We start from the raw sequence: 113,649 nt of genomic DNA, 5'->3' as shown, positions 1-113,649 counted from the left end.
GTCTGGCAAGCGAGCAATCGCAGCAATCGCCAGGGCGTGCGCCTGGAAGGGGCGACGCTGGAACGGACGGCACCGGGTGGATCTCGTGGCGAAGCCATCTCCGCGCCCGTCGCGCCCGGCACGGTACAGCTTCCGCCCGACGGCCAGCCCATCGTGCTGCTCGCCGATGCGCAGACGGTAGGCGGGTACCCCTGCCTGGGCCACGTCATCGGCGCCGATCTGCCGCGCATGGCGCAGCTGCGCCCGGGCGATAACGTGCGTTTTCAGTCCTGCGATGCGCAAACCGCGACGCGCCTGGCTTGCGCGGCGCGGGCACAGCTCGCCAGAATCGCGCTGATGATCGACTACAAACTCAGGGAACATCGCGAATGAAGGGCCATGTCATCGCAGCGCTCGTGCTGATCACCGTCGGCACGCTGTTTCTGCTCAACAACCTCGGTTTCACCAACCTCAGCCTGGGCCGCCTGATCTCGACGTGGTGGCCGGCGATCCTGGTCGTGGTGGGCCTGGGACTGCTTTTCAGCCGCAAGTAGCCGGCGACCGCGGTGCGCATCGACTTCAACTGCGATCTGGGCGAAGGCTGCGGCGACGACGCCGCGATCATTCCGCTGATCACCTCGGCCAGCATCGCCAGCGGCGGCCATGCCGGCGACGAAGCCACGATGCGCGCCACTTTGCGCTTGTGCCGCGAGCACGGGGTCGCAGCCGGCGCGCACCCCAGCTACCCGGATCGTGAGAACTTCGGCCGGGTCGAGATGCCGCTGCCGCTTGCCGACATCGAGCGACAGGTCGGCGAGCAAATCGCGGTGCTGGCGGCTGTCGCGGCGTCGGAAGGGATGCGGCTCGCGCACGTGAAGCCGCACGGTGCGCTCTACAACGTGGCCGCCCGAGACGACGCGGTCGCGGCAGCCATCGTCGCGGCTGTCGTCCGATTCGATCCGGATCTGTTGTTGTTCGCTTTGTCCGGCTCGCGGCTCGCCGATGCCGGAGCCGCCGCGGGCCTGCGCGTCGCCCACGAAGTCTTCGCCGAGCGGCGCTACGAAGCCGACGGCACGCTGACGCCGCGCCGCCATCCCGATGCGGTGATCCATGCGCTGGATGCGGCGATCGCGCAGGTACGCGGCTTCGTCCGCGACGGCAGCGTGATCGCACGTACCGGCGAACGCCTGGCGCTGCACGCCGATACGCTGTGCCTGCACGGCGATCGCGCCGATGCCGCGCAGTTCGCCCGGGCGATCCGCGCCGCGCTCGCAGCCGACGGCGTGCGCATCCTGCCGGTCGGAGCTAACGAATGAGCGAAGCGCTGATCAACTACTGGCCCCTGCTCGGCGTCGCCGTGGTCGTGATCGGCTTCGTGCTGCAGCTCAACCCGGTGATGGTGGTGGTCGGCGCCGGGCTGGTCAGCGGGCTGGCGGCGGGCAAGTCCTTGCCGGACCTGTTGGCGCTGCTGGGCGAAAGCTTCGTTTCCAATCGTGCGCTGCTGCTGTTCTGCTTCACCTTGCCGACGATCGGACTGCTCGAACGCGCGGGCCTGCGCGAACACGCGCTGGCGTGGATCGCGCGGCTACGCGGCGTGACCATGGCGCGCCTGCTCATCGTCTACCTGGGCGTCCGTCAGCTGCTGAGTATGTTCGGCCTCATCGACATTGCCGGCCACGCGCAGACGGTGCGTCCCCTATTGGCGCCGATGGCGGAGTCGGCGGCGGATAAGACCCAAGGCGGATTGGACCGGGCGCAAACCCAGCGTGTGCATGCGCTCGCCGCGGCAACCGACAACGTCGGACGTTTCTTCGGCGAAGACGTGTTCCTCGCCTTCGGCGCGGTGCTGCTGATCCAGAGCTTCTTCGACCAGCACGGCATCGTGCTGCAGCCGTGGCAGATCGCACTATGGGCAGCGCCGACCGCGCTTGCCGCGTTCGTCATCCACGCCATCCGCATTGCCGTGTTCCAACGACGCCTGCCGCGTTCCACTCCTACCGGGGCTGGCGATGCTGCGGATTGAGCATTTCTACTTCGTCCTCGCCGCGTTCCTGCTCTACGCCGGCTGGCGCAACCTGCGCGAGAAGCGCTATGCGCATGCCGCGTTCTGGACGCTCATCGCAGTACTGTTCGGCGGCGGCGAAACCATCCTCGACGCACGCAAGGCCGGCGACGCGCTGCCGGCCCAGATCGCCGGCGCCGGGGTGATCGCGCTGGCTCTGCTCGCCACGCGCATGCGCCGCGAGCACATCGCCGAAGCGCCGGAGGCCCAGCGGCGCGCTTCGGCCGAGCGTCTTGGCCACCGCCTGTTCGTGCCGGCGCTGGTGATCCCGCTACTCACAGTCGCGATCGTGCTGGTGGGAGAGAAGCTGCGCATCGGTGCGACACCGTTGTTCGCGGCGGGCAACATCACCCTGCCCGCGCTGGCGCTCGCCAGCATTCTCGCTGCGATTGCGGCAATCGCGATCACCCGCGAGCAACCGATCCAGGCCGCGACCGAAGGCCGGCGCCTGCTCGACACCATGGGCTGGGCCGCGCTGCTGCCGCTGGTACTGGCGACGCTCGGCGGCGTCTTCGCTGCCAGCGGTGTGGGTGAAGCGGTGTCGTCGCTGGTGACGGCGGTGATCCCGGCGGACAGTCGCGTCGCGTGTCTGCTCGCTTTCGGGCTGGGGATGGTGCTGTTCACGGTGATCATGGGCAACGCGTTCGCCGCGTTCCCGGTGATGATGGCGGGCATCGGTCTGCCGTTGCTGATCCAGCGGCACGGCGCGGATCCCGCCGCGCTGGGCGCGATCGGCATGGTCACCGGCTACTGCGGGACGTTGATGACGCCGATGGCGGCGAACTTCAATCTCGTGCCCGCCGCATTGCTCGAACTCGACGATCCCAACGCGGTGATCCGCGTACAGCTGCCGACCGCGGTGGCACTGATGCTGGTCAATCTCGTGCTGATGTACGTGCTGGTGTTCCGGTGAGCGCGGACAATCTGCCGGTGGTGTTGTTGACCGGATTCGCGCCGTTCGGCGGCGAGGCGGTGAATCCGAGCTGGCAGGCGGTGCAGCAGCTTCACGATCGCCAGATCGGCGGCCATCGTATCGTCGCGCGGCAGTTGCCGGTGGAATTCGGCGCGTCGCTCGAGGCGCTGCGCGTTGCCATTCGCGAGACGAAACCGGCTCTGGTGCTATGCGTTGGCCAGGCGGGCGGGCGGGCGTCGATGTCGCTGGAGCGCATCGCGATCAATGTCGACGATGCGCGCATTCCCGACAATGCCGGTGCGCAACCGATCGACAGCGAAATCGTCGCCGGTGGGCCGGCGGCATACTTCACCGGCCTGCCGATCAAGGCCATGCTCGCGGCGCTGCGCGAAGCGGGCATTCCGGCGGAGGTGTCACAGTCCGCGGGCACCTATGTCTGCAATCATGTTTTCTATGGATTGATGCACGCCTTGCGTCATCGCCGTATCCGCGGTGGTTTCGTGCACATTCCCTATTCGCCCGAGCAGGCTGCACGGCATCCGGACGCACCGGGGCTTGCAGTCGAAACGGTCGTCGAAGGCCTGCGCATCGCGCTGCAGGTCGCGCTGGAAACGCGCGTCGACCGGCAGCTCGCGGCGGGCGCCGAACACTAACTGGAGTTCCTTATGCGCAACGTATTCATTGCCGCCGTTTTCGCCCTCGCCGTCCTGGCCGCACCTGCTCATGCGGCGCTGTTCGAAAAGAAACCCGAACTCTCCGCGCAGGAAGCGGCTGCCGCCAATCTGCCGGCCGTGACCATCTGGGTCGACGCCAGCTGGGGCTTCCGCAATCAAGGTGCCGCGAACAATCTGACCAAGGCGCATTCGGCTTTCGCTGCGCGGGGCTACAAGGTGGTCAGTGTGGAGCCGTATATCGAGAACGGCGATTTGCAGGGGTTCTTCGTTACGTATCAGAAGCCGTAAGTCGGTTGCCTATTGCTGAGGCGACGGGCAGGCGGCGCCGGTAGGCAGTCGCGACACGCCGTGAATCCGTCCATGGAGGCTTGTCAGCGGCATCCATGCCGCTGACAGTCACGCCTACCCACCGGCACCGCCTGCCCTCCACACATCTCGGGCGCGTCTACGAAAGAGCAAAAGCAACTCGCTGCGCTCGCTCCCCTCATCTGCCCTTCGGGCATCTTCTCCCCGCACGCGGGGAGAAGAAGGGTTTCGGCGCCGAAGCGGTGATCTGCACGCTCGCGATAAGCGCTGCCCGATGGGATGGGGGTGCGGAGAGCGGACCAGGATGGTCCGCGGCCCCGACTAAAGGCAGGGATGCCGTCCGGAGGGGCGGAGCACCCCCGTCCCGTCGGGTAGCGCGTCCTGCCGAAGCCGGCGGCTCTTCAAAACCAGCAGAAGCAAAAGCAAAGTCCCTGGATCCCCGCCTTCGCGGGGATGACGAGCAAAAGCTAAAGGGATGACGAGCAAAAGCTAAGGGATGACGAGCAAACGCCGCGTCGAGATCAGGTGCGCGGCAGAGTCACGCCTACCTGGCCCTGGTACTTACCGCCGCGATCCTTGTACGAGGTATCGCACACTTCGTCGGACTGGAAGAACAACATCTGCGCCACGCCTTCGTTGGCGTAGATGCGCGCGGGCAGCGGCGTGGTGTTGCTGAATTCCAACGTCACGTGGCCTTCCCATTCCGGTTCCAGCGGCGTGACGTTGACGATGATGCCGCAGCGCGCATACGTGCTCTTGCCCAGGCACACCACCAGCGTGTCGCGCGGGATGCGGAAGTACTCGACCGTGCGGGCGAGCGCGAAAGAATTGGGCGGGATCACGCAGAAGTCGCCCTCGACGTCGACGAAGCTGCCGCTGTCGAAATGCTTGGGATCGACGATCGTCGAATTGATGTTGGTGAAGATCTTGAACTCGCGCGAGCAGCGCACGTCGTAGCCGTAGCTGGAGGTGCCGTAGCTGACGATGCGTTGCCCGGCAGCGGTCTTGACCTGACCTGGTTCGAACGGCTCGATCATGCCGTGTTGCTCGGCCATGCGGCGGATCCAGCGGTCGGACTTGATGCTCATGCGGTTACGACATTCCAGGTAAAGGAACGGCGATTCTATCCGTTCGGCGCACCCGCACAGGCGCTGGGACCGGTTTCATGCGGCAGCAGGCCCCCGGAACGGCAAATCAACCCAGCAGCGAGACAGCAAGCGGCCTGGCGACCTGCGGACGGCGGGCCAGCTCGATCGCCGCGCGGCGCGCGGTCTGGCGGAAGTGTTGGGCGCTGGCGGATTCCGCGGCCGCCGCCACGATCGGCACACCGGTATCGCCCTGCTCCCGCACGCGTGCTTCCAGCGGGAGGCTGCCCAGCAGGGGTACGCCGTACTGCGCGGCCATCCGTTCGCCGCCGCCTTCGCCGAAGATGTGCTCGGCATGGCCGCAGTTGGAACACACGTGCACGGCCATGTTCTCCACCAGACCGAGCACCGGCACTTCGACCTTCTCGAACATCTTCAGCGCCTTGCGCGCGTCGAGCGTGGCCACGTCCTGCGGCGTGGTGACCACGATCGCGCCGGCGACGGGAATTTTCTGCGCCATGGTGAGCTGGATGTCGCCGGTGCCCGGCGGCAGATCGAGGATCAGATAGTCCAGGCCCTCGCCGTCGGCGCCGCCGCCCCAGCGCGTCTCGGTCAGCAACTGGGTCAGCGCCGAGGTCGCCATCGGGCCGCGCCAGATCATCGGCGTGTCCTGATCGACCAGCAGCCCGATCGACATCGCCTCCACGCCATGCGCCCGCATCGGTTCGATGGTCTTGCCGTCCGGACTGTCGGGGCGGCCGGTGATACCCAGCATCAGCGGCACGCTCGGGCCGTAGATGTCCGCGTCCAGTACGCCCACGCGGGCACCGTCGGCGGCCAACGCCAAGGCCAGGTTCACCGCGACGGTGGACTTGCCGACACCGCCCTTGCCCGAGCCCACCGCGATGATGTTGCGGACGTTGGGCAGCGGCGACAGTTTTTCCTGCACGGCATGGCTGGCGATGCGCGAAGTCACGCTGAGGCTTGCCAGCGATTTCCCGGCTTCCGCCGCCAGGCGTTCGACCTCACCGCGCAGCCACGGCTCCACCCATGCCGACGGGAAACCGAACACGGCTTCGACCGCGACGCGGCCATCCGATTCGGCGACACGCAGGCGCGTGGTGGTCTGTTCGAGGGGAAGCTCGGTCCCGGGCAGGATCAGCCGGGCCAGGAGTGATTGGAGGTCGGTGTTCAAGGCGAGGCCGGTGCGGGATGCAATGCCGCTTTGCAACATTCTAGTTCGTGGCGACCGGAGTACCCAAACCTTGGGAGGCATTCGAAATTTCGGAATCGCCGACCTGACCCGATACGAAAAACGGCGCGGAGACCGGTCATTTCTGTGACGCTTCCGTGACTTTTGCGTTAATCGCATGTTAAGTTCGAGCAGTTGGTCACATCCAACCGCCTGGGGAAGGCGACAAAACGACTAGCTCGACACGATTCAAAGGGGAAAAAAATGGCAGTTAGCAACACGCACAGCCTGCAGCGCAGCGCGCTGTCGGTCGCACTTACGAGCGCCCTGCTGTTCAGTGCCAACGCGGCGATGGCTCAGGAAGCTCAGGAACAGAAGAAGGCAGATCCGTCTTCTCAAGCCGACAAGACTACCGAACTCGACAAGGTCATGGTCGTCGGCTCGCGCATCAAGCGCACCGAAATCGAAGGTCCGGCGCCGGTCACGGTGATCACTCGCGAAGACATCGACCGCGAGGGCTTCCAGACCGTCGGCGACATGCTGCAGACGCTGACCCAGAACACCACCGCGTCGTTCACCGGCGACCTGGCCACCAGCGGCTTCACGCCCAACGCCCAGGTGGTCAACCTGCGCAACCTGGGCCCGGGCTACACGCTGACGCTGGTCAACGGCCGTCGTCCCGCGCAGTACCCGCAGCCGTACAACCGCGACAACAACGTGGTCAACGTTCGCGCGATTCCGTCGTCGATCATCGAGCGCGTCGAAGTGCTCGCCGGCGGCGCCTCGGCGATCTACGGCTCCGACGCCATCGCTGGCGTGGTGAACATCGTTACCCGCGAAAATTACGAAGGTAACTTCATCCGCGGCACCGTCGGCACCACCACCAACGGCGGCGGCGACAGCGTTAACTTGGAATACACCGGCGGCCGCACCGGCGACCGCTGGACCGCGATGTACGCCCTGCAATACTCGGCCAATGAGCCGGTCTTCGCGGCGCAGCGCGACTTCCTGTCCGACACCCGCAAGGGCCCGCTCGGCCCGTCGTTCACCAACCCGGCGCTCGCGCTGGTCGCCCTGCGCCAGTCCGGCCCGGCGGCGACGCTCGGCAAGAACGCGCTGTACGACGCCAGCGTCTGCGATCGCTTCGGCTACACGACGAAGACCACCGCTACTCGCGGCACCTACTGCGGTTCGTTCGATCAGCCGGCCTCGCGCTCGATCTGGAACAAGAGCGAGTCCTACTCCGCCTACGGCTACGGCACGTACGACCTGACCGACTCGCTGAAGCTGTTCGGCAGCATGACGTACTACAGCAGCAACGGCGAATCCGCTCCCGGTACCGAATTCTGGGGCACCTCGGGCGACCAGTTCATGCGTACCAGCACGGGCGGCCAGACCAGCGCCTACTTCGATCCGCAGTTCGGTTCGCTGATTCAGCTGCAGCGCATCTTCAACCCGTGGGAACTCGGCGGTAAGGAAGCGGCTTCGACGCTTTACGACGAAGAGACCTGGGACGTGACGGCCGGCGTCATGGGCACGCTGTTCGACCGCTTCGACTGGGAAGCTTCCGCGCAGACCTCGAAGTACCAGTACGAAGCCGACCGTCCGCGCCTGCTGTCGCAGGCCGTGCACGATTACTTCCTCGGCCCGCGCCTGGGTTTCAACGGCGCGTTCCCGATCTATCGTCTGGATCTCAATCACTGGAACACCCCGCTGACGCCGGAGCAGTACCAGGCCATGTCGACGCGCGTCATCAACCGCGCCGAAACCAGCTCGTCCTCGCTGAACTTCAACCTCTCGGGTGACCTGTTCACGCTGCCGGCCGGTGCCGTTGGCTTCGCCGCCACGCTGGAAGCCGCCAACCAGAAGTTCGACCTGATGAGCGACCCGCGCACCAGCCCGCTGCGTCCGCGCGACTCGCAGACGATCTACAACCTCACCAGCTCGGGCCAGACCCATGGCGAGCGCGATCGTTACGCTGTGGGCGCCGAAGTGCGCGTGCCGATCCTCAACAGCCTGACCGCGAACGTCGCCGGCCGTTACGACAAGTACGACGACATCACCGCCGTCGACGATGCCGTGACCTACAACCTCGGCCTGGAATGGCGTCCGTTCGACAGCCTGCTGCTGCGCTCGTCGTACGCGACCAGCTTCCGCGCGCCCGACATGCAGCTGGTGTTCGCCGAAGGTGCCGCCTCGTTCTCGACGATCCTCGACGAGTACTCGTGCCGTTCGGGTACGGGCGTCGGACAGCCGACTCCGGCCGTTCCGCGCACCCGTCCGCAGTGCAACGTTTCGGGCGACCGCACCATCTACTCGGCGCAGACCCGCGTGGCCGGCAACCCGCTGCTGGAAGAAGAAAAGGGTAAGTCGTTCACCGCCGGTTTCGTGTGGGACATCATGGAAGGCATGGACGTCTCGGTCGACTACTGGCGCGTCAAGCTGGAGGACGCCGCGACCCAGCTCAGCTCGTCGTACATCCTGCAGAACGAAGCCAACTGCCGCCTGGGAACCAACCCGGATGGCACGCCGTTCGCGAACAGCATGGACTCGGCGTTCTGCCAGAACATCCTGAGCCTGGTCACCCGTCTGCCGGCCGCCCCGGGCACGACGCTCGACAACCGCATCGACAGCATCAACTCGGCGTACATCAACAGCGCGCTGGTGGATACGAGCGGTATCGACGCGACGTACCGTTATCGCCTGGATACGGACCGCTTCGGCGACTTCCGCTTCGAACTGGGTTACTCGCTCAGCCTCACGAACAAGTACAAGCAGTTCAAGGGCGACGACCTGATCGACTACCGCGACGATGCCGCCATCAGCGACCAGCGTAGCCGCATGCGCGGCACGGTGAGCTGGCAGAAGGGCGACTGGACGACCACCGTGTTCGGTACGCGTTACGGTTCGAACGGCAATTGGGCCGGTGCGGACTTCACCAACGCCGCCGGCGGCTATTCCGGCCGTCGTCTGCCTCCGTACATGCTGTACAACCTGCAGTTCCTCAAGAAGTTCGGCCCGAACCTGGAAGTGTCGGCAACCATCGTCAACGTGTTTGACAACCAGTACCGCAAGGATGCGAGCAACACCGGTTATCCGTTCTTCGACTACACCATCGGTGCCGACCCGCTGGGCCGTCGCGTGTACATCAGCGCTGGCTACAAGTTCTAAGCCAAGCGCGTTTCGCTGTACCCAGGAAGCCCGGCGCAAGCCGGGCTTCTTTTTTGCTGCTCCGCAGCATCCATTTCCGGGCTAAAGCCATCCCCCGCAGCCCCACCGTCTGGACGTGTGCAGTCTCGTTAACCACGTGTTAAGTTCCTAACGTTGGTCACAAAAACCAACCGCCAGGGGCCGGCGTCTAGCTAGAACTTTTTCACGATCCAAGGGGAAAACGATGGCAGTCAGTAAAGGCAACCGCCTGCAGCGCCGCGCGCTGTCGGCAGCGCTGATGAGCGCACTGGTTCTCACCGCCAATGTAGCGATGGCGCAGGACACACAGCAGCCGGATACCGGGAAGAAGAAAGCGACGGAACTCGACAAGGTGATCGTGACGGGATCCCTGATCCCGCAAACCGAGCTTGAGACCTTCAAGCCGGTGACGATCATCTCCGCGGACGACCTGAAAGCCCGCGGCTTCAATACCGTCCAGGAAGCGCTATCGCAGAGCTCGTTCGCCACTGGTGGCGTGCAGGGCAACCAGTCTTCCGCGTCGTTCACCCAGGGTGCCGAAACCAATAGCCTGTTCGGCCTGCCGGTCGGTTACACCAAGTACCTGATCGACGGTCGCCCGATGGCGAACTATCCGGCGCTGTACAACGGCACCGATACGTTCAACAACATCAGCGGCATTCCGGCGGAACTGGTCGAGCGCATCGAAATCCTGCCCGGCGGCCAATCGTCGCTGTACGGCTCCGACGCCATCGCCGGCGTCGTCAACATCATCCTCAAGAAGCGTATCGAGGGAACGACGATCTCGGCTCGCGCCGGCGTCTACAAGGATGGGGGCGGTCAGAGTACGCGCGTCAGTCTCGCCGACGGTTTCAGCCTGGCCGATGATCGCTTCAACATCCTCGCCGGCATCCAGTACGACAAGCGCGACCCGATCTGGGCCTACCAGCGCGACCTGACCAAGCAGTTCAACCAACACCCGCTGGACAATCCGGCGAATCCGAACGACGGCGTACCGGTCGCCAGCCGCGACTGGCTGGTCTTCAGCCCGTTCACCAGCTACAACTTCCTCGATCCGGCCAACTGCGCCAACGTGGCCGATGCATTCGGCGGCACGACCGGCCTGCAAACGCGTCCCAACCGTCCGGCGCCCTATTGCGGCTCGATGTTCACTCCGGGCTACCGCACCCTGCGCAACGGCAAGGAAGCGACCCAGGTCTATACGCACGCCACGTTCGACCTCAACGACAACACGCAACTGTACGGCGACCTGCTCTACAGCAAAGAGAAGGTGGATTACCACATCGGTTCGAACTTCACTTGGTGGGGCACGAGCGTGAAGTGGGGCTACTTCTATGACCCCAACCTCGACGACTTCTTCCAGCTGCAGCGCGCCTTCGCGCCGGAAGACATGGCCGGCGGCTGGGAAGAGTCGATGAACCACGACACCAGCAAGTCGTATGCCGCCACCTTCGGCGTCAACGGCACGTTCGGTGACTCCACCTGGGATTACGACGTCGGCGTGACCCGCACCGAGTACAAGCTGACCGAAGACAGCTGGGCGCGCCTGGCCGATCCCATCAACGACTGGTTCGAGACGAACATCCTCGGTCCGTCGTTGGGACTGGACCCGTACTTCGGCGCTTACGAGACCTACACGCCGAATTACGCCGCGTTCTACCAGCTGCTGCCGGCGGGTGCCTTCGAGAGCTTCACCACGCGTACCCGCTCGCACAGCAAGACCTACGACAATCTGTTCCGCGCCGTAGTCACCAACGGCTCGCTGTTCTCGCTGCCGGGTGGTGATGCTGGTGTCGCCATTGCTGGCGAATGGGCCAAGGAAGGTTGGGAGTACAACCCCGACGCACTGCTGATCCCCGATCCGGTCACGCTGCAGTCGCAGATCTGGGGCACGACCTCGGTGAGCGGCGAAGGCGACCGCACGCGCTACGCGGTGACCGGCGAACTCCGCCTGCCTGTGTGGGAACCGCTGACCATCTCGCTCTCTGGCCGTTACGACGCCTTCAAGGCCGGTGGCCGCAAGATCGACAGCCCGACCTACACCGTGGGCCTGGAGTTCCGCCCGATCGACAGCCTGTTGTTCCGCGGCACCGTCGGCACCGCGTTCCGCGCACCCACCATCTCCGACATGTTCCAGGGTGCGAGCGGTTTCTACTCCAGCGTCCGCGACGACCTGGGCTGCGCCCGCGCCGGCTTCGATCCTGACGAGACCGGCTGCCCGCAGAACCTGGAATCCGCGCAGTATTTCGGCACGCAGATCGGCAACCCCGACCTCGACCCGATCGACGCCGACGTCTGGAGTGCGGGCGTGGTTTGGTCTCCGAGCGCCAATTTCTCGATCGGCGCCGACTATCGCCATTGGGAAATCACCAACGAAGTGCTGCTGCAGGATGCGTCCCGCCTGATGCGCGACGAGTACAACTGCACCCCGGTGGCCCAGGGCGGTACCGGCTTGCTCGATCCGAGCTCGGGCACCTGCCAGGCGGCGTTCAACGCGATCGATCGCAACGCGCTGAACAATGCACTGCAGAACATCCGCCTGACCAAGATCAACATCGCCAAGCGCGAGTTGAACGCGGTCACGGTGGATATGCACTGGTCGCAGAACATGGGTTCCTTTGGCGATCTGCACCTGAATGGCCAGTGGACCCGCAACCTGAAGCACGAGCAGCAGAACTACGCGGACGACCCGGTCATCGATCTGGTTTACGACGAGTTCTACACCACCGACCCGCGCTACAAGGCCAATGCGTCGGCATCCTGGGACAAGGGCAGCTTCACGACCACGCTGTACGCCAACTACCTGGGTCCGACGGGCAACAACGTGGCGTTCATCACCTCGGTCCCCACGGCGTACGGTCGCAACCGTGGCGTCGGCTCGTACACCACGCTCAACGCGAGCGTGAATTACCGGGCCACGCCGGACCTGAACTTCTCGTTCCTGGTCACCAACCTGGGCAATCGCATGCCCGACATGGACCTGACCTACGACGGCCTGACCGGCTCTCCGTACAACACGGGCAACTACGACGTGTACGGCCGTGCGTTCTTCGTCGAAGCCAAGTACGTCTTCAACAAGGACTGACGGATCGCCTCCGCGGTAATCGAAAGCCCCGCTTCGGCGGGGCTTTCTTTTGGGCGGCGCTTCGTCAGTGACGCGCTGCCCAATGCCGGCGCAGCTTCAGCCTCCGTACGGCCCCGGATGCGGTATAAAGGCCGCAGCCGGGCTGCTGGCTCGGTACGTGCTCAAACCTAGTCCGGAGGGGGACTGAATCGATGCGTACGAAATTTTTTGCCGTGTTGCTTGCCCTGCCGCTGCTCGCGGCCTCGTCGATGGCGTTCGCGCAGTCGGCGACTTCGCCCATCGGCCGCTGGAAGACCTGGGACGACCAGACCGGCAAGCCGATGACGATCACCGAGGTGTACGAAGCGAAGAACGGCAAGCTCGCCGCCAAGGTGGTGGAGACCCTCTACACGCCCAACGCTCTGTGCACCAAGTGCGACGGTGCGCAGAAGAACAAGCCCATCATCGGCATGCCGGTGCTGTGGAATCTGGAAAAGACGCCCGATGGCTGGGGCAATGGCCAGGGCTTCAAGCCTTCGGCCGGTGAAAGCTTCAAGGTCAAGAGCGTCAAGCTGGTCGAAGGCGGCAGCAAGCTGGAAATCACGGGCTGCAAGTTCGTGTTCTGCCGCTCCGCGCATTGGACCCGCGAGCCCTGACTGCTCCAGTGAAGAGTGTTCCCGTACGGCCCGGCAACGGGCCGTACGTTTTTTGGCGAAGGGGATTCCACATGCGTATCGCTACAACGGCAATGCTGGCGGCATTGCTCTGCTTCCCTGCACTGTCGGCTTTTGCCCAGAGCGTGCCGACCGGGCGCTGGCAGACCGTCGATGACGACACCGGCAAAGCGAAATCCGTCGTGGAGATCTACCGCACCACGGATGGCAGCTACGCCGGCAAGGTCGTGGAGATCCTCGACACGCACAACGGCGCCGATCCGGCCTGCGACAAGTGCCGCGGCGGCAACCGCAACAAGCCGATCAAGGGCATGGTCATCCTCTGGGGCCTGAAACCCGACGGCCCCGGCAAGTGGAACGGCGGCACCGTGCTCGACCCCGAGAACGGCAAGACCTACAAGTCGAAGATCGAATTGCTCGCAGGCGGCGAGAAACTGGGAATGTCCGGCTGCATCGTCTTCCTCTGCCGCCAGCAGGTCTGGATTCGCCGCTAGCGGCACGCCTGGACGAATATCCGGCCGGGACGGGGGCCTTTTGCTGCACATGCGATAATCGCCGCCCCCTCGCCTCCGCTGTGCCCATGTCCCGCGACCTCCTCGTCACCTTCGCCCTGCCCTACGCCAACGGCGCCCTGCACTTGGGCCATCTGGTGGGCTACATCCAGGCCGACATCTGGGTGCGGGCGCGGCGAATGTCCGGCGACACGGTCCGCTTCGTCAGCGCGGACGACACCCATGGCACGCCGATCATGCTGGCCGCCGAGAAGGCGGGCGTCAGCCCGGAAGACTTCATCGCCGGCATGCAGGAGTCGCATGATCGCGACCTGCGCGCGTTCGGCGTCGAAGTCGACCATTACGACTCGACCAACTCCGCGCACAACAAGGCGCTGACCGAAAGCTTCTACCTGAAGCTGGAAGCCAACGGCCACATCGCGCGCCGCGCCGTGTCGCAGCTGTACGACCCGGTCAAGGGCATGTTCCTGCCCGACCGCTACGTGAAAGGCATCTGCCCCAACTGCGGTACGCCGGACCAGTACGGCGACAATTGCGAGAACTGCGGCGCCACCTATTCGCCGACGGAACTGAAGGAGCCGCGCTCGGTGATCAGCGGCGCGACGCCGGAGATCCGCGAGTCCGAACACTTCTTCTTCGAAGTCGGCCACTTCAGCGACTTCCTGCGCAACTGGCTCGCCGGCGACGTCGCTACGCCAGGCGTGAAGGCGAAGCTGCTGGAATGGCTGGACGCGGAAGGCGGCCTGCGTGCGTGGGACATCTCGCGCGACGCGCCGTACTTCGGCTTCGAGATTCCCGGCCATCCGGGCAAGTACCTGTACGTGTGGCTGGATGCGCCGATCGGCTATCTCGCCAGCTTCAAGGTGCTGAGCGAGCGCGACGGCATCGACTTCGACCGCTACCTCGCGCCGGGCACGCCGACCGAGATGCATCACTTCATCGGCAAGGACATCGTCAATTTCCACGGCCTGTTCTGGCCGGCGGTGCTGCACGGCTCCGGCCATCGCGCGCCCACGCGGCTGCACGTGAACGGCTACCTGATGGTCAACGGCGAGAAGATGTCGAAGTCGCGCGGCACCTTCGTCATGGCGCGCACCTTCCTCGACCAGGGCCTGGCGCCGGAAGCGCTGCGCTACTACTTCGCGACCAAGACTTCCGGCGGCGTCGACGACCTCGACCTCAACTTCGCCGACTTCACCGCGCGCGTGAATTCGGATCTGGTCGGCAAGTTCGTCAACCTGGCGAGCCGTTGCGCCGGCTTCATCGAAAAGCGCTTCGAAGGGATGCTGGCGGCGCAGCTGCCCGACCCGGCGATGTACGCGCAGTTCGTATCGCAGCTCGCACCGATCGCGGAAGCCTACGGTCGCAACGAAGCCGCCACCGCGCTGCGCCTGGCGATGGCGCTCGCCGACGAAGCCAACAAGTACATCGACGAACACAAGCCGTGGGTGCTGGCCAAGCAGGAAGGCGCCGACGCGCAACTGCAGGCGGTGTGCACGCAGGGCCTGAACCTGTTCCGCGTTCTCGCCGCCGCGCTCAAGCCGGTGCTGCCGCGCGTGGCCGACCAGAGCGAGGCCTTCCTGCAGGCACCGATCGCGAGCTGGAATGATCTCGCTGCGCCGCTGCTCGCGCACCGCATCGCCGCCTACAACCCCCTGTTCACCCGCATCGACCCGAAACAGATCGACACCATGATCGAAGCTTCCAAGGAAAACCTGCAGCCTGCCGCACCGACTGCCGCAGCCACCACGCAACCCGCCGCTCCGCAACCGGTAGCGGAAACGCAGACGCCGACCATCGGCATCGACGATTTCGCCAAGCTCGACCTGCGCGTGGGCAAGGTACTCGCGTGCGAATTCGTCGACGGCTCGGACAAGCTGCTGCGCTTCGAACTGGATGCGGGCGAGCTGGGCAAGCGCCAGATCTTCTCCGGCATCCGCGGCTCCTACGGCGAACCGGAAAAGCTGGTGGGCCGCAGTGTGGTGTTCATCGCCAATCTCGCGCCGCGCAAGATGCGCTTCGGTATCAGCGAGGGCATGATCTTGTCGGCCGGTTTCGACGGCGGTGGTTTGCATCTGCTCGATGCCGACAGCGGCGCCGCACCGGGAATGCCGGTGCGTTAAGCGCCCTCACCCCTTAGCTCCGTGGATCTGACCGACCGCCTCGACCGCATCCTGCCGCAGACCCAATGCGGTCAGTGCGGCTTCGCCGGTTGCCGTCCGTACGCGGAAGCGATGGCGCACGGCGAGGCGGATGTCGATCGTTGTCCGCCCGGTGGCGACGCCGGCGCGCGCGCCCTGGCCCACGTCCTGGGCGTTGCCGCCAAGCCTTACGACCGTGCGCGCGGCGAGCACAAGCCCGCTCCGGTTGCGCTGATCGTCGAAGCCGATTGCATCGGTTGCACCAAGTGCATCCAGGCCTGCCCGGTGGACGCGATCATCGGCGGCTCCAAGCACATGCACACCGTGATCGAACCGCTGTGCACCGGCTGCGAGCTGTGCGTGCCGGCCTGTCCGGTCGATTGCATCGTCCTAGTGCCGGCCTGACGATCGGCGCCGCGTTTGGGCGTACCTACGCTGCGGTGCGCGGAATGCCCGCCTCGTCCAGCAGTGCGAGCAGTTCCTGCAGGTGCGGCTCGTAGTGCTTCCAGCGCTGTAGCGCCGAGCGATACAGCGGCGATCGCACCTGCACCGCACTCGCCGTCGCGACAGGCGCGGCATTGTTCTGGAAGCTCAGACAGGCCTCGTCCCACGGCAGTCCGCAGAACTCCAGCAGGCGGCGGGTGCTCGCTTCCTGCTGGTTCACGACGTCCTCGTAGTCGATCTCGAGCATGCGATCCGCCAGGCGCTCACGCCAGAAAGACATCAGACGGTGGAAACGCACGAAGTAACGGCCGGTGTCCAACAGATCGAAGGAGTAGTCGTAGTAGGTCGAGTTCGGCGAGAACAGCTGCTTGAAGTTGCTCAGGCAGGTGTCGACGGGGTCGCGCCGGACGCAGATGAGCTTCGCTTCCGGCAGCGCATTGGCGATGAAGCCGGCGTACAGGAAATTGTGCGGCAGCTTGTCGATCAGATGCTTGGCAGTGGCGTGCGAACTGGTGCTGCTCAGGTAAGCCGCACCGGCGTCGCGCCATTTCACTTCGCGCGCGCGCATCATCGTGTCGATATCGAGCAACTCCGGCGTGCTGCTGCCGGAAGCACGCTTGAAAGCCACGCTGAAATCCTGCAACTCGCCCGCCGATTCGACCAGCGGATGGCTGGAGAGGATGCGTTCGACCAGGGTGGTACCGCTGCGCGGCATCCCGAACACGAAGATCGGACGTTCCGACGGGCAGCCCATTTCGGCGGGCACCGCTTCGAAGCTTCGTTCGATGGCGTCGAACAAAGCGGCATCGCGGCTGGAGGTGTAGTTGCGTGGTGCGCCTGCACGCTTGCCGCGGACCAGCGCAGTGAAGCCCTGATCGTAGTCGCCCAGGTCCTCGTGCTCTTTCGCCAGGGTGAGATTGAGGAACATCAGTGCCTGCGCATTGCCTGCATTGCCTGCCAGCATCGATTCGACGCGGGCGAGATGATTGCGCTCGGGCGTCTGTTTGCGCAGCTGCGCCAGCGTGAGATAGGCCTTCCAGTAGTTCGGATCGAGCGCGAGGCAGGTTTCCAGTTCCTGCTCGGCCGCGTCCACGTCGCCGGCGAAGATCAGCGAGGTCGCGAAATTGAACCGGTAGCTGGCGATCCTGGGTTCGACCTCGACCACGCGCCGGAACATCTGCGCCGCACGCTCGTAGTCGTTGGCCTGGGTGTAAACGACACCGAGCGTATCCAGGGTCAGCGCATCAGCCGGGGACAGTGCCTGCGCCTTTTGGGCGATGCTCGCCGCTTCGCGCAAGCGCGAGGACTGCGCCAACGAACGCGCGAACTGCGCCAGATAATCCGCGCGACTGGGATTTCTTTCCACCGCACGCTGCAGGCAGGCCACCGCCAATGGCATCTGTTGCAAGTGCATGGCAGCGACGCCGGCAACGAAGGAGACGCCGGCGTGATGCGGCGCCTCGCGCAGCAGGTGCATGGCCAGATGCTGTGCCTTCGGCCAGTCTCCGGCGTTCAGTGCGGCGATCGCGCTAGCGTATCGCTGCTCCTTGTCCGACGCGCTCTGGTCCGGCGGCGGAGCCGCTCTCAATGGCGTGCTGCCTTGCAGTCCGAACAGATGCGTTCGACCTTGTAACCCTTGGCGCGCAACTTCTCGACCACGCCGTCCGGGCCCAGCAGGTGCATGGCGCCGACGACGACTAGCGTGTCGCCCTGCGTCTGCCCGTCGAGCATCTGCTGCAGCTTCGGCACCCAGGCATCGTTGCGTTGCACGTTGATGAGCCGGTACGTGGTCGGCGTTTCCTTGCGCACCTGGTCGATCACCAGCGCGTTCAAGCGCTGCACGTCGCCGTTGCGCCACGCGGTGTGGCTGTCGTTCAACAGCTTGGGGACTTCGCCCGGCTTGCTGAAGAAGTCGCGCAGCCCTGCCACCTGTTCGTCCATCGGCGTGGCATCGAGCAAGCTGATCTGCTCGTCGGCGGTCTCCAGTCCGGCTACCGGCTTGCTGGCCGCTTCGGCGCGGCGCGCCAGATGCAGATCGAGTCCCTGATCGGCGCGGAAACCCAGCTGCTGCGAAACGCCGATCACCAGGCCGAGATTGATGAACCACGGCTCCAGCGCCTCCATCTGCGCGAGCCGCTGCTCACCGAGCATCAGTTTCATCTTTTCGCGCACGTCCGCCGGCACGACCTGGCTCAGGTTGCGGCCATCGGCGTAGCCGGCCAGCTGCGTGATCTTCTGCGCGAGCGCGGGGTCGGTCAGCTCCGCCGGCGGTATTTCGAACACGAGTTTGTCGGCGTCGTTGAACGCCTTGTCGATGTCGGCCGACAAGGGGTAGTCGTCGTCCTTCAACAGATGGAAGGAACCGAGCAGATAAAGCGCGTTGTCCTGGTCGGAGACTTTCCACAGCAACGGCGTGGGCGGCGCCTTCGCCGCGACGGAAGCGGGGGCCATTGCAGGCGCGGCACTCGTCGCCCAGGCATGGATGGCGGGTGCGATCAGCGCGCACGCCAGCACGGCGGTAGCCAGCGTCTTGCGGCGGCGCAGGAGCGTGGCGGAATTCATGGGCTTCATCTGTGCCTGCTTCAGGAATGTTTGGACTTGCTGCCGAAGGAATAAGCCTTTTCGCCGGCGACGATTTCCAGGTCGAGGCGATTTTCCGCCGGCGGCAGCGGACAGGTCGCGAACGCGGTGAACGCGCACGGCGGGTTGTAACTCTTGTTGAAGTCGATCACGGCGCTGCCGCTCGCATCAGGCTTGGGCACGTCGAGGAAGCGTCCGGCCGGATAGCTGCCGTGGCCGCTCGTGCGGTCGGCGAAGATCAGCGACAACTGGCCGTTGCCTTCGTCGAGCGCCTCGATGCGGTAGGTCTTGTCGCCGCGCTGGAATTCGAACGCCCCGGGATTGGGGACGTTGTCGGTCGTGCCGACGATGTTCGCGATCGGTAGGGTCTTGCCCGGCGCGTTCGGCACGTACTTGGCGTGGATGATCCAGTCATCGCCACCCGGCCAGTACTCGATGCCCTTGAACCCGCTGCGCGTCGCCGCGTCGGCGTGACGGACCCGCAGCGCGTAGCGGTCGCCGCGCTTGATCACGGTGATCAGCCCCTTGCCTTCGTCGAAGCCGATCCGGGTCGGCCCCTTTTCGTCGGCATCGCTCAGCAAGGTGGCAGCGCCTTTGAGCGGCTGCTCGTCGAGCGTGATCGGCGCGCCCTTCTCCGGGACGAGTCGGATGCGACCGCCGTCGAGCGAAATCATGCCGACGTGCGCCGGGCCGACGGCCAGGCGGATGCCGTTGTCGGCGTCGCTACCGAAGTAGTGCTCACCCTGCTCCAGCCAATGCAGCCCCACCAGGCTGGTCCAGCCGTCGGGTTGGGTGAGATCCGCGCGGCGCTGGTCGCGCCAGGCCTGCTGCGTGGCATTGAACGCCTGCGCCTTGGCGTCGGCCGCCTTCTGCAGGGCTTCTTTGTCTTCGCACGCGGTCGCCAGCAGCGCCAGTGCGAACAACGCAAGCCATCGGGTGGTCAGTCGTGCCATCAACGTCCTCGCAGGAACCAGCGATCGATTTCGGCCAGGGAAAAACGGGCCCAGGTCGGGCGGCCATGATTGCACTGACCCGAGCGCTCGGTCACCTCCATTTCCCGCAGCAGCGCATTCATTTCGTGCAAAGTGAGACGGCGGTTCGCACGTACCGCGCCGTGACAGGCCATGGTCGCGAGCAATTCGTCGCGGGCCGCCGCCACCCGCCGGCTCTCGCCGTGTTCGCGCAGGTCGGCGAGGACGTCGCGCAGCAGCGCCTCGACGTCGCCGTGCGCGAGCAGCGCCGGCACCGAACGCAGCAGCAGCGATTGCGGGCCGCTGCGGGTCAGCTCGAAACCCAGCGTCGCCAAGGTCTCCGCTTCGCGTTCGGCGACGTCGGCTTCGCGCTCGGCCACGGATACGTTCACGGGCACCAGCAAGGGCTGAGTGCGCAGCCCTTCGCCGTCGTGGGCGCACTTGAGCTTCTCGTAACCGATGCGTTCGTGCGCGGCGTGCATGTCGACGACGATCAGGCCGTCGGCGTTCTCGGCGAGGATGTAGATGCCGTGCAGCTGTGCGATGGCATAACCGAGCGGTGGGAGATCGGGCGCACCGGCCGTTTGCTGGAGATCGGCCAGGGAATAACGATTCGGCGCGTTCGAGGCCGGCGACACCGCGCTCTGTCCGGCATCGGCAGGCTCGCCGTAGAGCGCCGCGTACCCCGAACGCACTTCCGCGACCTGCAGGCCCAGCGGCGCCTGCGGCGCAGCCGCATTCCAGCGGTAGGCGGTATCGGGCCGGGCGATGTTCTCCGCAAGCGGAGCCGCCATCGGCGTGTTTCCCGCGCGCGTATGCGCCAACGCATCGTTGAGCGTGCGATAGACGAAGTCGTGGATCAGGCGCGCGTCGCGGAAACGCACTTCGTGCTTGGCCGGATGCACGTTGACGTCGACGCGGCGCGGATCGAGTTCGAGAAACAGCACGTAGGCCGGCTGCCGCCCATGGAAGAGCACGTCCGCGTAGGCCTGCTTCACCGCATGCGCCACGCTGCGATCGCGCACCGCGCGGCCGTTGACGTACAGATATTGCTGGTCGGCGCTGGCGCGGTTGTAGACCGGTTCCGCGATCCAGCCGTGCAAGCGCAGGCCGGCGGCCGCGTGGTCGACGCGAAGCGCGTGATTCGCGAATTCTTCGCCCAGCGCTTCGTGCAGACGCACTTCGGAAAGCAGATCGCCTTCGCCCTTCCAGCGGCGCGACGGCTTGCCGTTGTGCGATACGCGCAGCTCGACGTCCGGACGTGCCAGCGCGAGTTGCCGCAACCATTCCTCGATGTGGCCCAGCTCAGTGCGCTCGGCCTTGAGGAACTTACGCCGCGCGGGCACGTTGAAAAACAGATCGCGCACTTCGACCGTCGTGCCTTGCGGATGCGGCCTGGGCGTCACCTCGCCGAGGCGGCCGCCGTCGATTTCCAGCGCGGCGCCATGTTGCGAGCCGTCGTGGCGCGAAATCAGCGCGAAGCGGCTGACCGACGCGATCGACGGCAACGCTTCGCCGCGGAAGCCGAGCGTCGCCACGCCTTCCAGATCATCGAGCGAGGCGATCTTGCTGGTGGCGTGGCGCGACACCGCCAGCGGCAGGTCCACGGCGGGGATGCCGCCGCCATCGTCGCGGATGCGGATCAGGCGGACGCCGCCTTCCTCCAGATCGATGTCGATGCGGCGTGCGCCTGCGTCGAGCGCGTTCTCGACCAGTTCCTTGACCACGGAAGCCGGACGTTCTACGACTTCGCCGGCGGCAATCTGGTTGATGAGGGTATCGGGAAGTTGTCGTATCGCCACGGCAGAAACGGCGGCAGGCGCCATGCGGAATCTATGCCGTGATGATAGGCCGGCGCGGAGCGTTTATCCCACCGGCTACCGGGGGATTTCGACACTGATTGCCGCCGGAGCCTGATTAGCGACTGCCGCCGCCCGCGCCCGCGATCGACGAGGTCTCCGCCGCGGCCTGGGCCGCATACAGCGTGCCCGGGGGCGGCTGACGCAGGAAGTAGGTGTTGACGCCGTCCAGCACCGCGCGCGCCAGCTGACGCTGGTAGGTCGGATCGCTGAGGCGGCGCTCTTCCTCGGGATTCGAGATGAACGCCGTTTCCACCAGCATCGCCGGCATATCCGAGGTGCGCAGTACCGCGAAGTTGGCGCGCTCGATGTGCGGCTTGTGGTTGCGGCCGATGCGGCTGAGGCCGTCGAGCACGTGCGTTGCGGCGTCCTCGGAAGCCTTCATCTGCCCGCTCTGGGTCAGGTCGATGAGCACCGAGGCCAGCGTGCCGCTGGTTTTCTCCAGGCGCACGCCGCCGATCAGGTCGGACGAGTTTTCCTTGTCCGCCAACCACCGCGCGCGCTGCGAAGAAGCGCCCTTGAGCGACAGCACGTACACCGACGAACCGCTGGCGCCGCGATTTTCCGCCGCATCGGCGTGGATCGAGACGAACATGTCCGCGCGCGCCTGGCGCGCCAACTGCGCGCGCTGGTTGAGCGGAATGAAGACATCGGTATCGCGGGTCAGATAAGCCTTCAGACCCGGCGTGGCGTTGATCTGGCGCGCGAGTTCGCGCGCGATCGCCAGGGTCACGTCCTTCTCGCGCTTGCCGTTGAGGCCCGAGGCACCCGGATCCTGACCGCCGTGGCCGGCGTCGATCGCGATCACCAGCGGACGCATGCCGCGGCTGCGCATCACGTCCTTCATAGTCTTGACGGCTTCCGGCGGCGTGGCGATCGCCAGATTGGGCGCAGTGGTGGGCGTGCCGGTCGCGATCGCCTGTGCGCCTACGGTCGTAGTACCGCCGGTGCCGAGCGCCGTCGTCGTGTTCGTGCCGGCCGGTTTCGGCGTATTGCCTGCGGTATTCGCGGCCGTCGGGCTGTCGAAGCGCTTGAGATCGCCGCGCGAGGCCAGGTCGGAAATCAGCTTGGTCGTGGCGGCATTGGATGCGGCCACGTCGTCGGCGGGTGCAGCCGTCGTCGCGGAATTCGAAGCGGTCGGCTGCGGCACGGTCGCATTCGTTTGCGGCGCAACCGTCTTGGCCACCGTCGACGCGTCATCGCCGTCGCCGGGCCATTCGAGAACGAGGCGCGGACCATTGCTGCCCTGCTCGATCCGCGGCTTGAGCACGGCCACCGGCTGCGCCAGGTCGAACACGATGCGGGCGATGCCAGGCTCCGGCTGGCCGGTACGCACCGCTTTGACCACGCCGATCGGGTTCGGCAGGGTCGTGCCCTTGCGCAGATGGGTCGCCGGCAGATCGACCACGAGGCGCTCGGGCGCGGAAAGGCGGATGAGCTTGAACTCGGCGGCCTGGTCCAGCGCGATTTCCGCGCGGGTGCCGGTTGCGCCCGTGCTGATCTGCAAGCCCTTGATTTCACTGGCGTGCGCAAGATTCCAGGCCAGCGCTGAGAGCAACGCCATGCCTAGCAGAACCTTCTGGACGGTAGTCCCCGATACGCGCATGGCCGGTAGTCAAGCACCGGCTTTGCAGAACGTCAAGTATTTTTTCCTTACGAATCCGATACCTGGAGCCCTTTCCTTCGGGATCGTTCAGGAGTCGGCCGCAACTTCATGGGCGTTTACCGCCTGCAAACGCTCAAGCCAGGCGCGGCCGGCGTCCGTGGCTGCCGTTGCGCTGGCGCGGCGTCCCTGCCCGGCGACGTCCAGGTCCACGCGCACGTCCGGTGGTGGCAGGAAGCCACCCCCACGCTCGGGCCACTCCACCAGCCAAAGCGTCGCCTCGTCGCTGTCGAGGCCCAGGAACTCCAATTCGCCGCCGTCGCCGATGCGGTAGAGGTCCAAGTGCCAGGCTTCGCCGCCGGCCGGGAGCGGATAGCGCTCCACCAGGGTGTAGGTCGGGCTGCGGATCGCGCCCGTAACGCCCAGCTCGCGCAGCAGCGCGCGGGCCAGCGTCGATTTGCCCGCGCCCAGATCGCCATGGAGATGAAGCACGGCGCGCGCCGGCCGCGTTCGCGCCAGGGCCGCACCCAATGCATTCGTCGCGTCGGCATCTTCCAACAACATCGAAATCACGTCGTCTTTTCCGGATTGGCGAATCGCCGCAGCCATGGCATCAGATCCGAAGGCAGCAGTCCACGTTCGCCATTATCCGCAGCCGCGTCGCCGGCGACCGCATGCAGCAATGCGCCGGCACGCGCGGCATCGAACGCGTCCAGGCCTTGCGCACGCAGCGCGGCGATGGTGCCGGTCAACACGTCTCCCATGCCGCCGGTGGCCATGCCCGGATTGCCGGCGCCGATCACGCAGGGCAGGCGATCGGGCGCGACGACGATGCTGCCGGCGCCCTTGAGCACGACGGTGCAGCGATAGCGCGACGCCAATTCGCATGCGGCGTGGTGGCGATCGGCCTGCACCTGTGCCGTGGAAACGTCGAGCAATCGCGCCGCTTCGCCCGGGTGCGGGGTGATCACGCAATCGGCCGGCAATGCCTGTTTCGACGAGGTGAGCAGATTCAGCGCATCGGCGTCCAACACCAGCGCCTTGCCGCTGGCGATGCACTGGCGTTGCAAGCGCGCGCTCCAATCGCCCTGCCCCAATCCCGGACCGGCCGCGACGACACTGCAGCGCTGCAGCAAAGCGTCGAGAGAATCGTCGTCCTCGATGGCATGCCCGAGCGCTTCGGGCGTGCGCGCCAGCAGCGGCGGCAGATGCCGCTCGCGCGTGGCGACGTCGACCAGGCCGGCGCCGCAACGCAATGCGGCTTCGGCGCACAGCAGGATCGCGCCGCCGCCACCGAAATCGCCGCCCACGCACAGCACCCGCCCGTACGAACCCTTATGCGAATCGCGCCTGCGCGGCTGCAGCCAGCGCGCGATGTCGGCGGCCAGCAGCAACTCCGCGCTCGCTTCGGCGTCGGCGACGAGCGACGGCGCAAGCTCGAGCGTGGCGAGCGACAGGCCGCCGGCATGATCGAGCGCCGCACCCGTGTGCAGGCCCAGCTTCGCGGCGATGAACTCGAGCGTGCGCGTGGCGCGCACGACCACCCCCGGCACGTTGCCGCGGTCGCAATCCACGCCGCTGGGCGCATCGAGCGCCAGCACGGGCGCTCCGTGCGCGTTGATCGCTTCGATCAGCCGCGTGCTGGCCTCGTCCGGTGGACGCGACAAGCCCAGGCCAAACAAGGCATCGACGACGAGATCGGCCTCGGGCAACTGCGCGGCAAACGTCTGCACCCGGCCGAACGAGGTTTCGTAATCCTTGCAGGCACGCATGGCCAGGTCGGTGCGTGGCGCATGCGCGTCCAGCCGCACGACGTCCACCTGGCGCCCCGCCATCAGCGCGTGGCGCGCCACCACGTAACCGTCCCCGCCGTTGTTGCCCGGACCGCACACCACGACGATGCGCTGCGCCTGCGGCCAGCGCGCGAGCAGCTCGCGCCAGGCCGCCTGGCCGGCGCGGCGCATGAGCTCGAAACCATCGCCCAGCGCGGCCGTGGCGCGCGCCTCCACGCCACGCAGAGCGGCGGCATTCAGCAGATAGGAGGGAGCGCGCATCGCGCGATTTTATACTTGGCGCGATGAGCAGCTCATTCACCCACGACGGGCCGGACTACGCGGCGCTAGCCCTGCGCATACGGGAGCTCGCGCGCGAGTTCGGCTTCCAGCGCTGCGGCATCGCCGGCATCGAACTGGGCGAGGACGAAGGCTACCTTCGCGATTGGCTCGCGCAGGGGCTGTACGGCTCGATGGAGTGGATGGCCCGGCATGGCCAGATGCGCTCGCGCCCGGAGGATCTGGTCCCGGGGACGCTACGGGTGATTTCGGTCGGGCTCGACTACGGCCGCCGCGACGACGAGGAAGCCTGGGAGACCCTGGCCGATGGCCAGCGCGCCTACGTCGCGCGCTACGCGCTGGGCCGCGACTACCACAAGCTGATGCGGCAACGGCTGCAGAAGCTGGCCGATCGCATCGCGACCGAAGTCGGCCCGTTCGGCCACCGCGTGTTCGTGGATTCGGCGCCGGTGCTCGAGCGCGCGCTGGCCCGCAACGCCGGCCTGGGCTGGATCGGCAAGCACACCTGCCTGATCGACAAGGACGGCGGTTCCTGGTTCTTCCTCGGCGAAATCTATGTCGACCTGCCGCTGCCGGTGGATGCGCCGGCGAGCGCGCACTGCGGCACCTGCACGCGCTGCATCGACATCTGCCCTACCCACGCGATCGTCGCGCCGCACCGTCTGGATGCGCGACGCTGCATCGCCTACCTCACCATCGAGCACGAAGGCGCGATCGACGAAGAACTACGCCCGCTGATCGGCAACCGCATCTTCGGCTGCGACGACTGCCAGCTGGTGTGCCCCTGGAATAAGTTCGCCAAGCGCACCGACGAGCCGGATTTCCGCGCGCGCAACAACCTGGATACGGCGACGCTGCCGGAGTTGTTCGCGTGGAGCGAAGAGGAATTCCTCAGTCGCACCGAAGGCACTGCGATCCGCCGCAGCGGCCACGAACGTTGGCTGCGCAATATCGCGGTGGCTTTGGGTAATGCGCCGACTACACCCGAGGTGCTCGCAGCGCTCGCTTCGCGGCGCGAAGATCCTTCGGCCTTGGTTCGTGAGCATGTGGGCTGGGCTTTACGGCAACATGCGGAGCGGACTGCGCTGTAGCACCGGATATCCGGGCGGGCAGGCGGCGCTGGTGGGCAGTCGTGACACGCCGTGAATCCGTCCATGGAGGCTTGTCAGCGGCATCCATGCCGCTGACAGTCACGCCTGCCCACCAGCACCACCTGCCCCTCAAACATCTTGAGTTGTGCGACCAAAGGCAAAGCGAACTGCGCAAGTTGCGCAGCCCGAAGCTCAGTAGCGTCTTAGCTTTTACTCACACCACCACACGATGTGTGGGGGGCAGGCGGCGTCGGTGGGTAGGCGCGACTGTCGGCGGCATGGATGCCGCCGAGAAGCCTCCATGGACGGATTCACGGCGTGTCGCGACTACCCACCGGCGCCGCCTGCCCCGCCCGCGAACTCCCAGGCATCAACGGCGCGACTACCCACCGGCGCCGCCTGCCCACCCGCGAACTCCCAGCCATCAACGGCGCGACTTCAACTCCGCCAGCAAGACCTTAGTAACCGGATCGGCCACATCACCTTCGCCCTTGAGCGCAGGCAGCAACCCACTCGCCAATTGCTTGCCCAGCTCGACACCGAACTGATCGAACGCGTTGATACCCCACAGCACCGACTGCGCATAGACGCTGTGCTCATACATCGCGATCAGTGCGCCGAGCGAATGCGGCGTCAACGCATCAAGCAAAATCATCGTGCTCGGGCGACCACCGGCATAACTGCGATGCGGATCGTCACTGTGCTGGCCGTTGGCGAGCGCCTCGCTCTGCGCGAGCAGATTGGACAGCAGCGCGAGATGGTTTTCTGTATAGGGATCGTCGTTGCGCACCGTGCCGACGAAATCCAGCGGCACCTTCTGCGTGCCCTGGTGCAGCGCCTGGAAAAAACTGTGCTGCACGTCGGTGCCCGCACCGCCCCACCATACCGGCACCGTATCGACGCCGACCGGACTACCGTCCAACTGCACCGACTTGCCCAGACTCTCCATCACCAGCTGCTGCAGATACGCCGGCAGTAGCGCCAGGCGCTGGTCGTAGGTCATGACGCCCTGCGCGGCGTGGCCCAACGCGTTGCGATTCCATACCGCCGTCAGCGCATGGCGCACTGCCAGGTTCTGCGTGAGCGGCGCCCCGAGCACATGCGCATCGAGTTCGGCCGCGCCGGCGAGCAAGGCCTCGAAGCGATCGAAACCGATCGCCAGCGCGATCGGAAAACCGACCGCCGACCACAGCGAATAACGTCCGCCGACCCAGTCCCACATCGGCAACACGCGTTCGGCGGCGATGTCGAAGGCCGCGGCCGCGCGCTGCGGATTGGCGCTGACCGCGTACAGACGCTCGCTGCCGCCGAGCCAGTCGCGCAGGATCGTGCCGTTGAGCAGCGTTTCCTGCGTGCCGAAGGTCTTCGAAATCAGGATCGCCGCCGTCCGCTGCGGATCCAGCGGCGCCAACGTGCGCTGCGCCGCAGCGCCATCGACGTTGGAGAGAAAATGCACCCGCAGCTTCGACGGCAGCGGATCGCGCAGCGCATCCGCGACCAGGCGCGGGCCCAGGTCGGACCCGCCGATCCCGACGCTGACGATGTCGGTCACGCCGCTGGCTTCGAGCTGCGCGACCAACCGGCCCATGCGCTGGCGCACGTCGCTCGCGGTGGCGAACGCCTCGCGCGCGGCCGCGGCCTTGGAAAGATCGCTGCGCAGCGCCGTGTGCAGCGCGGCGCGGCCTTCGGTGACGTTGACGATGTCGCCGTCGAAGAGACGGCGGAAAGCGGCGTCCAGCGAGGCCGACGCCGCCAGTGTGTCCAGCGCCGCCAACGCTTCGCGGTCGTAGTGCTGGCGCGCGAAGTTGGCGTACAGCGGGCCGACCCGCAACGCGAAGTCGCCTGCGCGGGCCGGGTCGGCCCGCAGCATCGATTGGAGATCTACTTTCACCAGACGCTCGGCCTGGCCCCTGAGTTGCTCTAACCGATGCGTTGCTGGCATGAGACTCCGATCAGGCCGCGGCTTGTTGCGGCATCGAATGGTTGGTGTGGGTCAGCTGGTTCTGGCGGTCGACGTAGACGCAGGTCGGCTTGTACTTGGCCGCTTCGGCCTCGTCGCAGACGCCGTAGGCGCAGATGATGACCAGATCGCCCGGCTGCGCGCAGTGAGCGGCCGCGCCGTTGACCGAAATGACGCCGCTGCCTTCTTCGCCGCGGATGGCGTAGGTCACGAAGCGGGCGCCGTTGTTGACGTTGTAGATGTGGATCTGCTCGTACTCGCGAATACCCGAGATATCGAGCAGGCGGCCGTCGATGGCGCACGAGCCTTCGTAGTGCAGCTCGGCGTGGGTCACGCTGGCGCGGTGGATCTTGGCCTTGAGGACGTTCAGTTGCATTTTGCAGACTCCGGCAGCCGGGCTTGGCGGCGAGAAAGCCGAAGTTTAGCAGCGCATGGCGCGGTGCAACATGGAACGCGGCGTCCCGTCACCGGCGATTCAACCGCCGGCCGCCGTCCGGCCGCGGGCCCCGCGCAAAGCCCTGCTCAGGCCTCGAATTCCAGGTTGTCGATCAGTCGCGTCCGCCCTAGTCGGGCGGCGATCAGGGCGACGCGCGGTCCCCGCGGATCCGCCGGGACGCCCAGTTCCGGCGTCCGCACGACCGCGTAATCGACGGCGAAACCAGCGGCCTGCAGCCGCGCGGTCGCCTCGGCTTCGACCGATGCCAGCTCCCCGCCGGCGCGGATGCCCTCACGCATCGCCTGCAGGCAGCGGCTGATGTCCGCCGCCACGGGGCGCTCCTCCGCAGACAGGTACTGGTTGCGCGAACTCATCGCCAGGCCGTCGGCCTCGCGGCGGGTCTCCGCGGCGACGATCTCGATCGGAAAGGCCAGGTCGCGGACCAGATAGCGGATCACCGCGAGCTGCTGGTAGTCCTTGCGCCCGAAAACGGCCGCGTCGGGCTGCACCTGGTTGAACAGGCGGGCGACGACCGTGGCGACGCCGTCGAAATGGCCCGGGCGGTGCGCGCCTTCCAGCGTCTGGGTCACGCCGGGAACGCTGACCCGCACCGTCGCCTCCGCGCCGTACGGATACATCGCCGCCACCGACGGCAGCCACAGCAGATCGCAGCCCGCGGCATCCAGCCCGGCGGCATCGGCGTCGGGCGTGCGCGGATAACGGCTGAAGTCCTCGTTCGGACCGAACTGGGTGGGATTGACGAAGACGCTGGCGACGACGCGATCGGCGTGTTGCCGCGCGATCTCGATCAGCGAGAAATGCCCGGCGTGGAGATTGCCCATGGTCGGAACGAAGGCGATGCGTTGTCCGGACCGCTTCCACTCGGCGATACGGCCGCGCAGTGCGGACAGCTCGGTGACGACGTCGATCATCTGCTTGGGTTTCAGTCGTAGGAATGCGCGGCGTCGGGGAAGCGCCCTTCGCGCACCGCGGCTGCATAGGCAACCGCGGCTCCGGCAACCGTTCCCGCCTCGGCCAGGAAATCCTTCACGAACTTCGGCCGGCGGTGACCGCTGTTGACGCCGAGCAGGTCGTGCAGCACCAGCACCTGGCCGTCGCAATGCGGGCCCGCGCCGATGCCAATAGTCGGGATCTGCAGGTCTGCGGTGATCGCCTGCGCCAATGCGCTGGGAACGCACTCCAGCACCAGCAGGGCGGCGCCCGCCTCCGCGACGGCGCGCGCATCCGCGCGCAACTTCGCCGCTGCGGCCTCTTCGCGACCCTGGACCTTGTAGCCGCCCAGGCGCAGCACCGATTGCGGCGTCAGGCCGAGGTGTGCGCACACCGGGATTTCCCGTTCGACCAGGAAGCGGATGACGTCGAGCTTATGCCCCGCGCCTTCGAGCTTGACCATCGTCGCGCCGGCCTGGAGCAGCGTGGTGGAGGCGTCCAGCGCGCGTTCCGGCGTCGCATCCGACTGGAACGGCAGATCGGCGACCAGCAGCGACTTGCTCAGGCCGCGCGCCACGCAGGCGACGTGATAGGCGGTATCGGCGACCGTCACCGGCAGCGTACTGGCGTGGCCCTGCACGACCATGCCCAGCGAATCGCCGACCAGGATGATGTCGGTACCCGCCTCTTCGAACGTGCGCGCGAAACTCGCATCGTAGGCGGTAAGCATCACCAGCTTGCGGCCGGCGCGCTTGGCATCGCCGAGCATCGGCACGGTCCAGGGCTTATCCAAGGCCGGTTTGTCCTGCGGCTTCGAGGTGTACATGCGATTAGCCTAGCGCTTCGATGTCCGAGGGATCCAATTTCGCCAGCGCGTCGCGCGCCGCGCCGATGCCCGGGATCATTGCATCCGGCGCGATCTCCACCAGCGGCACCAGCGCAAAACTGCGTTCATGCAGATGCGGATGCGGGACATGCAGGCCCGGCTCGTCGATCACGGCGTCGCCGAACAGCAGCAGATCCAAATCCAGCGTGCGCGGGCCCCAGCGCCGGTCGGCGTGGCGTTCGCGTCCCGCGTCATGTTCGATGCCGAGCATCGCATCGAGCAATTCGCGTGCATCGAGCGCGGTTTCGATCATCGCGACGGCGTTGATGAAGTCGGGCTGGTCGGTGCGGCCCCAGGCGCGACTGCGGTAGAGCCGGGACGCGCGCAGCAGCCGGGTTTCGGGCAAGGCGTCGAGTTCGCGAAACGTCTGGCGCAGCGTGGCCGCGGCATCCCCGAGGTTGCCTCCCAAGCCGACGAGGGCGACGGTCCTGGCCTTCACTCGGCGGACGCCGCGGATCCATTGCGTCGCCGCCGGCGGCGACGGCGCGGCGCACCTGTGGTGGCTTCGCCCGGCTGCGCATCGAGCTGCGCCGCCAGCGTATCGCCCGGCTGCTGCTGGGCTTCGCGCCAGAACGCGACGTCGTCGGCATGCTCGTTGGATGCCGAAAGGCGCAGGTTGAGGAAATCGAACGCCGCGCGGAACCGCGGATGCGCGAGCAAACGGAACACGCGCTTGCGCTGGCGCAGCGAGAATCGCGACTGCAGCAGCCAGATCTCCTGCATCGGCAGCGAGAAGCGCCGCGGCAGCGCGACCATGTTGAGCTGGTGCACGGTGACGCGGTCGGCAGCGCGGCGCTCGGCTTCCGCCGTGTGCATGCCGCCCTGCTGCAGCTGCGCGAGTGCGCGGCAGTAGGCGGGCCACAGCAGCAGCGCGAACAGGAAGGCCGGCGACACCGGTTCATCGTTCGCCACCCGCGCGTCGGTTCCGCTCAGGCCGGCGATGAGCATGCGCCGCAAGGCGCCGCTGCGATTCGCGCGCAGGGCCATGGCGGCTTCCGGGAACAGCACGTCGAGCAAGCCGTGGCGCTCGAGCCCTTCGAAACTGGCGACCGCGTGTCCGGTGAGGAACAGCTTCAGGCACTCCTCGAACAGGCGCGCCGGCGCGGCTTCGGCCAGCAGCGATGCCAGCCGCGGCAGTGGTTCGGCCGTGGCCGCTTCGATCTGGAAATCCAGCTTCGCCGCCAGGCGCACCGCGCGCAGCATGCGCACCGGGTCTTCACGGTAACGCGTCTCCGGATCGCCGATCAGGCGCAGCAGGCGGTTCTGCACGTCCTCGAAACCGCCGACGTAGTCGCGCACCGAGAAATCCTCGATCGCGTAGTACAGCGCATTGGCGGTGAAGTCGCGGCGGACCGCGTCGTCCTCGATCGAGCCGAAGACGTTGTCGCGCAGGACGCGGCCGCCTTCATGGGTTTCGCGGTCGCCGCTGCCGTCGTCGGCGTTGGCGCGGAAGGTGGCCACCTCGATGATCTCGCGCCCGAACACCACGTGCGCGAGGCGGAAGCGGCGTCCGATCAGGCGGCAGTTGCGGAACAGCTGCTTGACCTGTTCCGGCGTGGCGTCGGTGGCCACGTCGAAATCCTTCGGGTGCCCGCCCACCAGCAGGTCGCGCACCGCGCCGCCGACGAGATAGGCGCCGAAGCCCCCTTCGCGCAGCCGATACAGCACGCGCAGGGCATTCGGGCTGACGTCCCGACGCGAGACGTTGTGCTCTTCGCGCGGAATCAACCGTAGCGTTGTTTGGATGGAGTGGTATTCGGACATCTAGGTTCGTGCCGCGGTCCTGCGGATTTGTCGTGTGTCTCGCACCAATTGCCGGGCGGCAATGGCGCTGCGTATACTAACAGTCTGCGTTCAGGTCGCTGTTCTTGTCCTGGCGCAGGAGCGGGTTCCCCCGCTCCGGAAGCTCTTCGCTCCCTTCGTCTAGAGGCCTAGGACGTGGCCCTCTCAAGGCTAAAACACGGGTTCGAATCCCGTAGGGAGCGCCAGACATCAGGCCCGACTTGAGATAGGGCCTCGAACAGAAACCCGGCATTGCCGGGTTTTTTGTTGCCTTCGACCCGAGACCGGAGCGCTAAACTACTCCCGGCCAGAACCCATCACGGACCCGCCCATGCCCTTCGTCGTCACCGAAAATTGCATCAAGTGCAAGTACACCGACTGCGTCGAGGTGTGCCCGGTCGATTGCTTCCACGAAGGGCCGAACTTCCTCGTCATCGATCCGGACGAGTGCATCGACTGCACCTTGTGCGAACCGGAGTGTCCGGTGAACGCGATCTACCCGGAGGACGATGTGCCGGCGGGCCAGGAGGGCTTCGTCGCGCTCAACGCCGAACTGGCGAAGGCCTGGCCGGTGATCACCACCCGCAAGGACGCCCTGGCCGACGCCAACGAGTGGGAAGGCAAGCCGGGAAAGATCGATTTGCTGGAACGCTGAGCGCCGCGCCGAATCTCGGCGCAGGCAATAAAAAACGGGCGCGATGCGCCCGTTTTTTGTTCGCATCCCGCAACGGGTGTCAGCGGCCGCCGAGCGCCGTCTTGAGCGAGGCGATGGCCTTGGTTGCGGCTTCGCCGGTGGCCGGCTGGCCACGCGGATCGACGGCGGCGACGTAGGCGCCGGCGTCCACCGCACTCACGCGGACGAGGAAGTTGCTGCCTGCGTAGCTGACGTCGTACACGCCGAGCAGCTGCGCCTGGCTGGCGACCGACAGGCCGTCGATCTTGGCGAGTGCCTCACCCACTTTGGCGAACGCTTCTTCGCGGGTTCCGGCGACGGTGAAGCCGTTGGAGACGCCTGCGACCGGCGCCGACACGGCACTGGCCGTCGCCGAGGCGGTTGCGCCCGGCGCCACCACCGCACCCTCGGTGCGCGGCAGGTCGAGATCAGGGGGGACTTCCAGCGGCCGCGTGCTGGGATCGCCGGCATACAGCTTGGTGTCGCGGCGGAACCAGCTGCAGCCGGAACTCGCGAGTACGGCGGTGAGAACGACGGCGACGGTAGCGATACGGATCAGGCGCATGGTGCTTTCTCCTGGGGAGGGGTCAGGCTGCTGTGGCGCAGGCATTTTCGAGCTCGCGCACGAGCACCGAGATGGAAGGGGTGGTACCGGCATAAGCGGCCGACAGCGGCAGCAACGGCAGGCGTAGACCGTGGCCGATGCCCTGCAGTTCCAGCACGGCCTTGACCGGAATCGGATTGGGCTCCACGCCCATGAAATCGAACGCGGGTTGCAACTGGGCATCCAGTTCCCGCGCGGCGTCGGCCTTGCCGGCGCGGGCGAGATCGCACAGACGGCGCATCGCGCGCGGCAGTACGTTCGACGCAACCGAAATCACGCCATCGGCACCTGCCAGCATCGCGCGGCACGCGGTGGGATCGTCGCCGCTGAGCACGGCGAAATTCGCGCTCTTGAACTTCAACAGCGCCTCCATCCGTTCGGCTTCCGCGCGCGCTTCTTTGATGCCGACGATGCGCGGATGTCCGCACAACTCGGCCACCGTTTCCGGCAGCAGGTCGCCGCCGGTTCGGCCGGGCACGTTGTAGAGCACGATCGGCAGCGCGCCATCGTCGGCGATCGCGCGGTAGTGGGCGATCAGACCGGGCTGCGTGGGTCGCACGTACGGCGGCGAGACGATCAGCGCGGCATCGGCGCCCAGCACGGCCGCACGGCGCGTCTGTTCGATCGTCTTGGCGGTGTTGGACAGACCGGTACCGGCGAGCACCGGAATCCGGCCGGCCACGAATTCGACCGCTGTGCGCAACAGCAGATCGTATTCGGCGTCGTACAGCGCGGCCGCCTCGCCGGTGGAACCGGCGACGACGATGGCCTGGGTGCCACCATCGAGCTGCTGCTGCAGCAGACGCTGCCAGGCGTCCAGGTCGAGTTCGCCAGCGGCGTTGAAGGGTGTGGCCAGCGCGGTGATGCTGCCGGAAAGTCGCAAGTCGGTAGCCCTGATGAGCGTGGGTGGAGGTGGGGTCTCGCGAAGCCGTTGCGGCCTCGAAATACGGCGTCGAAATCGGCGAACAGGCTCGCAAAATTCACCTGAATGTTACTTGCGGCCCGAAACCGCGGGCAAGTATGCTGGTCGCCGCTGTATCTTGCCCCCAACGCCAGGCGCCGCCTTGACCGATAACGCTCCCCGGCCGTCGCCGAACGAAAACCACCTCCTGATCAATGCGTATACGACGCATCCGGAGTCGCCGCTGCTGTCGGTGACGCGGCGGATCACGGACAGTGGCTGCAATCTCGTCGACGCGCGACTGTCCACGGTGGGACGTGACGTTTCCGTCACCGCCCTGGCGGTGGGCCCGTGGGACGCCGTCGCCAAGCTCGAGGCCATGCTGGCCCGGCTGGAGCGCGAGGAAGGCCTCAAGCTCAACTGGTACCGCACCGGCCCCAAGCAGGTGCAGTCCAACCTGCTGCCCTACGTGGTCGAGGTCGTGGCGGCCGACAAGCCCGGCATCCTGTTCCAACTGGCGGATTTCTTCGATCGCCAGGGCATCACCATCGAGAGCCTGCACTGTTCGCGCTACCGCGCGATGCAGACCGGTGCGGACATGTTCTCGGCGCAGGTGACGATCGGCGTTCCCGCGAGCATGCACATTGCTGCGCTGCGCGATGACTTCCTCGAATTCTGCGACCACCTTAACCTCGATGCGATCATGGATCCGATGAAGTTCTGAGGTGTTGCGCCGCCCGGCCGACTGCGGCACGCTGGGGGCGAGTGCAATACCGCGCCGGCAGGCCCGGCGCACCAGGCAGAGAGAACGATGCTGGACACTGGCAACAAGATTCCCGACCTACCCATCGCGCTTTCCAGCGGCACGAAAGGCCGCCTCTCCGACTACAAGGGCCATTGGCTGGTCCTGTACTTCTATCCGAAAGACAGCACGCCGGGCTGCACGACCGAAGGCCTCGACTTCAACGCGCTGCTGCCCAAGTTCAAGAAATTGGACGCCACCGTGCTGGGCGTATCGCGCGACTCGCTCAAGTCGCATCAGAATTTCTGCGCCAAGCAGGGCTTCAAGTTCGACCTGGTGAGCGACGCCGACGAAGCCTTGTGCAATGCCTTCGGCGTGATCAAGCCGAAGAAGCTCTACGGCCGCGAATACGTCGGCGTGGAGCGCAGCACTTTCCTGATCGATCCCAAGGGCGTCATCGTCCAGTCATGGCGCCCGGTAAAAGTCCCCGGCCATGCCCAGGCCGTGCACGACGCACTCAAGGCTGCCGCAACGAAGTGATCACTCCGCGTTCCAACGATCCTGCCACCCCGCTTCGCGGGTTTGTGGCGGTCTGCCCCTGCCCCGCTTTCGCACGCTCCGCCTCCAGGAAAGCATGATGACCCGAAGCAAGCGCATCTACGTCCTCGACACCAACGTGCTCATGCACGATCCCACCGCGCTGTTCAAATTCGAGGAGCACGATGTCTACCTGCCGATGCAGGTGATCGAAGAGCTGGACAACGGCAAGAAAGGCAACACCGAAGCCAGCCGCAACGCGCGCCAGGTCAGCCGTTTCCTCAACGAACTGGTCGAGAGCCACGGCAACCGCCCGATCTCGGAAGGCATCACCCTCAGCCGCCCGCAAGGCCTGCAGCTGCGCGGCGCGCAGAGCATCGGTCGGTTGCGCTTCCAGACCCGCGACTTCGACTCGGGCAAGCGCTTCGGCGCGGTCATCCCGGACAACCACATCCTGGGCGCGATCCTCGCGCTGAAGGAGAGCGAGCCCGGTACGCCGGTAGTGTTCGTCTCCAAGGACATCAACCTGCGCATCAAGGCGTCGATCGCCAGCATCGACTCGGAGGATTACGAGAACGATCGCGCGCTGGACGATTTCAGCCTGCTCTACACCGGTTCGACGGCCCTGCCCGAGGATTTCTGGCAGCGCTATGGCAAGGACCTGCGTTCCTGGACCGAGAAGGGCCGGACCTTCTACGAAATCCGCCGCGGCCAGGACGACGACTGGTATCCGAACCAGTTCCTATATCTCCCCGGCGACGAGGAGGCGGAAATGAAGGTCGCGCACGTCGAAGGCGAGCGCGTGATCCTGCAGATCGTCGACGACTATCGCCACAACCAGCACGCGGTGTGGGGCATCACCGCGCGCAATCGCGAGCAGAACTTCGCGCTCAACGCGCTGATGGATCCGGAAATCGACTTCGTCACCCTGCTCGGCACCGCCGGCACCGGCAAGACGCTGCTCGCCCTGGCGGCGGGCTTGGCGCAGACGATGGACCAGCAACGCTACCGCGAAATCATCATGACCCGCGCCACGGTCAGCGTGGGCGAAGACATCGGCTTCCTACCCGGCACCGAAGAAGAAAAGATGACGCCGTGGATGGGCGCGCTGACCGACAACCTGGAAGTGCTCACGCACAATCCGGAAGGCGGCAGCTGGGGCCGTGCGGCCACGAACGACCTGCTCGCTTCGCGCATCAAGATCCGCTCGCTCAACTTCATGCGCGGCCGCACGTTCCTGAGCCGCTGGCTGATCCTGGACGAGGCGCAGAACCTCACGCCCAAGCAGATGAAGACGCTGATCACGCGCGCGGGTCCCGGCACCAAGATCGTGTGCCTGGGCAACGTCGAGCAGATCGATACCCCGTATCTGACCGAAACCACGTCGGGCCTGACCTACGCGGTCGACCGCTTCAAGGGCTGGGCGCACAGTGCGCACGTCACCTTGCGTCGCGGCGAGCGCTCGCGCCTGGCCGATTACGCGTCCGAAGTGTTGTAAGCGGTATGGGCGTGCAGCTGCCGCGCTGGGTGTGGCTGGGCTCGGGCTGCCTGGCCTGCGTCGCGGGCATGGTCAACGTAGTCGGGTATCTCGGCTTCGAACACCAGGCGGTGACGCACCTCACCGGCACCACCACCCTGCTCGGTGCGGCCATCGTGGAAGGCAATACGCGCGCGGCGTCGAATCTCTTCGCGGTCGGCGCCGCGTTCACCGGTGGGGCGGCGCTCAGCGGCATGATCATCCAGGACAGCACGCTGCGACTGGGACGCCGTTATGGGGTGGTGCTGGCGATCGAGTCGATCCTCCTGTTCGTCGCGATGATGCTGTTCAAGCGCCAGCACATCGCCGGCGTGCTGCTAGCCGCCACGGCATGCGGGCTGCAGAACGCGATGGCTACGACGTTCAGCGGTGCGGTGATACGCACCACGCACCTGAGCGGAATGTTCACCGACCTGGGCATCGGTCTGGGCCACTTTCTGCGCGGCTTGCCGTTGCCGAAGCGGCGCCTGGCGCTGAGTACCCTGATCATCAGCAGCTTCTTCGCCGGCGGCATGATCGGCGCGTGGTTGTTCCAGCACTTCGGTTATGACGCGCTCGCGGTGCCGGCGGCACTGACCGGGCTGGTGGGCATCGGCTACACCGCCTTCCGCCACTGGCGCACGATCCGGCAGGACTCGGAAGCGGAAGTCGGTTAGCTTTGCAGCCGCGGCCGGCGAGATCGCTACGCATCGCCATGGCGAAGCCGCGTTCCAGCCGTCGGGAGGGAAGGTGCAAACGCTCACTGTCAGGCAGTACCTGCCCTTGTTCGTGCCCAAGCTGGTCACGGTGCTGCGTGGCGGCTATCGCCTCCGCGACCTGCGCGCCGACGCGACCGCCGGACTCACCGTCGCCATCGTCGCACTGCCACTGGCGATGGCCTTGGCGATCGCTTCCGGCACTACGCCGGAAAAAGGCCTGCACACCGCGATCGTCGCCGGCTTCCTGATCTCCGCGCTCGGCGGCTCGCGCGTGCAGATCGGCGGCCCGACCGCGGCGTTCGTGCCGGTGGTGTTCGTGGTGATCGATAAATTCGGCTACGGCGGGCTGATCCTCTGCACGCTGCTCGCGGGCCTGATGCTGATCGCCGCCGGCCTGCTGCGGCTAGGCACGCTGATGAAGTACATGCCGCAGCCGGTGATCACCGGCTTCACGGCGGGCATCGCGGTGAGCATCTTCTCCAGCCAGATCAAGGACGCACTGGGGTTGCAGATGGGCACGCCGCCGGCGGAGTTCCTGCCGCGCTGGACGAGCTATGCACAGCACATCGGCACTCTCCAGCCCGCCGCGGTGGCGCTTACCGTACTCGGACTGGCGGTGATTCTCGTTGTGCGGCGCTGGCGACCCAACTGGCCGGTGTTTCTGATCGCGCTGCTGCTGTGCACGCTGGTGAGCAGCGGCTTCGCATTGCCGGCGGAAACCATTGGTTCCCGCTTCGGCGCCCTGCCCTCCGCGCTGCCGACCTTCGACTTTCCGCATATTCCGTTCGAACGCACGCGCGAATTGCTGCCCAGTTCGCTCACCATCGCCTTTCTTGCCGGCGTGGAATCGCTGCTGTCGGCCGTGGTTGCAGACGGCATGACCGGCGGACGCCATCGCTCCAACGCGGAACTCGTCGCGCAGGGCGTGGCCAACAGTGTCTCCGCCTTGTTCGCCGGCCTGCCTGCCACCGGCGCGATCGCACGCACGGCGACCAACGTCCGCGCTGGCGGGCGCACGCCGGTCGCGGGCATGCTGCATGCGGTCTTCCTGCTGGTGTTCATGCTCGCGCTGGCGCCGTTCATGCGCTACATCCCGCTGGCGGCGCTGGCGGCAGTGCTACTCGTGGTCGCCTGGAACATCAGCGAAGCCGAAGCTTTTCGCCACACTCTCTCTGCGCCCAAGGGCGATCGGCTGGTGTTGCTGCTCACGTTCTTCCTCACCGTCTTCTTCGACCTCACCGTTGCGATCGAGGTGGGGTTGGTCACGGCCGCCTTCATCTTCATGTTCCGCATGGCCGATGCGTTCGAAGTGAGCTCGGGCGTGAAGCTGGTGGAAGAAAATGGCCTGGAGAGCGAAGCTACGCCATCGCAGCGCGAACACTTGCCGCCAGGCGTGGAAGTGTTCCAGATCAGCGGCGCGCTGTTCTTCGGCGCCGCGAACCGGCTGGATGACCTGCTCGACCAATTCCGCGTGGCGCCGCGCGTCTTCATCCTGCGCATGCGCCTGGTGCCGCTGATCGACGCCAGCGGCGTGCATGCGCTCAAGGCCCTGCTGGAACGCTGCCACCGACGTGGCATCGTGCTGGTGGTTTCGGGCTTGCGGCCGCAACCGCAGCGGGTGATCGCGCAGATGCAACTGCATGCACGCGATGGCGAGCTGTATTTTGTTCCCGACTATGAAGCGGCGCTGGCGTTGGCAGGCCAGCTCACCGGCACCGACGCAACCGAAGAGACCCGATGACCGATTCTCGCCCCCGCTCCGCACTGACCATCGCCGGCTCGGATTCCGGCGGCGGTGCCGGTATCCAGGCCGATCTCAAGACCTTCGCGGCACATCGCGTTCACGGCCTCAGCGCCATCGCGGCGCTGACCGCGCAGAACACGCGGGCCGTCACCGCCGTGGAGGTTCCCGCGACCACGTTCCTGCGCGCGCAGATCGATGCCTGCTTCGACGATTTCGACATCGGCGCGGTGAAGCTGGGCATGTTGGCGACCGCCGAGGTGATCCACGCGGTGGCCGACGCGCTCGAGCATCATGCGCCGCGCCACGTCGTGCTCGATCCGGTGATGGTTGCTACGTCCGGGGCGCGCCTGCTCGAACCCGCGGCGCTGGCGGCCCTGCGCACCCGACTGCTGCCGCTGGCGACGCTGGTGACTCCGAACCTGCCCGAAGCGGAACTGCTGCTGGGCCACGCGATCGAAAGCCACGACGCGATGCAGGCGGCCTGCCGCGCATTGCTGAGCACCGGCGTCTGCGCCGTGCTGCTCAAGGGCGGCCATCTCGCCGACGACGGCGATGTGATCGATCTGTTCGCCGATGCCACGGGCATCACGCCGTACCGCCATCGGCGCCTGCAACTCGAAGCGCATGGCACCGGCTGTTCGCTGGCTTCGGCCGTCGCCGCCAACCTCTGTCGCGGCCTACCCTTGATCGAAGCCTGCGGCGCGGCAGGCGACTACGTGCATGCGGCCCTGCGACTGGGTTACCGCCCAGGTCGCAGCGAAATTGTCGTGCTCGATCATTTCGGCGCGGCGCCGCGATGAGCGAACCGACGTTGCACAAGCTGGATGTCGAAGCCAGCGATGGCCATCGCTGGCAGGTGCTCGGCGTCATTCCCGCGCAGCCACGGGCGCGCTTGTTGTGGTTGCCCGCCATGGGTGTGGCCGCGAAGCACTATCTGCCTTTCGCACACGCTGTGTGCGCACAGGGAATCGCGGTCTTCATCCACGACTGGCGCGGCAACGGCAGCAGCACGCTGCGGCCCTCGCGCGAGAGCGACTGGGGCTATCGCGAGCTGCTGCAACTGGATCTGCCCGCGACGGAAGCGGCGATAGCGCAGCAGCTCGATGGCCTGCCGCGCATGCTCGGCGGCCATAGCCTCGGCGGGCAACTGGCCTGTTGCCATCTGGGCATGACACCCGACGCAGCGGCAACGTTGTGGCTGGTCGCCAGCGGCTCGCCGTACTGGCGCGCGTTTCCGCCGCGCACGCGCTGGTGGCTGCCGATGACGTATCGGTTTCTGCCGTGGCTGGCGCAGCGCCGCGGATTCCTGCCGGGGCACAGCATCGGCTTCGGCGGCAACGAATCGCGCAGCTTGATCCAGGACTGGGCGCGCAGCGCGTTGAGCGGCCGCTATGCCGCGCGCGGACTGGATGCCGATCTCGAAGCGGCGATGGCATCGGTGCGGGTCGAATCCCACGCCGTCGTTCTCGCGCAGGATTGGCTGGCGCCCGTGGGTTCCGCGCGCTTCCTGCTCTCCAAACTGCCCAAGTCCAGGCACCGCATCGACCGCCTGGACGCAAGCACGTTGCAGACGCGCGCCGGCCACTTCGAATGGATGAAGCAGCCGCAGGCGGTCGTCGACTGCCTGATGCGGCAGCTCTAGTCCTTGCTTGGATCCAACCCGCAGTAGCGCGCGAGCTCATCGCTGGAAGTGGCGCGGCCGCCGACAAGCAATGCATCCACTTCGTCGAAGTGAGGCACGCCTGTCTGCGCCCCCACGCGAGTGCAGGCCAGTGCCGATGCTGCCGAGGCGCGCTGCAGCGCATTCGCAAAGCCATGGCCTTGCGCCAGGGCGGCCACGAAAACGCCGCAGAAGGTGTCGCCCGCACCCGTAGTATCGATGGCCTCGACCTGGAAGGCCGGTTGCAGCAACCAGTTTCCGCGGGCGCTCGCACAACTGCCGCGCGCGCCTAGGGTCACGATGACGTCCCTGTCGCCGAGCACGGCCACCGCCTCGGGAATCCCACGGACGCCCGTGACGGCGTGCAATTCGCCTTCGTTGACGATGAGGATGTCGACCGCGGCCAGCAGCTCCGTAGGCAACGCACGCGCTGGCGCTGCGTTCAAGACCACGGCTACGCCCGCCTGCCGGGCGGCGTGAGCCCAGGCGGTCACCGCATCCAGCGGCGATTCCAATTGCAGCAGCAGGTGCGACACATCGGACAAATCAGGCAGGTCGGTGGCCTGCAGGCGCGAGTTCGCGCCCGGAGCCACGGTGATCGCGTTCTCCGCGTCGTCGGAAAGGCAGATGAAGGCAACGCCGGTCGCCTCCTCCTGGATGCGGACGATGTGCGCATCGACGCCTGCATCGCGCAGCGAAGCCTCCAGCGGCTGGGCGAAAGCGTCCGCACCGAGCGCCAGCAGCATGCGCGTATGCGCGCCCCCGGCACGCGCGCACGCCACGGCCTGGTTCGCGCCCTTGCCGCCGGGAAAGGTCTCGAAGTTGCTTCCGAGCACGGTTTCGCCCGGCGCGGGGATATGCGGCGCGCGCACGACGAAATCGAGATTCGCCGATCCGGCTACAAGCACGGTGTTGCGTGATGTCATTGCCTGATCCCCGGCGGCCTGCGAACGATGCTGTGTTCACGAAACATAGCCGATGAGCAAGTGGCGAGGCAGAGGTTGCGGCGACTGCAGCGAGGCACCGATGTCGGAACGATGCGAAAGACCGGGCCGCAAAAACAGAAAGGCCGGCGGATAAACCGCCGGCCTTCTGTTGTATGGCGCGCCCGGAGAGATTCGAACTCCCGACCACCAAGTTCGTAGCCTGGTGCTCTATCCAGCTGAGCTACGGGCGCAAAAGCTAGAAGCGGAATTATGCTCAGTTGTTATCGCTCCGTCAACGCTTCGAAACATCGGCACTGATTTTTGCGATAGAAAACTGGCGGAGACTGAGGGATTCGAACCCTCGATGGAGCTTTTGACCCCATACTCCCTTAGCAGGGGAGCCCCTTCGGCCTCTCGGGCAAGTCTCCGCGGGGCGCAGAGCATAACGGCTCTGCGCATGCGCGGCAAACTTTTTTAACCGCCGTCGGCCTTGCGGTCATGCTCGGAGACGCCTTCTCCGCGCTGTATGCGCTGATAGATCTCCTCGCGATGGACCGCGACGTCCTTGGGCGCCGTGATGCCGATACGCACCTGGTTGCCCTTCACACCGAGCACGGTGACCGTTACCGAGTCACCGATCATCAAAGTCTCGCCGACGCGACGCGTCAGGATAAGCATGCAAATCTCCTCAGATACCGGCCAAGATCGCCGGCCAGGGCGTCCAGTCCTCTAGGACGCCTTACTTCTTCGAAAACAACGCCGGCGTTCCATGGACCGCGAGTGCGGCCAGGAAGTTCAGCGTCCCCTGTCACATACCACACCGCGCATCATGCCAGTTTTTTCGCCACCCAGTCCGCGAGGCCGGCCAGTGCCTGCTGCAGGGCCGGGCCGTCGTCGCCGCCGCCCTGGGCCATGTCCGGACGTCCACCGCCCTTGCCATTGATCTGAGTGGCCACATGGGACAGTAGCTCTCCCGCCTTGACCTTGCCAGTGAGTGAACCGCTCACGCCGGCGATCAGCGCCGCCTTGCCTTCGCTCGCGCCCGCCAGGACGACGACTGCATCCCCGAGCTGCTGTTTCAAGCGGTCCACCGCGTCCCGCAACGCCTTGGCATCGAAGCCCTCCAATCGCGCCGCCACTACTTTGACACCACGCACGTCGACCGCCGAACCGGCCAAGTCCGCAGTCGCGCCGGACGCGGCCTTGGCCTTGAGGGACTCCAGTTCGCGCTCAAGCTTCTTCTGCCGATCGAGCAGTGCACGCAGCTTGTCGGCGACGTCCGCGGCGTTGCCGCCGAGCAGGTCGGCGGCTTCATCCAGACGGCGCTCTTCTTCGGCCACGTAGTCGAGCGCGCCCTGCCCGGTCAGGGCCTCGATGCGACGCACGCCGGCGGAGACACCGCCTTCAGACACGATCTTGAACAAACCGATATCGCCCGTACGCGAAACGTGCGTGCCGCCGCACAGCTCGGTGGAGGTGTCGCCCATGCGCAGGACGCGCACGCGCTCGCCGTACTTCTCGCCGAATAGGGCCATGGCGCCGAAGTCCAGAGCTTCCTGCATGTCCATGTGCCGGATCTCGGCGGCATGGTTGCCCCGGACCTCGGCGTTGACCTGGCGTTCGATCTGCGCCAGCTCGGATGCGGTCAGCGGCTGGAAATGCGAGAAGTCGAAACGCAGGCGTTCGGGTGCGACCAGCGAGCCCTTCTGCGTGACATGCGTGCCCAGCACGTTGCGCAACGCGGCATGCAGCAAGTGGGTCGCGCTGTGATTCAGAACGGTAGCGGCGCGGCGCGCATGATCGACCGCACCCACGATGTGATCGCCACGCTTGAGGGTGCCGGCGGTGAGCGTGCCGACGTGGCCGTGGAACTGGCCGGCGAGCTTCTGGGTGTCGCGCACCGAGAACATCACGCCTTGTTCCGCCAGTTGGCCCGTATCACCGACCTGGCCGCCGCTTTCCGCATAGAAGGGCGTGCGGTCGAGGAAGACGATGGCTTCGTCGCCCGCCTGGATCGTGTCGACGGGCTTGCCGTCCTTGAGCAGCGCGACGACCTCGAGACCACCGGCCTCCAGGTGCTCGTAGCCGATGAATTCGGTCGGCTTCAATTGCGAGATCAGCTCCGCCGGCAGCGCGACGCCGCCGCCGAACTTGCCGGCCGCGCGTGCGCGCTCGCGCTGCTGCTCCATCAGGCGCTCGTATTCGGCCATGGCTTCCGGCTGCAGCTCGGAATCTCGTTCGCGCAGGATGTCGGCGATGAGGTCCGGCGGACATCCGTACGTATCGTGCAGCAGGAACAACTGCTCGCCGTCGATCTTGCCGCCCGACTGCGCCAGATAGCCTTCGAGACGTTGCATCCCGGCGTCCAGCGTCTGCGCGAAAGCGGCCTCTTCGGCCCTGAGCGCGCGCTCGACGAGTTCGCGCTTCTGCACCAGCTCCGGATAGGCCTGACCCATCACATCGATGAGCGGCGCGAGCATGCGCCAGAAACTGCCTTCGGCGCTGAGCCCCCCCAGCTTCCAGAAGTGGCGCACGGCGCGACGGATGATCCGGCGCAGGACATAGCCGCGGCCTTCATTGCTCGGCAGCACGCCATCGACGATGAGGAAGCTGCAGGCGCGGATGTGATCGGCGATGACGCGCAGCGACTTGTGTTCGAGATCGCTCGTACCGGTGATCGCGGCGGCGGCCTTGATCAGATGCTGGAACAGATCGATTTCATAGTTGCTGTGCACGTGCTGGAGCACCGCGGACACTCGCTCCAGGCCCATGCCCGTGTCGACGCACGGCGCCGGCAGCGGCACCAGCGTGCCGTCGGGCTGGCGATCGAACTGCATGAAGACGTTGTTCCAGATTTCGATGAAGCGGTCGCCGTCTTCGTCCGGCGAACCGGGCGGACCACCGGCGATGTGTTCGCCATGGTCGTAGAAGATTTCCGTGCACGGGCCGCAGGGACCGGTGTCGGCCATCTGCCAGAAGTTATCGGACGCGTACGGCGCCCCCTTGTTGTCGCCGATGCGGATGATCCGCTCCGGCGGCAGGCCGACGATCTTGTTCCAGATGTCGAAGGCCTCGTCGTCGGTGTGATAGACGGTGGCCAGCAGCTTGTCCTTGGGCAGCTTCCAGACTTCGGTCAGCAGTTCCCAGGCCCAGACGATCGCGTCCTTCTTGAAATAGTCGCCGAAGCTGAAGTTGCCCAGCATCTCGAAGAAGGTGTGGTGGCGCGCGGTGTAGCCGACCTGGTCGAGGTCGTTGTGCTTGCCGCCGGCGCGCACGCAACGCTGCGAGCTCACCGCGCGCGTGTAGCTGCGCTTTTCAGCGCCGAGGAAGACGTCCTTGAACTGGACCATCCCGGCGTTGGTGAACAGCAGGGTCGGGTCGTTGCCCGGCACCAGCGAGCTGGAGGGCACCACGGCGTGGCCCTTGGAGCGGAAGAATTCGAGGAAATCGCTGCGGATTTCGGTAGTAGTTTTCATGCCTGGCGCAGTTGAGGGCTGGGCAGGTCACGGCGACCGGCCCCTGCCGGCCAAGATGGCGGCGAAAGGCCGAGCGGGCAACCCAGGTGGGAAAGCCCTCTAGGGTAGCAGGCACCGCACGGCAACGCAGGCTCGGGCTGTGCAGCCCGCCGGGGGTCAGTCGGTCTCGAAATCCGCCCGGATGGCGGCCCGCGCGCTGGCCGCGTCGAAGCCGCGTCGCAAGAGAAAATCAGCGGCCTTGCGCCGCTGATTCAGGTCAAGGGCGGCGACCGGGCCGTAGCGCCGACGGACGAGGTCGGAGGCGATTTCGGCCCAGTCGCCATGGAAAGTGTCCAGGGCGGCGGCGATGGCCTCGCGGTCGAGGCCATGGGTGGAGAGTTCCGCACGGATGCGCGCCGGGCCGTAGCCGCCGGAAGCGCGGGCGCGGACGAGGCTTTCGGCGAAGCGGATGTCGTTCTGCCAGCCGTCATGGGCCAGCTTCGCGACGGCCGATTCCACCTCGGCGGCGTCCATGCCACGCGAGGTCAACTTGCGGGTGAGCTCCTTCCTGGAATGTTCGCGCCGGGTGAGCAATCCCAAGGCCCGCTGGGTCGCGCTCAGTTCCCGCGGTTTGCGGGCTGGGCGCTGAGGTTCCGAGTGGGAACGTTCCGAGTCGGAACGCTCCAAGTTCGAACCATCGTCCACTGGCGAAACGTCATCCACGAGCGCGCCTGATCGATCAATCGGCGGAATCGTCCGCCCCTTCATCGCGACGGGCCTCGGCGGGCTTGAACTTCTCACGCAGCGCGGCTTCCAGCTGCACGGCGAGATGCGGGTTGTCCTTGAGGAACTGGCGGGCGTTTTCCTTGCCCTGGCCGATGCGCTCGCCGTTGTAGCCGTACCAGGCGCCCGACTTCTCGACGAGCTTGGCCTCCACGCCCATGTCGATGAGTTCGCCTTCGCGCGAGATGCCTTCGCCGTACAGGATCTCGGTGATGACCTGCTTGAACGGCGGCGCCATCTTGTTCTTCACCACCTTGATGCGGGTCTGGTTGCCGACGATCTCGTCGCCCTTCTTCACCGAGCCGATGCGGCGGATATCCAGGCGCACCGAGGCGTAGAACTTGAGCGCGTTGCCGCCGGTGGTGGTTTCCGGACTCTGCCCAGGCATCATGATGCCGATCTTCATGCGCAGCTGGTTGATGAAGATCACCATGCAGTTGCTGCGCTTGATGTTGCCGGTGAGCTTGCGCAGCGCCTGGCTCATGAGGCGGGCCTGCAGGCCCGGCAGCTGGTCGCCCATCTCGCCTTCGATTTCCGCCTTGGGCGTCAGCGCGGCGACCGAGTCGATCACCACCATGTCCACGGCGTTCGAGCGCACCAGCATGTCGGCGATTTCCAGGGCCTGCTCGCCGGTATCGGGCTGGCTGACCAGCAGGTCGTCGACGTTGACGCCGAGCTTGGCGGCGTAAGTCGGGTCGAGCGCGTGCTCGGCGTCGACGAAGGCGCAGGTGCCGCCGGCCTTCTGGCACTGGGCGATGGTCTGCAGGGTCAGTGTGGTCTTGCCCGAGGATTCCGGACCGTAGATCTCCACCACGCGGCCCTTGGGCAGGCCGCCGATGCCCAGCGCGATGTCCAGCATCAGCGAACCGGTGCCGATGACCTCGGCCGGCTCGGCCACCTGGTCGCCCATGCGCATGACCGCGCCCTTGCCGTACTGCTTTTCGATCTGGCTCAGGGCAGCCGTGAGGGCGCGCTTCTTGTTCTCATCCATCGTGGCGGTTCCTTAGGTTCGGTGTTTGTGTGCGTTGGGATCAGGTTACTGGGCGCGTATCGCAGAGGCTGAGACGCGAGCTCACCGCCCTGAAAAAAGTCTGCAGCGCCGGCGCGACAGCAGGAAGCGGTGCATTCCCGATCGGCGGGTAGGAAAACACCGCGTGCATCGGTGCGCTCATCGATTGGGCCGTACCAAACCGCAATAGAGGCCTTCGATCGCGAAGTCCTGATCGGGCAGCACTTCTATCGGCGCGTAGTCCGGATTGCGCGGCAGCAGGCGAATGCGGTCCTTGCCGATCTTCAGCAGCTTGACGGTGATTTCGTCGTCGACGCGAGCGACCACGATCTGGCCGCTACGGGCCTGGGAGGTGCGGTGCACGCCGATGAGATCGCCGTCGAAGATGCCCTCGTCGCGCATCGAGTCGCCTTTGACCTTCAGCAGGTAATCGGGTGCGGGGGCGAAGAAGTTCTTGTCGAGGAGGACGTAGTCGTCCGCTTCCAGATCCGTACCGGCGCCGATCGGCGCACCCGCCGCGACCCGGCCCAGCACCGGCAGCCGCAGTGCGTCGTCGTTCGCAGCCGGCTTCGTCTGCGCTTGGGTCAGGCGAATGCCCCGGGCTTGGCCGGGCACCCGCTGGATCGCCCCTGCCCGCTCCAACGCCTCCAGGTGGTACTGGGCGGCGCGGACACTGCTGAAACCGAAGGCCGTCGCGATTTCGGTCTGCGAAGGCGGCACGCCCTCGCTTTCGATCCGCTCGGCGATGTGGGCCAGGATGGCGCGCTGGGTGTCGGTCAGGTTCATTAGTAGCAATACTACTAATGACCTTTTTCAAAAAGCAAGCACCCGCTAGGGACTGCTACCCGGCCAGGCGGAGCAACCCCTGCAAGGCGGCGTGCACGGTCTGCCGGCGGACCGCCTCGCGATCGCCGTCGAAATGGAAAAGCTCAGCGGTGGCGTAACCGCCGCGCCGCTTCCAACCGATCCAGACGGTGCCGACCGGCTTGTCGGTCGTTCCGCCGCCGGGCCCGGCGATGCCGGTGACCGCCACGGACAGCGTCGCGCCCGAGTGGACCAGAGCGCCTGAGACCATTTCGAGCACGGTCTCGCGGCTGACGGCGCCGTGGTGCTCCAGCGTTTCCGGACGCACACCCAGCAGGGCCTGCTTCGATTCGTAGCTGTACGCGGCGATTCCGCATTCGAACCACGCCGAGGAACCCGCGATGTCGGTGAGCACCTTGGCGATCCAGCCGCCGGTGCAGCTTTCGGCGGTGACCAACATGTGGTGGGCCGCCTGCGCCGCGGCGCCCAACTCGCGGGCAAGCGCTTGCAGCGATGCGTCGGAGAGCGATTCGTTCATGCGCGCACTATAGCGACGCGGCAAAAAAAGACGACGGCCCGCCATAGCGAGCCGTCGTCTTCGCAACTTCGAATCAGTAGCTGAAGCGGAACGTCACGCCATAGGTCCGCGGCGCACCGAGGAAGGCGTTGTACGAGTTGAGCGGATCGCCCGGCAGCGAGGTACCCGGCGCCTGCAGCGGCGCGTCGAACGCCACTTGCATGTACTCCTCGTCGGTGAGGTTCTGCGCCCACAGCTCGATGCCCCAGCGCTTGTCCTTGCGCCCCAGACCAATACGCGCGTTGACGACGGTGTAGGCGTCCTGCTCCTTCTCGACGTCCAGGTCGGAACCGGTGTTGTACTCGGACATGTACTTGGCGCCGAGATTGAAGCGCGCGACCAGGTCGTTGCCGAAGCCCCACTCGTACGTCACCGAGCCCGATCCCGACCACTTCGGCGCGAAGCTCGCCTGACTGCCCGGCAGCTTGTACAGCGATCCCGGCGCAGTGGCAGGCTGATCGCTGAACTCCGCGGTCGGACGCTCATCGCCGTACTTGGTGTCGGCATAGGTCAGGCCGCCCTGGAAGCTCAGCCCCTTGATGCCGGTCTGCCACAGCAGTTCGGTATCGATACCTTGCGATACCACTTTCGGAATCGAGCGCACCACGAAGCTGGTGCCAAGAAAACTATTGAGCTGGAAGTCGTCGTAGGTCTGGTGGAACAGCGTGGCGTTGAACAGCAGATTGCCGTCCGCCCAAGTGGTCTTGGCACCCAGCTCGTAACTGTCGACGAATTCGCCCGGGAACGAGGTGTCGTCCACCGGCGTCACGCCGGCACCTGCGGACGACTGTCCGTTCGCCGATTGCACGCGATCCAGGTTGAAACCGCCGGCCTTGTAGCCGCGAGCGGCGGAGAAATACGTCATCAGGTTGTCGTTCCAGCGGTAGGCCGCCTTGAACGTGCCCGACCACTCGCGTTCGGTGCGGTCCTGATGCGTCACGCGGCCGTTGTGCAGCGCGTTCGCCCACGGCAGGCACATGAAGCCCGCGATGGTGGGCGCGACGGCATTGACGATCGCCGCGCGCTGCGCGGGCGGCAGCGCTGCCCAGTTCGCAATGCGCTGCGCCAGCGCCGTACCAACGCGCAGTCCCGGATTGCTCAGCACCGCTCCGCAACCGACGCTGCCGTTGGGATTGCTGAAGACCGAGTCCAGCTCTTTGTCTTCCTGCGTGTAGCGCAGACCCAAGGTCAGATCGAGCGCATCGGTGGCATGCCAGGTGTTGTTGCTGAACAACGCCTTGCTCTTCGAGTTCTGGCGATGCCGGTCGAGCGCGCCCAAGCCAGTGAAGTTGGTGCCGAACGGCTGGCCGCTCACCTGCGAGAGGAACGCCGCCGGATTGGCCGCGTTGACCGTCAAGCCCATCGCGGCGAGCGAGCTGAACACTCGCGAGCCCACCAGCGTCGAAATGTAGGGCTCGTAGGCGGCGCCGATGCGATAGGAGTCGTTGCGGTCGAGGTCCTCGTCCGAATAGAACGCGCCCACCATCCAGTCCAGGTGCTCGGTGGAACCGGTCAGCCGGAATTCCTGGCTGAAGGTGTCGAACGCGGTCAGCGATTCGTCCTCGTCCGGATTGCGATACAGGATGTCGGCGCTGGTGAAGTCGAAATCCAGACCGTTGATCGCATCCCACTCGCGGTGAGCGGTGATCGACGTCAGCGTCGCGCCGCCGAACCACGGCGTGATCCAGTTGACCTCGCCCTGCACGCCCTTGTCCTTGATGTCCTGTGCGGTGCTGCGGTTGCTCCAGGTCTGGCGATCGAAGGGATCGGTGCCGGCGGGCGCGACGCCCTCATCGGTCGCCAGCGCATCGACGATGGCCGCGGTCGCACCGCGGACGATGGTCGCGGCCGCGCAGCAGTTCTCCTCGCGGCTGGTGAAGTCCGCCATCAGGACGATGTCGAGGTTTTCGGTCGGTTCCAGCAAGAGCTGGCCGCGCAGCGAATGGAAGTTCTGATCGCCGTCTTCCTTCTCCTGGCGCGGACCTGCGCCGGTGTGCACGTCCATGAAGCCGTCGCGCTTGCGCTTCACCGCGTAGATGCGCATCGCGGCGTTGTCGCCCAGCGCCGTGTTGAACGCACCGGCGGCACCGAGCGCGTTGTAATCGCCGAACGTGAGCTCGCCTTCGACGGCGGTTTCGTAGCTGGGTCGGCGGGTGATCACATTGATCACGCCGGCCGAGGTGTTCTTGCCGAAGACCGTGCCTTGCGGGCCCTTGAGGACTTCGATGCGCTCCAGCTCGCCCAGGTCGCCGAAGCCCACGCTGTTGCGCGGACGGTACACGCCGTCGATCACGACGCCGACCGAAGACTCCAGGCCGGCGTTGTCGCCCACCGTGCCGATGCCGCGGATACGCGCGGTGGTGATCGCCTCGTTCTGCGTGCTGGTCACGATCAGGCCCGGCACCAGGATCTGCATGTCCTTGATGTCGCGCACGCCGGTGTCGCGCATCAATTGTTCGGGTAAAGCCGTGAGCGAAATCGGCACGTCCTGCATGGTCTCTTCGCGCTTCTGCGCGGTGACTACCAGTTCGGACAGCGTCGTCGCCTTTTCCTCGTCATTGGCGCCGGAAGCTGGAGCCGCTTCCTGGGCCAAAGCCGGCGCGGCCAGCATCGATGCCATGGCCGCGGCTACGGCCAGCGACAGCAACTTCTTCTGAGTGTCGTTCGGACGCATTGCGCACCCCTCCGTCGAATGGGCCGATGCTGCGCGTCTAGGCAGCCAGCCCTCGCTACCGCGCCCCCCGCGCGGCTTCCCCTTGCCCCCACCGACGGACGGACTCGCAATCCGCCGGGCCGGCCGAACCTATCACGCTTTGCGACGCCGGTCATGAAACGGGCGGTCTATTCGTGCCCTGCCCGATGCCGGCCGCAGCTGTCATCATTGCGCGCATGGCGCACACCGGCGCCTGCAGATTTATGGACCCGCACGTTCCCATGCACGGCAACACCCCGGCTCCCACTCCCGAGCACACCCCGTTGATGAAGCAGTTCTTCGCCGCCAAGGCGGAGTACCCGGACGTGCTGCTATTTTTCCGCATGGGCGACTTCTACGAGCTGTTCTACGACGACGCCCGCAAGGCGGCGCGGCTGCTCGACATCACCCTGACCCAGCGCGGCAACTCCGCGGGCCAGCCGATTCCCATGGCCGGCGTGCCGCATCACGCCTACGAGGGCTACCTGGCCCGCCTGGTGGCCCTGGGCGAATCGGTGGCGATCTGCGAACAGATCGGCGACCCCGCGCTGGCGAAGGGGCTGGTCGAACGCAAGGTCGTCCGCGTGGTCACACCGGGCACCGTGACCGACGAGGCCCTGCTCAACGAGCGGCGCGACACGCTGCTGCTCGCGATCGCGCGCGGCAAGCACGGCTATGGCATCGCCTGGGCCGACCTCGCCGCTGGCCGCCTGCTCGCCAACGAAGTCGCCAGCGAGGACGCGCTGGAAGCCGAACTCGCCCGCCTGGAACCGGCCGAAACCCTGATCGCCGACGAGGAGGGCTGGCCCGCCTTCGTCGCCACCCGCAACGGCGCGCGACGCCGCGCGCCCTGGCTGTTCGACGCGGACAGCGGCCGCCGCCAGTTGCTGCGCTTCTTCGGCCTGCACGACCTCACCGGCTTCGGCATCGACGACAAGCCACAGGCGGTTGCGGCCGCCGCCGCGCTGTTGGGTTATGTCGAAGAGACGCAGAAGCAGCGCCTGCCCCACCTGACTTCCATCGCGGTCGAATCGGGCGACGGCGCCATCGCGATGAACGCCGCCACGCGTCGCCATCTCGAACTCGACAGCCGCATCGATGGCGACACCCGCACGACCCTGCTGGGCGTGCTCGATACCACCATCACGCCGATGGGCGGACGCCTGCTGCGGCGCTGGCTGCATCGTCCGCTGCGCGATCGCGGCACGCTGCGCCTGCGTCATCAGGCCGTCGCGACGCTTAGCGAATCCGGGGTCGCCGAACGCACGCGCGAGAGCTTCCGCGCGCTCGGCGATCTGGAACGCATCCTGTCCCGCATCGCACTGCGCTCCGCCCGCCCGCGCGATCTGTCCACGCTGCGCGACGGCCTCGCGCTGCTGCCGGCCGTGCGCGCGCAGTTGCAGCCGCTGGATTCGCCGCACCTGCGCGCGTTGTCCGACGAACTGGGCGAGCACGATGCGCACGCGCACCTGCTCGCATCCGCGATCGTCCCGCAGCCGCCGGTACTGGCGCGCGACGGCGGCATCTTCGCCGAGGGCTACGACACCGAACTGGACGAGCTGCGCACGCTGTCCACGAACGCCGACCAGTTCCTGATCGACCTGGAGGCGCGCGAACGCGCCGCGACGGGCATCGCCACGCTCAAGGTCGGCTACAACCGTGTGCACGGTTACTACATCGAGATCAGCAAAGGCCAGAGCGACAAGGCGCCGACGCACTATTCGCGGCGGCAGACGCTGACCGGCGCCGAGCGCTACATCACCGAAGAGCTGAAGCAGTTCGAAGACAAGGTCCTGTCGGCGCGCGAACGCGCCCTGGCCCGCGAACGCCTGCTCTACGAACAACTGCTGGATGCCTTGAACGAGCGCCTGGAGCCGCTCAAGCGCTGCGCCGCGGCGCTGTCGGAACTGGACGTGCTCGCCTGCTTCGCCGAGCGCGCGCAGACGCTCGACTGGTCGCAGCCCGAACTCGCCGAAGAAGCCGGCATCCGCATCGAGCGCGGCCGCCACCCGGTCGTCGAAGCGGTACGCAGCGAACCGTTCGAACCCAACGATCTCATCCTCGGCCAGCGGCTCTCCGCTCATGCTGAGGCTGTCGAAGTACGGATGCTGGTCATCACCGGCCCCAACATGGGCGGCAAATCGACCTACATGCGGCAGAACGCGCTGATCGTGCTGCTCGCGCACATCGGCAGCTTCGTGCCGGCCGCGCGCGCCGTGCTCGGCCCGATCGACCGCATCCTCACCCGCATCGGCGCCGGCGACGACTTGGCGCGGGGCCAGTCGACCTTCATGGTCGAGATGAGCGAGACCTCGTACATCCTCCACCATGCAACCGCGCAGTCGCTGGTGCTGATGGACGAGATCGGCCGCGGGACCTCGACTTACGACGGCCTGGCGCTGGCCGAAGCCTGCGCGCGGCATCTGGCCCACCACAACCGCGCGTACACGCTGTTCGCGACGCACTATTTCGAGCTGACCACGCTCGCCGAACCGGGCAGCGGCATCGCCAATGTGCACCTGGATGCGGTCGAGCACGGCGACGCGCTGGTCTTCATGCACGCGGTGAAGGACGGCCCCGCCGACCGCAGCTTCGGCCTGCAGGTCGCCGCACTCGCCGGCCTGCCCAAGTCGGTGGTCAAGCAGGCGCGCGGCCGGCTCAACGAACTGGAACAACAGAGCCGCGATGCGCCGAAGCCGGCGCTGACGCCGGTCGCCTTGGATCAGCCGCAGCAGTTCGGCCTGTTCGCACCGAACTCGGCCGCGCTGGATGCCCTCGCCGCGATCGATCCCGACGAGCTGACACCGAAGCAGGCCCTCGAAGCGCTGTACCGGTTGCGGCATCTGCTCTGAGCGGCGGCGACGTTCCGGCAATCGGCGCGCCGCCCAAATCGATAGCCCAGCGCTATCGATTTGGTTCGTACATTCAATTTCTCCTCTCGCTGGACGGCGCGTACCTTTGGGTTGTTGCTGCGGCGTCGGTAGCCACGGCTGACCACGCGCTGCAAAACACGCAAGGCACGCTTTCGCACGGGACTCGGCGGCAGCCAGCCGGATCCCGACTACGAGCACGCCATCTTCGCCACCCGCACGCCCTCCCCCACGGCGGCGTGCCCACGACAGAGGAGAGTCCCGTATGAACCTGGAATCGAAATGCCCGGTGATGAGTCACCGGAAGACGCGCAACAACTCCCACTGGTGGCCCGATCAACTCAACCTGGATGTGCTGCATCAGCACTCCGAACTGTCCGACCCGATGGTCGAAGGCTTCGACTACAAGACGGAGTTCAAGACACTCGATCTGGATGCCGTCATCAAGGATCTGCATGCGTTGATGACCGACTCGCAGGACTGGTGGCCCGCCGACTACGGCCATTACGGCCCCTTCTTCATCCGCATGGCCTGGCATGCCGCAGGCACGTATCGCATTTTCGACGGACGTGGCGGCGCGCGCTCCGGCGAGCAACGCTTCGCACCGCTCAACAGCTGGCCGGACAACGGCAATCTCGACAAGGCACGCCGCCTGCTGTGGCCGGTCAAGCAGAAGTACGGACGCAAGCTGTCGTGGGCCGATTTGTTGATCCTCGCCGGCAACGTCGCGCTGGATTCGATGGGCTTCAAGACCTTCGGCTTCGGCGGCGGCCGCGAGGACGTGTGGGAACCGCAACCGATCGACTGGGGCCCGGAATCCACCTGGCTCGGCGACGAGCGTTACAGCGGCGAGCGCGAACTCGCCAATCCGTTCGGCGCGGTGCAGATGGGCCTGATCTACGTGAACCCGCAAGGACCGAATGGGAATCCGGATCCTGTCGCCTCCGGCCGTGACGTCCGCGAAACCTTCGCCCGCATGGCGATGAACGACTACGAGACCGTCGCCCTGGTCGCCGGCGGCCACACCTTCGGCAAGGCGCATGGCGCGGGGCCGGAGTCGCACCTCGGCCGCGAACCGGAAGGCGCGAACATCGAAGAACTCGGCCTGGGCTGGAAGAGCACCTACGAGAGCGGTATCGGTGCGCACGCGATCACCAGCGGTATCGAAGGCGCATGGACGGCGACGCCGATCCAGTGGGACATGTCGTATTTCGAAACGCTGTTCGGTAACGAATGGGAGCTGACGAAGAGCCCCGCGGGCGCGCACCAGTGGAAGCCCAAGGGCGACGCCAACACCAACGTGCCCGACGCGCACATCCCCGGCAAGAAACACCAGCCGATGATGACCACCGCCGACCTCGCGATGCGCCTGGATCCGGCGTACGAAAAAATCTCGCGGCATTTCATGGCGAACCCGGCCGAATTCGCCGACGCGTTCGCGCGCGCGTGGTTCAAGCTCACCCATCGCGACATGGGCCCGAAGATCCGCTATCTCGGCAAGCTGGTGCCGAAGGAAAACCTGATCTGGCAGGACCCCATTCCCGCCGTCGATCACCCGCTGGTCAACGCCGCCGACATCGCAGCGCTGAAGAAGAAGGTGCTCGATTCCGGCCTGCCGGTCGCGCAACTGGTCAAGACGGCCTGGGCCTCGGCCTCCACGTTCCGCGGTACCGACCTGCGCGGCGGCGCCAACGGCGCACGCATCCGCCTGGAACCGCAGCGGAACTATGAAGCCAACGAGCCGGCGGAACTGGACAAGGTGCTGTCCACGCTCGAATCGATCCAGCGCGACTTCAACGCCGCGCAGAGCGGCGGCAAGAAGATCTCGCTCGCCGACCTGATCGTGCTGGCCGGCAGCGCGGCAGTCGAAGCGGCGGCGAAGAAGGCTGGTCATGACGTCACCGTGCCGTTTACCCCGGGGCGCATGGATGCCACGCCAGCGCAGACGGACGTCGACTCGTTCCTCGTGCTCGAACCGGCGGCCGACGGATTCCGCAACTACATCCGTAAGGGTGCGGAAAAACTCGCCGCGACCGCGCTCATCGATCGCGCGAGCCTGCTGACGCTCACCGCGCCGGAGATGGCGGTGCTCGTCGGCGGCCTGCGTGCCATCGGTGCCAACACGGGCAACACGCGACACGGCGTGTTTACCCAGCGTCCGGGCGCACTCACGCCGGATTTCTTCGTGAACCTGCTCGACATGCGGACCGCATGGAGCCCCTCGGAATCCGAGCCTGGCGTCTTCGAAGGCCGCGACCGCAAGACCGGAGCAGTGCGCTGGACCGCGACGATGGCCGATCTGATCTTCGGCTCGAACGCGCAGCTGCGCGCACTGGCCGAAGTGCATGCCGCCAGCGATGGCGAAGCGGACTTCGTGAGGGATTTCGTGAAGGCGTGGACCAAGGTGATGAACCTGGACCGTTTCGACCTGGAATACGCGGCGTAACGGCCGCAACCCGCACCGACGATGCGACGACGCCCGGCCCCGCCGGGCGTCGTTTTTTTGTCAAATTCGCGTGCTTCGAATAGGACTAGGATGGCGTTTCATCCCCCGACCGACCCAAGCGAGGCAACCCCATGAGCGCATCGCTCAGCAACGACCTGATGTCGCAGCTTCAAGGCGCTCCCTTGCAGCAGATCGGCGAGCAACTCGGACTGTCCCCCACGCAAACGCAGGATGCCGTCGGCGCCGCGCTACCGCTGCTGCTCGGTGCATTGGGCCGCAACACCGGCCAAGCGCAAGGTGCCGAAGCCTTGTTCGGTGCGCTGCAACGCGATCATGCCGGCCTCGATCTTGGCAGCGTGCTGGGTTCGGTCCTCGGTGGTGGCGGCCAGGGCGCGCAGATACTCGGACACGTCTTCGGCAATCAACAGAACAACGCCACACAGGGACTGGGCGCCGCCACGGGCCTGGGCGGTTCGCAGGCGAGCTCGCTGCTGAAGCTGCTCGCGCCGATCGTGCTTGCGTACCTCTCGCGCCGCCTGCTGTCGCAGGGCAACGCCACGCCGCAGGCGTTGGGCCAGGTATTGGGCCAGGAACACCAGGAGATCCGTCAGCAAGGCGGCCTGGGCGGCGGTCTGTTGGGTGCCGTGTTGGATCGCGACGGCGACGGCGATGCGGACTTCTCGGATCTGATCGGGCTGGCCGGATCAGTGCTGGGCGGACGACGCTGAGCATCGACTGGCGAACTAGGTCGCGTCGATATCGCCCAGCGCGCGGATGAGCCTGCGGGCGCGTTTGTCGGGTTTGGTTTCCGGGGCGCGGTAACCAGCGCGCTCGGCGGAACGTTGCGCGCGTTCGCTTTCGCGGCGCGCTCGCGAGGCTTCGCTCTCGGAATACAGTCCCTGCGCCACGCTCGCGGGGCCGCGCATGGCGCTCAGCCCGCGGACTTCGACCTCGAAGGTTTCCTCGCCGCGTGCGATCTTCACGGCATCGCCGACGCGCACGGCGCGCGACGGCTTGGCGCGCTGTCCGCCGATCTCGATCTTTCCGGTTTCGATCGCCTGCTTCGCGAGCGCGCGGGTCTTGAAGAAACGCGCGGCCCACAACCACAAGTCGAGACGCACGCTGGCGCTGGCTTCGTCTGAAACGTTTTCTGAAATCTTCATCGCGGGCAGGATTATCGCGCCATGACGAGGTCTAGATCGATACGCCGACTTCACGCAGGCGTTGCCGCAGGCGAGTGAGGTGGCTGCCCGGCCAGTAGATCTGCCCGCATTCCTTGCAGCGGCTGAGTCGATAGCAGTCGTCAGCGCCGATCATCGCTTCCGGTGCCAGCGATTCGACCTTCCCATTGCAGCGCGCGCAGCGGGTAAACGGCGCGATCAGCGCATCGAGCTGAAAGCGGTCGCACACCTCGCGCAACTGCCGGCGTGGATCGGTCGCGTGGATAAAAGCGCCATGGGTAAGTGCCGCGCGCTTGAGCAGACCCGTATCGCGACTGAGCAGGATGCGCCGCTGCGTCTGCGAGATAGCGAGCAATTCCTCGTCGCCGTAGTCGTTGCGGTACAGCGTGTCGAATCCGAGCAAGCGCAGATAGGACGCAAGGCGCCCCAGGTGCACGTCGAGCACGAAGCGCGGTTCGCGCAGCGGCGCCGGCCGCAGACGCGTCGCCGCACCCAGGTCGAAGCATTCGAACATGGGATATACGGCGACGCGCTCGCCGCCGCGCAGCCGGTGATGAAAGCCCACGGGTTCGCCGTCCACCAGGATCAGATCGACCTCGGTATGCGGCACGCCCAGCGCCTCGATCCGATCCTTCACCGCCGGCGTGCCGTCGAACGCATGCATGAAGCTGCGCTTGCGGCGCTCGGGCGCAAGAAAATCGCCGAGCTCCTCGTAGAAGCGGAATTCGCAGTGGCGCAGCACGGCTGCCCTCGCCTGTCTGTCGGCGATGCGCGCAGCGTACTCCGAAGGTCGATGCGCGCGCGTATGCGAGTGCGCAAAAACAACATGCCCGAAAAAACAAAACGGCCGCCTCGAGGGCGGCCGTCGCGGCGCATGCACCCGTGGGTGCCGCGCCAGGTAGTGCGTTGGAATTACTCGGCCTTGGCCTTCTTGGCGTAGGCGGCGAGATCTTCCTTGATGCGGGCCTTCTTGCCTTCCAGGCCACGCAGGTAGTACAGCTTGCCGGCGCGGACCTTACCGCGGCGCTTCACTTCGACCGAGTCGATGATCGCGCTGTGGGTCTGGAAGACGCGCTCGACGCCGTAGCCGTGCGAGATCTTGCGAACGGTGAACGAGGAATTCAGGCCGGCGTTCTTGGTGCCGATCACCACGCCTTCGTAGGCCTGGACGCGTTCGCGGTTGCCTTCCTTCACCTTCACGTTGACGACAATGGTGTCGCCGGGGCCGAAGTCCGGCAGCTTGCGCTGGATCTGTTCGGCTTCGAAATTCTGCAGGAGCGTATGGATCGACGGCTTGTTCATGGCTATGGCCTGTTGGTGTAGTTGTAGCGCGAGTGCACGTGGACCCGCGTCTGGCATCGGTGGAGCGAGCCGCGCATTCTAGCGGAGTTTTTCCTTGCGCGGCAAATGGTTATGGCCCGGAACGGGGGGTGTCGCCAACGTGGCGGGCCTTCCTGTCGGCCCGATCTGGTAGCTAGCCAGGGACATACGCCCTAACCGTCGAAATCGTCGCCAACCTCGGCGAAGCGGGCCCTATATTCGTCCAAAAGGCGATGATCGGCCTTGGACAGTGTGGATTCGTCCAGTAGGTCCGGCCGGCGCTGCCAGGTCCGGCCCAGGGCTTCCCGCCGTCGCCAGCGCGCGATGTCCGCGTGGTTGCCCGAGAGCAGGACGTCCGGAACCCGGCCCAGCGCGTGCTCGACCGGCCGGGTGTAATGCGGGCAATCCAGCAGGCCGCCTTCGAAGCTGTCCTGCTCGGCCGACTCGGCGTCGCTCAGGGCGCCTTCCTGCAGCCGGGCCACGGTGTCGATCACCACGGCCGCCGCCAGCTCGCCGCCGGACAGCACGTAATCGCCGATCGACAGCTCTTCGTCCACTTCTGCTTCGATCAGACGCTCGTCGATGCCTTCGTAGCGGCCGCACAGCAGGATCACCCGCTCGCGCGCCGCCAGCTCACGCGCCTTGGCCTGGGTCAGCGGCGCGCCCTGCGGGCTGAGATAGATCACGCGGGCGGGCGCGGGATCCGCAGCTCTCGCGGCTTCGATCGCGGCGCGCAGCGGATCGATCAACATGACCATCCCCGGCCCGCCGCCGAACGGGCGGTCGTCTACGCGACGGTAATTGCCTTCCGCGTAATCGCGGGGATTCCAGGCATGAAGCGAGACGAGCCCGCGCTCTCCGGCGCGCCCGGTCACGCCGAACGCGGTGCACTGGGCGATGAAATCGGGAAACAAGCTGATGACGTCGATGCGCATGGCGATCCTGGATGAGCTGCGACGGTTGGCGCGGCGGCCACTTACGAAAAGCCGGGCCCTTGCCCAGACCTTCAGGGAATTCTAGAACTCGGGATCCCAGTCCACCGTGACCACGCCGGCTTCGAAATCCACGCCGGTGACGTACTGCGGCTGGACGAACGGGATCATGCGCTCGCGCTCGCCGTGCGCGACCAGCACATCGTTGGCGCCCGTGGAAAACAAGTGCGAGACGGTACCGAAATCGGTGCCATCGACGTTCACGACGCGCAGCCCCTCCAGGTCCACCCAGTAGAACTCGCCCGGCTTCGGCGGCGGCAAGGCGGATCGGGGGACGTAGATCTCGGTGCCGCGCATCGCCTCGATGGCGTCGCGGTCGGTGACGTCGGGAAAGTGGGCGACGATGTGCTTGCCGCTTTCCTTGCCGCGCACGCCGCGCAGCTCGCGCTCGTTGCCCTGCGGGTCGCGCAGGATCCAGGGCTGGTAGCGGAAGATGGCGCTGCGCGGCTCGGTCCAGGACTCGAGTTTCGCCTCGCCCCGAACGCCAAAGGCGCCGGTCACCCTGCCCAGCAGGATGCGGCGCCCTTGATCGTTGCTCATGCGGATTGCGGAATCAGCCGCGCGGCGAAGCGCGCGGCCAGCAATCAGGCAGCGGCCTTGGCCGCTTCCTTGTAGAGGACGGCGACCTTGTCGGTCAGCTGCGCACCCTTCGACACCCAGTGCTTGATGCGCTCCAGGTCGAGTTCGACGCGCTTTTCAGCGCCCTGCGCCACCGGGTTGTAGAAACCCACGCGCTCGATGTTGCGACCGTCGCGGGCGCTGCGGCTGTCGGTGACGATGATGTGGTAGAAGGGGCGCTTCTTCGCGCCGCCACGGGTGAGGCGGATCTTGACCATTGCTTTCTCGTGTTGCCCAGCTGCCGGAATGGCAGGGTAAGCGCGGGATTGTAAGCTATTGATTCGGCCGAGGAAACTGCGCCGCCCCAAAAATTGGCGTCCAGAGGGCCATCCGCGCCGCCGAGCGCCCAAAAAACCGGCGTCCGGCGCTTTTCGGCCGCATCGGAGCCGCGGAGCGCCCCGGTCAACCGGCCAGCGCGAACCGATCCGCCCGAGCCACGGCTTCGGCATCCTGGGCCACGTCGCCCGGCCGGTTGCCGTACCCGGTCAGCATGCCCCGCCACTCCATGCCCATGTAACCGGCGGTGAGTTCCAGCATTCGCGCGAAGGGCTCGGCCGCGCTGAAGTCCTCGTCGCTGACCACGCAGACGGCGTGCAGGCGCTTGCCCGCCATCTGCTGCTTGAAATCCAGCCCGGGCACGCGCAGCCACGCGCTCCAGTAGTCGAAGTACAGCTTCACGCTGGCGGGCACGCTGTACCAATACAGCGGCGCGGCAATGACGATGTCGGAGGCGTCCAGGGTCGCTTCGGCGAGCACCCTTTCATTCCCTTGCGGCGGCGGGTAGATGCCGACGGAATGGCGGATGTCGCGAAACGCCGGCAGCGGATATTCGTCGAGATGCAGGGTGCGATGGCTCGCCGATGCCGGCAGCGCCGCGGCCATGCGCTGAGCGAGGAACTGGGCATTGCCGCCTTCGCGAGCGCTGCCGAGCAGGAACAAGACGTTGTGATTGGAAGCGGACATGACGTACTCGCCGCGAGGAGACGCCCGAACTCTAGGGCAAACCCCGCGGCGCGCCGCCGTTGGCGACGGCACACATCATTCCACTGCGTCATTCCACCCTTGGAATGGCGCGCATCCGATCAGCGGAACGGCATTCCGCCGCGGCCGCCCATCATGCCCTTCATGCCGCGCATGAGGCCCTTCATGCCACCGCCGGAAAGCTTGCTCATCATCTTTTCCATCTGCTGATACTGCTTCATCAGCTTGTTCACGTCGGCCGGCGTGGTGCCGGAACCGCGCGCGATGCGGGCGCGGCGCGAACCATTGAGCAGATCCGGATTGCGGCGCTCCTTCGGCGTCATCGAATTGATGATCGCGACCATGCGCGGCACTTCCTTGCCGGTGACCTGGCTCTTCACGTTGTCGGGGACCTGGCCCATGCCCGGCAGCTTGTCCATCAGGCCATGGATGCCGCCCATGTTCTGCATCTGTTCGAGCTGATCGCGCAGATCGTTGAGGTTGAAGCGCTTGCCCTTGGCGACCTTCTCCGCCAGCTTCTGCGCCTTGTCCTTGTCGACCTGCTGCTCGACCTGCTCGACCAGCGACAGCACGTCGCCCATGTCGAGGATGCGGCTGGCGATACGGTCCGGATGGAACACGTCGAGGCCGTCGGGCTTCTCGCCCACGCCGATGAACTTGATCGGGCGATGGGTGATGTAACGCACCGACAGCGCCGCACCGCCGCGCGCGTCGCCGTCGGTCTTGGTCAGCACCACGCCGGTGAGCGGCAGCGCTTCGGCGAAGTGCTTGGCGGTGACTGCGGCGTCCTGACCGGTCATCGAGTCGACCACGAACAGCGTCTCGACCGGATTGACCGCGCTGTGCAGCGCCTTGATCTCGGCCATCATCGCTTCGTCGATGCTGGTGCGGCCCGCGGTATCGACGATCAGCACGTCGGCGTAGGTCTTGCGCGCTTCGTCGATCGCGGCCTTCACGATCGCTTCGGGCTTCTGCGACGCCTCCGACGGGAAGAACAGCACGTCGACCTGCTGCGCCAGCGTCTTCAGCTGTTCGATCGCGGCCGGACGATAGACGTCGGCCGACACCACCATCACCTTCTTCTTGCGCTTTTCCTTGAGGTGCTTGGCAAGCTTGGCGACCGTCGTGGTCTTGCCCGCGCCCTGCAGGCCGGCCATCAGGATCACGGCGGGAGCGGGCACGTTGAGGTTGAGGTCGCTCGCGGTCGAGCCCATCACCGCGCTGAGCTCGTCGCGCACGACCTTGATCAGGGCCTGGCCCGGCGTCAGCGACTTCAGCACTTCCTGGCCGACCGCGCGCACCTTGATGCGCTCGATCAGGGCCTGCACCACCGGCAGGGCGACGTCGGCTTCGAGCAGGGCGATGCGGACTTCGCGGGTCGCCTCGCGGATGTTCTCTTCGGTCAGGCGGCCGCGGCCGCGCAGGCGGTCGATGGTGCCGGACAGACGCTGGGTGAGGGACTCGAACATGCGGGAAGCCTGCGGGCGATCGATCGAAAGCGGGCGCGAATTATACGGGCTGCGGGTGCGTGCCTGGAGCGCGGGTTCAGGGCACGCTCGCCGGCAGCGGCCGTATGCGACACTGCGTCGATGACAATCGTTCTCATCGCCGTCCTTTTCTATCTGCTCGCCGCCGGGCTGCTGGTCGCGCAGCTGCGACGGGAACACAAGCGCGGCCTGCGCTGGCTGCTTCCGGCCGTGGTCGCCGTCGTGCTGCACCTGACCACGCATGCATTGGCGTGGCGCGGCGCCGGTGGCGCCGACCTGCACTTCTTCTCGGCGCTGTCGCTGGTCGCCATGGGCATGGCGGCGATGACGACGCTGTACGGCGCCAGCGGCCGGATGGCGGCCCTGGGCGTGGTGGTCTTCCCGATTGCCGCGATCACCCTGGCCGCGTACGCCGGCTATGGGCATGTGACCGCCGAAGCGCTCGACTGGCGCCTGCAACTGCATGCCTGGTGCGCGCTGCTCGCCTACGCCACGCTGGCGATCGCCGCTCTCCTGGCCATCACCCTGTGGCTGCAGGAACGTGCCCTGCGCCGTCGTGAATTCCACGGCTGGCTGCGTGCGCTGCCGCCGCTGGTGGAATTGGAAAGCCTGCTGTTCCGCACGATTGCGGTGGGTTTCATCCTGTTGACCGCCACCCTGCTGACCGGCGTGCTGTTCGTGGAGAACCTGTTCGCCCAGCACCTGGTCCACAAGACGGTGCTCAGTGTCCTTTCCTGGCTACTGTTCGGGGCACTGCTGCTGGGCCGTTGGCGCCGCGGCTGGCGCGGGGCGACCGCCGTGCGCTGGACGCTGACCGCCATGGGCATGCTCGTCCTGGCCTTCTTCGGCAGCAAGTTCGTGCTGGAGCTGATGCTCGGCCGCTCCTGAGCCGCCCAAGCCCGCCTTTCGCGCCTGAATAGGGCCTAGACCGCCATATTGCACGAGCAATATTTGCATTGACAAATATTGCACTGGTGAGCATATTTGCACGCCATGAACACCCCCACCCCCTCCACGGCTGCCTGCAGCGGCTCGACCCTGGGTCTGCTGTTGCGGGAAATCCGCGCCGGCTTCTGGACCCAGATCGAAGCCGAACTGCTCGCCGCGGGGCATGACCTCAACTTCAGCCAATACATCACCCTGAAGCATCTGGCCGAAGGCACCGCCAGCGTCACCGACCTGGCCAACGTGGCCCAGTTGAATCCGGGCGCCATGACCCGCCTGCTCGACAAGCTCGAGCACCGCGGCATCGTCGCCCGCGTCGCCGACCCCACCGATCGCCGCGCACTGCGCATCCACCTGACCGAAGCCGGCACGGCGATCTGGAACGACGTCAATCATTGCGGCCAGCGCGTGCGCGAGCGCGCCATGTACGGGATGAGCGAAGCCGACCGCAACACCCTCACGCGCCTGCTCGCCCAGGTGCGGGACAACCTTTCGACTCCGGAACGCTGATATGCCTTTCGCTTCTCTTCGCCCACTGCATAAGCCATTGGCCGTCGCACTGTCGCTGCTGGTCGCCGCGTGCGCGAGCACGCATGGCCTGGAACCGCAGGGCAAGTTGCTGGACGCCGACACGCTGACGGCATCGCGCAGTCTCGCCGGCTCCACCGACGCCGGTTTCCCCCAGCAGGATTGGTGGACGGCCTTGGGTGACCCGCAACTGGATGCGCTGATCCAGGAAGCGCTGGCCGGTACGCCTTCGCTCGACGCTGCCGACGCGCGCGTCCGCCAGGCCGTTGCGCAGGCAGGCCTGGCCGAAGCCGCCGGCAAGCCCACCCTGGGCGCAACCGCTCAATATTCCGGTGTGCAGATTCCGGAAACGGTCGCTCCGCCGCCGATCGGCGGCGATTACATCGGCGTTACGTTGCTGGGTCTGCAGTTCAAATACAGCCCCGATATCTGGGGCGGTCATCGTGCGCGCACGCAGGCCGCGCTGGGCCAGGCACGCGCGGCCGAGGTGGAAGCGCAAGCCGCGCGGCTCACTCTGTCGTCGAATATCGCCCGCGCCTATGTCGCGCTCGCACAGGCGCACGAAGCCGCCGATATCGCCAAGGCCGACGGGCAGCGCGCTTCGCATCTGCTCGAACTCGGTCGCCAGCGCGTCAAGGCCGGCCTCGACAATCAATTGCAGATCCGCAATGCGGAAACGACGGTAGCAAGCGCGCAGCAGCAGGAGCAGGCCGCGCAGCAGCAGATCGATGCCGCGCGCAACGCGATCGCGGCGCTGCTGGGCAAAGGCCCGGACCGTGGTCTCGACATTGCCCGTCCCTCACTGCTGGGGGTACCGGTACCGCAGATCCCGGGCGTGGTCCCAAGCGAGCTGCTGGGGCATCGTCCCGACGTCGTCGCCGCGCGTTGGCGCGTGGAATCCGCGCGTCATGGCATCAAGGCGAGCAAGGCCGAGTTCTATCCGACCGTGAACCTCAGTGCGCTGGTCGGCGTCGCCGCCGGCAACCTCTCGGACCTGTTCTCCAGCGACGCATTGTTGGCACAGGGCGGACCGGCGATCAGCATGCCGATCTTCGACGGCGGCCGGCTGCGCAACAACCTCGCCAAGAGCGACGCCGAATACGACCTGGCCGTAGCCAATTACAACCAGAGCCTGATCGGCGCGCTGCGCGAAGTCGCCGATGCGCTGCAGGCTTCGCGTTCGCTCGATGCGCAACTGGTTTCCGCGCAACGTGCGCACGACGCCGCGCAGTCGGCGTGGGAGCTGGCCACCGCGCGCTACAAGGCCGGGCTCGGCACGCAACTCGACGTGCTCAGTGCGCAGCGGCCACTGCTGCAGATCGACCAGCAGATCGCGGCCTTGCGCGCGCAACGCGTGAGTGCCGCCATCGACCTGGATCGCGCGCTCGGCGGCGGCCTCGCATTCGCCGCTCCTTCCTCCGACACCCAAGACACCAACGACCTCTCCAAGGCCTCCACGCCATGACCACCGAAATCAATCCCAATGCCGCCACCGCGGCGCAGCCGCCGAAGAGCAAGCGCAAGCGGGCACTGATCATCCTGGCAACCTTGGTCGTCATCGGCGCGATTGCCTGGATCCTGTGGCACCTGCTGGTCGGGCGCTGGCACGAGAGCACTGACGATGCGTACGTGCAAGGCAACGTCGTCGCGATCACGCCGCAGACCGCCGGCACGGTGGTGAGCATCGGCGCGGACGACGGCATGAAGGTCGATGCCGGCCAGGTGCTGGTGCAGCTCGACCCTAACGATGCCCGCGTCGCCTATGAGCAAGCCGTCGCCAACCTCGCCAACACCGTGCGCCAGGTGCGCGGCCTCTACAGCGCCGTGGAAGCTGGCCAGGCCGACATCTCCGCGCGTCGCGTCGCCGTGGAAAAGGCCAGCGCCGATGTGAAACGTCGCGAAGGCCTGGTCGCCAGCGGCGCCGTCTCCGCCGAAGAACTCGCCCACGCCCGCGACGAACTCGCCGCCGCGCAGGCAGCGCTGTCGTCCGCGAACGAAAACCTGTCGCGCAACCGCGCGCTCGTCGACGCCACCACCGTCATCGACCAGCCGCAGGTGAAGGCCGCCGCCGCGCAGCTGCGCCAGGCCTACCTCAACAACCAGCGCACCGCGATCGTCGCGCCGGTGTCCGGCTACGTCGCCAAGCGCAGCGTGCAGCTGGGCCAGCGCGTGCAGCCCGGCACCACGCTGATGACGGTGATTCCGCTCGAACAGGCGTGGGTCGAAGCCAACTTCAAGGAAACCCAGCTGGCGAAGATGCGCATCGGCCAGCCGGTGCAGCTGCACGCGGACCTCTACGGCGACGACGTCGAATTCGACGGCAAGCTGAGCAGCCTGGGTCTGGGCACCGGCAGCGCCTTCGCGCTGTTGCCGGCGCAGAACGCCAGTGGCAACTGGATCAAGATCGTGCAGCGCGTGCCGGTGCGGATTGAGCTGGATCGCAAGCAGTTGGCGGAACACCCGCTGCGCATCGGCCTGAGCATGCACGCCGACGTGTCGCTGCGCGACCAGAGCGGCGTCGTGCTCGCCGCGGCACCGCAGAACAAGGCGTTGTTGACCACCGATGCCTATGCGAAGCAGCTGGCGGATGCCGATGCACTGATTCAGAAGATCGTCCGCGAGAACCTGTCGCGCGGCCGCGGCTGATCGCGAGCACCCTGCATGTCATCCCCCAATCCCAGCAACGGCTTCCGCCCGCCGAACATCGCGCTGACGACGCTCGGCCTGGCGCTCGCGTCGTTCATGCAGGTGCTGGACCTGACGATCGCGAACGTGTCGCTGCCGACCATCTCCGGCAATCTCGGCGGCAGCGCCAATCAGGCGACCTGGGTCATCACGTCCTTCGCCGTCAGCAACGCGATCGCGCTGCCGCTGACCGGCTGGCTCACCCGTCACTTCGGCGAACGCCGTTTGTTCGTCTGGGCGACCTTCCTGTTCGTCATCGCATCCCTGCTGTGCGGCTTGGCCAACAGCATGGGCCTGTTGGTCGCGGCGCGTGCGCTGCAGGGCTTCGTCGCCGGCCCGATGTATCCGATCACGCAGGCGCTGCTGATCTCGATCTATCCACCACACAAACGCGGCCAGGCGATCGCGTTGCTGGCGATGGTGACCGTGGTCGCGCCGATCGCGGGACCGATCCTCGGCGGCTGGATCACCGACAACTACAGTTGGGAGTGGATCTTCTTCATCAACGTGCCCATCGGCCTGTTCGCCAGCACCGTGGTAGGCGCGCAGCTACGCGGCCGCCCCGAGCGGCTGGAGAAGCCGAAGATGGATTATGTCGGCCTGATCACCCTGGTGATCGGTGTGGGCGCGCTGCAGGTGCTGCTCGACCTGGGCAACGACGAGGACTGGTTCCGCTCGCAGCTGATCGTGTGGCTGGCGATCATTTCGGTGATTTCGCTGGCGGTCTTCGTGATCTGGGAGATGACCGACAAGGACCCGATCGTCAATCTGCGCCTGTTCCGCCATCGCAACTTCAGCGCAGGCACGGCGGCGATGGTGGTCGCCTACGCGGCGTTCTTCAGCGTCGGCATCCTGGTGCCCTTGTGGCTGCAGCGCAATCTGGGCTTTACCGCGATATGGGCGGGTTTCGCGACCGCACCGATCGGCATCCTGCCGGTGATACTCACGCCGTTCGTGGGCCGCTACGCGCACAAGTTCGACTTGCGCATGCTGGCGACCCTCGCGTTCATCGCGATGTCGGCGACTAGCTTCATGCGCTCCGGATTCAACCTGGACGTGGATTTCCGCCACATCGCGCTGGTGCAGTTGTTCCAGGGCTTCGGCGTCGCGCTGTTCTTCATGCCGGTGCTGCAGATCCTGCTGTCGGACCTGCAGCCGCACGAGATCGCCGCGGGCTCGGGCCTGGCCACCTTCATGCGTACGCTCGGCGGCAGTTTCGCCGCATCGCTGACCACCTACGCCTGGACCGAGCGCGGCGCGGTGCATCACGCACATCTGACCGAGAAGCTCGCGGCGACCGATCCCGGCGTGATCGACACGGTCACGCAATTGGGCCGCGGCGATTTGCAGCGCGGAGCGTTCGTGCTCGAGCGGATGATTTCGAACCAGGCCGCGCAGATCGGCTTCAATGAGATCTTCCACCTGCTCGGCATCGTGTTCCTGATCGTGATCGCCTTCGTCTGGGTGGCGAAGCCGCCGTTCGTCGCGAAGGCCGGTCCCGAAGCCGCGGGCGGGCACTAACCGCGAATGTGCCGGCCCGGGCACCCTCGGGCCGGCCCTCGGGGCGCGTCGCGCGCTATCGCGCTATAAGGGGCTCTGGCCTGCCGGGACCGCCCCGATGCCCCACTACGTCGTCACCTTGTCGTGCCCGGATCGCCCAGGGATCGTCAACGCCGTGACGGGCCGGCTGCTACACCACGGCGGCAACATCCTCGACTCGCAGCAGTACAACGATCTGGCGACGGATCGCTTCTTCATGCGCACGGTGTTCGCGGCCGACGCATCGCTGGACGAACTGCAAGGCAGCTTCGGCGAGCTAACGCACGGATTCGCGATGGATTGGTCCTTGCGCGACCGCGCACAACCACGCCGGGTGATGCTGCTCGCCTCGCGCTTCGACCATTGCCTGGCGGACCTGCTCTACCGCTGGCGCATCGGCGAGCTGCCGATGCAGATCACCGCCGTCGCCTCGAATCATCCACGCGAGAGCTTCCGGCACATCGGCTTCGATGGGCTCGACTTCCATCACCTGCCCGTCGTCAAGGAACGCAAGCACGAGCAGGAAGCGGCGCTGTGGTCATTGATCGAAAGCACGCAAACCGAAATGGTGGTGCTGGCGCGCTACATGCAGGTGCTGTCCGATGCGATGGCGGCGAAGCTGGCGGGACGCTGCATCAATATCCATCACTCGTTCCTGCCCGGCTTCAAGGGCGCGCGCCCCTATCACCAGGCGCACGAGCGCGGGGTCAAACTGATCGGCGCCACCGCGCATTTCGTCACCGCGGATCTGGACGAAGGCCCGATCATCGAACAGGACACGCAGCGCGTCGGTCACCACGACACGCCCGAGGACATGATCCGCATCGGCCGCGACATCGAGCGCCGCGTACTCGCGCAGGCACTGCGCTACTGGCTGGACGACCGCATCCTGCTCAACGGCCACCGCACCGTGGTGTTCGCGCTTTAGACGCCGGCGTCTAGCGCATCGGCCAGGCGCTCCACGGCGATCACTTCCATCTCGCCGACGCGGCCGCCGCGCGGCGCATTCGCCTTGGGCACGATGGCGCGCTTGAAACCGTGCGTGGCCGCTTCCTTCAAACGTTCCTCGCCGTTGGGCACCGGGCGGATTTCGCCGGAGAGACCGACCTCGCCGAAGGCAATGGTCTGCTCCGGCAGCGGACGATCGCGCAGCGACGACAGCACGGCCATGAGTACCGGCAGGTCGACGGCGGTTTCCTGCACGCGGATGCCACCGACCACATTGACGAACACGTCCTGATCGCCGACGGCGATGCCGCCATGACGATGCAGCACGGCCAGCAGCATCGCCATGCGATTGCCTTCCATGCCGACGGCGACGCGGCGGGGATTCGACAGCGGCGATGCATCCACCAGCGCCTGCACTTCCACCAGCAGCGGCCGCGTGCCCTCGCGCGTGACCATCACGCAGCTGCCGGGTTGCGGCGCGCTGTTGCCGGACAGGAAGATCGCGGAAGGATTGGGCACTTCGCGCAGGCCCTTATCGCCCATCGCGAAGACGCCGAGCTCGTTGACTGCGCCGAAGCGGTTCTTGAATGCACGCAGCACGCGGAAGCGGCTGCCGCTCTCGCCTTCGAAATACAGCACAGCGTCGACCATGTGTTCGAGCACGCGCGGACCGGCGATGCCGCCTTCCTTGGTCACATGGCCGACCAGGAACACCGCCGTTCCGGTTTCCTTGGCGAAGCGCACCAGCCGCGCCGCCGATTCGCGCACCTGGCTCACCGAACCCGGCGCGGCGCTCAGCGATTCGGTCCACAGCGTCTGCACCGAGTCGGCGACGATCAGCTGCGGACGCATCGCGGCGGCGTGTTCGAGGATGCGCTCCACGCAGGTCTCGGCGAGCGCGTGCACGCCGTCCAGCGGCAGTCCCAGCCGCGCGCCGCGACCAGCCACCTGCGCGAGCGACTCTTCGCCAGTGACGTACAGCCCGGGCATGCTCGGCGCCAGTTTGGTCACCGCCTGCAGCAGCAATGTGGACTTGCCGATGCCCGGATCGCCACCGACCAGGACCACGGAACCGTGCACCAGCCCACCGCCGAGCACGCGGTCGAGCTCGCCGATGCCGGTGGAAGCGCGGCTGTCCTCGTGATGGCGAACGTCCTTCAAGGCCGTGACCTTGGGCGTATCGGCGGCACCGGCCCAACTGCTGCGGCGCGACGCGGCCACACCCTTTGCGGCCGATGCGGATTCGAGCACGACTTCGCTCAGCGTGTTCCAAGCGCCGCACTCGCCGCACTGGCCCTGCCACTTGCTGAATTCGGCGCCGCAGTCGTTGCAGACATAGGCGGTCTTGCGGGTGGCGGTCTTGGCCATGTGCGCGAATGCTGCGGAGATGCTCGGCACTGTACCGGGCGCCAGTCTCCGAAGGCGAGACGGAAGTTGCAGCCGAGTCGGCGCGGGCCTGGGTCGTACCAGGACCGATGAGGCTTCAGATCACGCCAACGGCGGTTCGGCCGCCGCCAGGAGCCAGCCGACCGCGACGCCGGTCAGACCGCCCACTACGGTGCCGTCGACAAAAGGCGCCCCATGGAAGTACGAAATCGCCGCACCAATGCCTGAACCAGCGAACGTGAACCAGGCAAGACGTCGCTTCCGCGCCCGCAACGCCGCTGTTTGACTCGGGTCCAGCTCGGTCTGCTCGGGCGCGTGGAGATGCGGCTCCAGAATGGCATGCGCCAACGAGTCCGCCTTTGCCTTGTCGAATTCTGTCTTTCCCATACGAACGACGAATCCCTTTACTGCGCTAGCCGTGCTTTTGCACGCCGCGAACAGCCGCTAGAGGCACGCAATGAACCCGCTGACGCAATCGGGCCGCGCGGTGGCGAGGACAAGAACGACGGCGCCGGTGACGAGGATGGTGCGGTTGTTGGTTCGATAACCGGCGATCAGGCCGATTACGCCAGTGAGCGCAAGAGTTAGTTCAACCCATTTCATCGGAGCACCTGCACCTCACGGCACGCTCGGCCTGCTTCCAACCACCCCCGGAATGCCGATCATGGGCATCCCGGGGTCCGTTCCTACTTGTGTCATGAGGCGCCAATCGAGACGGGAAGAAAATTGGGAAAAATCTGAGGATCGCCCTGGGGCATGCGGCGCGTGGGAGTTCCCGATCGGAAAACAAAAAGCCCGCGCGAGGCGGGCTTTGGTGCCGGAAACAGGAGTCGAACCTGCGACCTACGCATTACGAATGCGCCGCTCTACCAACTGAGCTATTCCGGCGAAGGGGCGCAATTGTAGGCGCCGGGCCGCGGCAGGGTCAATCGACCAGCTGCAGCCGCAGTTCCTTGGGCAGGGCGAAGACCATGTTTTCGGGCTCGCCGTCGAGTTCGGAGACGTGCTCGGCGCCCAGTTCGCGCAGGCGGTCGGGGTACCGGTAAGTGCGGCCTAAGCCGGGATGGGCTGGGTCGGGTCTCACCGGGGCGGGAGGATGCGGATGTTCCTTATCTAACGCGTCGAAACCGGACCGGGGAGCGGCGCATGTTCGATGCGCTGTTGGACGCAGGACTGAACCATGTGGAACAAGGACTTAGCCATGCCCCGTGCAGCCCGTAAGTACCTCGTAAGCCGGATGCGCCGATCTGTCGAATTTCTGACTGATGACTACCCTGCCCCAACCTGGCTGGCTAGCACATGCCTGCACGGCCTTACGCACCCGACGATCACCGGCCTACAGCCGGCGCATCATGCATTGGCGTCCCCAATGGACCACCAAAGTCATGGCTAACCCACCCACCGGTTAAGAAAGCGCGCCACGACTGTATTGACCGGAACAATACCCCCGGATAGCTTCTTGTCATAGCCTGTTAATACAAGCTTGCGCTGCAAACAAGAACATTCCGGAGGGATGACCTGTGTCAGTAGATGCTGCAAAGGAGCTAGCGGAGACTGCAAACACGGCAGACTTGAATGAGGCCGACACACGGTTCCAAATTCTAGACAAGCTTTTGATCGAAGTTCTGGGGTGGCCGCGCTCAGCATTTGACCTCGAGCGCTCCTCGGCAGATGGTTTTTCCGATTACGTGCTCAAAAAGCCCAATGGAGTTGCAGCGCTGATAATTGAAGCAAAGCGCACCGGAAACTATTTTCAACTCCCAGAGAACTTCAATGCAGGAAAGAAGCTACGGCAAGTAAAAGTAAAGTCGCTGCTTTCGGGAAGCCTGAAAGACGCGCTGTTACAAGCCCAGCGATACGCTGCGGAACTTGGGTGTGAGTTCGCGGCCGTAAGCAACGGCGTCCAGTTTGTTTACTTCAAGGTCTTCGAACGCGGGCGAGCCTGGAAGGACCTCGGAGCGATCGTAATTTCAGACATTTCCTGGTTTGAAATCAACTACCCCGACGCCGTCACAATGTTCGGGTATTCCTCCGTTGTCGAACGAGCGAGCCTTACAGCCGCTTTTAGAGGAAGCAGTCCGGACGGACGGGAAGTCTTCTACCCCAAGGAAAAGATTAACGCGTTTTCCCAGATTCTGAATCACAACATCCTTGCCGCAACTTTGCGCCCGCTAGCGAAGAAGTACTTCGGTCCAATTGTGGAACAGGATCCAGATTTCATCGAGGCTTGCTACGTCAACCAGCGCGCTTACGATCTCAGCTTGCGGGGCGTTCGCACCTTGATTAAGGACGCGGTAACTCCATTTTTTGAGTCCTATGGCGTCAGTGAGATCGAGGACAGTGATCGCGGCAGCGCGATCCATCGCAAAATCCAGAAGAACACGGTCAGCAAGGCTGGCAGCGACGTAGTGGTCCTTTTCGGAGGCAAGGGATCTGGTAAATCCACATTTCTCTGGAGAGTGCTTCATCACAAGCCACCACAGTTCATCAAGAAGCATGTCGCTGTAGCAACCGTAAACATGCTGCAAGTCGAAAAAGACGAAGCATCTATCAAGGAGGCCATCTGGCGAGGAATTGCCGAGCGCCTCGACACCGCGAACATCCTCTCGGGCGACAGGGATCAACTTACCCAGCTTTTCCAGGACCGCTGGGAGGTTGCCGCAAAGCAGGAGCTATTCGGCCTCGATTCCGACAGCACAGCGTATAACCAAGCCGCAAACGCACTACTAGCGGCATGGAAGATAGATCTTCGTTATGTCGCGCGCAGGCTGGCCCTGTGGCATCAGCGCATGCATCGCGGAATCGTCGTTGTTCTCGACAACACGGACCAACTCGAAAACCAACTACAGGATTACGCCTTCACCGTTGCACAATCTGTTAGTGCGGAGCTTGGCTGCCTAGTACTCATCGCAATGCGAGAGGAACGCTTCTATGCATCAAAGATACGCGGCCTTTTGGATGCATATCAAAACAGCGCCTTTCATATAAGCTCGCCATCTTCCACGGAAGTATTCATTCGTCGACTGGAATACCTCCTTCGGGAACTTCGGACGGGGGAAATTGATATAGAGGAGTCACGAAAGGAACAGCTGCTTCTCTTTCTCCAGGCTTTCCTTAATGACTTCCGCAGAATCCCTGATTCACCATTGAACAAGTTCATCTCAGCTTGCGCTCATGGAAACATCAGACTGGCCTTGGATTTATTTGTCGAGCTACTACTCTCGGGTTACACAAACGCCAAGGAGATGACGGAACTCGGCGTCGTTTGGACGATCCAGATTCATCAGGTTGTTCGACCATTGATGTCACCAACCCGACTCTTCTATGACGAAAAACTAAGCAAGGTCCTAAACATATATCAGGTGAGATCGGGCACTACTAGCTCGCACTTCACAGGATTGAGAATACTCCGGCTTCTATCTGACGGGCAGGACCCAACGATACCTGGCTTCGTTGCCTTCGGTGAATTAAAAAATCAGTTTATGAGCCGGTACGGCAATGAAGATGACTTCAAAGCATGGATGGATGTCCTGCTATCGTCGAACGTCGTAGAGGCATCGACTCGACAGGACTTCTACACCGACCAAATCGATTCGCTGCGAATCACTGCATTCGGACAATTCATATCTAACGAGTTACTGGCGTTCTTCACTTACATCGAGCTTGCTGCAACAGACTGTGGAATACGCGACGAAGCAACGTGTAACGGGCTCGTATTGCTTACTAATCAAGAAGTTCAATTAATGAGCGAAAGAAAGAAGTACGAGCGGGTGCAGCGCAGGCTAGAGAAGGCAGAGCTCTTTCTTAACTATCTTGGCACGGAAGAAGAGAGAGAACTGGAGTACTTCGGAACGCCGGACGAACCACGGTTTATACCCAACGTCCGCGCGGCATTCCTCAAAGAAAAGGAACAAGTACTAAGGAGCGCGAGAAAGAATCGCTAGCCTCTGCTGCGCATAGATTGGGCCAGACTTGGAAGGCGTCCACGCAGCAATCGCTCGCGTGCTTTGAACACGACTTGTTTATTGAAGCCCAGTTTCCCGACCACGGGCTTCTATGTACTGGATTAGACCGTCCAGTTCGTCTCGCAACCTACGCATGCCGTCGAGGGCGAATGCCATGGCGGGCAAATTGTCGGGCTGCATGGTATCGGGGTCCACGGTACCAAGCGGGACCGCCCTGAAATGGAAGATCGCAGCGTCGTGGCTGTCGAGGACTTCGATCTTCCAGGAAAAGACCGGGTGGACTTTGTCGTCGTGCGGCATGGGTCGAGCCTCGGCAGGAGGCTTCATCGTACCCAGGTCCAAAGCGCCTGACAGCCTGAGGCTTACGCCGCTTCTGCCGAACGTTTCGTCGCCTTAGCCTGCCAGGAGTCGGTAGATCGCCCAGGCAAACGCTATGTAAGAAGGACCTACTGCCCTCTTTCTGCGGCTTCCGCAGCTTCACGCAGCGCCCGGTAGGAGTACGTGTGTCCGGCGTCGACAGGATCTTCGGCCGACACCTCGGCTTCTTCATCAGGCTCAACATCGTCCACAGCCACCGCAGGCAACGCACTACGACAGTGCCGACAGATCACAGCTTCCACCCGAACGGGTTCCGCACAAAACGGACACTGCCGATAGTCCTCATCATCACTGAGGTCGTCGTCATTGGCACTGCGCTGTAAGGTGCCAAATCCCATTAGTAGGACACCGGCGATAAGCACCCCACCCGACAGCATCAAATGCGTACGGCGATGCTCCATCAGGCTCAGGTTTTGCACCCTGCCCGGCCATCCCGCTCCATGTGGCAACGGAACACTCGTATCAACGTTCAGGGCATACAGCAGCCATGCTGCCCCGATGCCCAGCAGCAACCATCCCATTCCGCGCATGGTCGTAGCCCTCAGAACGCGGTCGGGGTGACTTGGTAGATGCCTTCGCCGACGATCGACAAGCGCACCTTGGTCTGATTGTTAGGGTCGATCAGCAGCGATGTTTCCCGACGATGGGTAGCCGGGTCCGCTAGGGTGCAAAGGCCCTTGCCTGCAGGGCCGACACCGACGATGCGATTGCCCACGGGCACGAACAAGGTCGTGGTTTCGCCAGCTCGCACTTGGGCAACCAGTTGCCCGTCGACATAGAACGCGGCAGGACAACCTCGTCCCTGCATACCTTCATCCCGCACCACGACCAGTGTTCCGCTGGGCGCTGAGCTGGGCGACTGGAACGCGAACACGCGATCCGGTGGTACTGGAACCGCGTTATCGGACGACACGGGATGCGTCGAGCACCCTGCCAACACCACAGCGACAACGATCAGCCATACAAGACGAGTCATGCTTTCCCCTTTAGTCCCAGACCTTTGAAATCAATGGGTTAGCCAAGCCACCAAGTTCCCCTTGTGGCGGGCGACCCCGTGTGCAACGCTATCTACAGTAAATGTAGAGTCTACGCGTACTGAGGAACAAGGGCGAAGATGGGACAGGTTCAGTTCCCGTTGACTCCGCTTGGCCCAGCTCGCCGTAGCAATCTTTGCGAAGCGCTTGAAGGAAGCCCGTGCAATGCGGGACGTTTCCCAGCGCGCGCTCGGAGCCCTGCTCGGCATGACGAAGAAAACTGGCAGCGTTCGGATCAATCGCTACGAACAGCAGGCGTCGAAGGCTGATATGGAAACGGCCGCAGCCATGGCTAAGGCCCTGGACGTACCGCTTGCGTACCTTTTCGCCGAGTCCGATGACCTAGCGGAAATGATCTTGGCGTTTTCGAAACTGGCAAAGTCCGAACGAACAAGTCTGCTGACCGAAGCCCGACAGCGCGCGAGCACGAAATCTAACAAGCCCGGCAAAGCCAAGAGCTGACAACTCGCCGTTCTGCCCTACTGCCTCCAGGACCAGACATTGAGCAAGGGGATTGATCCTGCTTACAACCTCGTCGGAGAGATTTTCGACGGAGGCCTGCGCACTGCAAGGCTATTCGACAAGGCAACTGGAGGCTGCCGCCTCGACCAAGCCTGCGAGTACCTTCTGACAGCAGGAATTTTCGAGCGGCTTGCCCAACGTCACAAAGGTGCCGTTCTCCTTGAGGTGCCGGTGAGGTCAGCTAACAAAGAAGCCAGTGCTGTACCTCGTGGAAGACCATCCAAGAAGGGAAGAACGAATGGTCGGTATGATCTGGTTCACTATTGGGCGAACGGCAAGCCGCGCGCCGTAATTGAGGTGAAGTCCCCCATTCGGAATGCCGTTCGTGGATCGTTCGACGGCGATTTGGCAAGAATATCGAGGACACTGACAGCCTCCGCTCAGTCCTCTTATCAGTTCGGCGCGCTTGTGTTCTTTGCCACGAAGGACTATTCGTCGAAGTGCTCCGAAATGCGGGAAAAGCGGCGTGACGCCAAGGAACGCTTGAACGAACTGATGTCCAGCGTATCAGTCATATCAAAGGATCATGTGGGCAGCAGCCTTTTTCGGCGCGTGTACAAGAGCAAGGTTCAGTACTCTAGGGACGCAGACGAAGGCGCATGGCAGCTTGGCATGGTGCTGTTAGCTGCTAAGAGCAGGCAAGCTACATTTCCGCATGACCTGATGGACTAGGCGTCAAACATCTCGTCGCGTCTTTCACACTAGCCAGTACAAAGCCAGGCAACTGTAGTACTTCATACAGGAGTGTCGGCAATCCCATGTACTATCCGGGCCATCCCCCAGCCCGGACAAACAATGACCAGTATCGCCAGCGTACTTAAAGCCGAGATCACCCGACTTGCTCGGAAAGAAGTTCGCGCCCTAGTCGAACCACTGCGCAAAGCCAACACGAAGCAGCGGCACGAAATTGCGGGTTTACGGCGTCAGGTCGCCGAGCAGCAACGCGCGATTACCACGCTCAAACGCAGCAGTGGCAAGGCTCCGACAGCGTCCAACGACGCCGAAACCACTACCACCGCCCGCTTCAGTGCAAAGGGACTCAAGTCATTGCGGGCAAGGCTGGAGTTGTCTGCTGCGGACCTGGGACGTCTGATTGGCACATCTGGACAGTCCGTGTACCACTGGGAGTCGGGCAAGACGATCCCGCGTGCGAGTCAAAAGGCGGCAATTGCGGGCATCCGCTCATTGGGCAAACGTGCTGCACGCGATCGTTTGGATGGGTTGTCTGCAATGGGGAAGTAGCGCCCTTCGGTCTTTCGGTATTTCATCGAAAAACATGCGGTTCGCATTAGGTTTCCATGCGCCTCAGGTTGAAGGCCTGCCTTGCTGCGGCAATCTCGTTGTCCCAAACCCCTATGTGGAGCGCCTTGGCTGTGCTTCGCATGGGGTTCAGACGGCCTTTTCGCGACAGGAGACCTCTAGCCGCGTCTAGGTATCGTCACCTTTGCGGCTCATGCGCTCTGCATGGCTAGCATTCCATTCGGCACGCACGCGTGATTCGATGTCTGCCCACGTTGTAACAGTGCGCCCCCAGTCTTCCCGAGCACGTTGCGCGAATGGTTTTACTTGTGACCAGTCATCGCCTTCAAAAAGTTCACGGAGTGCAGTGACGAAACTACCCACCTTAGGCGAGGTGTTGTCCGGAAAGTTCATGGTGGCCGTCCGCAAGGAGCTGCACGGAGGCCCAAGTCAACGGCGCTATATGATCGCCGTAGTGCAGGGTGGTAATACGCCCTCGCCCCGTAGAGCCAAGTGAACGCCTTACCCGGGTTAACGAGATGGGGCGCGCTTCGCAGACCGCTGTCGATTTCTTGGCTCGCAGCCTGCCTTGACGGCACCCCGAGGCTGGCTGAACATCCGGCGCATAACCCCGCTTTGGGGGTCTACTAAGCGTTAGAACTCTTGGAGGCGCTCTATGGCAAGGCGATCCGATCTAGAACCCCGGATTATCCAGGAGTGGCTTAGACAGCAACCTGCTGGTCGACGCACCGAGGACGAGATCCTCGGCTTCTTTGGCCGGTTACAGCAACACAATCCTGACTTGCTCGCGTTTCGCTCATCCGGCGACAAATATCAGACGCTCAAGACAATTTTGCGCAACCATATCGAGCGCTGATACTCCGTCGGCCAAGAGTTCTAACAATTAATTCAAGCCGAAGCCGCTTCGCGGCTCGGCTTAATTCAGGCGTCAGCCCTCACCCAACCAAGGAGGAGTTCGTGGCAACACAAGTCAAGTTCGCTATTGGCGACATCGTCAAGCTCAAGTCTGGTGGCCCGGAGATGACTGTCCAAACTCAGCCCGACCCTCCAAGCCAGTATTACAACTGTCAGTGGTTTGCTGGCAAAAAGCTGGAATCTGGGCGCTTTCCGTCTGATTCACTAGAACTGGTAAAGGGCGGGTGATGGCGCCCGGAGAGGTCGCTAGCTGGATGCTCAGGGAGCTGGAAGCCCACAGCTGCATCTACCAAGACGATGTCGTCGACTACTTGGTAAAAGGTAAGGCCGAGGATTTGCTTCGAGAGAACAGCGACGGAAACCTAGTCGTTGGCCGCGCGGTACTGGAGGCGTTCAAGGCTATTACCGAGACAACAGTCGTTTGGGTAAAACCCGAGAGGTACTGGCGCTTTCGTGTCGCCGAGGACGAACCCGGCAGAGAAGCAAGGGGTTAGTTGGTGTCTCGGCAGAGGGCTAACAAGTCATTCAAGTCGAAGCCGCTTCGCGGCTCGGCTTAATTCAGGCATCGGCCGCAATGTTAGATAACCCGTACTCAAGCCCCAAAGCCCTCCCGCCGGAGGCGCCTCTCCCTAAAGCGCCCCGCACTCGCTTCGGGCGCCTTTATGCAATAGCAGCAATGCTATTTGCCGTAGGCGTCTTCTGGGCGCGTCATGCAGCAACCGCAGCCGCTGAGGAGGCTGTGCGGGAGTACGGCCGCAACGTCGACTCAGGAGTCTTGCTTTCCATCATCGCAAGGTGGTATTTCGCGCCAGCGGCGATAATTTTTGCCATCGCATCGATAGCGATGTTCCGCGCTTGGCGCTTTCGTCCAGCGTTCCACTTTGTGGCTTGGGCATGGGCCGCCCTACCGTTTCTGCTCGCACTCGCATCACTACTGGATCGGGCGGTTTCGGTTTGACAATTCATCCAAACCAAAGTGAGCCTCGGCAGGCTCAATAGGCGCTAGGTTCCAATGACAGATCAGCAATCCGACAACGAAAAGATCGTGATACTGGTCGGGGCTATTGTTCTCGTCAGTCAAGATGCCGAGCGCTACCTGAAACTGGCACTTCCATTCTTAAAATCCAACGACCCGCGTCTTGGCGCCGCACTTAAACGTGCCGAAAAGCTTAAAAAGCGAACCCTCGGTGACCTCACCGGCAAGTTCGTCGACGCATCGACCTCGGACTCTCTCGATTTTGCGCAGCACATGGCATATCTGGTTGACGCCCGCAACCAGGTGGTCCATCACTTCAATGAGACTTACGGCGCGAAAATCAACGCCGGCGCGCACCAAGACGTCTTGGAATCGCTTAGGACGTTGCTGAGCAATCTCAAGACCTATCGCGCCCTTCTGGAGCAGATTGTTCTTACAGTTCTTGAGGGACTGCGAGACATCACGTTCCGTGATACGCCGGAGTATTCTCAAATATCGGAGCTTTGTGATTCGTTCCGGTCACAGGTTGCAAGCTAACGATACCTTCGAGCCGAAGCCGCTTCCCTGCCTTTCCGAAGGCGTCCGGTATGAAGCACCGTGCACATCGCACCAACGCAGCCAATCACGCCCTAAGCGCGTCCTGTCGTTCAGTCTCGCGCACATAGCTGATTGCGCTCGGACGTGGTCAGGGGTCGATTGGTGCCGTTTGGCGCTGACCAAATAGCTTCATACCTGTCGGGGCGCTCATAGAGATTGGCGACAACTCGTGACTGGAACAGCCCGTGGCTATCCCACATGCCTAGCAGACAGGCAAGTCGATTTTCCTGCCCCTCGCCTTGACGGCGCCCTGAGGCTGGCTGAACATCCGGCGCATACCCCGTTTTTGGGGTCTACTAAGCGTTAGGCCTACTTGGAGATTTCGGTGATTCGGACTTTAGCCATCCTCGCATCGCTGCTGCTCGGGGGATGCACCTCACTGCCGCATGGCGCCGTGGAGTGGCGCGGGCACACGGGCGGTAGGATCAAAGTTCAAGTCGCCTCGTTCTCGGCAGCACTCCCCGCCCAAGGTTGGCTAGTCGAGTCGGAACGAGATCAGGCAACAGGTTTTGTTAGCTTTACCAAATGGGGCTCTGGCAGCTTCCGTTACAAAAAGCAGGCCTACTTCCAGGTGAGAGATGAGTGGGAGCCCGAGGTTGTCTATATCGGACGCTTCGAGACCAAAGATGGCTTCAACGAGTTCTGTGCCGTCAATCCGGAGCACGGTGGATACCAGAAAGGCGACACAATTGTCATTACCAACTCATATGACTATTGCGCTCGGCTTACCCGTGGGTAGGCCCAACAATTCATTCAAGCCGAAGCCGCTTCGCGGCTCGGCTTAATTCAGGCGTTATGCCTCATGGACGCACTCTGTGACTCTTGGAATCGATAACGGCAAGGACCTGCTAGAGGCGCTGACGTTTCTAGTCGCCATTCTTGGCGGACTGGCAGGGGCCGTTCTCTTCCTCGTAAAGCATCGCAAGGCGGCCATAGCTCAAGCCAGAACCGAGCTTGTCCGCGCCTGGACCAATGAGGGCGATGTCTCTTCCAAAGATCGGGCGTTTATCGACCTTCGGTTGAGCAACATGGACGGCGACATCATTGGCACCATCCAAGCATCAGAGCAGCAACTAGAGGTGCATACCAATGTTGGTTGGCGGGCCACTACGCTAACCATCTCAGAGTATCGTGGCCGCAGTGGACTGTTTCATATCGCCACGGCCAGAGTGAGAGTTACAGGCAACAGCAACCGCTTAGAGTGGCGCTTGGTTGGCATCAAGTACCCGGATTTTCTGCCCGTATCCACAACCCTGTGGTCAGATCCCCGCAGTGAGCCCTAACAATTCATTCAAGCCGAAGCCGCTTCGCGGCTCGGCATAATTCAGGCGTTCGGCCCCGGATCAGCACATGCCACGTCCCATTGCGCTACTTTTCGTTCTGGCGCTTCTGCTCTGGTCGCAAGCCATCGCCCAGAATGGCCCTGAGATACCCGATGGATATCTGGTCAAACCGATCCCTGTCACTTGGGTTCCACCGGCCACGCCATCGTCCAGGCTTGCGTTGGAGGATGTTTTGCCTCCTGCACGCCCGCCCTTAGATATTCCTAGTTTCGTCGGTCAGTTCGGCGCACCGCAACGCTACATAGTTCCAAAGCGAAAGCTGCTGCGTGGCTATTCTGGGCAGCTCATCTACGCCTTACCATCCGGCCATACCGTCGTGTTGCATGTCGGGCAGCCGCCTCAGCAAAGTATTGGAGCAATCGCCGTTCGGGATAAAAACGGCCAAGAGATTAGGCTCATCAAGTAGTCGCGTCGGGGCCTAACAATTCATTCAAGCCGAAGCAGCTTCGCGGCTCGGCTTAATTCAGGCGTTGGGCCCCTCATGAGAATCTTTGCCCTGTTGGTACTTCTGCTGATCGCCACGCCAGCGATGGCGCAAGATTTACAGGTGCGAGTTCACCCCTCAACAGTTAAAGAAACAGATTTCTGTTCCAACTGCACGCCGGGCAATGTCCATACATCGTACTGGACAATCTACAAGGCAAAGGTCAACCGCGTCATAAAGGGTCGTCTCGACAAAAAAGTGATCCGCTTTGCATTCGCTCAACATGCCCAATACACGCCGGAAGCCCTGAATAACTTGGTTGTTTATCTGAGGCCAGCTTCTCCATGGCTTCAAACGCAATTCCAGGTTGATTAGGAGGCCTCTGATGTTGCTTTCCGTTAGGCGCCTAACAATTCAAGCCGACGTTGCTTCGCGGCTATCCGAAAAGCGCGCTGTATAAAGTGTTTTCGCACATCGAACCAACCGCAGCCAAACGCGCTCTAAGCGCTTCCTGCTATTCAGCCTCACGCACATAGTTGATATCGCGCGGACGCTGCCAGGGGTTCGTTGGTGCCGTTTGACGCTGCCCCACTAGCTTCACAACTGCCGCGGACATGCGTACAAGTTTGCGACCACCTGGCTAGACTGAAACAGTCCGAACCCGCTGTTGGACTGGTTGAGCACCATGAAGCTATTGGCACCGCCTTCGACCGCAACGTCGCGGATTTCGTCCAGGCACTCCGCAATGTTGCCATGAGCCTCGCAGACATATTGCCGAAGCTGCCTACATTGCGCGGACTGCCCTTCCGATATAACCAACACCTTTTCTGGCAGCAGCAGCGGACGACCCGCCTCATTTGCCTCGGAAAGCACTTCTATCGCTTCCCGTGCATGGCGCACTACTGAGCGCACCTTGCTGGTTGTAGCCTCCTGCAGCAACGGCAGATAGGTCTTGTCGCCAGAAGATCCCAGCGCCAATAGGTGCCAGTCCACTTCATCGACACGCGGATCACCCTTCTCCAGGGACTGCAGTTGTGCGCGCACGAGCGTTGCGATTGCTCCATAGACCGCTTTATTGGCGATCCCGGAGCCATATACGTCTTCGGAAAACTGCCGGCGCACGTCGGACGACGGCGAGGACAAAGCGTCGGACTGCGATTGTGCGTTGGCTACGCCACTGGTGGCCAGTAGCAGCCACATTAGACCCCACTTCATAGCACCCCCAATCGCAAAGCCAACCCGGGCAGGCCGGGTACCGCAACCATCATGCCACTGCGGCGAGCACTAAACCTGCGTCAGCACCCAGTCCACAAGGCCAGCCTCGACCACGCGTTGAGCCACATCAGGCGCCCCCATGACCGTGACGTCGTCGGTCTCTGTCTCGTCTTGATCCGGAACAGTCAAAGGCGACTTGGACGTGTGATAGACGAAGAAGAGACGATCGTAGCCTGGCATGCGCTTCTTCCTTTCGATGTAATCGTCGAGGTCCGCTTGTCTGGTCTCTGCCTTCACCTGTACGACGGCTCGCTCACGTGTAAGTGGCATCTCCAAATCCACGTCTTTGTCTGCCTGTGCCTTGCCGATATACCCGATTCGACGCCAGCCGGCCCGAGAGAACATCATTTCGACCAGAACCTCAAAGGTGGCAGGATTGAGCCTTTGAATTAGGGGCACCAGTCCCTCGATGAGCTTCGCTTGAGCGTCCACCACCAAAGCAACGTCCGACGGATTGGCGCCGTTGATGCGATCAATGAGGCGATCACTTCCTTCGACGCGGCAGACTGTCGCGCGGTATCCAGTGACCTTGGTTATGTAGCCCGGAAGATTGTATTTGCCCAGGCGAACACCCTTGGCATCGAAACTGTTCCAGCCCCCAACTACGGTGCGATAGCTCGAGTCATCGGCGGAATCATTCGAATCAAACGGCTGGGGAACGGGTTCTCCTGGCTCCAAGAACCCCCAACACAGATCCTCGCCTATGAAAGTAATCCACAGGGTATTCCCTGGGTCTTCCCAGTACGTGCGCGTAGCATTCGCGATAGAGGTCGCACTACTTCTTGATTTGCTCCTACTCCAGTCCTGCGCCAGCTCGTCCCATTGGCCACTTCGGCACCGGTCGATCACGCTAGCTTCGGAGGTGCACCAGCCGAATCGGAGAATGCCTCGGTTCAGACAGTCGGCTTCCCACTTTCCCCCTCGCCCCAGCTTGATGAAGCGGACGTCCGTTCGCGCGATTGGAAAGGGGCTCATCAAAACCTCGCTTGTGTCGGGTTCGACCAGCCTACTGGGGTGACAATTCAGAAGCTACGTCCGACCAGCATGGGGGCGGCAGCATTCCGCTAATCCTCCCCCGACACCCGGTCGGGCACTGCCCTGTATGAAGCGTTTTTCGTATCGCACCAGACGCAGCCAATCGCTACCTGGCGCGCTCCTGTAATGACCCGCTACGTGCGTCGCAGTCGACATACAGGAACCGCACCTGACGCGATTGGTGACGTTTGGTGCGGGGCCAATGACGCGTTGTAGCGCGGGTTTGACCGGATGCGCCGGAGGCGCAATTTGGTCGAAACCGCAACGTGTTGGAACCGGAACGCTTCACGGGTCCGCCACGTTTAAATCCGAGATTGGAAGCCCGGAACGGGGTGTCACGTTTTCCTTGTTTTAAAAGCTATAACCTAGCTTCTAAGTAGTATTAATTTAAAACAAGGAAAACGTGACATCCCATCCACGGACTCACAGCCTCGGCTTTCATCCCTGAGGTCGCGGTTCCGGCTGCTCAGGCTCCAGTTTTGAAGTCCCTATCCCCGGCTTAGATGCTTCCAATTCCTGCTGCTTCCGTTTGTCCCGGCGTTCTTTCGCTTTTAGCCGCTTTTCCTTGAGCTTCGGGTCGCCTAGTTCCCGGAGTATCCGTTTTTCTTCCTGGAGCGTCATTGTCATGCCGGCGCGTTTTCGATCACGCTCCCGCTGCTTGCGCTCGTTATTCCCTTCGCGGATGCGCAAGCCCCGAACATCCAGCGTGCCATGCCGCTCTAGCACCAATGCATGCACCTTCCCTGCCCGCTCGACGCACTGCACAGCGAACGGGCATTCGGCGCACGCAGGTTCCGTTGACTGGTGACAGCCAAAGCAACCGGGAGCCGTCATGCAGGGCAGTTCTAATGGCTCGTACGCACGCTCAAAGCTTGAAGCTGGCCTAGAAAGCACTTCGTCTACCACCTCGTCATCGAACCTGCGTCGGGCCTCCGCTTCGTCGATAACGCGTCGCTGCCGCATGTAGTAATACAGGCCGTCAGCGTGCTTGGCCTTACCGGCGCGACGGATCTCCGCTTCGATGGCATCCAACGCTGCCCGTTGGACGGGATCGCCCATGTGGTTTTCCACGAGGAAGCGTGGGTCGCAATCACGGGGTATCAGCTCGATGGTTCCGGACTTACGCAGCGGCGCAAGGTCCTCCTCGACGTACGGGGCCAAGTCATCACCGTAAAGCTGATTCGGAGATGGCAATTCCGTGGTTCCGATCTCACTAGCTCGCCCCATGACCGATATCATGTATCGGTCGTAGGGGACCCCGAGCAGGTCGGCGTGCTGCCGAGCACGCCAGAAGCACGTGAAGGCCCTATCGCTACACATGGACAAGTTGGTCCTTTTGATCCAGCGCCCGACTTCGCCACGACGCTGTTCCTGCTGCTTGGCGTACCATTTCTGGTACGTGCGCATGAAGTTCTCCGTCCGCTCGTACGGCGTTTTGTAGCGATAGTCCAGGTAGGCCGTGGTGTTCAAGTGCGCTTCGGTAACGAAGTCAAAAGACTCCAGGAGTTCACGCGCCAGGACCATTTCTTCGATTTGGCCTGATGCGAGGTCGGACAGCTTGGCCTTGTTGATCTTTTCAGTTCGGGCAAGGCGCTCGTAACGGGTGCTAGCCATATGTTTGCTCCTGTGATTTCGTGCGTCATGCATAGCCCGGGCATCGCTGGCTTTTGATAGGCGCAGCGATGCCCGAACCGTGGATCGGCTTTATCCCAATGCAGGCAGTCAGGTCTTCTTACCCGCCTTCGCCTTCGCATATGCAACCGCCGCCTTTGAACAAAGGTCACGCGGCAAGAATGCGCGATTCGGCAGGTTCTTCTTGTGCCCAGCCACGACGGCAGCAATGTATTCGTCGTACTTCATGCCCAAGCGATCGGCCGCCTGACGCGCGCGCCAGATGCAATTCATCCCGTGCACACTGTGGGACTCAAGTCGTATTGGGGGCGAAGGCAGCAGCTTTACCTGTCGTCCTTTTTTGTCAAAGGCGGCACCGTGGTATTCAAATGCGAAGTATTGCGATGCTTCCAATTCGTGCATATTGCCGTAATTGCGAAAGCGCGCTTTATCTAAATCAGAATCAGTTCGATCAATTTCGAGCAATTCTTCATCGATGTGTTCGCGCACAAACATGTCCTGCAGCCAATCACGCGTGGCGGCATTCTTAACGCAGCGAACACATGCCATTAGGTTTCCACGTGCAACGTCGTTGACGTATCGACGGCGTCGAACTGGCTTTGATTGACGCTTCGGCTTTCCAGACTCCTTAAGCTCGGCCTTAGATGGCGGTCGGGGAACCAGTGCTCCTTGTATAAAGCGAAACTCAGCAAGGCGGTTTTTGGTCTTAGTGTTCATGAGTACCCTCGTATTTATGGTGTTGTCGGTTTTTTGGACAAAGTGATGCCCGATCCAGCGGCAAGGCACCGGATTGAGGTTGTTGGAGCCAAGGGGGCAGCGCGCTAGCAACGCTGCATTGGATCGGCTACCGACGGCGTCCCATCGGAGCTACGTGGGGCGCGTTACAGGCTTTCGATGACCTTGGCCAGATTGGCTTCGCCGGCCGCGAAGGTCGTCCCCATCGACTCGGCAATGGCAACAACTTGGAGTTCCATGGCTTCGTTGACCAAGTCGTCACCGAAGCATTCGCGCGCCATGTCTTCCCAGATATAGGTGTCGAGGAACTCGGACAGAGTAGACGCGGGATCACGCCCGGTAGCCTTGGCGTCAGCGACACGCTGCACGATCAAATCCAACGCATTGTCCTGCGCCAGGTCTTCGCGGTAGTTGTCGGCCTTGAAGCGATCATCCCAGCCCACGAAGAGCGGGTACTTGATACGGTACGCAGGGTCGCTCCACAACCCCATCACGTGCATCGCGATATCCGGGCTGGTGAGCTGCGACGGGCGCGGCATGCGCTTGTTGCCGAGTTCGTACCAGCGCAGGACGGCGTACTCGACGTAGAACCAGTACGGGATACCGAGTTCGTCGACGGCCTGGCGGGTATGCCAGACCTCACGGAACAGCGTGGGCGTGGCGACCAGCGGGTTGTACTTGTCGGGCTTGGGCGCCTTGACCTTGATGTTGGACGCCAACGTGACGAGGGCACGCTGGAGTTCCTGGGCAAAAGCTTCCGTCGCAGCCATGGGCGACAAGTAGCCGTGCTGGGGGTACGTCAGCGGGCGGACGATCTGATCGCGGTTGGCCGTTTCCAGGCTCAACAGCTCCAGGGCGATGGCCTGCTCGACCGTGGCAGCAGCCTCGGGCCCAGCCTTACGAGCTTCGATAATGCGCTTAGCGCGCTGAATTGCGTACGACATTTTCGTTCTTCCTTTGTAATGCCGGAGCGGAATTGCCCAGGCGACGCAAAGGATGGACTCGCGTAAAATGGTGCATTAGTTGAATTCAACATATGCCCATGCAAGCGCCCGTCGAGTACTTCCAGTTCGACCAGCTTTTCGTCGCCTACAACCGGATTCGTCGGGATCTGGACATCAAGCTCAAGCCGCTCGGGCTGACGCTAACGAGCCTTCAAATCCTGATGGCGATTGATGTCCTACAGGCGCACCCGCAGCAATGTACCCGGGCTGCCATTGCGGCGCGTGTCGGCATTACCAACAGCACCGCGTCGATCATGATTGGGGGGTTGCTTAAGCGCGGGCTTGTTATCGAAGCCGTGGACGGATACGACCTAAAACGGAAGCCGCTGGGTCTTTCTATGAAGCGGACGCACCAGGACACCTACTACAAGGCCCTGGCTGTATGGGATGCTGTCCTGGAGCAGTGGTATGAAGCGCTACCGACCGGATTGCGAAGGGGGTTCTTCGCAGCGATCGGCACCGCAAGGCAGACAATTGACCAGCAGGACCAAGACGCCAGGGAAACGCACTACTTGAAGTCGCTAAAGGTGCACAAAACCCGTGGTCGGGTTCTAGATGCCAAGCGCAAGGCCACAAGATAGGCGCCTGTATGGAGTGCGTCGGCACCACCCTCCACTTCGGCAGCGTAGGACACGATGTTCCAGCCATCACCTAGGACTTCCATGCATCAGGGCGACCCGACGACGCGTCAACGCATCGGTGCTTGCCCTCCCCTGCCCGTCCCGTCTAAGTCAGGAGCTTCGAACTGAGTCAGGCAGAAGGAGTATTAGCACCTTAGCGAGGAACGCTAGTGCAGTCTGCTCCAGAGGGCTTTCCATCGCTTGGAATGAATACCTCACATACACGACCACGCTGTGTATCTATTAGATACACCTCTGTTCCGTTTGTGTATTCGCGCTTGCCAGCAGAAACATATCTGGCGCCCTGGGATGATTGAGTGCAACCCGCAAGAAGCAATGATGATAAGGCAACAAGCTTGAAGTAACGGCGCATATCACCACCCCTCGATTGGCGCGCGAATGGCACGCTTGTCGGGCCCCGACAGCGGTATCAGCTTGATTTGACTGTTAGGGCCTTAGCCCCGAAACGCGACTATATATGTCACCCCGGGCCCCAAAATACAGCAGTGTGATTCTTTTGGTGGAATGGTCAGGCAAATATACAAGTCGATCATCGCCGAGGCGATAGCGCCACATACCCGACAGATTGGCAGTGAGAGGTTTCACTGTATCTCCAACCACATCCATCGGCGCACTGGAAATTTTACCAATGGCGTCCAATATGCGCCCCCGAAGCTTTCCATCAGCCCTGGCAATACTTTTTAGAAATTCAATTGAAAAGCCCACATACCAGTCTGGTTCGCCACGACTGAAAAGTATCCTCTGGCGCGGCTCCTGTTCTTCAAGCGCAGCTCGTGCCACGCGCAAATCGTAGTGCAGTGACGGTGGAATATGCTCATCCCAAAATGCATTCAGGATGTTAGAGAGATCTACTGGGACACCGAAATATGTAACGGAACGTTCCCCATCACTAGCTGTTTCGCGGAGTCTTTCGAGAATTGATGAACTTAGCTGCAATTCTTGATCTTCGAGGACCAGGGACAGCTTTGCAGATAGCGCATCAAAGTCTTCTCTCGACTTTGGTCCCGCCTTAAAGAAGGCTTCTGGCGCGACGAATGCGAACAATGGCTACACCATGGTGATTGCTAAGGCCGCTAGGAACGGCCTACTTGGCTTGACTGACTGATTGAACAAGGATCCGCAAGCCAGCAGCGAGCCCGCGGCGAAGTAGGCAATGAAATACGGGGCTGCTGCCATGTCTATTCGGCGGCGTACACCAAGCCGAGAACCGGCTTAGGCTTGAATGAATGGTTAGGCATCAGCTCGAACCCGTCGCTGATCCGCGCCTCTTTGCCAGTGGCTGATCCAAGTGGCAAGCATGTCCCTGTCCACCAGAATGCAGCGATTGGACGCAGCTAGCGCCCTGGCACCAGGGGTGAAATAGCGGTTTGTCACCACCATGGCGTGCGTGCAGCCATAGTGCGCGATTCCTGCCACTGCATCACTCACGGCACGCCTGGAAATGCCACTAGCGGACCGTTTGCATTGAATGGCATACGCAACTCCGTCTTTCTTGGCAACGATGTCCACGCCAGAGTCACCGCTGCCCTTCGTAACCTTTGTATGAAATCCTTGGAATTCAAGCAGGGTGGCGATGTAACGCTCGAAATTGTGGCCGGCCATTGAGTCCACATCACTAATCCGCAGGGCGCGCGCGGTTTCCCTGTTCTTGTTGGCGAGGGAAATTCTGTATCCGACAAAAATTATTGCGGCGACCAACGTCAGCAGCAAGAATGCGATGAGTAGCCTTTGCCCTGTGGGACTGGCGAGGATGGCAAAGATTAGCAAGACAGGAATTGCTGCAACGACCTTACGTAGGTCGGGAGTCTGAGATTTCCTTCCTGAGCGTCTCATTTTTATCCGGTTCCTACTGGAGCTGCAAAGTGACTTCGGCCTGACTGCTTCATGGGCTCCCTGTCGCTTCGTCCGCTGCCGTACGATCCCAAGAACGATACTTCCAAGGCATTACGTCTTCTAGGACAGTAATCCGTGGCGCGGGCATGCTCGCTAACGACAGTGTCCCCAGGAATGATTCCACGCGGCCACGGTTGCTGTCGGGAACGAACAGCCAAGGGGTCACAGACCAGTGGTCAGGAATGCCGGAATCGCGCGCCAGCGCACTTCGCAGCAAGGGCCAATCTCTAGCCCAAGCTGCCAAGCGCACTAACAGACTATTGGGCGGGGTGGCGTAAGTGATCTCGCACAAGTACGCCGCACTGTCCTTGATGCTCACTGCAAGGGCGTCGCAGTACCAATGCGGGCCGCTCGTGTCGGGGTTCTTGCCCGCGTTGAGTTGTATGCAGCACTGGCTGTTGACGAACAACGATCGGTCCGCCCGCAGGTACTCGATCACCACACTTTCGAAGTGGTCCATGTACCTCCCTCATCTGGGGCCCAGCAGTAGCCCGAATGACATTTCGGCCACTACTAGACCGGCTCAGAAAAAATCACGAAATCATCTAGCCTCCTAGTAAGCAAAAGTCGCTTAGGCACCAGAAGTAACTAGCTGTAGCTACTTCTGGTCACGACATTTCAAAAACCAGCCGTTGGGTGCTCTCCAAGACGTCCCCTTAGTGACAAGAAGTCACCCCACTGAAATCGCCGAAACCTGTCGGTCAATACGCACGCACATCTCGGGAAAACCCCAATTCTCTGACAAGCGGTGCGCACTAAGGCGGCCAAGTCTCAGCGCGCACTCCGCTGAAATGCATGTCAGTCGCTAACTTGACAGGCTGGGTCTGGCCTCCATAGCGTAGGCCGCAGGGGTATTTGACGAATCAGCCACGGACGGCATTGCTCTGTCCGTGGCTCAGTTGGGGAAAACATGAGCCTTCTTGCACGACGCGCCGTCGCTATATTTGACGGTTCTCATCCCATATCCATCGGCAATGCAGTGGAATATTGCTCACGCCTAGTGCGTTGGCGGCTTCCGAAGCTTTCGTGGCAAGTCATGGCGATTAGCGTTGTCATGACGCTTTCTGCACCAGCCGCAGCAGGTGTCCAGTGCGGCTGGAAAGTCATGCATCCCAGTGCAACGGTAGATTACCCTAATGGGACAACATCGCACGAGTCTCCCGTCTGGGTTTGGTCTTGCGAGATTACTAGTGAACCCAGAGGGGGCTGGACTGGGGGCCATGGCGACGGCAATGGCAGAGGGGATGGCACTGAGACATCAGGGAACGAAGGCGACGACAACGACAACGGCGATCAGGCCGCTGTTAAAGATTGCGGGAAGGCGCCGGTCCCAGATCAAGTAGCTGGCAACCCTGTAGTCATCGCCAACGGCAATAAGATTGAAAAGGAATCGGATTTCGGAACCGGGGGTGAGATGGCGCTCCATCTCAGCCGCACATGGAACATGCTCTGGGACGGCAACGGCCTATTCGGTTCGAATTGGAACAGCAGCTTCGACTATCGGCTCAGTTTTGGCACTAAGTCCCGATTTGGTCCCGTAGGAACATGCTATGCACGGCCTAGCATTGTCGAATGCGCGGATACTACGTCGCACACCGATATCTGGGCACATCGCCCGGATGGTCGAATGATTCACTTCATCAAGAATGCCAGCGACGGGATCTATTACGAAAGTAAGCCAAGCCCAATTTCAAAGATCGTTCGCCAAGCGGATGGGACCTTATTGCTCTCCTTCGAAAACAATATGGTGGAGAGCTACAGCAAGGGCGGCTATCCCCTTTGGATACAGGACGAACATGGCGTTCGCTGGTCGTTTACCTACGGCGGAATGAACGGAACGCAAGTCCAACGGGTCACTCACACGAATGGGCGCTATGTGCAGTTCGTCTGGGTGGGGGATGAATTGCGCGAGGTGCGTGACCCTGCGGGCACGCCTTATACGTTCACGTATACCGGATACAAGTATGACTCCTACAACAACCCTCTTATAGGCCTGCACACGCTCAAGTCGACCACGCTGCCCGGAACGCCAGCGACGGTTATCACCTATCACTATTCCGGTGAAGCGGGTGAATCCCTGGGTGGAGGACTAACCGGAAAATCTTTCAACGGCGTTCGCTACTCTTGGTTTAGCTACAGTGGGGGGCGCGCCTCAAGCACCGAGCATGCTGCCGGCGTTGAACGTTACACCTTTGCCTATACCCCGGGCGCAAATGGCGCGATGAGCGTCCTGGTAACAAACCCGCTGGGCAAGCAAGCCACCTATGACTTCTTGAATGAAAAGCCCATTGCCATAACGGGCCATCCTTCTAGCCATTGTCCGCTAACAGGCAGTAACTACAGTTACGACGCCAATGGCTATCTTGATAAGCGCACGGATAACAATGGGAACATCACCGACTACGACTACAATGCTGCAGGGCAGTTGGTAAAAAGGGTCGAAGCCTTCGGGCGCCCCGAAGCACGAACGACCACCTATGCTTGGGCTTCGAATCTCATCTCCACCGAAACCGTAGTTGGCCACTCGCAAGCGAGTTATGTGTACACGGCAGATGGTCGTATCGCATCGGTAACAGCGCAGAACCTGTCGCCCGTTGGAGTCGCGAACCAAGCCTTCGTAACTACATTCACTTACACCAAGTATGCCAATGGACTATTGGCCACTAAAACAGCGGACGGCCCTTTGCCTGGTGCTGGGGACGCTGTGGTTTCCAACTATGACACCTACGGCAATCTGACATCAGTCCAGAACAGCCTGGGACACACGACCAGTTACAGCAATTACAACGCGCTGGGACTGCCAGGCCGAGTCACGGGCGCCAACGGCGACATGACGGATTATGTCTACGACCTTCGTGGGCGCAAAACCGAAGAGAAACACTGGATTAACAGTGCCTGGCAAACGACCGCATATACATACGACGGCAGCGGTCGCTTGGCCAGCATCCAACTCCCTGACGGACAGGTTCGAAACTTCGAATATGACGCCGCGTGGCGTTTGATTCGCGAGTACCAGGAAGAGTCTCCGGGGATCTTTGCGCAGAAGCGCTATACCTACAACAACCTCTCGTTGGTAACGCGAGTCGATACCGAACGCGCGACAGTCCCAGTGTCCGCCCCTGTGCTCTCTACCCCTGGCTCTAGCGCGAACGGCAGCTACACCGTGAGCTGGACGTCGGTAGCCGACACCACGGGCTACAGATTGGAAGAAAACAGCAACGGCGGTGCATGGACTGAGATCCAAAACGCTGCGGCCACTAGCATAGCCATTTCCGGCAAGACCAACGGCACTTATGGCTATCGCGTGCGCGCCTGCAACGTAACCGGCTGCTCAGCATATTCATCTACTGCTTCTGTCGTCGTTACCTTGTCAGGACCACCAGTTATACCGTCGCTAGGAGCCTCTACGAACTACAGCACCACTGGCATGTATACCCTCACTTGGAACAGTGTCCCAGGTGCTACCAGCTATCAGCTTTCGGAACGCAAGAATGCCGGAGCTTGGGTGCAGATTTACAACTCCACTGGAACTACAACCGGACGCAACAACCCCAATGGCACTTATGACTATCAGGTCAGAGCCTGCAATACGTACGGCTGCAGCGCCTATTCGACGATAGTCACAGTTACGGTCGAAAAGGAAGCTTGCCCGAGCTGCTTGATGGCGCCCGCTCCAGAGCAAACACTGAGCATCGAGGGCGATGGAGGGAACGGCCCATGAGTACCGCATCACTACTGATCATTGCATTGGTTACGCCAAGTACCAGCGCCTATTACGACTATGACGAACTGGGTCACGTTATTGCGGAGCGCGGCAATAATGGCCAGAACGTTACGTACACTTACGACGCCAACGGCAATGTCAAAACCATCACTGATTCGCTCGGAAGGGTTACCACCCTTACTTACGACGCCCTGGACCGTGTGTCCCTGTCAGCCGATCCGCTAAATGGCACCGTGCGCTTCGCTTACGATACGGCGAATCGACTCAAGGAGGTTACTGACGCCAAAGGGTTGATCACCACTTACAACGTGGACGGATTTGGGCACGTTTGGCGCCAGGCGAGTCCAGACACCGGCATCACAGACTTTAGTTACAACTCGAATGGCCAACTCGCATCCGTGACCCGAGCGAGCGGCCAAATTACGAGTTTTGGACGTGACAGTCTCGGCCGTGTTACGACGGTGACAGCAGGCACTGAAACCCAGACCTTTGCCTACGACACCTGTGCAAACGGTAAGGGACGCTTGTGCAGCGTCACAGACCCCACGGGAAGCGTTGCGTATTCGTATACACCTGAAGGACAACTCGCGGCGCAGGTCAGCCAAATGCCTGCAAGCGGTGCAGCGAGCCTCGCTTACTCCTACGACGGCCTAGGTCGGCTTACTAGCATTACCTATCCCGGCAGCGTCATAGCCACTTATGCCTATACAGGCGGGCGTCTAACGTCGATGACAGCTGCAGCAGGTGGCACGACCACAACAATCGTGAGTTCTGCGAAGTACCAACCCTATGGACCCGCATCGAGCTGGACCTATGGCAATGGCCTCAATCGTGGGTACAACTACGACTTGGACGGGCGCCTCACAGGTGTGAGCGCGGGCGATGCAACCAACGTTTGGCAGAGCTTGACGTACGCTTACAACGCGAACAATCAGATCACCGCTATCACAAATGGCACCAATGCTAATGTCAACCAGAACTACGGATATGACGACCTATCACGACTGGTGTCAGTGACGGCAGCCAATGCCAACCAAACAATCGCCTACGATGCAAACGGCAACCGCACAAGTCACATTCGCAATGGTGTTACGGACACCTACACCGTTTCAACGAATAGCAATCGAGTCGCAAGTATCAGCGGCGGCATGACGAAAAGCTTCGCCTATGACGCCAAAGGCAATATTACGAGTGATGGCGGCGTCAACTATACGTACGACAGCTTCAATAGACTGGCAACTGCGACCGTTGGCGCTGCCACTACGCTCTACTCGGTGAACGGGCTTGGCCAGCGCGTGTACAAGCAGGTAGCGGGCGGTACTCAGTACTGGTTCGTATATGGTCCAGGCAACATGCTCCTGGGCGAGTTCAAGACTGGACAGAACTGGACCCAGTACTTCTACTTCAACGGCGAACCGATTGCCATGCTTAGAAACGGGGCAATCAATTACATCCACAACGATCATCTTGGACGCCCGGAAATTGTTACCAACAGCGCAAAGACAGTGACGTGGCGGGCGAACAACTATGCGTTCAACCGAACCGTATCGCTAGATGCTGTAGGCGGCCTCAACCTCGGATTTCCTGGACAGTATTACGACCAAGAAACCGGCAATTGGAGCAACGGGTTCCGTGACTACGACGACGACACTGGCCGCTACTTGCAGTCGGATCCGACCGGACTAGCTGGCGGATTGAATACGTACAGTTATGTCAAAGGTAATCCGATCGTTGGCGTTGACTCTCTAGGGCTAAAGACGTGCGTGGCCACCACTTCAAACGGCCTTTTTAAAGACCATGCGGCGCTCTACTTATCACAGGGCGGAGAAAACGGCACACCAGTGCTATTTGATCCCGCAGGCTCATATGGCCGCTCCAATGGAAGCGGCGAAGGCGACTTAGTGGAAGGTGACGCCGCGGACCTGACAAAGTTTTCACAGTTCCACAGCGAATCCAAGGTCGACACGACTTGTCAGGAAACAACGCCAGAAGAAGAACAACGGATAGTTGGCAAAATAATGGATATGCCTAGCCCAGGCATTGCAACTTGCGCCATAAATGTCTCGAACGCGCTACATGGATCACCCAATTTTCCCAACGTGAAGCCCGGCACATTTTGGCCCAGTGATCTATTCAGAGACGCGGGAGGCAGCACGCAGGCGCCCACATCGATTCCGAATCCATATCTGCCGGATCCTTACAAATGACCTCGCTCTCCTCCACCAATCGCACAAAGTTGATCTTCACACTTTTCATTACAGCGGCGTACGGCCTGTGGTTCCATCTTATTGGCCGCCAGTATTCACCGTTTCTTATGTTCCTTTCGTGTATTGCCTTCGTCGGCACGGCCATCCTACTGTTGCGACCTCGCTTGCGTAAATTTTCGCTTTGGCCTCAGCTATTTCTAGGTGCTTGTATTGGCTATTTTGCGTCTATCTTTTCCGCAGCCGTCACAACATTGGCTTTGTATGGGCCGGACCAGCTCGTCGCTCGCCTCTTTCCGAGTTCCCTCTATGTGTATCCCGCAATTTCTTTCGGCTGGTTATACGGCGCAATCGTGGTCGCAATCCTTGCTTGGCCAGAGAGGAATTTTGAGTAGCCGGATAACGGTACCGATGCATATCGCGCATACCCCAACTCGCCCTGTATGGAGTGACCTTTCTGAATCGTCCACTCCGGAGTGACAGGATCATGGTTCCAGCGGCCCACCTAGGACTTCGAGTGCTGCCCGATGCGGGCACAGGTGGGCAACTGCGCTTAGCTCAACTTAGCGACTGCAGCAGCAAGCCCATCCGGCGCCAAATGCGCATAACGCAGTGTCATGGCGATATCAGCGTGCCCCAGCAGTTCACGCACAGTGTTTAGATCGACGCCCTTGCGCACCAACTTGCTTGCGAAGTCGTGACGCAAATCGTGGAAGCGAAAGCTGGTGATCTTTGCTTCTTGCAACAACGCGCCCCAACCCTTCTTAGGGTCATTTGGCTCAAACACCCTACCCTGCCCCTCGGACTGACGCGCCCAGCGCGTCAGAACCGACAATGCTTCGGTATTGAGCGGGATATGACGCTGACGACCGTTCTTTGCATGGCGTGCCTGGATGGTGATGATCTTTGCATCGAGGTCGATGTCCGACCATTGCAAAGACAACAGCTCACCCCGGCGCATACCGGTGTTCATGGCTAAAAGTACGACTGGCGTCAAATGGTTACCGAAGCCATCCCGCGGGATCTCCGACAGGACCGACACTTGCCGCGCCCGGCGCACAGCATTGCCGTTTGCCCTGCCCTGTATCAGCTTACGGTCGCGTGCAGCTAGCGCCTGACGCAGGCGGGCTTCTTCGGCTGGCGACAAATACCGAACGATCTTGCGTGATTCGACAGCTTTCTGGCGCATGCCCAACAACGGGTTTTGATCCAGCAGCTTCCATTCGACTGCCATCGACATGGCTGCCCGCAACGTGGCCATGTCGCGGTACGCGGTCGCTTTGGCAACTTGTTTGCACGCATCACTGGTCAGGCGATCACGCCACCAGCGATCAATCGTCGGTACGTCGATTGCAGACAAGGGCGTTTTCAGTATGCCCGCAAAGTGCGTGCGGATGCGCTGTGCGTATCGCTTGCCCCGACGCAGTTCAACGACAGCCCACGGCTCGTAGTGATCCGTTAAAAAATCGCCAAGGGTGCACGTGGTCACCCTGGCTTTCGCGATAGCAGGCAGACGCTGCTGGACGGCCTCAGCCATCGCCTGGGCCGCTTGGGCTCGGGCCTGCTCCAGGGTGATGTGTTCGACGGCACCAAGCGTACGTCGCTTCCCATGCGCCCAAGACACGATCCATGCTTTGTGCCCAGATGGTTGGACACGCAAGATCAGCCCCTTAGTGAGGATGTCCCTCATTTCGTAAGGCTTCGACTGGGGCTGTGCGTCGATAACGACACGCTTCGTCAGTTGGATACGCATTGCGCTTGGCTCCGTAAGTAAGCGGTAAGCCATGACGCTAGCGAGTGCCCCGAAACGGTGTCCGGATAAGGACCATCCGCATCGGATGGAAACACCTTAAAAAACAAAGGCCCGCGTCTGCGGGCCTAGTACCGTTACTTCGTCAAAAAGCGCTTCAAAACAGGCGTTTTGGTGTTACGAATGCGCCGCTCTACCAACTGAGCTATTCCGGCGAAGGGGCGCAATTGTAGGCGCCGGGCCGCGGCAGGGTCAATCGACCAGCTGCAGGCGCAGCTCCTTGGGCAGGGCGAAGACCATGTTTTCGGGCTCGCCGGCGAGTTCGGAGACGTGCTCGGCGCCGAGTTCGCGCAGGCGCTCGATCACGCCGCGCACCAGGACTTCCGGCGCGGAGGCGCCGGCGGTGATGCCCACGCGCTTGCGGCCGTGAACCCAGCGCGGGTCGATTTCGATGGCGCCGTCGATCAGATAGGCCTCGACGCCTTCGCGCTCGGCCAGCTCGCGCAAGCGGTTGGAATTGGAGCTGTTAGGCGAACCCACCACGAGCACTAGGTCGCACTTCGCGGCCAGCTCGCGCACGGCGTCCTGGCGATTCTGCGTGGCGTAGCAGATGTCGTCGTTCTTGGGGCCCTGGATCGCGGGGTATTTCGCCCTCAACGCTTCGATGACGGCGCGGGTGTCGTCGACCGACAGCGTCGTCTGCGTGGTGTAGGCGAGATTCTCCGGCTGGCCGACCTGGAGCGTGGCGACATCCTCGATGTCTTCGACCAGGTAGATCTCCCCTGCTCCGGCTTCGCGCTTCCACTGCCCCATCGTGCCTTCAACTTCGGGATGGCCGTCGTGGCCGATCAGCACGACGTCGCGGCCGGCGCGGCATTGACGCGCGACTTCCAGGTGCACCTTGGTCACCAGTGGGCAGGTGGCGTCGAACACTTTCAGTCCGCGCTGCCCCGCCTCGTTGCGCACGGCCTGCGAAACGCCGTGCGCGCTGAAGATGACCGTGGCGTTGTCGGGCACTTCATCGAGTTCCTCGACGAAGATCGCGCCGCGATGCTTGAGGTCGTCGACGACGAAACGGTTGTGCACGACTTCGTGCCGCACGTAGATCGGCGCGCCGAGCGTTTCCAGGGCGCGCTTGACGATCTCGATCGCGCGGTCGACGCCGGCGCAGAAACCACGGGGATTGGCTAGCAGGACATCCATGCGGCAATTTTACCCCCGTTGACCTGCGTCGGACTTACGCGGCCGGTTGCCGAGCAGCCCGAACAGGGCGATGCCGATCGCACCGCCGACGATGGCCGAATCCGCAATGTTGAATGCGGGCCAGTAATGGTCGCGCCAGTACCACTGGATGAAGTCGATCACCTTGCCGTGCATGAGCCGGTCGATGACGTTGCCCAGCGCGCCGCCGATCACCAGCGCATACGGCAAAGCGACGCGCCAGTCGCGGCGCGGCGTGTGCGACAGCCAGTAGCCCAGCAGGCCGCTGATGCCGAAGGCCAGCGCCGTGAACAGGTACTTTTGCCAGCCGCCGGCATCGCTCAGGAAGCTGAAGGCCGCGCCTGTGTTGTAGGTGCGGTACCAGTTCCAGAACCCATCGATGACCGGCACGGCCTGGAATTCCGGCAGCGCGGTCAGCACCCAGTTCTTGCTCCACTGGTCCAGCGCGATGATCAGCACCGACACCAGCAACCACGGCAGCGCGTTGCGCCCGATCGCGGGAGTGGCCATCAGAACCACCTCCGGTCTTCGCCTTCGCCATCGATATTGCTGACGCAACGTCCGCACAGCTCGGGATGTTCGGCAATCGTGCCGACGTCGGCACGGTAGTGCCAGCAACGCACGCACTTGGCCTTCTTGGTCCGCGCGGCCAGCACGGCGATGTCCTTGGCCGCATCGTCGGCCACGACTTCGACGTCGCCGCTGATGAAGAGGAAGCGCAGCTCATCGGCCAAGGGCGCCAGCCAGTTCTGGTCGGCGACGCTGCAGCGCAGGCCGATCTCCGCTTCCAGCGCGGCACCGATTTCGCCCGCGGCGCGCATCGGTTCCAGCGTCTTGCTGACTTCCTCGCGCAGGGCTAACAGCCGGCTGAAATCCGCGGCGGACAGCGCCGCATCGTTCGTCAGCGGGGCCAGGCCGTCGTACCACGTGGTGAACAGCACGTTGTCTTCGCGCTCGCCCGGCAAATAGCGCCACATCTCGTCGGCGGTGAAGCTCAGGATCGGCGCGATCCAGCGCACGAACGCTTCGGCGATGCGGAACATCGCGCTTTGCGCCGAGCGGCGGCCGCGCGAGTCCTCGCGCATCGTGTAGAGGCGGTCCTTGGTGACGTCCAGGTACAGCGAACCCAGATCGACGCTGCAGAAGTTGGACAGCGCCTGCACGATCGCGGCGAAGTCATACGCCTCGTAGGCCTGGGCGATCTGCTGCTGCAGTTCCCAGGCGCGGTGCACGATCCAGCGGTCCAGCGCGACCATGTCCTCGAGCGGAAGCAGATCGCGCGCGTGGTCGAAGCCGTTGAGATTGGCCAGCAGGAAGCGTGCGGTATTGCGGATGCGACGATACGCATCGCCGCTGCGCTTGAGGATGTTGTCCGACACCGACATCTCGTTGCGGTAGTCGGTCGATGCGATCCACAGGCGCAGCACGTCCGCACCCATCGCGTTGATCACCTTCTGCGGCTCGACCGTGTTACCGATCGACTTGGACATCTTCTTGCCCTGTTCGTCGACGGTGAAGCCGTGCGTGAGCACCTGGCGGTACGGCGCCTTGCCGTCCATCGCCACGGCGGTGAGCAGCGAGCTGTGGAACCAGCCGCGGTGCTGGTCGGAACCTTCCAGGTACAAGTCCGCAGGCTTGTGCAGGCCGTCCTGCGGACGCTGCGCGAGCACGCATTCGTGGGTCACGCCCGAATCGAACCAGACGTCGAGGATGTCGGTGACCTTGTCGTACTTCGCCGCTTCCTCGCCCAGCAGCGAAGCCGGATCGAGCGAATACCAGGCGTCGACGCCTTCGCGCTCGACCACGTCGGCGACGCGGCGCATCAGCTCGGATGCACGCGGGTGCGGCTCGTGGGTCTCGCGATCGACGAACAGTGCGATCGGCACGCCCCAGGTGCGCTGACGGCTGATGCACCAGTCCGGGCGACCTTCGATCATTCCGTAGATGCGGGCCTCGCCCCATTCCGGAATCCATTGCACCTGGCCGATTTCGCGCAGTGCGTCCTCGCGCAGGTGCGCCTGCTCCATCGAGATGAACCACTGCGGCGTGGCGCGGAACACCACCGGCGTCTTGTGGCGCCAGCAGTGCGGGTAGCTGTGCTCCAGCTTCGCGTGCGCCAGCAGGTGGCCGTTGCTGCGCAGCACTTCGGTGAGCGCGTCGTTGGCCTTCCAGATGTGCAGTCCGGCCAAAGTCAGGCCGTCCGCGGGCGGCGTCGACGGCAGATACAGGCCACGGCCGTCGATGGGATTCATCTGCGCGGCGGTGTACTTCTCGATCAGGCCGTAACGCTGGCCGACGACGAAGTCTTCCTGGCCGTGGCCCGGCGCGGTGTGGACCACGCCCGTACCGTCATCGGCGGTGACGTGCTCACCCACCAGCACGGGGATGTCGCGCTCGGCGTAGAACGGATGCTGCAGGTGCTGCCCTTCCAGCTCGCTGCCGCTGACGTTGCCGAGCACCACCACCTCGGTGACGCCATAACGCGCAAGCGCTTTGGTCGCCAGCGCTTCGGCGAGCACGAGCAGGCGGCGGCTGCCGTCGCTGCGGCGCGGTCCTTCCACCAGCACGTATTCGAGTTCGGGGCCGACGGTGACCGCGAGGCTCGCCGGCAGCGTCCAGGGCGTGGTCGTCCAGATCGGCAACGCTACGTCCGCGCTCTCTTCCACCGAAACGCCGAACAGGCCGGCCAGCTTCTGCGGGTTGCGCGCGCTGTAGGCGACGTCGATCGCCGGCGACACCTTGTCGGCGTATTCGATCTCGGCTTCGGCCAGCGCCGATACGCAATCGAAGCACCAGTACACCGGCTTGGCGCCGCGCACCAGATGGCCGCGTTCGATGATCTTGGCCAGCGATCGCATGATCCCCGCCTCGGTGGCGAAGTCCATCGTGCGATAGGGATTCTCCCAATCGCCGAGCACGCCCAGGCGCTTGAAGTCGCGGCGCTGCAGGTCGATCTGTTCGGTCGCGTATTCGCGGCACTTCGCACGGAATGCCGCGGCGTCCAGCTTGTCGCCGACCTTGCCGAACTTCTTCTCGACGGCGTGTTCGATCGGCAGGCCGTGGCAGTCCCAGCCAGGCACATACGGTGCGTCGAAGCCGGCGAGCAGCTTCGACTTCACGATCACGTCCTTCAGCACTTTGTTGACGGCGTGGCCGATGTGGATCGCGCCGTTGGCGTACGGCGGGCCGTCGTGCAGGACGAAGCTCTTCGCGCGCTTGCCGGTCTTCGCGCGAATTCGCTGGTACAGGCCCTCGCTCTCCCAACGCGCGAGCGTCTCCGGCTCGCGCTTGGGCAGGTCGCCGCGCATCGGGAATTCCGTCGCGGGCAGATTCAGTGTGGACTTGTAGCGGCTGGCTTCTTGGTCGGTCACAGCGGTGGGCTCAGGCGAAGGCTCGTCGAGGTTGGTCGGGAAAACCGGAGGACAGGATCGTACGCGCCTGGTCGGCGTCGCGATGCATCTGCTCGGTGAGGGAGGTCAGATCGGGGAACTTCAGCTCGTCGCGCAGCTTGGCGACGAATTCGATTTCGATGCGGCGCCCGTAGAGGTCGCCGGCAAAGTCGAACAGGTGCGCTTCCAGCAGCGGCTCCACGCCCGCCACCGTGGGGCGCGTGCCCAGGCTCGACACCGATGCGCGCGGCGTGCTGCCGACCCCATGCACCCAGGTGGCATAGATGCCGGACAACGCGGGCGTCTTGCCGCCGAAACGGAGGTTGGCGGTGGGAAAGCCCAACTCGCGGCCCAGCTGCTTACCGCGGACGACATGGCCGCCGATGGAATAGGCGCGTCCGAGCAATCGCGCGGCGCTGGCGAAATCGCCGGCCTGGAGCGCGGCGCGGATACGGGTACTCGATACGCGTTCGCCATCGAGTTCGACCGGGGAGATTTCCTCCGCCTGGAATCCGAGCGAACCGCCGACGCGACGCAGCAGCTCGATGTCGCCTGCGCGGCCCTTGCCGAAACGGAATTCCGGACCGACCCAAACTTCGCGCGCCGACAGCCGTTGCTGCAGCACGACCTGCGCGAATTCCTCCGCCGTGAGGCTGCTCAGGCGCCGGTCGAAGCGCAGCAGACCGACCTGGTCCAACCCCATCGCGAGCAGGCGCTCGGCCTTGGCGCGCGGCAGCAGCAGGCGCGGCGGCGGATTGCCCGGCGCGAAGAATTCGCGCGGCAAGGGTTCGAAGCTCAGGGCGACCGCGGGCACGGCCAAGTCGCGGGCACGCTCGACGGTGCGGCGCACCAGCGCCTGATGCCCCAGATGCAGGCCGTCGAAGGCGCCGATGCAGACCACACTGCCGTGCGGGCACCGGGGCCCGCCTTCGACGTCGCGAAACAGCCTGCTCATGGATTCTCTGATGTGGCCGGCCGAAGCGGCCTGTCATGCAACCAAAGCCCGGCGAGGGGCCGGGCTTTGCCGGCCGATCTGTCGATCAGCCGTGATCTTGAAGTATAGCCGCGCCGGCCCAGACTCAATGCTCGCGCAGGTCGCGCGGACGGAAGCCCAGCGCCATCAGCGAGGCCAGATAGACCGCGCCGCCGCCGCCGACCAGGACGGCGAGATAGCCGATCCGCTCCCACTTGCCGATGACGGTGAAATCCGGGATCCAATGCAGCGCCACCAACAGGGCGACGGCCATCGCGGCGCAGGCCAGCCCCAGACGCGCCAGATGCCGCGCCCACCCCGGCTGGCGTTCATACACGCCGGCCTTGCGCAGCCAGTGCCAGAGCAGCATCAGGTTGATGTAGCTGGCCAGCGCGCTGGCCAGACCGATCGCGAGGTGCAGGCCCGGCGTGCTCGCCAGCCCGCCCATGATGTCGCCCTGCTTCGAAGCCGGCACCTTCAGCACGAACAGCACCGCAAGGAAGAGGACGTTCAGCACCATGTTCGCCACCAGCGAGGCCACGCCCGCGCGCACCGGCGTCTTCGTATCCTGCCGCGCGTAGAACGCCGGCAGCACGATCTTCACCAGCGCGAAGGCGGGCAAGCCGAAGCTGAGGCCGAACACCGACATCGCCGCCATGCGCGTGTCGAACGCGGTGAATTCCTTGTGCTGGAACAGCGTCGCCACCAATGGCTGCGACAACAGCATCAGCCCGAGCATCGCCGGCAGCGCGATCAGCAGGGTCGTGCGCAGGCCCCAGTCGAGCGCTTTCGAAAAGCCTTCGCGATCGGTGTTGACGTGATGCCGCGACAGCGTAGGCAGGATCACCGTGCCCAGGGCGATGCCGAACACGCCAAGCGGTAGCTCCAGGAAGCGATCCGCCTGCGACAGCCAGGTCTGCGAGCCGGTGTAGAGCATCGCGGCGATGATGGTGTCGAACAGCAAATTGATCTGGGCGATCGAGGAGCCGAACAGCGTCGGCACCATCAGCTTCACTACCTTGCGCACGTCGGGGTGGTTCCAGCCCCACTTCGGCATGGCGAGCAGATCCAGGCCGCGCAGGGCCGGCAGTTGGAACAGCAACTGCAAAACGCCGCCTGCGAGGATCGCCCAACCCAGCGCGGTAATCGGCACCTGCAGGTGCGGCGACAGCCACAGGGCGCCGGCGATCATGCACAGGTTCAAAATCACCGGCGTCAGCGCCGGCATGCCGAACTTGTGGAAGCTGTTCAGCGCCCCGCCCGCCAGCGCGGTCAGCGACACGAACAGGATGAAGGGGAAGGTCAGGCGCAGCAGTTCGACGGTCAGGTCGAACTTCTGCGTCGCCACGCCGCCGCCCAGGTTGAACAACCAGGCCACCTGCGGTGTGAACAGCAGGCCCAGCGCGGTGACCACGAGCAGGATCCCGCCCAAGGTGCCCGAGACGCGGGACATCAGCTCCTTGAGGTCCGCGTGGGGCCGGGTCTCCTTGACCTCGGTAAAGACCGGAACGAACGCGGTCGAGAAGGAGCCCTCCGCGAACAGCCGGCGCATGAAGTTGGGAATGCGGAACGCGACCCAGAAGGCGTCGGTGGCGGCATTGGCGCCGAAGGTCGAGGTGATCGCGATGTCCCGGATCAGCCCCAGTACCCGCGAGATCATGGTCATGCCGCCGAACGACAGCACCCCACGGATCATCTTCGGCCGGCTCATGCGGGCCTCCGGACGGCTTCGCCCCGGGAGAAGCCGCGATGGCAACGGGGGTTGTTGACGCAAGCTACTGAATCGCCCATACTTTCCTGTCTGATTTCCCCAAATCCCATCAACACCAAGTTTCCAGGATTCCTGTCGTGGCCAATATCAAGTCCGCCAAGAAGCGCGCCAAGCAGACCGTCGTGCGCAATGCCCGCAACGCCGCTCAGCGTTCGATGCTGCGTACCGCCGTCAAGAAGGTGCTCAAGGCACTCGACGCCAACGACGCCGCCGGCGCCAAGGCCGCCTTCGAAGTGGCTCAGCCGATTCTCGACCGTTTCAGCTCGCGTGGCCTGATCCACAAGAACAAGGCTGCCCGTCACAAGAGCCGCCTGACCGCGCGCATCAAGGCGCTGTCGGTCGCTGCCTAAAGCGCCCTGCATCACCGCAGGCGCCGCAAGCGCCTGCTGAAAAAGCCCCGCTACAGGCGGGGCTTTTTTGTTGTTTGCGATGGACGATGTATCAGACTTCATCGACGGAATCGTCCGTCTGCGCGGCACGGAAGGCGGCCTCGTCGGCGGCTTCATGCGCCGCTTGCTTGAGCTCGTCGAAGAAGCGCATCACGTCGAGCATGATCGGCCAGGTGTTCTCGCGGCCGATGGCCGACACCAGGTACCAGCGATCCTTCCAGCCCAGCTCGTCGATGATGGCCTGGACGGCCTCCTGCTGCTCTTCTTCGAGCAACAGATCCGCCTTGTTGAGGACCAGCCAGCGCGGCTTGGCGAGCAGTTCCGGATCGTGCTTCTCCAGCTCGCGTTCGATCGCACGCACCTGCTCAGCCGGACTGATGCCTTCCACCCCGCCTTCCATCGGCGCGATGTCGACCAGATGCAAGAGCAGATGGGTGCGCTGCAGGTGCTTGAGGAATTGAGTGCCCAGGCCCGCGCCGTCCGCGGCGCCTTCGATCAGGCCCGGGATGTCGGCGATGACGAAGCTGCGGTGGTGCTCAATGCTAACCACGCCGAGATTCGGATAAAGCGTGGTGAATGGATAGTCCGCCACTTTGGGCGTCGCCGCCGACACGGCGCGGATGAAGGTGCTCTTGCCCGCGTTCGGGAATCCGAGCAGGCCGACATCGGCCAGCAGCTTCAGCTCGAGCTGGAGCGCGCGCTCCTCGCCCGGCAGTCCCGGCAGCGCCCTGCGCGGCGTGCGGTTGATCGAGCTCTTGAAGTGCATGTTGCCCAGGCCGCCCTTGCCGCCCTTCGCGACCAGCAGGCGATCGCCGTGGGCGGTGAGGTCGCCGATGACTTCGTCGGTCTCGACATTGGTGACGACGGTTCCGACGGGCACGGTGATGACCAGATCGTTGCCGGCCTTGCCGTACATCTGCCGGCCCATGCCGTTCTCGCCGCGCTGCGCCTTGAACTTGGTCTGGTGACGGAAGTCCACCAGCGTGTTGAGGTTCTCGTCCGCGACCAGCCACACGCTGCCGCCATCGCCGCCATCGCCGCCATCCGGCCCGCCCAGCGGGATGAACTTCTCACGGCGGAAGCCGACGCAGCCGTTGCCGCCATCGCCCGCGGTGACCTGGATTTCGGCTTCGTCGACGAGTTTCATGGGGATGGGTAGCTGGGCCTGGAAGTGAATCGCTGGCGAGCTTATCGCTACGCCACAGAAACGAAAAACCCCGCCGAAGCGGGGCTTCTCGCTGCATCGCGCGCGCGGATTACTCGGCGGCGACGATGCTGACGGTACGGCGCTTGTTCGGGCCCTTGGTCGAGAACTCGACCTTGCCGTTGATCAGCGCGAACAGGGTGTGGTCGCGGCCGAGGCCGACGCCCGAACCCGGGTGGAAGTTGGTACCGCGCTGACGCACGATGATGTTGCCGGCTTCGATGGACTGGCCGCCGTAGATCTTGACGCCCAAGTACTTCGGGTTGGAGTCGCGGCCGTTGCGCGAGGAACCTACGCCCTTTTTGTGTGCCATGGCTGCTTCTCCTGCTTAGCCGGCAATGCCGGTGATTTCGATTTCGGTGTAGTGCTGACGGTGACCCATCTGCTTGCGGTGGTGCTTGCGGCGACGGAACTTCACGATGCGCACCTTGTCGGCGCGGCCGTGGCCGATCACCTTCGCGCTGACCGAAGCGCCCTTGAGCGCGTCGCCGATCTTGATGGTTTCGCCATCGCCGATCATCAGCACGTTGTCGAGCTTGATCTCGCTGCCGGCTTCGGCTTCGAGCAGTTCGACGCGCAGGGTTTCCCCCTTCATCACGCGGTATTGCTTACCGCCGGTGAGTACAACTGCATACGACATGACCAGATTCCTCTGTAGTTATTTTGGTCGCCTGCCGCGCCCTTATGGGCGGACAGAAGCGGAATTCTATAGGTTTCAGCGAGTTAGGGTCAACCCGCCGCTACAGCGACGTATTTGGACCCGACGCCCCCCACCCCTGCCCGCCCGGACCGCGGCCGGCCCCCGCCGGTCCGGGCGCTGGCCGGCCGGGTCCCCAACCCTTGTCCCGCCCAGACCCGGTGGCTGAACCGTTGGGTCCGCTCCCGTCTCAGGCCCTGCGACCGGCCGAAACCAGACTGGGGAATGGGGCCATTTGCCCCCATCTGATCCCCTCGCTACGCTCCTCTGTTCGCCCTCGGATCCCCACTCTCAATGGCGCTGGATTTCATCCGCATCCGCGGCGCGCGGACGCACAACCTCAAGAACATCGATCTCGACCTCCCCCGCGAGAAGCTGATCGTCATCACCGGCCTGTCCGGTTCCGGCAAGTCCTCGCTGGCCTTCGACACCATTTACGCCGAAGGCCAGCGCCGTTACGTCGAATCCCTGTCGGCCTACGCCCGCCAGTTCCTCAGCGTGATGGAGAAGCCGGACGTCGACCATATCGAGGGCCTGTCGCCGGCGATCGCCATCGAGCAGAAGGCGACGTCGCACAACCCCCGCTCGACCGTCGGCACCATCACCGAGATCTACGACTACCTGCGCCTGCTGTACGCCCGCGTCGGCACGCCGCGCTGCCCGGATCACCACTATCCGCTGGAAGCGCAGACGGTCAGCCAGATGGTCGATCAGGTCCTGACCCTGGATCCGGAGCAGCGCTACATGCTGCTGGCGCCGGTCGTGCGCGAGCGCAAGGGCGAGCACGCGCAGATCTTCGAGCAACTGCGCGCGCAGGGTTACGTGCGCGTGCGCGTGGACGGCAATCTTTACGAGATCGACGCGGTGCCGCCGCTGGCCCTGCGCCAGAAGCACACGATCGAAGCGGTGATCGACCGCTTCAAGCCGCGCGATGACATCAAGCAGCGCCTGGCCGAGTCGTTCGAGACATCGCTGAAGCTCGGCGACGGCATGGCGGCGGTGCATTCGCTCGACAAGCCTGAAGCTGAGCCGCTGCTGTTCTCGTCGAAGTACAGCTGCCCGGTCTGCGACTACTCGCTGCCGGAGCTGGAACCGCGGCTGTTCTCCTTCAACTCGCCGGTGGGCGCCTGCCCGACCTGCGACGGCCTGGGCGTCGCCCAGTTCTTCGATCCCGCGCGCGTGGTCGTGCATCCGGAGCTGTCCCTGGCCGCCGGTGCGGTGCGCGGCTGGGATCGCCGCAACGCCTACTACTTCGCGCTGATCCAGTCGCTGGCCAAGCACTACAAGTTCAGCGTCGACACGCAGTGGCAGACGTTGCCGACGAAAGTCCGTGATGCCGTGCTGTTCGGCAGCGGCGACGATCTGATCAACTTCACCTACACCAGCGAAAGCGGGACGCGCCATCAGCGCAAGCACCGCTTCGAAGGCATCGTTCCCAACCTGGAGCGCCGCTACAAGGAAACCGAATCCGCCGCGGTGCGCGAGGAACTCGCCAAGTACATCAGCGAGCGCGCCTGCACCGAGTGCGGTGGTGCCCGCCTCAACCGCGCCGCGCGCAACGTCTTCGTCGCCGACCGGCCGCTGCCGCAGCTGGTGGTGTTGCCGATCGACGAAGCGCTGTCGTTCTTCAAGGCGCTGAACCTGCCCGGCTGGCGCGGCGAAATCGCGATCAAAATCGTCAAGGAAATCACCGATCGCCTGCGCTTCCTCGTCGACGTGGGTCTCGATTACCTGACCTTGGAACGCAAGGCCGATTCGCTGTCCGGCGGCGAAGCGCAGCGCATCCGCCTGGCTTCGCAGATCGGCGCCGGCCTGGTCGGCGTGATGTACGTGCTCGACGAGCCGTCGATCGGCTTGCATCAGCGCGACAACGAGCGCCTGCTCGGTACGCTCACCCGCCTGCGCGATCTGGGCAACACCGTGATCGTGGTGGAGCACGACGAAGACGCGATCCGTCTGGCCGATCACATCGTCGACATCGGCCCCGGCGCCGGCGTGCACGGCGGCGAAATCGTCGCGCAGGGCTCGCTGTCCGATGTGCTCAAGGGACCGCGCTCGCTGACCGGCCAATACCTCAGCGGCAAGAAGAAGATCGAAGTCCCGGCCAAGCGCCACAAGCCCGATCCCAAGGCGATGTTCCATCTGCGCGGCGCGACCGGCAACAACCTCAAGGATGTGGACCTGGCGGTTCCCGCCAGCCTCCTCACCTGCATCACCGGCGTATCGGGTTCGGGCAAGTCGACGCTGATCAACGACACGCTGTATGCGATCGCCGCCAACGAACTCAACGGCGCTTCGCACACGCCGGCGCCGTTCCGCGCGCACGAAAACCTGGACCTGTGGGACAAGGTGGTCGACATCGACCAGTCGCCCATCGGCCGCACGCCGCGCTCCAATCCGGCCACGTACACCGGCCTGTTCACGCCGCTGCGCGAACTGTTCGCGCAGGTCCCGGAAGCGCGCGCACGCGGTTATTCGCCCGGCCGTTTCAGCTTCAACGTACGCGGAGGCCGCTGCGAGGCCTGCCAGGGTGACGGCCTGATCAAGGTCGAGATGCACTTCCTGCCGGACGTGTACGTGCCCTGCGACGTCTGCCACGGCAAGCGCTACAACCGCGAGACGCTGGAGATCCTCTACAAGGGCTACAACATCAACGACGTGCTCGAGATGACCGTCGAGGATGCGCTGAACCTGTTCGAGGCCATCCCGTCGATTTCGCGAAAACTTGAGACGCTGATGGACGTGGGCCTGAGCTACATCAAGCTCGGCCAGAGCGCGACCACGCTATCCGGTGGCGAAGCCCAGCGCGTGAAGCTGTCCAAGGAACTCTCGCGGCGCGATACCGGCCGCACGCTGTACATCCTCGACGAGCCGACCACGGGTCTGCACTTCCACGACATCGAACACCTGCTCAGCGTGCTGCACCGCCTGCGCGACGACGGCAACACCGTGGTGGTGATCGAGCACAATCTGGACGTGATCAAGACCGCCGACTGGGTCATCGATCTCGGCCCGGAAGGCGGCCATCGCGGCGGCACCATCCTCGCCACCGGCACGCCGGAGGACATCGCGACACTGCCGCACTCCCACACCGGCCGCTTCCTCGCGCCGCTGCTGGGCGTGACGCCGGGCGAGCCAGTGCGCAAGCCGGCGAAGAAGAAGTCCGCCGCATGAGCCACGCAACCGCCGAACACCCCGTGCTGTTCCGCATGCCGGTGGCGCTGCGCTGGCGCGACCTGGATGCGTTCAACCACGTCAACAATTCCAACTTCCTCACTTACCTCGAGGAAGCGCGCATCCGTTGGTTCGCCAGTTGGGGCGGCGAATGGGTGAATGACGCGATGGCGCCGTTGCTCGCGGCGGTGCAGTTGAATTACCGCATGCCGATTCCGTATCCGTCGGAAGTCGTCGTCGAGCTGTTCGCCGAGCGGCTGGGCACGAGCAGCGCCACGGTCGGCCATCGCATCGTGTCGGAAGATGGCGCCATGCTTTATTGCGACGGCCACGTCGTCGTGGTGTGGATCGAGCGCGCCAGCGGCCGCGCTATTCCGCTTCCGGATGCGGTGCGTGCCGCAATGAGCTGAGGCGCCTACGGCGCCGGCGGCTTGCGTACCTGCAGTTCGCCGCGCAGCACGCCGCCGCCCTGGAGCGCGAACTCCACCACGACGCGACTGCCTTCCTTCAACTCCGCGCGCGGCTGCATCAGCATCAGGTGCATGCCGCCCGGCTTGAGGACCGCAGCGCCATCGGGGCCCAGGCGAAGTTGCGGTACTTCGCGCATGCGGCTTACGCCCTCGACGATCCGCGTCTCGTGCAGGGACACGTCGCCGAAGGCCGGGCTGCTGGCCCCGACGATCGTTACCGGCATCGGGCATGGATTCTCGATCCGGCCGAAGCCCGCCATCATCGGCATCTTCACCGGCGTGAGCCGGATCCAGCCCTCGCGCACCTGTGGCGCGCATTTGCCGGCGCTGGCAGGTAGCGCGATCAGCAGAGCGAAAACAAAGGCGCAGGCTCGGAGCAGGTTCATGCGCCTATGATAACGGCCGCCCTTCCCCACTGCGCTGAATCCATGGCCATCGAGACTCTCCGCCACGACGCCGACATCGTCGAACTCCGCCTCGCCCGCGCCCCGGTCAATGCCCTGGACCCCGCGCTGTGCGCTGAGCTGCAACAGGCCATCACGGCAGCGGTGAAGCAAGGTGCCAAGGGGTTGGTGCTGTCGGGGAACGAGAAGGTGTTCTCTGCCGGTCTCGACGTTCCGTACCTGCTTTCGCTCGGCGAGGACCGGGCCGTCCTGCTCGCGGCCTGGGGCGCTTTCTTCGACGCCATCCGTGCCCTGGCAAGTTCGCCGGTGCCGGTAGTCGCCGCCATTACCGGGCATGCGCCGGCCGGCGGCTGCGTCCTGGCGCTGTGCTGCGATTATCGGGTGATGGCGAAAGCCGAAGACGTCACACGCCCCTTCCGCATCGGCCTCAACGAGACGCAAGTCGGACTGGTCGCGCCGATCGGCATCCAGAAGCTGATGGAGCGCGCGGTGGGCAAGCATCGCGCGGGGGTGCTGCTCGCTACCGGCGAACTGGTCGATGCCGAACGCGCCAACCAGATCGGGCTCGTGGATGAGCTTGCCGCGGCGGATCAGGTGGTGGCGCGCGCCGTCGCCTGGCTGCAATCGCTATTGAATCTGCCGCGCCAGCCGGTACTCACAACGCGTGCGATTTCGCGCGCCGACCTGATCGAAGCGGTGCAGCCGGAGAACATCCAGCTGGAACGCTTCATCGATGCGTGGACGGAAGCCGATACACAGGCCGGCCTGAAGGCCCTGGTCGCGCGGCTGGGCAAGTAACAGGCCGATCAGCCGGTCGCGATGGGGCGTTCCGGATTTTCGATCCAACCGCTCCACGATCCCATGTACAGCTTCGCGCCGTGCATGCCGGCACGCTCCATGGCGAGCAGGTTGTGGCACGCGGTTACGCCCGAGCCGCACATCATGATCGCCTGTTG

General features: G+C 63.8%; 108 protein-coding genes, 4 tRNA genes and 2 pseudogenes (2 of these 114 only partly in view). 51 read left to right on the top strand and 63 right to left on the bottom strand.

Annotated features, from left to right (window positions below; genetic code table 11):
* The 7 genes in view from ACYVJ8_RS02985 to ACYVJ8_RS02955 are tightly spaced (at most 12 nt apart) and all read left to right on the top strand, a layout consistent with a single transcriptional unit that may run on beyond the window.
* On the top strand, positions 1–372 hold the end of the coding sequence (locus ACYVJ8_RS02985) for a 5-oxoprolinase subunit C family protein (RefSeq protein ID WP_460709402.1). It extends 612 nt beyond the left edge of the window; the window shows 372 of its 984 coding nt (coding positions 613–984); the start codon falls outside the window, past its left edge; it ends in the stop codon at positions 370–372.
* Complete coding sequence (locus tag ACYVJ8_RS02980; RefSeq protein WP_460709401.1) at positions 369–533, top strand: LiaI-LiaF-like domain-containing protein; 165 nt, start codon at positions 369–371, stop codon at positions 531–533. The genes ACYVJ8_RS02985 and ACYVJ8_RS02980 overlap by 4 nt, the downstream gene beginning before the upstream one ends.
* 12 nt (positions 534–545) lie before the next feature.
* Positions 546–1,295 carry a 5-oxoprolinase subunit PxpA gene (locus ACYVJ8_RS02975; protein ID WP_460709400.1) on the top strand — a complete coding sequence of 250 codons (750 nt, stop codon included), beginning with the start codon at positions 546–548 and terminating at the stop codon, positions 1,293–1,295.
* On the top strand, positions 1,292–2,002 hold the full coding sequence (locus ACYVJ8_RS02970) for a DUF969 domain-containing protein (protein ID WP_460709399.1): 711 nt from the start codon (positions 1,292–1,294) through the stop codon (positions 2,000–2,002). Before ACYVJ8_RS02975 ends, ACYVJ8_RS02970 begins: the two co-directional genes overlap by 4 nt.
* Complete coding sequence (locus ACYVJ8_RS02965; RefSeq protein WP_460709398.1) at positions 1,989–2,954, top strand: DUF979 domain-containing protein; 966 nt, start codon at positions 1,989–1,991, stop codon at positions 2,952–2,954. Before ACYVJ8_RS02970 ends, ACYVJ8_RS02965 begins: the two co-directional genes overlap by 14 nt.
* Positions 2,951–3,607, top strand: coding sequence for a pyroglutamyl-peptidase I (gene pcp, locus ACYVJ8_RS02960; protein ID WP_460709397.1), 657 nt, complete (start codon positions 2,951–2,953; stop codon positions 3,605–3,607). The genes ACYVJ8_RS02965 and pcp overlap by 4 nt, the downstream gene beginning before the upstream one ends.
* A 12-nt stretch (positions 3,608–3,619) precedes the next feature.
* Complete coding sequence (locus ACYVJ8_RS02955; RefSeq protein ID WP_460709396.1) at positions 3,620–3,916, top strand: hypothetical protein; 297 nt, start codon at positions 3,620–3,622, stop codon at positions 3,914–3,916.
* Between the two features lie 539 nt (positions 3,917–4,455).
* Here the strand turns inward: ACYVJ8_RS02955 and dcd are convergent.
* Complete coding sequence (dcd, locus tag ACYVJ8_RS02950; RefSeq protein WP_460709395.1) at positions 4,456–5,022, bottom strand: dCTP deaminase; 567 nt, start codon at positions 5,020–5,022, stop codon at positions 4,456–4,458.
* 106 nt (positions 5,023–5,128) lie between these two features.
* Positions 5,129–6,253 carry an iron-sulfur cluster carrier protein ApbC gene (apbC, locus tag ACYVJ8_RS02945; RefSeq protein ID WP_460709394.1) on the bottom strand — a complete coding sequence of 375 codons (1,125 nt, stop codon included), beginning with the start codon at positions 6,251–6,253 and terminating at the stop codon, positions 5,129–5,131.
* Between the two features lie 222 nt (positions 6,254–6,475).
* Between apbC and ACYVJ8_RS02940 the strand changes: the two genes are divergently transcribed.
* From ACYVJ8_RS02940 to rnfB, 6 genes are all read left to right on the top strand, one after another.
* Positions 6,476–9,382, top strand: coding sequence for a TonB-dependent receptor domain-containing protein (locus ACYVJ8_RS02940; protein ID WP_460709393.1), 2,907 nt, complete (start codon positions 6,476–6,478; stop codon positions 9,380–9,382).
* Positions 9,383–9,605: 223 nt separating this feature from the next.
* A complete protein-coding gene (locus ACYVJ8_RS02935; protein ID WP_460709392.1) occupies positions 9,606–12,485 on the top strand; it encodes a TonB-dependent receptor plug domain-containing protein in 2,880 nt (959 codons plus the stop codon).
* A 191-nt stretch (positions 12,486–12,676) separates the two neighbouring features.
* Positions 12,677–13,120 (top strand): DUF2147 domain-containing protein, encoded by a 444-nt coding sequence (locus tag ACYVJ8_RS02930; protein WP_460709391.1) that lies wholly within the window; start codon positions 12,677–12,679, stop codon positions 13,118–13,120.
* 71 nt (positions 13,121–13,191) lie between these two features.
* On the top strand, positions 13,192–13,632 hold the full coding sequence (locus ACYVJ8_RS02925) for a DUF2147 domain-containing protein (RefSeq protein ID WP_460709390.1): 441 nt from the start codon (positions 13,192–13,194) through the stop codon (positions 13,630–13,632).
* 86 nt (positions 13,633–13,718) lie between these two features.
* Positions 13,719–15,773 carry a methionine--tRNA ligase gene (gene metG / locus ACYVJ8_RS02920; protein ID WP_460709389.1) on the top strand — a complete coding sequence of 685 codons (2,055 nt, stop codon included), beginning with the start codon at positions 13,719–13,721 and terminating at the stop codon, positions 15,771–15,773.
* A 21-nt stretch (positions 15,774–15,794) separates the two neighbouring features.
* Positions 15,795–16,196 (top strand): Rnf electron transport complex subunit RnfB, encoded by a 402-nt coding sequence (gene rnfB / locus ACYVJ8_RS02915; RefSeq protein ID WP_460709388.1) that lies wholly within the window; start codon positions 15,795–15,797, stop codon positions 16,194–16,196.
* Positions 16,197–16,221: 25 nt separating this feature from the next.
* Here rnfB and ACYVJ8_RS02910 read toward each other — a convergent pair whose 3' ends face one another.
* The 7 genes from ACYVJ8_RS02910 to ACYVJ8_RS02880 all read right to left on the bottom strand — a co-directional run bounded on the left by ACYVJ8_RS02910 (position 16,222) and on the right by ACYVJ8_RS02880 (position 25,302).
* Positions 16,222–17,823, bottom strand: a complete 1,602-nt coding sequence (locus ACYVJ8_RS02910) for a tetratricopeptide repeat-containing sulfotransferase family protein (RefSeq protein ID WP_460709387.1) — start codon at positions 17,821–17,823, stop codon at positions 16,222–16,224.
* Positions 17,820–18,806, bottom strand: coding sequence for a TraB/GumN family protein (locus ACYVJ8_RS02905; protein ID WP_460709386.1), 987 nt, complete (start codon positions 18,804–18,806; stop codon positions 17,820–17,822). The genes ACYVJ8_RS02910 and ACYVJ8_RS02905 overlap by 4 nt, the downstream gene beginning before the upstream one ends.
* 11 nt (positions 18,807–18,817) lie before the next feature.
* A complete protein-coding gene (locus tag ACYVJ8_RS02900; protein ID WP_460709385.1) occupies positions 18,818–19,768 on the bottom strand; it encodes a DUF1684 domain-containing protein in 951 nt (316 codons plus the stop codon).
* A complete protein-coding gene (gene mutL / locus ACYVJ8_RS02895; RefSeq protein ID WP_460711004.1) occupies positions 19,768–21,588 on the bottom strand; it encodes a DNA mismatch repair endonuclease MutL in 1,821 nt (606 codons plus the stop codon). Before mutL ends, ACYVJ8_RS02900 begins: the two co-directional genes overlap by 1 nt.
* 115 nt (positions 21,589–21,703) lie before the next feature.
* Positions 21,704–23,209, bottom strand: coding sequence for an N-acetylmuramoyl-L-alanine amidase (locus tag ACYVJ8_RS02890; protein ID WP_460709384.1), 1,506 nt, complete (start codon positions 23,207–23,209; stop codon positions 21,704–21,706).
* Between the two features lie 129 nt (positions 23,210–23,338).
* Positions 23,339–23,857 carry a tRNA (adenosine(37)-N6)-threonylcarbamoyltransferase complex ATPase subunit type 1 TsaE gene (tsaE, locus tag ACYVJ8_RS02885; RefSeq protein WP_460709383.1) on the bottom strand — a complete coding sequence of 173 codons (519 nt, stop codon included), beginning with the start codon at positions 23,855–23,857 and terminating at the stop codon, positions 23,339–23,341.
* Positions 23,818–25,302 (bottom strand): NAD(P)H-hydrate dehydratase, encoded by a 1,485-nt coding sequence (locus ACYVJ8_RS02880; RefSeq protein ID WP_460709382.1) that lies wholly within the window; start codon positions 25,300–25,302, stop codon positions 23,818–23,820. Before ACYVJ8_RS02880 ends, tsaE begins: the two co-directional genes overlap by 40 nt.
* Positions 25,303–25,325: 23 nt before the next feature.
* Between ACYVJ8_RS02880 and queG the strand changes: the two genes are divergently transcribed.
* Positions 25,326–26,411 (top strand): tRNA epoxyqueuosine(34) reductase QueG, encoded by a 1,086-nt coding sequence (gene queG / locus ACYVJ8_RS02875; RefSeq protein WP_460709381.1) that lies wholly within the window; start codon positions 25,326–25,328, stop codon positions 26,409–26,411.
* A 424-nt stretch (positions 26,412–26,835) separates the two neighbouring features.
* Here queG and pgi read toward each other — a convergent pair whose 3' ends face one another.
* The 6 genes from pgi to pcnB all read right to left on the bottom strand — a co-directional run bounded on the left by pgi (position 26,836) and on the right by pcnB (position 32,408).
* The gene (gene pgi, locus ACYVJ8_RS02870; RefSeq protein WP_460709380.1) at positions 26,836–28,353 is read right to left on the bottom strand and encodes a glucose-6-phosphate isomerase; all 1,518 of its coding nucleotides are present in this window, start codon (positions 28,351–28,353) and stop codon (positions 26,836–26,838) included.
* Between the two features lie 10 nt (positions 28,354–28,363).
* Entirely contained in the window at positions 28,364–28,747 is a 384-nt protein-coding gene (panD, locus tag ACYVJ8_RS02865) for an aspartate 1-decarboxylase (protein WP_056130033.1), read from the bottom strand.
* A gap of 146 nt (positions 28,748–28,893) precedes the next feature.
* On the bottom strand, positions 28,894–29,739 hold the full coding sequence (gene panC / locus ACYVJ8_RS02860) for a pantoate--beta-alanine ligase (protein WP_460709379.1): 846 nt from the start codon (positions 29,737–29,739) through the stop codon (positions 28,894–28,896).
* An 11-nt stretch (positions 29,740–29,750) separates the two neighbouring features.
* Positions 29,751–30,584: a 3-methyl-2-oxobutanoate hydroxymethyltransferase gene (panB, locus tag ACYVJ8_RS02855; RefSeq protein WP_460709378.1), complete on the bottom strand. Its 834-nt coding sequence runs from the start codon at positions 30,582–30,584 to the stop codon at positions 29,751–29,753.
* A 4-nt stretch (positions 30,585–30,588) separates the two neighbouring features.
* A complete protein-coding gene (gene folK, locus ACYVJ8_RS02850; protein ID WP_460709377.1) occupies positions 30,589–31,083 on the bottom strand; it encodes a 2-amino-4-hydroxy-6-hydroxymethyldihydropteridine diphosphokinase in 495 nt (164 codons plus the stop codon).
* A complete protein-coding gene (gene pcnB / locus ACYVJ8_RS02845; RefSeq protein WP_460709376.1) occupies positions 31,080–32,408 on the bottom strand; it encodes a polynucleotide adenylyltransferase PcnB in 1,329 nt (442 codons plus the stop codon). Before pcnB ends, folK begins: the two co-directional genes overlap by 4 nt.
* A 148-nt stretch (positions 32,409–32,556) precedes the next feature.
* Between pcnB and ACYVJ8_RS02840 the strand changes: the two genes are divergently transcribed.
* Positions 32,557–32,632, top strand: a tRNA-Glu gene (locus ACYVJ8_RS02840).
* A 125-nt stretch (positions 32,633–32,757) separates the two neighbouring features.
* The gene (gene fdxA, locus ACYVJ8_RS02835) at positions 32,758–33,081 is read left to right on the top strand and encodes a ferredoxin FdxA (protein ID WP_460709375.1); all 324 of its coding nucleotides are present in this window, start codon (positions 32,758–32,760) and stop codon (positions 33,079–33,081) included.
* Between the two features lie 79 nt (positions 33,082–33,160).
* Here fdxA and ACYVJ8_RS02830 read toward each other — a convergent pair whose 3' ends face one another.
* Both ACYVJ8_RS02830 and dapA read right to left on the bottom strand, forming a co-directional pair.
* Positions 33,161–33,664, bottom strand: a complete 504-nt coding sequence (locus ACYVJ8_RS02830; RefSeq protein WP_460709374.1) for a hypothetical protein — start codon at positions 33,662–33,664, stop codon at positions 33,161–33,163.
* 22 nt (positions 33,665–33,686) lie between these two features.
* On the bottom strand, positions 33,687–34,586 hold the full coding sequence (dapA, locus tag ACYVJ8_RS02825) for a 4-hydroxy-tetrahydrodipicolinate synthase (protein WP_460709373.1): 900 nt from the start codon (positions 34,584–34,586) through the stop codon (positions 33,687–33,689).
* Positions 34,587–34,767: 181 nt separating this feature from the next.
* Here dapA and ACYVJ8_RS02820 point away from each other — a divergent pair, with 181 nt between their 5' ends.
* The 7 genes from ACYVJ8_RS02820 to ACYVJ8_RS02790 all read left to right on the top strand — a co-directional run bounded on the left by ACYVJ8_RS02820 (position 34,768) and on the right by ACYVJ8_RS02790 (position 41,504).
* Positions 34,768–35,328, top strand: coding sequence for a glycine cleavage system transcriptional repressor (locus tag ACYVJ8_RS02820; RefSeq protein WP_460709372.1), 561 nt, complete (start codon positions 34,768–34,770; stop codon positions 35,326–35,328).
* 87 nt (positions 35,329–35,415) lie between these two features.
* The gene (locus tag ACYVJ8_RS02815; protein ID WP_460709371.1) at positions 35,416–35,886 is read left to right on the top strand and encodes a peroxiredoxin; all 471 of its coding nucleotides are present in this window, start codon (positions 35,416–35,418) and stop codon (positions 35,884–35,886) included.
* 97 nt (positions 35,887–35,983) lie between these two features.
* A complete protein-coding gene (locus ACYVJ8_RS02810) occupies positions 35,984–37,381 on the top strand; it encodes a PhoH family protein (RefSeq protein WP_460709370.1) in 1,398 nt (465 codons plus the stop codon).
* A 5-nt stretch (positions 37,382–37,386) separates the two neighbouring features.
* The gene (locus ACYVJ8_RS02805) at positions 37,387–38,076 is read left to right on the top strand and encodes a YoaK family protein (RefSeq protein ID WP_460709369.1); all 690 of its coding nucleotides are present in this window, start codon (positions 37,387–37,389) and stop codon (positions 38,074–38,076) included.
* 73 nt (positions 38,077–38,149) lie between these two features.
* Positions 38,150–39,859, top strand: coding sequence for a SulP family inorganic anion transporter (locus ACYVJ8_RS02800; protein ID WP_460709368.1), 1,710 nt, complete (start codon positions 38,150–38,152; stop codon positions 39,857–39,859).
* Entirely contained in the window at positions 39,856–40,662 is an 807-nt protein-coding gene (thiD, locus tag ACYVJ8_RS02795; protein ID WP_460709367.1) for a bifunctional hydroxymethylpyrimidine kinase/phosphomethylpyrimidine kinase, read from the top strand. Before ACYVJ8_RS02800 ends, thiD begins: the two co-directional genes overlap by 4 nt.
* Positions 40,659–41,504: an alpha/beta hydrolase family protein gene (locus ACYVJ8_RS02790; protein WP_460709366.1), complete on the top strand. Its 846-nt coding sequence runs from the start codon at positions 40,659–40,661 to the stop codon at positions 41,502–41,504. The genes thiD and ACYVJ8_RS02790 overlap by 4 nt, the downstream gene beginning before the upstream one ends.
* On the opposite strand, the gene ACYVJ8_RS02785 is transcribed toward ACYVJ8_RS02790, so the two are convergent.
* The 10 genes from ACYVJ8_RS02785 to ACYVJ8_RS02740 all read right to left on the bottom strand — a co-directional run bounded on the left by ACYVJ8_RS02785 (position 41,501) and on the right by ACYVJ8_RS02740 (position 51,750).
* Positions 41,501–42,448 carry a ribokinase gene (locus ACYVJ8_RS02785; protein WP_460709365.1) on the bottom strand — a complete coding sequence of 316 codons (948 nt, stop codon included), beginning with the start codon at positions 42,446–42,448 and terminating at the stop codon, positions 41,501–41,503. The two genes, ACYVJ8_RS02790 and ACYVJ8_RS02785, sit on opposite strands and share 4 nt — an antisense overlap.
* A 174-nt stretch (positions 42,449–42,622) precedes the next feature.
* Positions 42,623–42,699: transfer RNA gene (locus tag ACYVJ8_RS02780), tRNA-Arg, on the bottom strand.
* 84 nt (positions 42,700–42,783) lie between these two features.
* Positions 42,784–42,876: transfer RNA gene (locus ACYVJ8_RS02775), tRNA-Ser, on the bottom strand.
* 46 nt (positions 42,877–42,922) lie between these two features.
* Positions 42,923–43,126: a carbon storage regulator CsrA gene (gene csrA, locus ACYVJ8_RS02770; RefSeq protein ID WP_460709364.1), complete on the bottom strand. Its 204-nt coding sequence runs from the start codon at positions 43,124–43,126 to the stop codon at positions 42,923–42,925.
* Positions 43,127–43,275: 149 nt separating this feature from the next.
* Entirely contained in the window at positions 43,276–45,924 is a 2,649-nt protein-coding gene (gene alaS, locus ACYVJ8_RS02765; protein ID WP_460709363.1) for an alanine--tRNA ligase, read from the bottom strand.
* Positions 45,925–46,080: 156 nt separating this feature from the next.
* Positions 46,081–46,590: a regulatory protein RecX gene (locus ACYVJ8_RS02760; RefSeq protein WP_460709362.1), complete on the bottom strand. Its 510-nt coding sequence runs from the start codon at positions 46,588–46,590 to the stop codon at positions 46,081–46,083.
* A gap of 52 nt (positions 46,591–46,642) precedes the next feature.
* Positions 46,643–47,677 carry a recombinase RecA gene (gene recA, locus ACYVJ8_RS02755; protein WP_460709361.1) on the bottom strand — a complete coding sequence of 345 codons (1,035 nt, stop codon included), beginning with the start codon at positions 47,675–47,677 and terminating at the stop codon, positions 46,643–46,645.
* 177 nt (positions 47,678–47,854) lie between these two features.
* Positions 47,855–48,481, bottom strand: a complete 627-nt coding sequence (gene lexA / locus ACYVJ8_RS02750) for a transcriptional repressor LexA (RefSeq protein WP_460709360.1) — start codon at positions 48,479–48,481, stop codon at positions 47,855–47,857.
* A 55-nt stretch (positions 48,482–48,536) separates the two neighbouring features.
* Positions 48,537–49,037, bottom strand: a complete 501-nt coding sequence (locus tag ACYVJ8_RS02745; RefSeq protein ID WP_460709359.1) for a CinA family protein — start codon at positions 49,035–49,037, stop codon at positions 48,537–48,539.
* A 73-nt stretch (positions 49,038–49,110) separates the two neighbouring features.
* Entirely contained in the window at positions 49,111–51,750 is a 2,640-nt protein-coding gene (locus ACYVJ8_RS02740; RefSeq protein ID WP_460709358.1) for a TonB-dependent receptor, read from the bottom strand.
* 260 nt (positions 51,751–52,010) lie between these two features.
* Between ACYVJ8_RS02740 and mutS the strand changes: the two genes are divergently transcribed.
* The 3 genes from mutS (at position 52,011) to ACYVJ8_RS02725 (ending at position 57,812) form a co-directional block, all read left to right on the top strand.
* Positions 52,011–54,620 (top strand): DNA mismatch repair protein MutS, encoded by a 2,610-nt coding sequence (gene mutS / locus ACYVJ8_RS02735; protein ID WP_460709357.1) that lies wholly within the window; start codon positions 52,011–52,013, stop codon positions 54,618–54,620.
* 283 nt (positions 54,621–54,903) lie between these two features.
* Positions 54,904–57,084 (top strand): catalase/peroxidase HPI, encoded by a 2,181-nt coding sequence (gene katG, locus ACYVJ8_RS02730; RefSeq protein ID WP_460709356.1) that lies wholly within the window; start codon positions 54,904–54,906, stop codon positions 57,082–57,084.
* A 131-nt stretch (positions 57,085–57,215) separates the two neighbouring features.
* A complete protein-coding gene (locus ACYVJ8_RS02725; RefSeq protein ID WP_460709355.1) occupies positions 57,216–57,812 on the top strand; it encodes a DUF937 domain-containing protein in 597 nt (198 codons plus the stop codon).
* Positions 57,813–57,827: 15 nt separating this feature from the next.
* Here the strand turns inward: ACYVJ8_RS02725 and ACYVJ8_RS02720 are convergent, their stop codons facing one another.
* The 8 genes from ACYVJ8_RS02720 to ffh form a co-directional block, all read right to left on the bottom strand.
* Positions 57,828–58,247: an RNA-binding S4 domain-containing protein gene (locus ACYVJ8_RS02720; RefSeq protein WP_460709354.1), complete on the bottom strand. Its 420-nt coding sequence runs from the start codon at positions 58,245–58,247 to the stop codon at positions 57,828–57,830.
* 31 nt (positions 58,248–58,278) lie between these two features.
* Positions 58,279–59,007 (bottom strand): Mut7-C RNAse domain-containing protein, encoded by a 729-nt coding sequence (locus tag ACYVJ8_RS02715; protein ID WP_460709353.1) that lies wholly within the window; start codon positions 59,005–59,007, stop codon positions 58,279–58,281.
* Between the two features lie 170 nt (positions 59,008–59,177).
* The gene (gene rplS, locus ACYVJ8_RS02710) at positions 59,178–59,567 is read right to left on the bottom strand and encodes a 50S ribosomal protein L19 (RefSeq protein ID WP_460709352.1); all 390 of its coding nucleotides are present in this window, start codon (positions 59,565–59,567) and stop codon (positions 59,178–59,180) included.
* Positions 59,568–59,758: 191 nt separating this feature from the next.
* Positions 59,759–60,520: a tRNA (guanosine(37)-N1)-methyltransferase TrmD gene (gene trmD, locus ACYVJ8_RS02705; protein WP_460709351.1), complete on the bottom strand. Its 762-nt coding sequence runs from the start codon at positions 60,518–60,520 to the stop codon at positions 59,759–59,761.
* Between the two features lie 81 nt (positions 60,521–60,601).
* Entirely contained in the window at positions 60,602–61,117 is a 516-nt protein-coding gene (gene rimM, locus ACYVJ8_RS02700; RefSeq protein ID WP_460709350.1) for a ribosome maturation factor RimM, read from the bottom strand.
* A 44-nt stretch (positions 61,118–61,161) separates the two neighbouring features.
* A complete protein-coding gene (rpsP, locus tag ACYVJ8_RS02695) occupies positions 61,162–61,413 on the bottom strand; it encodes a 30S ribosomal protein S16 (protein ID WP_460709349.1) in 252 nt (83 codons plus the stop codon).
* 184 nt (positions 61,414–61,597) lie between these two features.
* Positions 61,598–62,158 (bottom strand): NAD(P)H-dependent oxidoreductase, encoded by a 561-nt coding sequence (locus tag ACYVJ8_RS02690; RefSeq protein WP_460709348.1) that lies wholly within the window; start codon positions 62,156–62,158, stop codon positions 61,598–61,600.
* Positions 62,159–62,277: 119 nt separating this feature from the next.
* The gene (gene ffh / locus ACYVJ8_RS02685) at positions 62,278–63,645 is read right to left on the bottom strand and encodes a signal recognition particle protein (RefSeq protein ID WP_460709347.1); all 1,368 of its coding nucleotides are present in this window, start codon (positions 63,643–63,645) and stop codon (positions 62,278–62,280) included.
* Between the two features lie 120 nt (positions 63,646–63,765).
* On the opposite strand from ffh, the gene ACYVJ8_RS02680 reads away from it, so the two are divergent.
* The 6 genes from ACYVJ8_RS02680 to purU all read left to right on the top strand — a co-directional run bounded on the left by ACYVJ8_RS02680 (position 63,766) and on the right by purU (position 70,288).
* On the top strand, positions 63,766–64,551 hold the full coding sequence (locus ACYVJ8_RS02680) for a cytochrome C assembly family protein (RefSeq protein WP_460709346.1): 786 nt from the start codon (positions 63,766–63,768) through the stop codon (positions 64,549–64,551).
* 105 nt (positions 64,552–64,656) lie between these two features.
* Complete coding sequence (locus tag ACYVJ8_RS02675) at positions 64,657–65,118, top strand: MarR family winged helix-turn-helix transcriptional regulator (protein ID WP_460709345.1); 462 nt, start codon at positions 64,657–64,659, stop codon at positions 65,116–65,118.
* 1 nt (position 65,119) lies between these two features.
* Positions 65,120–66,601, top strand: a complete 1,482-nt coding sequence (locus ACYVJ8_RS02670; protein WP_460709344.1) for an efflux transporter outer membrane subunit — start codon at positions 65,120–65,122, stop codon at positions 66,599–66,601.
* Positions 66,598–67,782 (top strand): efflux RND transporter periplasmic adaptor subunit, encoded by a 1,185-nt coding sequence (locus tag ACYVJ8_RS02665; protein ID WP_460709343.1) that lies wholly within the window; start codon positions 66,598–66,600, stop codon positions 67,780–67,782. Before ACYVJ8_RS02670 ends, ACYVJ8_RS02665 begins: the two co-directional genes overlap by 4 nt.
* A gap of 15 nt (positions 67,783–67,797) precedes the next feature.
* Positions 67,798–69,342: a DHA2 family efflux MFS transporter permease subunit gene (locus ACYVJ8_RS02660; RefSeq protein ID WP_460709342.1), complete on the top strand. Its 1,545-nt coding sequence runs from the start codon at positions 67,798–67,800 to the stop codon at positions 69,340–69,342.
* A 97-nt stretch (positions 69,343–69,439) separates the two neighbouring features.
* Complete coding sequence (gene purU, locus ACYVJ8_RS02655; RefSeq protein ID WP_460709341.1) at positions 69,440–70,288, top strand: formyltetrahydrofolate deformylase; 849 nt, start codon at positions 69,440–69,442, stop codon at positions 70,286–70,288.
* On the opposite strand, the gene radA is transcribed toward purU, so the two are convergent.
* From radA to ispH (ACYVJ8_RS02630), 5 genes and pseudogenes are all read right to left on the bottom strand, one after another.
* Complete coding sequence (gene radA / locus ACYVJ8_RS02650; RefSeq protein WP_460709340.1) at positions 70,285–71,676, bottom strand: DNA repair protein RadA; 1,392 nt, start codon at positions 71,674–71,676, stop codon at positions 70,285–70,287. The genes purU and radA overlap by 4 nt on opposite strands.
* A gap of 120 nt (positions 71,677–71,796) precedes the next feature.
* A complete protein-coding gene (locus ACYVJ8_RS02645; protein WP_460709339.1) occupies positions 71,797–72,081 on the bottom strand; it encodes a hypothetical protein in 285 nt (94 codons plus the stop codon).
* Between the two features lie 57 nt (positions 72,082–72,138).
* The gene (locus ACYVJ8_RS02640) at positions 72,139–72,297 is read right to left on the bottom strand and encodes a hypothetical protein (protein ID WP_460709338.1); all 159 of its coding nucleotides are present in this window, start codon (positions 72,295–72,297) and stop codon (positions 72,139–72,141) included.
* A gap of 209 nt (positions 72,298–72,506) precedes the next feature.
* Positions 72,507–72,582, bottom strand: a tRNA-Thr gene (locus ACYVJ8_RS02635).
* Between the two features lie 37 nt (positions 72,583–72,619).
* A pseudogene (gene ispH / locus ACYVJ8_RS02630) lies at positions 72,620–72,724 on the bottom strand (4-hydroxy-3-methylbut-2-enyl diphosphate reductase); the annotation flags it as partial.
* Positions 72,725–73,214: 490 nt separating this feature from the next.
* Between ispH (ACYVJ8_RS02630) and ACYVJ8_RS02625 the strand changes: the two are divergent.
* Positions 73,215–75,638 (top strand): hypothetical protein, encoded by a 2,424-nt coding sequence (locus ACYVJ8_RS02625; protein ID WP_460709337.1) that lies wholly within the window; start codon positions 73,215–73,217, stop codon positions 75,636–75,638.
* 78 nt (positions 75,639–75,716) lie between these two features.
* Here the strand turns inward: ACYVJ8_RS02625 and ACYVJ8_RS02620 are convergent, their stop codons facing one another.
* The 3 genes from ACYVJ8_RS02620 to ACYVJ8_RS02610 all read right to left on the bottom strand — a co-directional run bounded on the left by ACYVJ8_RS02620 (position 75,717) and on the right by ACYVJ8_RS02610 (position 77,013).
* Positions 75,717–75,959, bottom strand: a complete 243-nt coding sequence (locus ACYVJ8_RS02620) for a hypothetical protein (protein WP_460709336.1) — start codon at positions 75,957–75,959, stop codon at positions 75,717–75,719.
* Between the two features lie 146 nt (positions 75,960–76,105).
* Positions 76,106–76,558, bottom strand: a complete 453-nt coding sequence (locus ACYVJ8_RS02615) for a hypothetical protein (protein WP_460709335.1) — start codon at positions 76,556–76,558, stop codon at positions 76,106–76,108.
* 20 nt (positions 76,559–76,578) lie between these two features.
* Positions 76,579–77,013, bottom strand: coding sequence for a hypothetical protein (locus ACYVJ8_RS02610; RefSeq protein WP_460709334.1), 435 nt, complete (start codon positions 77,011–77,013; stop codon positions 76,579–76,581).
* Positions 77,014–77,182: 169 nt separating this feature from the next.
* Between ACYVJ8_RS02610 and ACYVJ8_RS02605 the strand changes: the two genes are divergently transcribed.
* The 3 genes from ACYVJ8_RS02605 to ACYVJ8_RS02595 all read left to right on the top strand — a co-directional run bounded on the left by ACYVJ8_RS02605 (position 77,183) and on the right by ACYVJ8_RS02595 (position 78,835).
* The gene (locus ACYVJ8_RS02605) at positions 77,183–77,533 is read left to right on the top strand and encodes a helix-turn-helix domain-containing protein (protein WP_460709333.1); all 351 of its coding nucleotides are present in this window, start codon (positions 77,183–77,185) and stop codon (positions 77,531–77,533) included.
* Positions 77,534–77,572: 39 nt separating this feature from the next.
* Positions 77,573–78,265, top strand: coding sequence for a hypothetical protein (locus ACYVJ8_RS02600; protein ID WP_460709332.1), 693 nt, complete (start codon positions 77,573–77,575; stop codon positions 78,263–78,265).
* 123 nt (positions 78,266–78,388) lie between these two features.
* The gene (locus tag ACYVJ8_RS02595; RefSeq protein ID WP_460709331.1) at positions 78,389–78,835 is read left to right on the top strand and encodes a helix-turn-helix domain-containing protein; all 447 of its coding nucleotides are present in this window, start codon (positions 78,389–78,391) and stop codon (positions 78,833–78,835) included.
* 186 nt (positions 78,836–79,021) lie between these two features.
* On the opposite strand, the gene ACYVJ8_RS02590 is transcribed toward ACYVJ8_RS02595, so the two are convergent.
* A complete protein-coding gene (locus ACYVJ8_RS02590) occupies positions 79,022–79,246 on the bottom strand; it encodes a hypothetical protein (RefSeq protein ID WP_460709330.1) in 225 nt (74 codons plus the stop codon).
* Between the two features lie 564 nt (positions 79,247–79,810).
* Between ACYVJ8_RS02590 and ACYVJ8_RS02585 the strand changes: the two genes are divergently transcribed.
* The 7 genes from ACYVJ8_RS02585 (at position 79,811) to ACYVJ8_RS02555 (ending at position 83,483) form a co-directional block, all read left to right on the top strand.
* Positions 79,811–79,996: a YodC family protein gene (locus ACYVJ8_RS02585; RefSeq protein ID WP_460709329.1), complete on the top strand. Its 186-nt coding sequence runs from the start codon at positions 79,811–79,813 to the stop codon at positions 79,994–79,996.
* Entirely contained in the window at positions 79,996–80,262 is a 267-nt protein-coding gene (locus ACYVJ8_RS02580) for a DUF6953 family protein (RefSeq protein ID WP_460709328.1), read from the top strand. The genes ACYVJ8_RS02585 and ACYVJ8_RS02580 overlap by 1 nt, the downstream gene beginning before the upstream one ends.
* Positions 80,263–80,780: 518 nt before the next feature.
* Positions 80,781–81,281, top strand: coding sequence for a hypothetical protein (locus ACYVJ8_RS02575; protein ID WP_460709327.1), 501 nt, complete (start codon positions 80,781–80,783; stop codon positions 81,279–81,281).
* A 373-nt stretch (positions 81,282–81,654) separates the two neighbouring features.
* Positions 81,655–82,080 (top strand): hypothetical protein, encoded by a 426-nt coding sequence (locus ACYVJ8_RS02570; RefSeq protein WP_460709326.1) that lies wholly within the window; start codon positions 81,655–81,657, stop codon positions 82,078–82,080.
* A 76-nt stretch (positions 82,081–82,156) separates the two neighbouring features.
* Positions 82,157–82,624 carry a hypothetical protein gene (locus ACYVJ8_RS02565; RefSeq protein WP_460709325.1) on the top strand — a complete coding sequence of 156 codons (468 nt, stop codon included), beginning with the start codon at positions 82,157–82,159 and terminating at the stop codon, positions 82,622–82,624.
* A 67-nt stretch (positions 82,625–82,691) separates the two neighbouring features.
* On the top strand, positions 82,692–83,090 hold the full coding sequence (locus ACYVJ8_RS02560; RefSeq protein WP_460709324.1) for a hypothetical protein: 399 nt from the start codon (positions 82,692–82,694) through the stop codon (positions 83,088–83,090).
* A 75-nt stretch (positions 83,091–83,165) separates the two neighbouring features.
* Complete coding sequence (locus tag ACYVJ8_RS02555; protein ID WP_460709323.1) at positions 83,166–83,483, top strand: hypothetical protein; 318 nt, start codon at positions 83,166–83,168, stop codon at positions 83,481–83,483.
* Between the two features lie 222 nt (positions 83,484–83,705).
* On the opposite strand, the gene ACYVJ8_RS02550 is transcribed toward ACYVJ8_RS02555, so the two are convergent.
* The 5 genes from ACYVJ8_RS02550 to ACYVJ8_RS02530 form a co-directional block, all read right to left on the bottom strand.
* Positions 83,706–84,308: a hypothetical protein gene (locus tag ACYVJ8_RS02550; protein ID WP_460709322.1), complete on the bottom strand. Its 603-nt coding sequence runs from the start codon at positions 84,306–84,308 to the stop codon at positions 83,706–83,708.
* Positions 84,309–84,392: 84 nt separating this feature from the next.
* Positions 84,393–85,358: a restriction endonuclease gene (locus tag ACYVJ8_RS02545; RefSeq protein ID WP_460709321.1), complete on the bottom strand. Its 966-nt coding sequence runs from the start codon at positions 85,356–85,358 to the stop codon at positions 84,393–84,395.
* Positions 85,359–85,856: 498 nt separating this feature from the next.
* Positions 85,857–87,032 carry a hypothetical protein gene (locus tag ACYVJ8_RS02540; RefSeq protein ID WP_460709320.1) on the bottom strand — a complete coding sequence of 392 codons (1,176 nt, stop codon included), beginning with the start codon at positions 87,030–87,032 and terminating at the stop codon, positions 85,857–85,859.
* Between the two features lie 108 nt (positions 87,033–87,140).
* A complete protein-coding gene (locus ACYVJ8_RS02535; protein ID WP_460709319.1) occupies positions 87,141–87,767 on the bottom strand; it encodes a hypothetical protein in 627 nt (208 codons plus the stop codon).
* Between the two features lie 164 nt (positions 87,768–87,931).
* Entirely contained in the window at positions 87,932–88,729 is a 798-nt protein-coding gene (locus ACYVJ8_RS02530; RefSeq protein WP_460709318.1) for a hypothetical protein, read from the bottom strand.
* Positions 88,730–88,827: 98 nt separating this feature from the next.
* On the opposite strand from ACYVJ8_RS02530, the gene ACYVJ8_RS02525 reads away from it, so the two are divergent.
* Complete coding sequence (locus tag ACYVJ8_RS02525) at positions 88,828–89,370, top strand: MarR family winged helix-turn-helix transcriptional regulator (protein WP_460709317.1); 543 nt, start codon at positions 88,828–88,830, stop codon at positions 89,368–89,370.
* A gap of 486 nt (positions 89,371–89,856) precedes the next feature.
* Here ACYVJ8_RS02525 and ACYVJ8_RS02520 read toward each other — a convergent pair whose 3' ends face one another.
* The 3 genes from ACYVJ8_RS02520 to ACYVJ8_RS02510 form a co-directional block, all read right to left on the bottom strand.
* Positions 89,857–90,474, bottom strand: a complete 618-nt coding sequence (locus tag ACYVJ8_RS02520; protein ID WP_460709316.1) for a type II toxin-antitoxin system RelE family toxin — start codon at positions 90,472–90,474, stop codon at positions 89,857–89,859.
* Positions 90,475–90,660: 186 nt separating this feature from the next.
* The gene (locus ACYVJ8_RS02515; RefSeq protein ID WP_460709315.1) at positions 90,661–91,140 is read right to left on the bottom strand and encodes a restriction endonuclease; all 480 of its coding nucleotides are present in this window, start codon (positions 91,138–91,140) and stop codon (positions 90,661–90,663) included.
* A gap of 172 nt (positions 91,141–91,312) precedes the next feature.
* Entirely contained in the window at positions 91,313–91,783 is a 471-nt protein-coding gene (locus ACYVJ8_RS02510; protein WP_460709314.1) for a hypothetical protein, read from the bottom strand.
* A gap of 450 nt (positions 91,784–92,233) precedes the next feature.
* Between ACYVJ8_RS02510 and ACYVJ8_RS02505 the strand changes: the two genes are divergently transcribed.
* The 3 genes from ACYVJ8_RS02505 to ACYVJ8_RS02495 are packed head-to-tail and all read left to right on the top strand — an operon-like array spanning position 92,234 to position 97,646.
* A complete protein-coding gene (locus ACYVJ8_RS02505) occupies positions 92,234–95,044 on the top strand; it encodes a DUF6531 domain-containing protein (protein ID WP_460709313.1) in 2,811 nt (936 codons plus the stop codon).
* Positions 95,041–97,254 (top strand): RHS repeat-associated core domain-containing protein, encoded by a 2,214-nt coding sequence (locus ACYVJ8_RS02500; protein ID WP_460709312.1) that lies wholly within the window; start codon positions 95,041–95,043, stop codon positions 97,252–97,254. The genes ACYVJ8_RS02505 and ACYVJ8_RS02500 overlap by 4 nt, the downstream gene beginning before the upstream one ends.
* On the top strand, positions 97,251–97,646 hold the full coding sequence (locus ACYVJ8_RS02495) for a hypothetical protein (RefSeq protein ID WP_460709311.1): 396 nt from the start codon (positions 97,251–97,253) through the stop codon (positions 97,644–97,646). The genes ACYVJ8_RS02500 and ACYVJ8_RS02495 overlap by 4 nt, the downstream gene beginning before the upstream one ends.
* A 158-nt stretch (positions 97,647–97,804) precedes the next feature.
* Here the strand turns inward: ACYVJ8_RS02495 and ACYVJ8_RS02490 are convergent, their stop codons facing one another.
* The 6 genes from ACYVJ8_RS02490 to murJ form a co-directional block, all read right to left on the bottom strand.
* Complete coding sequence (locus ACYVJ8_RS02490; RefSeq protein WP_460709310.1) at positions 97,805–99,004, bottom strand: tyrosine-type recombinase/integrase; 1,200 nt, start codon at positions 99,002–99,004, stop codon at positions 97,805–97,807.
* Positions 99,005–99,253: 249 nt separating this feature from the next.
* The gene (gene ispH, locus ACYVJ8_RS02485; RefSeq protein WP_460709309.1) at positions 99,254–100,204 is read right to left on the bottom strand and encodes a 4-hydroxy-3-methylbut-2-enyl diphosphate reductase; all 951 of its coding nucleotides are present in this window, start codon (positions 100,202–100,204) and stop codon (positions 99,254–99,256) included.
* A 9-nt stretch (positions 100,205–100,213) separates the two neighbouring features.
* Positions 100,214–100,732, bottom strand: coding sequence for a signal peptidase II (gene lspA, locus ACYVJ8_RS02480; RefSeq protein WP_460709308.1), 519 nt, complete (start codon positions 100,730–100,732; stop codon positions 100,214–100,216).
* Positions 100,732–103,530, bottom strand: a complete 2,799-nt coding sequence (gene ileS / locus ACYVJ8_RS02475; protein WP_460711002.1) for an isoleucine--tRNA ligase — start codon at positions 103,528–103,530, stop codon at positions 100,732–100,734. Before ileS ends, lspA begins: the two co-directional genes overlap by 1 nt.
* Positions 103,531–103,603: 73 nt before the next feature.
* Positions 103,604–104,566: a bifunctional riboflavin kinase/FAD synthetase gene (locus ACYVJ8_RS02470; RefSeq protein ID WP_460709307.1), complete on the bottom strand. Its 963-nt coding sequence runs from the start codon at positions 104,564–104,566 to the stop codon at positions 103,604–103,606.
* A 124-nt stretch (positions 104,567–104,690) separates the two neighbouring features.
* Positions 104,691–106,280: a murein biosynthesis integral membrane protein MurJ gene (gene murJ / locus ACYVJ8_RS02465; protein WP_460711000.1), complete on the bottom strand. Its 1,590-nt coding sequence runs from the start codon at positions 106,278–106,280 to the stop codon at positions 104,691–104,693.
* 152 nt (positions 106,281–106,432) lie between these two features.
* On the opposite strand from murJ, the gene rpsT reads away from it, so the two are divergent.
* The gene (gene rpsT, locus ACYVJ8_RS02460; protein ID WP_460709306.1) at positions 106,433–106,705 is read left to right on the top strand and encodes a 30S ribosomal protein S20; all 273 of its coding nucleotides are present in this window, start codon (positions 106,433–106,435) and stop codon (positions 106,703–106,705) included.
* A 91-nt stretch (positions 106,706–106,796) separates the two neighbouring features.
* Here the strand turns inward: rpsT and cgtA are convergent, their stop codons facing one another.
* The 3 genes from cgtA to rplU form a co-directional block, all read right to left on the bottom strand.
* Positions 106,797–107,891, bottom strand: a complete 1,095-nt coding sequence (gene cgtA, locus ACYVJ8_RS02455) for an Obg family GTPase CgtA (protein WP_460709305.1) — start codon at positions 107,889–107,891, stop codon at positions 106,797–106,799.
* A 109-nt stretch (positions 107,892–108,000) separates the two neighbouring features.
* Positions 108,001–108,261 (bottom strand): 50S ribosomal protein L27, encoded by a 261-nt coding sequence (rpmA, locus tag ACYVJ8_RS02450; protein WP_460709304.1) that lies wholly within the window; start codon positions 108,259–108,261, stop codon positions 108,001–108,003.
* Between the two features lie 15 nt (positions 108,262–108,276).
* Positions 108,277–108,588 (bottom strand): 50S ribosomal protein L21, encoded by a 312-nt coding sequence (gene rplU / locus ACYVJ8_RS02445; RefSeq protein ID WP_386752056.1) that lies wholly within the window; start codon positions 108,586–108,588, stop codon positions 108,277–108,279.
* 351 nt (positions 108,589–108,939) lie between these two features.
* Between rplU and uvrA the strand changes: the two are divergent.
* Positions 108,940–111,798 (top strand): annotated as a pseudogene (gene uvrA, locus ACYVJ8_RS02440) (excinuclease ABC subunit UvrA); the annotation flags it as partial.
* A gap of 17 nt (positions 111,799–111,815) precedes the next feature.
* Positions 111,816–112,229 carry an acyl-CoA thioesterase gene (locus ACYVJ8_RS02435; protein WP_460709303.1) on the top strand — a complete coding sequence of 138 codons (414 nt, stop codon included), beginning with the start codon at positions 111,816–111,818 and terminating at the stop codon, positions 112,227–112,229.
* A 5-nt stretch (positions 112,230–112,234) separates the two neighbouring features.
* Here ACYVJ8_RS02435 and ACYVJ8_RS02430 read toward each other — a convergent pair whose 3' ends face one another.
* Positions 112,235–112,675, bottom strand: a complete 441-nt coding sequence (locus tag ACYVJ8_RS02430) for a copper chaperone PCu(A)C (RefSeq protein WP_460709302.1) — start codon at positions 112,673–112,675, stop codon at positions 112,235–112,237.
* A 42-nt stretch (positions 112,676–112,717) separates the two neighbouring features.
* Between ACYVJ8_RS02430 and ACYVJ8_RS02425 the strand changes: the two genes are divergently transcribed.
* Positions 112,718–113,491 (top strand): enoyl-CoA hydratase/isomerase family protein, encoded by a 774-nt coding sequence (locus ACYVJ8_RS02425; RefSeq protein WP_460709301.1) that lies wholly within the window; start codon positions 112,718–112,720, stop codon positions 113,489–113,491.
* 8 nt (positions 113,492–113,499) lie between these two features.
* Here the strand turns inward: ACYVJ8_RS02425 and ACYVJ8_RS02420 are convergent, their stop codons facing one another.
* Positions 113,500–113,649 carry the end of a sulfurtransferase gene (locus tag ACYVJ8_RS02420; protein WP_460709300.1) on the bottom strand. The gene runs 696 nt beyond the window's last position, so only the last 150 of its 846 coding nucleotides appear in the window; the start codon falls outside the window, past its right edge — the gene reads right to left on this strand; the stop codon is at positions 113,500–113,502.

This window comes from Lysobacter terrae (genome assembly GCF_054782215.1).
The sequence above is the reverse complement of the archived record's forward strand: the minus strand, read 5'-3'. Positions and strand labels throughout refer to the sequence as shown.

Coding starts and splice junctions, on each gene's coding strand:
- ACYVJ8_RS02980 (WP_460709401.1), top strand. CDS start 369: ATGAAGGGCCATGTCATCGCAGCGCTCGTGCTGATCACCGTCGGCACG.
- ACYVJ8_RS02970 (WP_460709399.1), top strand. CDS start 1,292: ATGAGCGAAGCGCTGATCAACTACTGGCCCCTGCTCGGCGTCGCCGTG.
- ACYVJ8_RS02965 (WP_460709398.1), top strand. CDS start 1,989: ATGCTGCGGATTGAGCATTTCTACTTCGTCCTCGCCGCGTTCCTGCTC.
- ACYVJ8_RS02955 (WP_460709396.1), top strand. CDS start 3,620: ATGCGCAACGTATTCATTGCCGCCGTTTTCGCCCTCGCCGTCCTGGCC.
- dcd (WP_460709395.1), bottom strand. CDS start 5,022: ATGAGCATCAAGTCCGACCGCTGGATCCGCCGCATGGCCGAGCAACAC.
- apbC (WP_460709394.1), bottom strand. CDS start 6,253: ATGTTGCAAAGCGGCATTGCATCCCGCACCGGCCTCGCCTTGAACACC.
- ACYVJ8_RS02940 (WP_460709393.1), top strand. CDS start 6,476: ATGGCAGTTAGCAACACGCACAGCCTGCAGCGCAGCGCGCTGTCGGTC.
- ACYVJ8_RS02935 (WP_460709392.1), top strand. CDS start 9,606: ATGGCAGTCAGTAAAGGCAACCGCCTGCAGCGCCGCGCGCTGTCGGCA.
- ACYVJ8_RS02930 (WP_460709391.1), top strand. CDS start 12,677: ATGCGTACGAAATTTTTTGCCGTGTTGCTTGCCCTGCCGCTGCTCGCG.
- ACYVJ8_RS02925 (WP_460709390.1), top strand. CDS start 13,192: ATGCGTATCGCTACAACGGCAATGCTGGCGGCATTGCTCTGCTTCCCT.
- metG (WP_460709389.1), top strand. CDS start 13,719: ATGTCCCGCGACCTCCTCGTCACCTTCGCCCTGCCCTACGCCAACGGC.
- ACYVJ8_RS02905 (WP_460709386.1), bottom strand. CDS start 18,806: ATGAAGCCCATGAATTCCGCCACGCTCCTGCGCCGCCGCAAGACGCTG.
- ACYVJ8_RS02900 (WP_460709385.1), bottom strand. CDS start 19,768: ATGGCACGACTGACCACCCGATGGCTTGCGTTGTTCGCACTGGCGCTG.
- ACYVJ8_RS02890 (WP_460709384.1), bottom strand. CDS start 23,209: ATGGCGTTGCTCTCAGCGCTGGCCTGGAATCTTGCGCACGCCAGTGAA.
- tsaE (WP_460709383.1), bottom strand. CDS start 23,857: ATGGCTGCGGCGATTCGCCAATCCGGAAAAGACGACGTGATTTCGATG.
- ACYVJ8_RS02880 (WP_460709382.1), bottom strand. CDS start 25,302: ATGCGCGCTCCCTCCTATCTGCTGAATGCCGCCGCTCTGCGTGGCGTG.
- queG (WP_460709381.1), top strand. CDS start 25,326: ATGAGCAGCTCATTCACCCACGACGGGCCGGACTACGCGGCGCTAGCC.
- pgi (WP_460709380.1), bottom strand. CDS start 28,353: ATGCCAGCAACGCATCGGTTAGAGCAACTCAGGGGCCAGGCCGAGCGT.
- panD (WP_056130033.1), bottom strand. CDS start 28,747: ATGCAACTGAACGTCCTCAAGGCCAAGATCCACCGCGCCAGCGTGACC.
- panC (WP_460709379.1), bottom strand. CDS start 29,739: ATGATCGACGTCGTCACCGAGCTGTCCGCACTGCGCGGCCGTATCGCC.
- panB (WP_460709378.1), bottom strand. CDS start 30,584: ATGTACACCTCGAAGCCGCAGGACAAACCGGCCTTGGATAAGCCCTGG.
- pcnB (WP_460709376.1), bottom strand. CDS start 32,408: ATGTCCGAATACCACTCCATCCAAACAACGCTACGGTTGATTCCGCGC.
- fdxA (WP_460709375.1), top strand. CDS start 32,758: ATGCCCTTCGTCGTCACCGAAAATTGCATCAAGTGCAAGTACACCGAC.
- ACYVJ8_RS02830 (WP_460709374.1), bottom strand. CDS start 33,664: ATGCGCCTGATCCGTATCGCTACCGTCGCCGTCGTTCTCACCGCCGTA.
- ACYVJ8_RS02815 (WP_460709371.1), top strand. CDS start 35,416: ATGCTGGACACTGGCAACAAGATTCCCGACCTACCCATCGCGCTTTCC.
- ACYVJ8_RS02810 (WP_460709370.1), top strand. CDS start 35,984: ATGACCCGAAGCAAGCGCATCTACGTCCTCGACACCAACGTGCTCATG.
- ACYVJ8_RS02805 (WP_460709369.1), top strand. CDS start 37,387: ATGGGCGTGCAGCTGCCGCGCTGGGTGTGGCTGGGCTCGGGCTGCCTG.
- thiD (WP_460709367.1), top strand. CDS start 39,856: ATGACCGATTCTCGCCCCCGCTCCGCACTGACCATCGCCGGCTCGGAT.
- ACYVJ8_RS02790 (WP_460709366.1), top strand. CDS start 40,659: ATGAGCGAACCGACGTTGCACAAGCTGGATGTCGAAGCCAGCGATGGC.
- ACYVJ8_RS02785 (WP_460709365.1), bottom strand. CDS start 42,448: ATGACATCACGCAACACCGTGCTTGTAGCCGGATCGGCGAATCTCGAT.
- csrA (WP_460709364.1), bottom strand. CDS start 43,126: ATGCTTATCCTGACGCGTCGCGTCGGCGAGACTTTGATGATCGGTGAC.
- alaS (WP_460709363.1), bottom strand. CDS start 45,924: ATGAAAACTACTACCGAAATCCGCAGCGATTTCCTCGAATTCTTCCGC.
- recA (WP_460709361.1), bottom strand. CDS start 47,677: ATGGATGAGAACAAGAAGCGCGCCCTCACGGCTGCCCTGAGCCAGATC.
- lexA (WP_460709360.1), bottom strand. CDS start 48,481: ATGAACCTGACCGACACCCAGCGCGCCATCCTGGCCCACATCGCCGAG.
- ACYVJ8_RS02745 (WP_460709359.1), bottom strand. CDS start 49,037: ATGAACGAATCGCTCTCCGACGCATCGCTGCAAGCGCTTGCCCGCGAG.
- ACYVJ8_RS02740 (WP_460709358.1), bottom strand. CDS start 51,750: ATGCGTCCGAACGACACTCAGAAGAAGTTGCTGTCGCTGGCCGTAGCC.
- mutS (WP_460709357.1), top strand. CDS start 52,011: ATGCACGGCAACACCCCGGCTCCCACTCCCGAGCACACCCCGTTGATG.
- katG (WP_460709356.1), top strand. CDS start 54,904: ATGAACCTGGAATCGAAATGCCCGGTGATGAGTCACCGGAAGACGCGC.
- ACYVJ8_RS02725 (WP_460709355.1), top strand. CDS start 57,216: ATGAGCGCATCGCTCAGCAACGACCTGATGTCGCAGCTTCAAGGCGCT.
- ACYVJ8_RS02720 (WP_460709354.1), bottom strand. CDS start 58,247: ATGAAGATTTCAGAAAACGTTTCAGACGAAGCCAGCGCCAGCGTGCGT.
- rplS (WP_460709352.1), bottom strand. CDS start 59,567: ATGAACAAGCCGTCGATCCATACGCTCCTGCAGAATTTCGAAGCCGAA.
- trmD (WP_460709351.1), bottom strand. CDS start 60,520: ATGCGCATCGACGTCATCAGCTTGTTTCCCGATTTCATCGCCCAGTGC.
- rimM (WP_460709350.1), bottom strand. CDS start 61,117: ATGAGCAACGATCAAGGGCGCCGCATCCTGCTGGGCAGGGTGACCGGC.
- rpsP (WP_460709349.1), bottom strand. CDS start 61,413: ATGGTCAAGATCCGCCTCACCCGTGGCGGCGCGAAGAAGCGCCCCTTC.
- ACYVJ8_RS02690 (WP_460709348.1), bottom strand. CDS start 62,158: ATGTCCGCTTCCAATCACAACGTCTTGTTCCTGCTCGGCAGCGCTCGC.
- ffh (WP_460709347.1), bottom strand. CDS start 63,645: ATGTTCGAGTCCCTCACCCAGCGTCTGTCCGGCACCATCGACCGCCTG.
- ACYVJ8_RS02680 (WP_460709346.1), top strand. CDS start 63,766: ATGACAATCGTTCTCATCGCCGTCCTTTTCTATCTGCTCGCCGCCGGG.
- ACYVJ8_RS02675 (WP_460709345.1), top strand. CDS start 64,657: ATGAACACCCCCACCCCCTCCACGGCTGCCTGCAGCGGCTCGACCCTG.
- ACYVJ8_RS02670 (WP_460709344.1), top strand. CDS start 65,120: ATGCCTTTCGCTTCTCTTCGCCCACTGCATAAGCCATTGGCCGTCGCA.
- ACYVJ8_RS02665 (WP_460709343.1), top strand. CDS start 66,598: ATGACCACCGAAATCAATCCCAATGCCGCCACCGCGGCGCAGCCGCCG.
- ACYVJ8_RS02660 (WP_460709342.1), top strand. CDS start 67,798: ATGTCATCCCCCAATCCCAGCAACGGCTTCCGCCCGCCGAACATCGCG.
- purU (WP_460709341.1), top strand. CDS start 69,440: ATGCCCCACTACGTCGTCACCTTGTCGTGCCCGGATCGCCCAGGGATC.
- radA (WP_460709340.1), bottom strand. CDS start 71,676: ATGGCCAAGACCGCCACCCGCAAGACCGCCTATGTCTGCAACGACTGC.
- ACYVJ8_RS02645 (WP_460709339.1), bottom strand. CDS start 72,081: ATGGGAAAGACAGAATTCGACAAGGCAAAGGCGGACTCGTTGGCGCAT.
- ACYVJ8_RS02640 (WP_460709338.1), bottom strand. CDS start 72,297: ATGAAATGGGTTGAACTAACTCTTGCGCTCACTGGCGTAATCGGCCTG.
- ACYVJ8_RS02620 (WP_460709336.1), bottom strand. CDS start 75,959: ATGCCGCACGACGACAAAGTCCACCCGGTCTTTTCCTGGAAGATCGAA.
- ACYVJ8_RS02615 (WP_460709335.1), bottom strand. CDS start 76,558: ATGGGATGGTTGCTGCTGGGCATCGGGGCAGCATGGCTGCTGTATGCC.
- ACYVJ8_RS02610 (WP_460709334.1), bottom strand. CDS start 77,013: ATGACTCGTCTTGTATGGCTGATCGTTGTCGCTGTGGTGTTGGCAGGG.
- ACYVJ8_RS02595 (WP_460709331.1), top strand. CDS start 78,389: ATGACCAGTATCGCCAGCGTACTTAAAGCCGAGATCACCCGACTTGCT.
- ACYVJ8_RS02590 (WP_460709330.1), bottom strand. CDS start 79,246: ATGAACTTTCCGGACAACACCTCGCCTAAGGTGGGTAGTTTCGTCACT.
- ACYVJ8_RS02580 (WP_460709328.1), top strand. CDS start 79,996: ATGGCGCCCGGAGAGGTCGCTAGCTGGATGCTCAGGGAGCTGGAAGCC.
- ACYVJ8_RS02575 (WP_460709327.1), top strand. CDS start 80,781: ATGACAGATCAGCAATCCGACAACGAAAAGATCGTGATACTGGTCGGG.
- ACYVJ8_RS02560 (WP_460709324.1), top strand. CDS start 82,692: ATGCCACGTCCCATTGCGCTACTTTTCGTTCTGGCGCTTCTGCTCTGG.
- ACYVJ8_RS02555 (WP_460709323.1), top strand. CDS start 83,166: ATGAGAATCTTTGCCCTGTTGGTACTTCTGCTGATCGCCACGCCAGCG.
- ACYVJ8_RS02550 (WP_460709322.1), bottom strand. CDS start 84,308: ATGTGGCTGCTACTGGCCACCAGTGGCGTAGCCAACGCACAATCGCAG.
- ACYVJ8_RS02545 (WP_460709321.1), bottom strand. CDS start 85,358: ATGAGCCCCTTTCCAATCGCGCGAACGGACGTCCGCTTCATCAAGCTG.
- ACYVJ8_RS02540 (WP_460709320.1), bottom strand. CDS start 87,032: ATGGCTAGCACCCGTTACGAGCGCCTTGCCCGAACTGAAAAGATCAAC.
- ACYVJ8_RS02535 (WP_460709319.1), bottom strand. CDS start 87,767: ATGAACACTAAGACCAAAAACCGCCTTGCTGAGTTTCGCTTTATACAA.
- ACYVJ8_RS02530 (WP_460709318.1), bottom strand. CDS start 88,729: ATGTCGTACGCAATTCAGCGCGCTAAGCGCATTATCGAAGCTCGTAAG.
- ACYVJ8_RS02525 (WP_460709317.1), top strand. CDS start 88,828: ATGCAAGCGCCCGTCGAGTACTTCCAGTTCGACCAGCTTTTCGTCGCC.
- ACYVJ8_RS02510 (WP_460709314.1), bottom strand. CDS start 91,783: ATGGACCACTTCGAAAGTGTGGTGATCGAGTACCTGCGGGCGGACCGA.
- ACYVJ8_RS02505 (WP_460709313.1), top strand. CDS start 92,234: ATGAGCCTTCTTGCACGACGCGCCGTCGCTATATTTGACGGTTCTCAT.
- ACYVJ8_RS02500 (WP_460709312.1), top strand. CDS start 95,041: ATGAGTACCGCATCACTACTGATCATTGCATTGGTTACGCCAAGTACC.
- ACYVJ8_RS02495 (WP_460709311.1), top strand. CDS start 97,251: ATGACCTCGCTCTCCTCCACCAATCGCACAAAGTTGATCTTCACACTT.
- ACYVJ8_RS02490 (WP_460709310.1), bottom strand. CDS start 99,004: ATGCGTATCCAACTGACGAAGCGTGTCGTTATCGACGCACAGCCCCAG.
- ispH (WP_460709309.1), bottom strand. CDS start 100,204: ATGGATGTCCTGCTAGCCAATCCCCGTGGTTTCTGCGCCGGCGTCGAC.
- lspA (WP_460709308.1), bottom strand. CDS start 100,732: ATGGCCACTCCCGCGATCGGGCGCAACGCGCTGCCGTGGTTGCTGGTG.
- ileS (WP_460711002.1), bottom strand. CDS start 103,530: ATGCGCGGCGACCTGCCCAAGCGCGAGCCGGAGACGCTCGCGCGTTGG.
- ACYVJ8_RS02470 (WP_460709307.1), bottom strand. CDS start 104,566: ATGAGCAGGCTGTTTCGCGACGTCGAAGGCGGGCCCCGGTGCCCGCAC.
- murJ (WP_460711000.1), bottom strand. CDS start 106,280: ATGATCCGTGGGGTGCTGTCGTTCGGCGGCATGACCATGATCTCGCGG.
- cgtA (WP_460709305.1), bottom strand. CDS start 107,891: ATGAAACTCGTCGACGAAGCCGAAATCCAGGTCACCGCGGGCGATGGC.
- rpmA (WP_460709304.1), bottom strand. CDS start 108,261: ATGGCACACAAAAAGGGCGTAGGTTCCTCGCGCAACGGCCGCGACTCC.
- rplU (WP_386752056.1), bottom strand. CDS start 108,588: ATGTCGTATGCAGTTGTACTCACCGGCGGTAAGCAATACCGCGTGATG.
- ACYVJ8_RS02435 (WP_460709303.1), top strand. CDS start 111,816: ATGAGCCACGCAACCGCCGAACACCCCGTGCTGTTCCGCATGCCGGTG.
- ACYVJ8_RS02430 (WP_460709302.1), bottom strand. CDS start 112,675: ATGAACCTGCTCCGAGCCTGCGCCTTTGTTTTCGCTCTGCTGATCGCG.
- ACYVJ8_RS02425 (WP_460709301.1), top strand. CDS start 112,718: ATGGCCATCGAGACTCTCCGCCACGACGCCGACATCGTCGAACTCCGC.